General features: G+C 62.6%; 107 protein-coding genes, 3 tRNA genes and 1 riboswitch (1 of these 111 cut by a window edge). Of the genes, 45 read left to right on the top strand and 65 right to left on the bottom strand.

The genetic code is table 11. The features are described from left to right. On the top strand, positions 1–68 hold the 3' portion of the coding sequence (locus TRIHO_RS15650) for a monovalent cation:proton antiporter-2 (CPA2) family protein (RefSeq protein ID WP_068245630.1). It extends 1810 nt beyond the left edge of the window; 68 of the gene's 1878 nt are visible here — the last part of the coding sequence; the start codon falls outside the window, past its left edge; the stop codon is at positions 66–68. Positions 69–124: 56 nt separating this feature from the next. Here the strand turns inward: TRIHO_RS15650 and cobT are convergent, their stop codons facing one another. Further along, a complete protein-coding gene (gene cobT / locus TRIHO_RS15645; RefSeq protein ID WP_068245627.1) occupies positions 125–1138 on the bottom strand; it encodes a nicotinate-nucleotide--dimethylbenzimidazole phosphoribosyltransferase in 1014 nt (337 codons plus the stop codon). 102 nt (positions 1139–1240) lie between these two features. On the opposite strand from cobT, the gene cobS reads away from it, so the two are divergent. Continuing rightward, on the top strand, positions 1241–1993 hold the full coding sequence (cobS, locus tag TRIHO_RS15640; RefSeq protein ID WP_068245626.1) for an adenosylcobinamide-GDP ribazoletransferase: 753 nt from the start codon (positions 1241–1243) through the stop codon (positions 1991–1993). Positions 1994–2084: 91 nt separating this feature from the next. Here the strand turns inward: cobS and TRIHO_RS15635 are convergent, their stop codons facing one another. From TRIHO_RS15635 to TRIHO_RS15615, 5 genes are all read right to left on the bottom strand, one after another. Further along, positions 2085–2597, bottom strand: a complete 513-nt coding sequence (locus TRIHO_RS15635; protein WP_068245625.1) for a CarD family transcriptional regulator — start codon at positions 2595–2597, stop codon at positions 2085–2087. 290 nt (positions 2598–2887) lie between these two features. Next, entirely contained in the window at positions 2888–3226 is a 339-nt protein-coding gene (gene fdxA / locus TRIHO_RS15630; RefSeq protein WP_068245624.1) for a ferredoxin FdxA, read from the bottom strand. A gap of 65 nt (positions 3227–3291) precedes the next feature. Then, on the bottom strand, positions 3292–3666 hold the full coding sequence (locus TRIHO_RS15625; protein ID WP_068245621.1) for an RNA-binding S4 domain-containing protein: 375 nt from the start codon (positions 3664–3666) through the stop codon (positions 3292–3294). A gap of 7 nt (positions 3667–3673) precedes the next feature. After that, on the bottom strand, positions 3674–6673 hold the full coding sequence (locus TRIHO_RS15620; protein WP_068245619.1) for a helicase-related protein: 3000 nt from the start codon (positions 6671–6673) through the stop codon (positions 3674–3676). A 66-nt stretch (positions 6674–6739) separates the two neighbouring features. Further along, positions 6740–7330, bottom strand: a complete 591-nt coding sequence (locus TRIHO_RS15615; protein WP_068245618.1) for a tetratricopeptide repeat protein — start codon at positions 7328–7330, stop codon at positions 6740–6742. A gap of 100 nt (positions 7331–7430) precedes the next feature. Here TRIHO_RS15615 and TRIHO_RS15610 point away from each other — a divergent pair, with 100 nt between their 5' ends. The 4 genes from TRIHO_RS15610 to TRIHO_RS15595 all read left to right on the top strand — a co-directional run bounded on the left by TRIHO_RS15610 (position 7431) and on the right by TRIHO_RS15595 (position 11490). Then, positions 7431–7718, top strand: a complete 288-nt coding sequence (locus tag TRIHO_RS15610) for an SCP2 sterol-binding domain-containing protein (RefSeq protein ID WP_068245675.1) — start codon at positions 7431–7433, stop codon at positions 7716–7718. 32 nt (positions 7719–7750) lie between these two features. Further along, the gene (locus TRIHO_RS15605; protein ID WP_068245672.1) at positions 7751–8722 is read left to right on the top strand and encodes an alpha/beta fold hydrolase; all 972 of its coding nucleotides are present in this window, start codon (positions 7751–7753) and stop codon (positions 8720–8722) included. Positions 8723–9064: 342 nt separating this feature from the next. Further along, entirely contained in the window at positions 9065–10888 is a 1824-nt protein-coding gene (locus tag TRIHO_RS15600; RefSeq protein ID WP_068245617.1) for a M3 family oligoendopeptidase, read from the top strand. 119 nt (positions 10889–11007) lie between these two features. After that, positions 11008–11490: a GNAT family N-acetyltransferase gene (locus TRIHO_RS15595; protein ID WP_232367803.1), complete on the top strand. Its 483-nt coding sequence runs from the start codon at positions 11008–11010 to the stop codon at positions 11488–11490. A gap of 71 nt (positions 11491–11561) precedes the next feature. Here TRIHO_RS15595 and TRIHO_RS15590 read toward each other — a convergent pair whose 3' ends face one another. The 3 genes from TRIHO_RS15590 to TRIHO_RS15580 all read right to left on the bottom strand — a co-directional run bounded on the left by TRIHO_RS15590 (position 11562) and on the right by TRIHO_RS15580 (position 15494). After that, entirely contained in the window at positions 11562–12554 is a 993-nt protein-coding gene (locus tag TRIHO_RS15590; protein ID WP_068245612.1) for a Gfo/Idh/MocA family protein, read from the bottom strand. A 622-nt stretch (positions 12555–13176) separates the two neighbouring features. Next, the gene (gene rpoH, locus TRIHO_RS15585) at positions 13177–14073 is read right to left on the bottom strand and encodes an RNA polymerase sigma factor RpoH (RefSeq protein WP_068245610.1); all 897 of its coding nucleotides are present in this window, start codon (positions 14071–14073) and stop codon (positions 13177–13179) included. Positions 14074–14459: 386 nt separating this feature from the next. Further along, entirely contained in the window at positions 14460–15494 is a 1035-nt protein-coding gene (locus tag TRIHO_RS15580; RefSeq protein WP_068245609.1) for an RluA family pseudouridine synthase, read from the bottom strand. Here TRIHO_RS15580 and TRIHO_RS15575 point away from each other — a divergent pair. Next, positions 15493–15801 carry a DUF6476 family protein gene (locus TRIHO_RS15575; RefSeq protein ID WP_068245669.1) on the top strand — a complete coding sequence of 103 codons (309 nt, stop codon included), beginning with the start codon at positions 15493–15495 and terminating at the stop codon, positions 15799–15801. The two genes, TRIHO_RS15580 and TRIHO_RS15575, sit on opposite strands and share 2 nt — an antisense overlap. Before the next feature lie 53 nt (positions 15802–15854). Here the strand turns inward: TRIHO_RS15575 and TRIHO_RS15570 are convergent, their stop codons facing one another. Continuing rightward, entirely contained in the window at positions 15855–16406 is a 552-nt protein-coding gene (locus tag TRIHO_RS15570) for a hypothetical protein (protein WP_068245607.1), read from the bottom strand. Positions 16407–16743: 337 nt separating this feature from the next. Here TRIHO_RS15570 and TRIHO_RS15565 point away from each other — a divergent pair, with 337 nt between their 5' ends. After that, on the top strand, positions 16744–17115 hold the full coding sequence (locus tag TRIHO_RS15565; protein WP_068245604.1) for a hypothetical protein: 372 nt from the start codon (positions 16744–16746) through the stop codon (positions 17113–17115). Between the two features lie 206 nt (positions 17116–17321). Here the strand turns inward: TRIHO_RS15565 and TRIHO_RS15560 are convergent. After that, a tRNA-His gene (locus TRIHO_RS15560) sits at positions 17322–17398 on the bottom strand. Positions 17399–17716: 318 nt separating this feature from the next. Between TRIHO_RS15560 and TRIHO_RS15555 the strand changes: the two genes are divergently transcribed. Together TRIHO_RS15555 and TRIHO_RS15550 are read left to right on the top strand one after the other, a co-directional pair. Further along, positions 17717–17905 (top strand): DUF6324 family protein, encoded by a 189-nt coding sequence (locus TRIHO_RS15555; RefSeq protein WP_068245602.1) that lies wholly within the window; start codon positions 17717–17719, stop codon positions 17903–17905. Between the two features lie 250 nt (positions 17906–18155). Further along, positions 18156–19220 (top strand): chemotaxis protein CheA, encoded by a 1065-nt coding sequence (locus tag TRIHO_RS15550; RefSeq protein WP_068245599.1) that lies wholly within the window; start codon positions 18156–18158, stop codon positions 19218–19220. Positions 19221–19271: 51 nt separating this feature from the next. Here TRIHO_RS15550 and TRIHO_RS15545 read toward each other — a convergent pair whose 3' ends face one another. Both TRIHO_RS15545 and TRIHO_RS15540 read right to left on the bottom strand, forming a co-directional pair. Beyond that, positions 19272–19757, bottom strand: a complete 486-nt coding sequence (locus TRIHO_RS15545; protein WP_232367807.1) for an MmcB family DNA repair protein — start codon at positions 19755–19757, stop codon at positions 19272–19274. Between the two features lie 562 nt (positions 19758–20319). Then, complete coding sequence (locus TRIHO_RS15540) at positions 20320–20520, bottom strand: hypothetical protein (RefSeq protein WP_131811209.1); 201 nt, start codon at positions 20518–20520, stop codon at positions 20320–20322. A 174-nt stretch (positions 20521–20694) separates the two neighbouring features. Between TRIHO_RS15540 and TRIHO_RS15535 the strand changes: the two genes are divergently transcribed. Next, complete coding sequence (locus TRIHO_RS15535) at positions 20695–22245, top strand: adenylate/guanylate cyclase domain-containing protein (RefSeq protein ID WP_068245592.1); 1551 nt, start codon at positions 20695–20697, stop codon at positions 22243–22245. A gap of 89 nt (positions 22246–22334) precedes the next feature. Here TRIHO_RS15535 and TRIHO_RS15530 read toward each other — a convergent pair whose 3' ends face one another. From TRIHO_RS15530 to TRIHO_RS15505, 6 genes are all read right to left on the bottom strand, one after another. After that, positions 22335–23984 carry a BCCT family transporter gene (locus tag TRIHO_RS15530; RefSeq protein WP_068245591.1) on the bottom strand — a complete coding sequence of 550 codons (1650 nt, stop codon included), beginning with the start codon at positions 23982–23984 and terminating at the stop codon, positions 22335–22337. Between the two features lie 622 nt (positions 23985–24606). Continuing rightward, positions 24607–25101, bottom strand: a complete 495-nt coding sequence (nusB, locus tag TRIHO_RS15525; protein ID WP_068245590.1) for a transcription antitermination factor NusB — start codon at positions 25099–25101, stop codon at positions 24607–24609. A 23-nt stretch (positions 25102–25124) separates the two neighbouring features. Next, complete coding sequence (locus TRIHO_RS15520) at positions 25125–25649, bottom strand: 6,7-dimethyl-8-ribityllumazine synthase (RefSeq protein WP_068245588.1); 525 nt, start codon at positions 25647–25649, stop codon at positions 25125–25127. Positions 25650–25663: 14 nt separating this feature from the next. Further along, on the bottom strand, positions 25664–26788 hold the full coding sequence (ribB, locus tag TRIHO_RS15515) for a 3,4-dihydroxy-2-butanone-4-phosphate synthase (protein WP_068245586.1): 1125 nt from the start codon (positions 26786–26788) through the stop codon (positions 25664–25666). Positions 26789–27123: 335 nt separating this feature from the next. Further along, the gene (locus TRIHO_RS15510) at positions 27124–27717 is read right to left on the bottom strand and encodes a hypothetical protein (RefSeq protein ID WP_068245583.1); all 594 of its coding nucleotides are present in this window, start codon (positions 27715–27717) and stop codon (positions 27124–27126) included. Then, positions 27717–28304, bottom strand: coding sequence for a riboflavin synthase (locus tag TRIHO_RS15505; protein ID WP_068245580.1), 588 nt, complete (start codon positions 28302–28304; stop codon positions 27717–27719). The genes TRIHO_RS15510 and TRIHO_RS15505 overlap by 1 nt, the downstream gene beginning before the upstream one ends. 198 nt (positions 28305–28502) lie before the next feature. On the opposite strand from TRIHO_RS15505, the gene TRIHO_RS15500 reads away from it, so the two are divergent. The 3 genes from TRIHO_RS15500 (at position 28503) to TRIHO_RS15490 (ending at position 33081) form a co-directional block, all read left to right on the top strand. Continuing rightward, on the top strand, positions 28503–29795 hold the full coding sequence (locus TRIHO_RS15500) for a capsule biosynthesis protein (RefSeq protein WP_068245577.1): 1293 nt from the start codon (positions 28503–28505) through the stop codon (positions 29793–29795). A 105-nt stretch (positions 29796–29900) separates the two neighbouring features. Next, positions 29901–31025, top strand: coding sequence for a polysaccharide biosynthesis/export family protein (locus TRIHO_RS15495; protein ID WP_068245575.1), 1125 nt, complete (start codon positions 29901–29903; stop codon positions 31023–31025). Positions 31026–31035: 10 nt separating this feature from the next. Beyond that, complete coding sequence (locus TRIHO_RS15490; RefSeq protein ID WP_068245573.1) at positions 31036–33081, top strand: capsular polysaccharide biosynthesis protein; 2046 nt, start codon at positions 31036–31038, stop codon at positions 33079–33081. Between the two features lie 221 nt (positions 33082–33302). Here TRIHO_RS15490 and ribD read toward each other — a convergent pair whose 3' ends face one another. The 14 genes from ribD to TRIHO_RS15420 all read right to left on the bottom strand — a co-directional run bounded on the left by ribD (position 33303) and on the right by TRIHO_RS15420 (position 48996). After that, positions 33303–34418, bottom strand: a complete 1116-nt coding sequence (ribD, locus tag TRIHO_RS15485; protein ID WP_269745359.1) for a bifunctional diaminohydroxyphosphoribosylaminopyrimidine deaminase/5-amino-6-(5-phosphoribosylamino)uracil reductase RibD — start codon at positions 34416–34418, stop codon at positions 33303–33305. A gap of 50 nt (positions 34419–34468) precedes the next feature. Next, complete coding sequence (gene nrdR / locus TRIHO_RS15480) at positions 34469–34936, bottom strand: transcriptional regulator NrdR (RefSeq protein WP_068245572.1); 468 nt, start codon at positions 34934–34936, stop codon at positions 34469–34471. Between the two features lie 146 nt (positions 34937–35082). After that, the gene (locus TRIHO_RS15475) at positions 35083–35502 is read right to left on the bottom strand and encodes a secondary thiamine-phosphate synthase enzyme YjbQ (RefSeq protein ID WP_068245571.1); all 420 of its coding nucleotides are present in this window, start codon (positions 35500–35502) and stop codon (positions 35083–35085) included. A 14-nt stretch (positions 35503–35516) separates the two neighbouring features. Then, positions 35517–35969, bottom strand: coding sequence for a hypothetical protein (locus TRIHO_RS15470; RefSeq protein WP_068245568.1), 453 nt, complete (start codon positions 35967–35969; stop codon positions 35517–35519). 123 nt (positions 35970–36092) lie between these two features. After that, complete coding sequence (locus TRIHO_RS15465; RefSeq protein ID WP_068245565.1) at positions 36093–36392, bottom strand: hypothetical protein; 300 nt, start codon at positions 36390–36392, stop codon at positions 36093–36095. Positions 36393–36676: 284 nt separating this feature from the next. Next, the gene (rpoD, locus tag TRIHO_RS15460; protein ID WP_068245564.1) at positions 36677–38671 is read right to left on the bottom strand and encodes an RNA polymerase sigma factor RpoD; all 1995 of its coding nucleotides are present in this window, start codon (positions 38669–38671) and stop codon (positions 36677–36679) included. 167 nt (positions 38672–38838) lie between these two features. Beyond that, a complete protein-coding gene (gene dnaG, locus TRIHO_RS15455) occupies positions 38839–40866 on the bottom strand; it encodes a DNA primase (protein ID WP_068245563.1) in 2028 nt (675 codons plus the stop codon). Between the two features lie 25 nt (positions 40867–40891). Further along, the gene (locus TRIHO_RS15450; RefSeq protein WP_068245562.1) at positions 40892–41251 is read right to left on the bottom strand and encodes a hypothetical protein; all 360 of its coding nucleotides are present in this window, start codon (positions 41249–41251) and stop codon (positions 40892–40894) included. 38 nt (positions 41252–41289) lie between these two features. After that, entirely contained in the window at positions 41290–41847 is a 558-nt protein-coding gene (locus tag TRIHO_RS15445; RefSeq protein WP_232367802.1) for a sarcosine oxidase subunit gamma, read from the bottom strand. Next, positions 41840–44785: a sarcosine oxidase subunit alpha family protein gene (locus TRIHO_RS15440; protein WP_068245559.1), complete on the bottom strand. Its 2946-nt coding sequence runs from the start codon at positions 44783–44785 to the stop codon at positions 41840–41842. Before TRIHO_RS15440 ends, TRIHO_RS15445 begins: the two co-directional genes overlap by 8 nt. Continuing rightward, positions 44782–45066, bottom strand: coding sequence for a sarcosine oxidase subunit delta (locus TRIHO_RS15435; RefSeq protein ID WP_068245555.1), 285 nt, complete (start codon positions 45064–45066; stop codon positions 44782–44784). The genes TRIHO_RS15440 and TRIHO_RS15435 overlap by 4 nt, the downstream gene beginning before the upstream one ends. A 66-nt stretch (positions 45067–45132) precedes the next feature. Then, positions 45133–46422 carry a sarcosine oxidase subunit beta family protein gene (locus TRIHO_RS15430; RefSeq protein ID WP_232367801.1) on the bottom strand — a complete coding sequence of 430 codons (1290 nt, stop codon included), beginning with the start codon at positions 46420–46422 and terminating at the stop codon, positions 45133–45135. A 221-nt stretch (positions 46423–46643) separates the two neighbouring features. Continuing rightward, positions 46644–47327, bottom strand: coding sequence for an FkbM family methyltransferase (locus TRIHO_RS15425; protein WP_232367800.1), 684 nt, complete (start codon positions 47325–47327; stop codon positions 46644–46646). 238 nt (positions 47328–47565) lie between these two features. Then, positions 47566–48996, bottom strand: coding sequence for a Glu/Leu/Phe/Val family dehydrogenase (locus TRIHO_RS15420; RefSeq protein ID WP_068245550.1), 1431 nt, complete (start codon positions 48994–48996; stop codon positions 47566–47568). 361 nt (positions 48997–49357) lie between these two features. On the opposite strand from TRIHO_RS15420, the gene TRIHO_RS15415 reads away from it, so the two are divergent. From TRIHO_RS15415 to TRIHO_RS15405, 3 genes are read left to right on the top strand one after another with little or no spacing between them, the layout of a single operon-like run. Continuing rightward, positions 49358–51103 (top strand): TadE/TadG family type IV pilus assembly protein, encoded by a 1746-nt coding sequence (locus TRIHO_RS15415; protein ID WP_068245547.1) that lies wholly within the window; start codon positions 49358–49360, stop codon positions 51101–51103. Beyond that, entirely contained in the window at positions 51100–51666 is a 567-nt protein-coding gene (locus TRIHO_RS15410) for a TadE/TadG family type IV pilus assembly protein (protein ID WP_232367799.1), read from the top strand. The genes TRIHO_RS15415 and TRIHO_RS15410 overlap by 4 nt, the downstream gene beginning before the upstream one ends. Beyond that, positions 51666–52274, top strand: coding sequence for a TadE/TadG family type IV pilus assembly protein (locus TRIHO_RS15405; RefSeq protein ID WP_068245545.1), 609 nt, complete (start codon positions 51666–51668; stop codon positions 52272–52274). Before TRIHO_RS15410 ends, TRIHO_RS15405 begins: the two co-directional genes overlap by 1 nt. Here TRIHO_RS15405 and TRIHO_RS15400 read toward each other — a convergent pair. The 3 genes from TRIHO_RS15400 to TRIHO_RS15390 form a co-directional block, all read right to left on the bottom strand. Next, positions 52225–52788 carry a glyoxalase superfamily protein gene (locus tag TRIHO_RS15400; protein ID WP_207498700.1) on the bottom strand — a complete coding sequence of 188 codons (564 nt, stop codon included), beginning with the start codon at positions 52786–52788 and terminating at the stop codon, positions 52225–52227. The two genes, TRIHO_RS15405 and TRIHO_RS15400, sit on opposite strands and share 50 nt — an antisense overlap. Continuing rightward, positions 52785–54182, bottom strand: coding sequence for an MATE family efflux transporter (locus TRIHO_RS15395; RefSeq protein ID WP_068245543.1), 1398 nt, complete (start codon positions 54180–54182; stop codon positions 52785–52787). Before TRIHO_RS15395 ends, TRIHO_RS15400 begins: the two co-directional genes overlap by 4 nt. Positions 54183–54387: 205 nt before the next feature. Further along, entirely contained in the window at positions 54388–54879 is a 492-nt protein-coding gene (locus tag TRIHO_RS15390) for a hypothetical protein (RefSeq protein ID WP_068245542.1), read from the bottom strand. 233 nt (positions 54880–55112) lie between these two features. Between TRIHO_RS15390 and TRIHO_RS15385 the strand changes: the two genes are divergently transcribed. Next, a complete protein-coding gene (locus TRIHO_RS15385; protein ID WP_068245540.1) occupies positions 55113–56024 on the top strand; it encodes a pirin family protein in 912 nt (303 codons plus the stop codon). A gap of 233 nt (positions 56025–56257) precedes the next feature. Here the strand turns inward: TRIHO_RS15385 and TRIHO_RS15380 are convergent, their stop codons facing one another. Further along, positions 56258–56845 (bottom strand): TetR/AcrR family transcriptional regulator, encoded by a 588-nt coding sequence (locus tag TRIHO_RS15380; protein ID WP_068245538.1) that lies wholly within the window; start codon positions 56843–56845, stop codon positions 56258–56260. Positions 56846–56963: 118 nt separating this feature from the next. On the opposite strand from TRIHO_RS15380, the gene TRIHO_RS15375 reads away from it, so the two are divergent. The 6 genes from TRIHO_RS15375 to TRIHO_RS15350 all read left to right on the top strand — a co-directional run bounded on the left by TRIHO_RS15375 (position 56964) and on the right by TRIHO_RS15350 (position 62176). After that, entirely contained in the window at positions 56964–57308 is a 345-nt protein-coding gene (locus TRIHO_RS15375; RefSeq protein ID WP_232367798.1) for a hypothetical protein, read from the top strand. A gap of 96 nt (positions 57309–57404) precedes the next feature. Further along, positions 57405–58691, top strand: coding sequence for a homoserine dehydrogenase (locus tag TRIHO_RS15370; RefSeq protein WP_068245537.1), 1287 nt, complete (start codon positions 57405–57407; stop codon positions 58689–58691). 157 nt (positions 58692–58848) lie between these two features. Beyond that, positions 58849–59832 (top strand): class II fructose-bisphosphatase, encoded by a 984-nt coding sequence (glpX, locus tag TRIHO_RS15365; protein ID WP_068245534.1) that lies wholly within the window; start codon positions 58849–58851, stop codon positions 59830–59832. A gap of 125 nt (positions 59833–59957) precedes the next feature. After that, entirely contained in the window at positions 59958–61700 is a 1743-nt protein-coding gene (gene recJ, locus TRIHO_RS15360) for a single-stranded-DNA-specific exonuclease RecJ (protein ID WP_068245532.1), read from the top strand. Positions 61701–61811: 111 nt separating this feature from the next. Continuing rightward, a tRNA-Glu gene (locus TRIHO_RS15355) sits at positions 61812–61886 on the top strand. Positions 61887–62101: 215 nt separating this feature from the next. Beyond that, positions 62102–62176 (top strand) — tRNA-Glu (locus TRIHO_RS15350). A 64-nt stretch (positions 62177–62240) separates the two neighbouring features. On the opposite strand, the gene pdxR is transcribed toward TRIHO_RS15350, so the two are convergent. From pdxR to TRIHO_RS15315, 7 genes are all read right to left on the bottom strand, one after another. Then, positions 62241–63635, bottom strand: a complete 1395-nt coding sequence (gene pdxR, locus TRIHO_RS15345) for a MocR-like pyridoxine biosynthesis transcription factor PdxR (protein WP_068245529.1) — start codon at positions 63633–63635, stop codon at positions 62241–62243. An 81-nt stretch (positions 63636–63716) separates the two neighbouring features. Continuing rightward, positions 63717–65795 carry a molybdopterin-containing oxidoreductase family protein gene (locus tag TRIHO_RS15340; protein ID WP_068245656.1) on the bottom strand — a complete coding sequence of 693 codons (2079 nt, stop codon included), beginning with the start codon at positions 65793–65795 and terminating at the stop codon, positions 63717–63719. Between the two features lie 282 nt (positions 65796–66077). Further along, complete coding sequence (locus TRIHO_RS15335; protein WP_068245528.1) at positions 66078–67094, bottom strand: GGDEF domain-containing protein; 1017 nt, start codon at positions 67092–67094, stop codon at positions 66078–66080. Continuing rightward, complete coding sequence (locus TRIHO_RS15330) at positions 67091–67678, bottom strand: heme NO-binding domain-containing protein (RefSeq protein WP_068245527.1); 588 nt, start codon at positions 67676–67678, stop codon at positions 67091–67093. The genes TRIHO_RS15335 and TRIHO_RS15330 overlap by 4 nt, the downstream gene beginning before the upstream one ends. A 404-nt stretch (positions 67679–68082) precedes the next feature. Beyond that, positions 68083–69642 (bottom strand): trimethylamine methyltransferase family protein, encoded by a 1560-nt coding sequence (locus TRIHO_RS15325; RefSeq protein WP_068245522.1) that lies wholly within the window; start codon positions 69640–69642, stop codon positions 68083–68085. A 126-nt stretch (positions 69643–69768) separates the two neighbouring features. Beyond that, positions 69769–70458, bottom strand: coding sequence for an HAD family hydrolase (locus TRIHO_RS15320; RefSeq protein ID WP_068245520.1), 690 nt, complete (start codon positions 70456–70458; stop codon positions 69769–69771). Between the two features lie 51 nt (positions 70459–70509). Further along, the gene (locus TRIHO_RS15315) at positions 70510–70794 is read right to left on the bottom strand and encodes a DUF3572 domain-containing protein (RefSeq protein WP_068245517.1); all 285 of its coding nucleotides are present in this window, start codon (positions 70792–70794) and stop codon (positions 70510–70512) included. Between the two features lie 113 nt (positions 70795–70907). On the opposite strand from TRIHO_RS15315, the gene TRIHO_RS15310 reads away from it, so the two are divergent. Continuing rightward, entirely contained in the window at positions 70908–72308 is a 1401-nt protein-coding gene (locus TRIHO_RS15310) for a diguanylate cyclase (protein ID WP_068245516.1), read from the top strand. A 242-nt stretch (positions 72309–72550) separates the two neighbouring features. Here TRIHO_RS15310 and TRIHO_RS15305 read toward each other — a convergent pair whose 3' ends face one another. The 4 genes from TRIHO_RS15305 to TRIHO_RS15290 all read right to left on the bottom strand — a co-directional run bounded on the left by TRIHO_RS15305 (position 72551) and on the right by TRIHO_RS15290 (position 74696). Next, positions 72551–73105: a periplasmic heavy metal sensor gene (locus tag TRIHO_RS15305; RefSeq protein WP_068245514.1), complete on the bottom strand. Its 555-nt coding sequence runs from the start codon at positions 73103–73105 to the stop codon at positions 72551–72553. After that, complete coding sequence (locus TRIHO_RS15300; protein ID WP_068245511.1) at positions 73102–73509, bottom strand: hypothetical protein; 408 nt, start codon at positions 73507–73509, stop codon at positions 73102–73104. The genes TRIHO_RS15305 and TRIHO_RS15300 overlap by 4 nt, the downstream gene beginning before the upstream one ends. Further along, positions 73502–74062 carry an RNA polymerase sigma factor gene (locus tag TRIHO_RS15295; protein WP_232367806.1) on the bottom strand — a complete coding sequence of 187 codons (561 nt, stop codon included), beginning with the start codon at positions 74060–74062 and terminating at the stop codon, positions 73502–73504. Before TRIHO_RS15295 ends, TRIHO_RS15300 begins: the two co-directional genes overlap by 8 nt. A gap of 136 nt (positions 74063–74198) precedes the next feature. Then, positions 74199–74696, bottom strand: coding sequence for an EF-hand domain-containing protein (locus TRIHO_RS15290; RefSeq protein WP_068245509.1), 498 nt, complete (start codon positions 74694–74696; stop codon positions 74199–74201). A 278-nt stretch (positions 74697–74974) separates the two neighbouring features. Here TRIHO_RS15290 and TRIHO_RS15285 point away from each other — a divergent pair, with 278 nt between their 5' ends. Together TRIHO_RS15285 and TRIHO_RS15280 are read left to right on the top strand one after the other, a co-directional pair. Next, positions 74975–75397 (top strand): DUF983 domain-containing protein, encoded by a 423-nt coding sequence (locus TRIHO_RS15285; protein WP_068245508.1) that lies wholly within the window; start codon positions 74975–74977, stop codon positions 75395–75397. A 110-nt stretch (positions 75398–75507) separates the two neighbouring features. Further along, positions 75508–76227, top strand: coding sequence for an NUDIX hydrolase (locus TRIHO_RS15280; protein WP_068245505.1), 720 nt, complete (start codon positions 75508–75510; stop codon positions 76225–76227). A gap of 39 nt (positions 76228–76266) precedes the next feature. On the opposite strand, the gene TRIHO_RS15275 is transcribed toward TRIHO_RS15280, so the two are convergent. Genes TRIHO_RS15275 through TRIHO_RS15265 form a run of 3 tightly spaced genes read right to left on the bottom strand, consistent with a single transcriptional unit; the run spans position 76267 to position 78428 of the window. Further along, entirely contained in the window at positions 76267–77169 is a 903-nt protein-coding gene (locus tag TRIHO_RS15275) for a DMT family transporter (protein ID WP_068245502.1), read from the bottom strand. 58 nt (positions 77170–77227) lie between these two features. Then, on the bottom strand, positions 77228–78229 hold the full coding sequence (locus TRIHO_RS15270; RefSeq protein WP_082705159.1) for a fatty acid desaturase: 1002 nt from the start codon (positions 78227–78229) through the stop codon (positions 77228–77230). Beyond that, positions 78222–78428 (bottom strand): DUF2061 domain-containing protein, encoded by a 207-nt coding sequence (locus TRIHO_RS15265; protein WP_068245499.1) that lies wholly within the window; start codon positions 78426–78428, stop codon positions 78222–78224. The genes TRIHO_RS15270 and TRIHO_RS15265 overlap by 8 nt, the downstream gene beginning before the upstream one ends. A gap of 105 nt (positions 78429–78533) precedes the next feature. Here TRIHO_RS15265 and TRIHO_RS15260 point away from each other — a divergent pair, with 105 nt between their 5' ends. Next, positions 78534–79403: a helix-turn-helix domain-containing protein gene (locus TRIHO_RS15260; RefSeq protein WP_068245496.1), complete on the top strand. Its 870-nt coding sequence runs from the start codon at positions 78534–78536 to the stop codon at positions 79401–79403. Between the two features lie 69 nt (positions 79404–79472). On the opposite strand, the gene TRIHO_RS15255 is transcribed toward TRIHO_RS15260, so the two are convergent. The 3 genes from TRIHO_RS15255 to TRIHO_RS15245 form a co-directional block, all read right to left on the bottom strand. Continuing rightward, positions 79473–80240 carry an SDR family oxidoreductase gene (locus TRIHO_RS15255; RefSeq protein ID WP_082705158.1) on the bottom strand — a complete coding sequence of 256 codons (768 nt, stop codon included), beginning with the start codon at positions 80238–80240 and terminating at the stop codon, positions 79473–79475. After that, positions 80237–81709 carry a carnitine 3-dehydrogenase gene (locus tag TRIHO_RS15250; RefSeq protein WP_068245493.1) on the bottom strand — a complete coding sequence of 491 codons (1473 nt, stop codon included), beginning with the start codon at positions 81707–81709 and terminating at the stop codon, positions 80237–80239. The genes TRIHO_RS15255 and TRIHO_RS15250 overlap by 4 nt, the downstream gene beginning before the upstream one ends. A gap of 112 nt (positions 81710–81821) precedes the next feature. Beyond that, a complete protein-coding gene (locus TRIHO_RS15245) occupies positions 81822–82739 on the bottom strand; it encodes a BKACE family enzyme (protein ID WP_068245492.1) in 918 nt (305 codons plus the stop codon). 133 nt (positions 82740–82872) lie between these two features. On the opposite strand from TRIHO_RS15245, the gene TRIHO_RS15240 reads away from it, so the two are divergent. Continuing rightward, the gene (locus TRIHO_RS15240; protein ID WP_068245491.1) at positions 82873–83904 is read left to right on the top strand and encodes a GlxA family transcriptional regulator; all 1032 of its coding nucleotides are present in this window, start codon (positions 82873–82875) and stop codon (positions 83902–83904) included. 21 nt (positions 83905–83925) lie between these two features. Here TRIHO_RS15240 and uxuA read toward each other — a convergent pair whose 3' ends face one another. From uxuA to uxaC, 9 genes are read right to left on the bottom strand one after another with little or no spacing between them, the layout of a single operon-like run. Next, positions 83926–85113, bottom strand: a complete 1188-nt coding sequence (gene uxuA, locus TRIHO_RS15235; RefSeq protein WP_068245649.1) for a mannonate dehydratase — start codon at positions 85111–85113, stop codon at positions 83926–83928. Beyond that, the gene (locus TRIHO_RS15230; protein ID WP_068245490.1) at positions 85106–86575 is read right to left on the bottom strand and encodes a mannitol dehydrogenase family protein; all 1470 of its coding nucleotides are present in this window, start codon (positions 86573–86575) and stop codon (positions 85106–85108) included. Before TRIHO_RS15230 ends, uxuA begins: the two co-directional genes overlap by 8 nt. Then, positions 86553–87296, bottom strand: coding sequence for a 2-dehydro-3-deoxy-D-gluconate 5-dehydrogenase KduD (kduD, locus tag TRIHO_RS15225; protein ID WP_068245489.1), 744 nt, complete (start codon positions 87294–87296; stop codon positions 86553–86555). The genes TRIHO_RS15230 and kduD overlap by 23 nt, the downstream gene beginning before the upstream one ends. Beyond that, a complete protein-coding gene (kduI, locus tag TRIHO_RS15220) occupies positions 87293–88117 on the bottom strand; it encodes a 5-dehydro-4-deoxy-D-glucuronate isomerase (protein WP_068245488.1) in 825 nt (274 codons plus the stop codon). Before kduI ends, kduD begins: the two co-directional genes overlap by 4 nt. An 11-nt stretch (positions 88118–88128) precedes the next feature. Next, positions 88129–88443 (bottom strand): cupin domain-containing protein, encoded by a 315-nt coding sequence (locus tag TRIHO_RS15215; RefSeq protein ID WP_068245487.1) that lies wholly within the window; start codon positions 88441–88443, stop codon positions 88129–88131. Between the two features lie 10 nt (positions 88444–88453). Continuing rightward, positions 88454–89734 (bottom strand): TRAP transporter large permease, encoded by a 1281-nt coding sequence (locus TRIHO_RS15210; RefSeq protein WP_068245485.1) that lies wholly within the window; start codon positions 89732–89734, stop codon positions 88454–88456. A 1-nt stretch (position 89735) separates the two neighbouring features. Continuing rightward, positions 89736–90260: a TRAP transporter small permease gene (locus tag TRIHO_RS15205; RefSeq protein ID WP_068245482.1), complete on the bottom strand. Its 525-nt coding sequence runs from the start codon at positions 90258–90260 to the stop codon at positions 89736–89738. 60 nt (positions 90261–90320) lie between these two features. Then, positions 90321–91292 carry a TRAP transporter substrate-binding protein gene (locus TRIHO_RS15200; protein ID WP_068245480.1) on the bottom strand — a complete coding sequence of 324 codons (972 nt, stop codon included), beginning with the start codon at positions 91290–91292 and terminating at the stop codon, positions 90321–90323. A gap of 28 nt (positions 91293–91320) precedes the next feature. Continuing rightward, the gene (uxaC, locus tag TRIHO_RS15195) at positions 91321–92727 is read right to left on the bottom strand and encodes a glucuronate isomerase (protein ID WP_068245477.1); all 1407 of its coding nucleotides are present in this window, start codon (positions 92725–92727) and stop codon (positions 91321–91323) included. A gap of 141 nt (positions 92728–92868) precedes the next feature. Between uxaC and TRIHO_RS15190 the strand changes: the two genes are divergently transcribed. Beyond that, positions 92869–93564 carry a GntR family transcriptional regulator gene (locus tag TRIHO_RS15190; RefSeq protein ID WP_068245476.1) on the top strand — a complete coding sequence of 232 codons (696 nt, stop codon included), beginning with the start codon at positions 92869–92871 and terminating at the stop codon, positions 93562–93564. 168 nt (positions 93565–93732) lie between these two features. Here the strand turns inward: TRIHO_RS15190 and TRIHO_RS15185 are convergent, their stop codons facing one another. Beyond that, a complete protein-coding gene (locus tag TRIHO_RS15185) occupies positions 93733–94779 on the bottom strand; it encodes an aldo/keto reductase (RefSeq protein ID WP_068245475.1) in 1047 nt (348 codons plus the stop codon). A 197-nt stretch (positions 94780–94976) separates the two neighbouring features. On the opposite strand from TRIHO_RS15185, the gene TRIHO_RS15180 reads away from it, so the two are divergent. The 12 genes from TRIHO_RS15180 to glpD all read left to right on the top strand — a co-directional run bounded on the left by TRIHO_RS15180 (position 94977) and on the right by glpD (position 107782). Beyond that, the gene (locus tag TRIHO_RS15180) at positions 94977–95378 is read left to right on the top strand and encodes a rhodanese-like domain-containing protein (protein WP_068245474.1); all 402 of its coding nucleotides are present in this window, start codon (positions 94977–94979) and stop codon (positions 95376–95378) included. Positions 95379–95545: 167 nt separating this feature from the next. Continuing rightward, positions 95546–96772, top strand: a complete 1227-nt coding sequence (locus tag TRIHO_RS15175) for an MFS transporter (RefSeq protein ID WP_068245648.1) — start codon at positions 95546–95548, stop codon at positions 96770–96772. Positions 96773–96913: 141 nt separating this feature from the next. Further along, positions 96914–98635 carry a methionine--tRNA ligase gene (metG, locus tag TRIHO_RS15170; protein WP_068245647.1) on the top strand — a complete coding sequence of 574 codons (1722 nt, stop codon included), beginning with the start codon at positions 96914–96916 and terminating at the stop codon, positions 98633–98635. Positions 98636–99144: 509 nt separating this feature from the next. After that, on the top strand, positions 99145–99291 hold the full coding sequence (hemP, locus tag TRIHO_RS15165; protein ID WP_232367805.1) for a hemin uptake protein HemP: 147 nt from the start codon (positions 99145–99147) through the stop codon (positions 99289–99291). 57 nt (positions 99292–99348) lie between these two features. Beyond that, a complete protein-coding gene (locus tag TRIHO_RS15160) occupies positions 99349–100617 on the top strand; it encodes an imelysin family protein (protein WP_068245469.1) in 1269 nt (422 codons plus the stop codon). A 233-nt stretch (positions 100618–100850) separates the two neighbouring features. Next, on the top strand, positions 100851–101138 hold the full coding sequence (locus TRIHO_RS23330) for a (2Fe-2S)-binding protein (protein WP_082705157.1): 288 nt from the start codon (positions 100851–100853) through the stop codon (positions 101136–101138). Next, positions 101092–101577 carry a bacterioferritin gene (gene bfr, locus TRIHO_RS15155; protein WP_068245466.1) on the top strand — a complete coding sequence of 162 codons (486 nt, stop codon included), beginning with the start codon at positions 101092–101094 and terminating at the stop codon, positions 101575–101577. The genes TRIHO_RS23330 and bfr overlap by 47 nt, the downstream gene beginning before the upstream one ends. A 13-nt stretch (positions 101578–101590) precedes the next feature. After that, complete coding sequence (locus TRIHO_RS15150; RefSeq protein WP_068245646.1) at positions 101591–103105, top strand: di-heme oxidoreductase family protein; 1515 nt, start codon at positions 101591–101593, stop codon at positions 103103–103105. Next, positions 103105–104133 (top strand): imelysin family protein, encoded by a 1029-nt coding sequence (locus tag TRIHO_RS15145; protein WP_068245463.1) that lies wholly within the window; start codon positions 103105–103107, stop codon positions 104131–104133. The genes TRIHO_RS15150 and TRIHO_RS15145 overlap by 1 nt, the downstream gene beginning before the upstream one ends. A gap of 21 nt (positions 104134–104154) precedes the next feature. Then, positions 104155–105240, top strand: coding sequence for a DUF1513 domain-containing protein (locus tag TRIHO_RS15140; RefSeq protein WP_068245460.1), 1086 nt, complete (start codon positions 104155–104157; stop codon positions 105238–105240). Between the two features lie 174 nt (positions 105241–105414). After that, on the top strand, positions 105415–106209 hold the full coding sequence (locus TRIHO_RS15135; protein WP_068245457.1) for a DeoR/GlpR family DNA-binding transcription regulator: 795 nt from the start codon (positions 105415–105417) through the stop codon (positions 106207–106209). Further along, the gene (gene glpD, locus TRIHO_RS15130) at positions 106202–107782 is read left to right on the top strand and encodes a glycerol-3-phosphate dehydrogenase (RefSeq protein WP_068245456.1); all 1581 of its coding nucleotides are present in this window, start codon (positions 106202–106204) and stop codon (positions 107780–107782) included. The genes TRIHO_RS15135 and glpD overlap by 8 nt, the downstream gene beginning before the upstream one ends. Positions 107783–108073: 291 nt before the next feature. Here the strand turns inward: glpD and cobO are convergent, their stop codons facing one another. Further along, on the bottom strand, positions 108074–108748 hold the full coding sequence (gene cobO / locus TRIHO_RS15125; protein ID WP_068245644.1) for a cob(I)yrinic acid a,c-diamide adenosyltransferase: 675 nt from the start codon (positions 108746–108748) through the stop codon (positions 108074–108076). Between the two features lie 24 nt (positions 108749–108772). After that, a riboswitch (cobalamin riboswitch) is annotated at positions 108773–109020 on the top strand. Positions 109021–109128: 108 nt separating this feature from the next. Between cobO and TRIHO_RS15120 the strand changes: the two genes are divergently transcribed. The 3 genes from TRIHO_RS15120 (at position 109129) to cobN (ending at position 114011) form a co-directional block, all read left to right on the top strand. Continuing rightward, positions 109129–109572 carry a DUF1636 family protein gene (locus tag TRIHO_RS15120; protein ID WP_068245455.1) on the top strand — a complete coding sequence of 148 codons (444 nt, stop codon included), beginning with the start codon at positions 109129–109131 and terminating at the stop codon, positions 109570–109572. A 7-nt stretch (positions 109573–109579) separates the two neighbouring features. Further along, positions 109580–110614: a cobalamin biosynthesis protein CobW gene (gene cobW / locus TRIHO_RS15115; protein ID WP_068245447.1), complete on the top strand. Its 1035-nt coding sequence runs from the start codon at positions 109580–109582 to the stop codon at positions 110612–110614. A 151-nt stretch (positions 110615–110765) separates the two neighbouring features. Further along, positions 110766–114011, top strand: coding sequence for a cobaltochelatase subunit CobN (gene cobN / locus TRIHO_RS15110; protein ID WP_068245445.1), 3246 nt, complete (start codon positions 110766–110768; stop codon positions 114009–114011). The last annotated feature ends 17 nt before the right edge of the window (positions 114012–114028 follow it).

Here is a 114028-nt window from a genome sequence, read left to right as displayed (position 1 = left end):
AGCTGGAGAAGGACCTGGAAACGGCGCTTTTGTCCTTGGCCGCGGAACACTCGCAGAAAACCGACTGACATGATGCCGTGCGCTGTGGGCTGGCCACCCACAGGGCCGGTGCGCGCGCCCAAGCCTAGCCCGCTGAAACGCCAGCCTCGGCAAATGTCATCATGCCACTATGGCAGGCCACCGCCCCCTTCAGCACCTGAAGTGCCAGCGCCGCGCCCGACCCTTCGCCAAGGCGCAAACCAAGCGACAGGAGCGGTGTCTTGCCAAGTTTTTCCAGCAGGGCACCGTGGGCGCCCTCGGCGCTTTGATGGCCGGCGATGGTGTGATCCAGCGCGCCATCTGAAACCGCAGCCAGACAGGCGGCAGCGGCGCAACAGATGAACCCATCCAGCACGACAGGGATGGCCAGCGCACGGGCCGCGCCAATCGCCCCGGCCATCGCCGCCACTTCGCGACCGCCGAGGCACCGCAGGATCTCCAGACCATCACGGGCCGCGGCGTGACGATCTACCCCTTCGGCGACGACTTGCGTCTTCAGCATCAGCGCATCATCGGTGACACCCGTTCCGCGCCCGGTCCAATCGCTTGCCGAGCCGCCAAACAACGCCAGGCAGATCGCAGCGGCAGAGGTGGTGTTGCCAATCCCCATTTCGCCAACCACAAGAACATCCGCATCCGGATCGACCGCGCCCCAGCCGGTGCGCAGGGCCGACAGCAGGTCGTCTTCGGTCATGGCGGGGCCTGCGGTGAAATCGGCTGTCGGGCGATCCAGTTCCAAGGCGTGCACATCCATGCGTGCCCCGGCCAATTTGGCCAATTGGTTGATCGCCGCGCCGCCTGCGTTGAAATTGGCGACCATCTGGCCGGTTACCTCTGCCGGAAACGCGGACACGCCACGGCGGGTGACGCCATGATTTCCCGCAAAAACAATCACCTGAGGTGCCAGGATCTGCGGCGTGTCGGTGCCGCGCCAGCTGCCGTACCAGATCGCCGCGTCTTCCAGTCGTCCCAGGGCTCCAGGGGGCTTGGTCAACTGTCCATTGCGCGCTTCGCAGGCTGCCCGCGCCGTCTTGTCGGGCGCGGGCGCCTCGGTCAATGCGGTGCGGAAGGATGACAGGGTCAAAAGATCTGGCAGCATGAAAAGCCTCGTTGCGTCGGATAGCACCGCAAGGGTAAAGCGGTATCAGACCCTCTTTATCCCGCCTGCCCCCCTCCGAGAAGCCCTGCCAGAGGCACCAAGATGCGAAAAAGCGACACCATCGCAACGGATATACTGCTGGCGTTGCTCCTGCTGACCCGGCTGCCCTTGCCCGGGCTACCGCAATCCGCCTTTGTCCGGCAGGCACGCGCGGTCTGGGCCTTTCCGGTGGCTGGGGTGCTTCTTGGCGGGGTCGCGACGGGCGCGGCGGGGCTGGCCCTGATTTGGTGGCCGCCGACCGTGGCAGCGGGGCTGGCGATCGCCTTGCAGGTTTTGATGACGGGCGCGCTGCACGAAGACGGGCTTGCCGACACAGCCGATGGGTTCTGGGGGGGATTTGACCGTGACCGTCGCCTGGAAATCATGAAAGACAGCCAGATTGGCACCTATGGTGTCTTGTCACTGGTCCTTTCGGTTGGGCTACGGTGGAGCTTGCTTGCTGCGCTGTTGTCCGTGGGCGCGATCTGGGCGCCTGTAGCACTGGCCGTCCTGAGCCGGGCCACAATGCCGGTCCTGATGATCGTATTGCCGCACGCCAGAGCAGACGGGCTTTCTAAATCTGTCGGCAAACCGGCACCGCAGCGGGTTTGTCTCGGTCTTCTGCTGGCGTTGGGGATGAGCCTTGGCGCGGTCGGCTGGCCCGCCCTCGTCATGGCAGCGGTCCTGTGCCCCCTTTGCTTTGGCATCGGGTGGCTGGCACGGGCCAAGATCGGTGGCCAGACCGGGGATGTCCTTGGCACGACACAGCAAATTTCAGAGATATTCGCCGCGCTCGTTCTGCTGGCGTGTCTCTGAAGCGCCCCCGCACATCGATCCGCAAACCCGGCACAGAAAAACGGCCGCCCTCAGGGGACGGCCGCTTTTGGTCAAGATGCACAGTCTGATGTCAGGCAGCAACGCGGGAGGTCAGAACCTCATCCACCTGCTTCGCGGCGGAGATTTCATCGCCACCGGACACCGCTGCAACCTCGCGCGTCAGCCGTTCCAGCGCAGCTTCATAAAGCTGACGCTCGGAATAGCTCTGTTCGCGCTGATCGTCGGTGCGATGCAGATCACGGACCACTTCCGCAATAGAGATCAGATCGCCGGAATTGATCTTCTGCTCGTATTCCTGCGCGCGGCGGGACCACATCGCCCGCTTCACTTTGGCTTTGCCTTTCAGGGTCTTCATGGCCTGATCGATCACATCCGGAGAGGACAATGAGCGCATGCCGATGTCGATAGCCTTGTGGGTCGGAACACGCAGGGTCATCTTGTCTTTTTCAAAGGTGATCACGAATAGCTCCAGCTTGTAGCCGGCAACTTCCTGCTCCTCGATCGAGATGATCTGGCCAACCCCATGGGCTGGATAGACGACGTATTCGTTCGGGCGGAACTCGAGCTTCTTCGATTTGGTCATACAGGTCTTTCCTCGCGATGACACGGCAACCACGCCGAGTGTGCAGAACCAAAACAACCAACGAGCCTCAATCTGTTGAGCCCCGCTGGATGATACATTGGTGCAGCAATCCCACCAAGAGACCCACGAATCGCGCAGTCATCACGGCAGGCGGTATTCTACGACTTCATTACATAGACGGAACATAACATAAAAACGCGCGCCACGAAAGATGGCGCGCGCGTCAAACTGACGCGCAAACGCTCGTTTCATAGCTGTTTCGCGCAAGTTTTACCGTGTAGAGGCCTGTTTCAGCCCCCTTCGCCCGGTGCTTCGGAGAAATACTTCTCCATCTTGCCTTCTTCGCCATCGCGCGCTTCATAGCCTGGCATCGGATCCTTCTTGGTCACGATAACGGGCCACATTTCAGAGTACTTGCGATTGAACTCCACCCATTTGTCCATATCCGCCTCGGTATCTGGTCGGATCGCATCAGCCGGACATTCCGGTTCGCAGACGCCACAGTCGATGCATTCATCGGGGTGGATCACCAAGGTGTTCTCGCCCTCGTAGAAACAGTCAACCGGGCATACTTCGACACAGTCGGTGTATTTGCAAGCGATGCAGTTTTCCGTAACGACGTAGGTCATCTTGGCTGGCGTCCCGTTTTGGTGTTTGGGTTTAGCTAATCCACAAGTGCGCAGGCTTCAAGCCGTCAATAGTCTTCGTGGAGACGAGTAAGACCAAGCGCTCTGCGTGATTTCTTGTCAGGGCGACCTTTTCCTTCGTATTTCGGATTTGCAGGAGGTTTGTCCTGCTTCTCTGTCATATCAAAGTAAAGTGTCTGCGCCTCAGCAGCGGGTCCGCGTCGTTCTGACACGGAAATCAGGCGGACCACGCGCACCCGATCCGCCTGGGTAAAGGTCAGAACGTCACCAACGGCCACATTCTGAGAGGGTTTTGTCGCCTTGGAGCCATTCACGCGGACATGTCCGGCGCCGACCTGCTTTGCTGCCAAAGAGCGGGTTTTGAAAAACCGCGCATGCCACAGCCACTTGTCGATCCGGATCTTGCCCGCGTGATCACTCATGCCAACATCAGTCGCCTTGCTTCAACCCCATCAAAGCTGCCGCAAAAGGATTGTCCGGATCGATTGGCTTTTCCTTTTTGGGCGGACGCGAGGAATAGGTTTTTGCGCCCTTGTTCTGATCGCGGTCGTTGCGACCACCCTTCTTGGCACCAGGCTTCCCCTGAGGTTTGCCGCCGCTGCGGGGTTTGCCGCGATTGCCGTTGTTTGCCTCGGCGTTTGCGCCGCGGCTTTCGCCCTGGCCGCGTCCTTCACCGCGGCTCTCACCACCACGGCGCTGACCACGCGCATGGCCACCCTGACGGGCCTGACGACCCCACGTAAAGGAATAGAAAACCTCCGTTTCCGGGGCGTCGACAGCAGCGTCCGCGGCCTCGCCAATCGGGGTTTCACCATCATCCGTCTCTGCGATCGGTGCCGCGGCGACTGCGTCAGCTGGCTCTTCGGCGATCGGGGCGACACCATCATCGACGATCTCTTCGGTGCCAGCAGGCACATCGGCCGGCGCGGGTTCCACCTCGCCCTCGACAGGAGTGGCGGCCGGTGTGTTTTCGACCTCGGCGGCGGCGTCCATGACCGGGGTATCCGCAGCAGCGGCCTTGCCCGTTTCGGTGACAACGGCGTCCACGGCCTTTACCTTGACCCGTTCGCCCTTCTCGGCCTTGTAGCCGAGCCCTTGCATCAGATCGGCAAATTGCTCCAGCGTCATGCCGGTAATCGACAGCATGTCCGGTTTCGCTTCAAAGCCGCCCCGGCTGTCCTCGGCCCGCAACAGATCGGCCAGACGTTCCAGCATGTCGATGCGGATCATCCGCTGCCCGGCAGCGCGATAGCCGGCCATCGTGTCATAGCCCTCCGGCGCGCCAACAGGCGTTGGGACGGTCACCAGACCCGGCGGCGGTGCCTCGGGAAATTCCTGCAACCCATTTGCCAGTCCCCACAACACCAGACGCAGGCGTGTCGGCGCTGGTTTCAGCAAGAGCGGCATGAAAATGGTGAACTGACCAAAGCGGATACCATGCTTGCGCAACGCGCCACGGGCCTCCTGGTCGAGATCCTTGACTTCCTGCATGACAGAGGCACGCGGCAGAATGCCCAGGGCCTCAACCATCCGGAAGGCAAAGCCGCGCGCCAGACCCGACAGCGTTTCATCCTTCTGCAGGTTGATCATCGGCTCAAAGAGCGCCTGAACCTTGCGGGCAATGAAATGCTGCAGTCTGCGTTCGACCTTTTGGGCGACATCCGCGCCAGCCGCATCATCGACAAAAACCTCGATCCGCGGGTTCAGCGGATCTGCGCCGGCCACCAATTTGCCAACCGCATGTTCGCCCCACATCAGGCCGCCCTGTTCGGTATAGTCGATTTCGGTATCGGGTGCGTTATAGAACCGGTCCGCGCGCAGATGGAAATGCGGCGCCAGTGCCTGCAAAGACGCGGACTTCAGCGCTTTTGCTTCTGCACCTTGTGCGGATTTGTCCGGCGAAAACCGGAAGCCTTCGAGTTTCCCGACGAATTCACCTTCGACGGTCACTTCACCCTGGTCATTTACTTCGGCCAATAGGGCCTCCTTCTGTTTGAGCCGCCGCATCAAAACGGATGTGCGCCGGTCCACAAATCGTTGCGTCAGACGCGTATGCAAGGCGTCGGACAATCTGTCTTCTATAGTGCGGGTCACGTCCCGCCAATGACTTTCGTCACGCAACCACCCGTTTCGCTGAGCGACATAGGTCCATGTGCGAATAAACGCCAAGCGTTTCGACAATGTGTCAATATCACCTTCAGTCCGGTCAAGGCGACGGATTTGACGGGCAAACCAGTCATCCGGCACCACTCCGCCGTCTTCAAGATAGCCGAAAATCCCGCTGAGCAAAGAAGAATGCTCGGAATGGCTGGTTCCACGAAAGTCGGGAATGCGGCAAACATCCCACAACAGGCGGACTTTGCTCGCATCCGTGATCCGGTCGCGAATATCGGCGTCCTGGGACAGCGCTTTCAGCACGCGCAGGTCATCGGCCTCTCGCGCCTTGGTCAGAACCTCGTCCGTCGGGCTTGATTCGAGCGTTTTGATCAGCGCATCGGTGGTGCCGAACTGCAGATCCGCCGACCGCCAGTTCAATTTCTTGAGCGGCGTAAAGCGATGTTCCATGATCGCTTCGGCGACGCCCTCTTCCAGCGGCCGCGCATCGCCCGTCACCCCAAAGGATCCATGGCTCATGCCACGCCCTGCCCGGCCCGCGATCTGGGCCAGCTCGTTTGGGGCCAGCGGGCGCATCCGACGGCCATCGAATTTAGCCGTGGAGGAGAACGCCACGTGGTCCACGTCCAGGTTGAGCCCCATGCCGATCGCATCGGTGGCAACCAGATAGTCCACGTCGCCGTTCTGATAAAGCGCCACCTGGGCATTGCGGGTGCGCGGGCTGAGCGCGCCCATCACAACCGCTGCGCCGCCTTTCTGACGCCGTATCAGCTCGGCGATGGCATAGACATTGTCGATGCTGAAGCCCACGATGGCGGTGCGTCCGGGCATGCGGCTGATCTTGCGCGATCCGGAATAGACCAGATCCGACATCCGGTCCCGGCGCACGAACTCCACTCCCGGAACCAGCGCCCGGATCGGGCCGCGCATGGTATCCGCACCAAGAAACAGCGTCTCCTTCAGGCCCCGCGCCCGCAACAACCGGTCGGTAAAGACATGGCCGCGTTCGGGGTCGGCGCAGAGCTGTATCTCGTCGATGGCAAGGAAATCACAGCCCATGCCCTCGGGCATCGCTTCGACCGTGCAGATCCAGTATTGGGCCCGCGGCGGTACGATCCGCTCTTCGCCGGTGACCAATGCCACCACCGAAGGGCCCCGCAATCGCACGATCTTGTCATAAATTTCCCGCGCCAAAAGCCGCAGTGGAAACCCCATGATCCCGGTGCGATACCCAAGCATACGGTCGATCGCGTAATGCGTCTTGCCTGTATTCGTCGGGCCAAGAACGGCCACGACCCGGGATGCAGCTGTCATTGCATCAGTCTCCACGCGCCCGCTGGGCCAGGCTTGCGCCGGGGCCAGGGGATCAATTTCAGGGGATCACAAAGATGTGCCGTCCACCGTGATGGACAGGCGATCCAGCGCCTTGGTTACTTCCTCATGGTGGGGATGTATAGCCTTGGCACGCGCATAGGCGGCGTAGGCGCGATCGGGATCATCAAAGTATTCAAACACCTGGCCAAGCGCAAAAATCGCATTGTAATCATTGGGGTTGAGCGCCAAGGCCCGTTCAAGATCCGCCACCGCAGGGCCAAAGCGGTCCGCGTGAAACTGGGCCTGGGCCCGTTCTGACCAGCCCTCGGAGAACTCTGGCGCATGGTCTGTCAGCGCGGTCAGATGATCCAGCGCCGCGCCCCAGTCCCGCCGCGCCATTGCGTCCCGGCCGCGCCGCAACAACAGATCCATCGCCGCCGAACCGCTCTTGCTCCACAAGGCTTGCAGCTCCCGGTCCAGCGCGGCGGCCTGGTCCGGGTCGCCTGCCTCCAGCTGTGCCAACAGTTCTGCCTCGCTCAGATCCGAAAAATCGGTCGCGGACAGGTCCTGTGCCACAGCGCCCAGCGGGAGTGTAACAAGAATGACGGTTGCAATTGCCGCCACGATAGCTTTGAGATTCGTGCAAGGAGCGCCCATACTTGAAAAGGTAACCACTACGGGTGCGAAATCCAGCCCCCGGGACAAAAGCTTCACATTTTTATGCGCACCGCATGAAACTCTAGGTAGGACAATGAACATGAGCGACACACTGGAACAGGCCGCAGCCCAGCTGAACGAAAAGATGGACGGTGGGTTCGACGGGTCTGCCAAATTTGACATCACCGGCGAAGGCACGATTGTGCTGGACGGCAATGGTGCACGCGTCGCGGACGAGGAAACCGATGTGACCATGACCGCTGACGCAGAAACCTTTCAGGAAATTCTGTCCGGCGAGCTGAACCCGACGTCCGCTTTCATGGGTGGCAAACTGACGATTGACGGTGACATGGGCGTCGCAATGAAGCTCGCTCAGGTTCTGGCCTAGGCAACGGCCCGATCACGATGAAGGATCAGCCAATGACCGCCGACAGCGCCGCTCCTTTCCATGCCGACATCGCGCAGGGACCGGAGGGCGGCGCGGCCCATTGGCTGACCACCTCCGATGGCCTGCGCATCCGGGCAGGCCATTGGCCCCCCCCACAGGCCGGGTCCGCAGGTCACGGGACCGCACCTGCGGGGACGATTTTCCTGTTTCCCGGCCGCACCGAATACATCGAAAAATATGGCCCCTTTGCGAAAGATATGGTCGCCCGTGGCTATTGCGTTCTGACCGTCGATTGGCGCGGTCAGGGTCTGGCGGACCGGGCGCTGTCTGACCGGCGCTTGGGGCATGTGGACCATTTTGACGCATTCCAGCGCGATGTTGCTGCACTGCAGGCCCATGCCGAAGCGCTCAAGCTGCCAAAGCCCTGGTTCGTGCTGGGCCACTCCATGGGCGGCGCGATTGCCCTGCGCGCCTTGATGAACGGGCTGCCTGTCGAGGCCTGCGTGTTCACGGCGCCGATGTGGGGCATCCGCATCCCTTTTGCGCTGCGCCCACTGGCGCGCCTGCTGGGCCGGTTCCGCACCCAGCTCGGCCTCAACCACAGGCTGGTTCCGACCACCAAGATCGAGCAATACGTGCAGATCGCGCCCTTCGAGGGCAATTTGCTGACCACCGACCCGGAGATGTACGCGTTTTTGCAGATGCAGATGGATGCACAACCCGATCTGGTGCTGGGTGGGCCGACGATCCAATGGCTTGGCGCGGCAATGGTGGAATGCGCCGCCCTGGCCGCCTCGGCCTCTCCCGATGTGCCATGCATCACGTTTCTGGGTGACCGCGAAGATATCGTTGCAACCGCGCCCATCCACGACCGCATGGCCCGCTGGCCCAACGGCCGATTGGAAATCGTGGCGGGCGCGCAACATGAAATTCTGATCGAAAGACCGGAAACGCGCAACCGGGTGGCCGACGCCATCGCCACCCATTTTTCCCACGCCAGATAACAGACAGACGCCCCCTTCGCCGACCACAACAACCGGGGACGGCCTTTGGCAGAACCGGGGCGGAGGCTCCCGCCCCTCGCCCGATCCCCTGTCGGGATCGTTTCGGGTTGGGCCCGGCGCCGCGCGCGCCCGGTACGGGCGCGCGCGGCGCCGGTCGCTTCGGGCTCTGCCCGAAGCGAAACACCTCTGGGCGCTTGTGCCGCCCGCCAGCGAGGCCTAAGTGTTTGGGGAACCGCAGGCGGCCGGACCGCCGGAAACGAATGTCGACCTGTTCCACATTCCGTTCCGGCCTGTCCTTCACATCGCCCGCGCACAAGATGACACCAGACGGAGGCGCCCCCAATGTTCCAACTTCCCTTCCCCGTATACGATGCCAATCCGAGTTCTTCCGATGCGGGTGGGCTTGGCAAGCTGCCTGAATGGGACCTGAGCGATCTCTATGCGTCGGATGACGCGCCGGAACTGAAACGGGATCTCGACTGGCTGCAGGGCGAATGCGCCGCCTTTGCTGCGGACTACGAGGGCAAGCTCGCCGATCTGGATGCCGATGGCCTGCTCGCCTGCGTTTTGCGCAACGAAAAGATCAACAGTATCGCCGGACGCATCATGTCCTATGCCGGGCTGCGCTATTATCAGCTGACCACTGACGCTGATCGCGCAAAATTCCTTTCTGATGCACAGGAAAAAATCACTGTCTTCACGACCCCTCTGGTCTTTTTCACGCTAGAGATCAATCGCATCGACGATGGTCGTCTTGATGCGCTGTTCGACGCCAATACCGACCTCGCACGCTACAAGCCGGTGTTTGACCGGATCCGTGCGATGAAACCCTACCAGCTCTCGGACGAGTTGGAACGCTTCATGCACGACCTCGGCATCGTCGGCGACGCCTGGGAGAAGCTCTTTGACGAGACAATCGCCGGGCTGACGTTCGAACTGGACGGCGACGAGCTGGGCATCGAGGCGACACTGAATTTTCTGACCGAACAGGATCGTTCAAAGCGCGAAGCCGCCGCCCGCGAACTGGCCCGTGTCTTTGCCGAAAACATCAAGATTTTTGCCCGTGTTCACAACACGCAAGCCAAAGAAAAAGAAATCATCGACCGCTGGCGGGGCATGCCAAGCCCGCAAATGGGGCGGCACCTGTCGAACCATGTCGAACCCGAAGTGGTCGAGGCCCTGCGCGAGGCGGTTGTCGCCGCCTACCCCAAGCTCAGCCACCGCTATTACGAACTGAAGCGCAAGTGGCTTGGCCTGGATCGCATGCAGGTCTGGGACCGCAACGCCCCCCTGCCGATGGAAACGACGCGAATTGTCGATTGGGACGAAGCGCGCGACACGGTGATGGAGGCCTATGCCGCCTTTGACCCGCGCATGGGGACCCTGGCACAGCCGTTCTTCGACAAGGGCTGGATCGACGCCGGCGTCAAGCCCGGCAAGGCGCCCGGTGCTTTTGCCCACCCCACGGTCACGGATGTGCACCCCTACGTGATGCTCAACTATCTCGGCAAACCGCGCGATGTGATGACCCTGGCGCATGAGCTGGGTCATGGTGTCCATCAGGTGTTGGCCGCCGATCAGGGCGAGATGCTGTCGTCGACCCCGCTGACGCTGGCGGAAACCGCATCGGTGTTCGGCGAAATGCTGACATTCCGCAAGATGCTGGAAAAGGCCACGACCAAGGAAGAACGCAAGGTGCTGCTCGCCGGCAAGGTGGAGGACATGATCAACACGGTCGTCCGCCAGATCGCGTTTTATGACTTTGAATGCAAATTGCACGCCGCCCGCGCAGACGGCGAGCTGACGCCCGATGACATCAACGCGCTCTGGATGAGCGTTCAGGCCGAATCCCTGGGCGAAGCGTTTGATTTCATGGAAGGCTACGAGACGTTCTGGGCCTACATCCCGCACTTCGTGCATTCGCCCTTCTACGTCTATGCCTACGCCTTTGGCGACGGGTTGGTGAATGCGCTCTATTCCGTCTATGCCGAAGGGGCCGAAGGGTTCGAGGAGAAATACTTCGAGATGCTCAAGGCCGGCGGCTCCAAGCACCACAAGGAGCTCCTTGCGCCCTTCGGTCTTGATGCCTCCGACCCCGCGTTCTGGGACAAGGGGCTGAGCATGATCTCCGGGTTGATCGACGAATTGGAAGCGATGGAAGACTGAGCACCAGCGCGGATTGTCGACGACCTTCTGCAGGACGTTCAGCGCACAGCTTCGAAAAACGGCATATATTGGCCCGCCCGAGGTGACGGCGGGCCTTTTCTATGCAACATAGCCGACCAATGACTAAGACGCATGACATCAGCTTTCTTCGGCTGCAAAAATCCGACTACGCTCTGGTGCGCCATATCGAAGTGGCGCCCGAGCAAATTGTCTATTGCGGCACCGTCGATATGGCCTTTGCCTCTGACGAGGCGGGGCTGGATTTTTACGCGGTGTCCGTCTCGGGGGATGCGGTCGGTTTTTTCAAGATAGATCACAAATACCCACAGACCTACGCCTTTGCCCGCGACGGTGATCTGGGTCTGCGCGCTTTTATGATCAACAGGGACCGTCAGAACATGGGCATCGGGACAGCCGCGCTCCGGGCGCTGCCAGCGCTGCTGCGCGACAACTACCCTGCAGCCATGGCTCTGATCCTGACCGTGAACATCCGCAACCAAGTTGCGATCCGCAGCTATCTGACCGCCGATTTTGCCCGGACAGGTGAACTGTTTGACAGCGGCATAGGGGGGCCTCAACTGGTCATGCGGCGACCCCTGTAACAGGTCGCACCCGTCCCAGGCGGCCCGCCGCCCATAGGCTAGCCCCCCTTTTCCGCCTCTCCAAGATCTCCCTAGAGCTCGGTCGCCACCTCGAAAATGCGGTCGATCATCGCCTGGGTTCCGCGCGAAAACTCCAGTGGGCAGCTATAGGCGGTGCCGTCCCGCAGGCTTGCCCCAAATGCTTCGACCTGCAGTTTGTAATGATCGGCCTGTGGAAAGCGTTCGACCAGCACCTGCCCCGGAACCGCATCCACGCCAGAGGATTGGTGCAGCTCCAGCCTCGCCTCGCCAAAAACGCGCGGATTGAACGGGGCGGTCAGGCGCAGCACGCCCTTGTCGCCATGGAACACCATTTCCTGCCAGGGCTGCATGCGCGTGCTGACATATGCCGTATAGAGAAAACCCGGAAACTGCGCCTGTATGTTCGTCAGGACATCAACACCGTTTTCCCAAGAAATCTGTGCGCTGAAATCGACCGGCTCTTCTCCGGTTACAAAACGAGTAGACCCGAGCACATACACGCCAATATCACGCAGCGCCCCACCACCGGTTTCGGGGCGGTTGCGGATGTTTTCCATCTCTTGACGGTTGTCATAAGAGAACTTCCCCGAGACATGACGCAGGGTTCCCAGGGCGCCAGACTGCACCAGTTCGCGCGCCCTTTGCCATTGCGGATGCTGGACAATCATATAGGCCTCGGCGGCCAGGACGCCCGTCGCATCTCGCTTTGCGATCAGCTCGTCAAACTCCGCTTCCTTGAGTGTCGCGGGCTTTTCCACCAGGACATGCTTGCCTGCATCCATCGCCTTGAGCGCCCATTCTACATGCAGATGGTTCGGCAGCGGAATGTAGACCGCATCAATGGACGGATCGGCCAGAAGCGCCTCGTAGCTGTCAAAAACCTCCAGCCCCGGTGCAAAAGCCAGGAACGGTGCGGCCTTTTGCGGGCTCGACGTCGCAAGGGCAGCCAGCTCGGCGCCATGCGCCGCGTGGATCGCCGGTCCCATCTGTTCACGGGCAAATTTGGCAGCCCCGAGAATCCCCCAACGGACGGGTTTAGACATAGGCTTTCTCCTTCGATTTCGATGCGGGTACATTTTGGTCGCACAGTAGTCCCAGCCTCGCCATGACGCAAACCTCGTTCGCGCGGGCCCTCGGCCTGCGGCAGACGTGTTGCCCGTGTTGCAGCCGGTTTATCCAACAGGATCGGGCGAGGACCGGCCAATCCTGAGCATAACAGTCGGATTAGATACCCGACAACATTGGTCAACTAATTGATTTAGTTCACTTTTTTATTGACCTCCGGCGATACTGTGGCTAAACAGGTCTCAACTGCAGCACGCCAGACACCATGCAGCCAGCAGCTCGCTCTCCAGCCAGGTCCATATGGATCCCAGCAAGATCGCCAGCCAAGCCAGCGCATCGGCCATCCAGCCAGCCAACGCAGGATCCCCCAGCAGCCCGCTCCGTTTTTCGCAGCTCGCCCGCAGGTATCTCCCCTCACAATCGACCGTTTTAAGAACGCGCCGCGCACGGACGCTCCCCGTCAGGAGCACTATGCCGCTGGCTGCCTGTTGGTGCGCCCATCGCACTGGCGCTGTGGGGCTGGGTAGATCGCAAAAAGGGCCACCGGCTGGTGACCCTTTTCTTCTATGTTCTGAGGGAGGGTGTTTGACGTGACGCAGGTCAGACCGTCTGCAACATGCCCTTGCCCGCCGCAAGTTCCCGCATTTTCTTTTGCAGCTTCTCAAACGCACGCACTTCGATCTGCCGGATACGTTCGCGGCTGACATCATACTGCACGCTGAGATCTTCCAGCGTCTTGGCACGCTCTGCCAGACGACGCTGGGTCAGAATGTCTTTTTCACGGTCATTCAACACGGTCATCGCCTCAGCGAGCAACTCGCGGCGCGCCTGGAGTTCATCCTGCGCCTCGTAATCGCCGGCCTGGTCTGCGCTCTCATCTTCGAGCCAGTCCTGCCATTGCATGCTGCTGTCACCATCGCTGCCAACCATCGCATTCAGCGACGCATCGCCGCCCGACATGCGGCGGTTCATCGAAATCACCTCGTCCTCGGTCACGCCCAGATCTGTGGCAATCTTCTTCACGACCTCCGGACGCAAATCACCGTCCTCAAGGGCACCGATACGGGCCTTGGCCTTGCGCAGGTTGAAGAACAGTTTCTTTTGCGCGGAGGTGGTGCCGAGCTTTACCAGCGACCAGGACCGCAAGATATATTCCTGAATGGACGCGCGGATCCACCACATCGCATAGGTGGCAAGACGGAAGCCTTTTTCGGGGTCGAACCGCTTCACCGCCTGCATGAGGCCCACGTTGGCTTCGGAAATCACTTCGGCCTGCGGCAACCCATAGCCGCGGTACCCCATGGCGATCTTGGCAGCCAGCCGCAGGTGCGAGGTCACCATCTTATGGGCCGCTTCGGTGTCCTGCTCTTCCACCCAGCGCTTGGCCAGCATGTATTCTTCTTCCGGTTCCAGCAGGGGAAACTTGCGGATTTCCTGCAGGTAACGATTCAACCCGCCTTCGGGAGTCGGTGCGGGCAGGTTTGCAAAATTCGCCATAAGATCTGTCCCTTTCCAATGTATAAGGGCTTAACATCAGCCCTATTTGGGTCTCTCATTTGGCTTTTTCAAGCGACCCCTTGGCAAGTGTTATACAAAGCGATCCCGCCGCCCTCTGTGAAATGCGTCACAAAAGGTGCCGAAAATACTCGGTTTCTTTTCAACACTCTGTATTTCAACGCATTTTAGCGCCGATTTGTTCAATAGATTTCGCAGGAACTGGCAAGATTTGGCCACGGCTTGCCAATTGCAGCAGAAAAACAGGCCAGATGTGCGGCGCGGCGCCCTCAAACTGCCCCCACCCGAAATTTCGGCTTTTCGGGGCTGAAGGACGACGCCCAGCCGCCCCCCCCTGCCATCAGAGGGACAAGAGGGGCCGCAGTCTATCAGGTGATCGGTCGACGGAGCGCATCCATGAGACGTTGCATATCCTGGGGAATCGGCGCTTCGAACCGCAGCGCGGCACCGGTCACCGGATGATCAAACCCAAGAACGGCCGCATGCAGCGCCTGCCGCGCAAAGCCATCCACCGCAGCGCGCCCCTCCGCACTCAGCGATTTTGGCGACAGCTTGCGCTTGCTGCCATAGGTCGGGTCACCGACCAGCCCATGGCCAACATGCGCCATATGCACCCGGATCTGATGGGTGCGACCGGTCTCCAGCCAGCACTCCACCAGGGCGACGACGCCAGGCGTGCCAAAGGCTTCGACGATGCGGGCCCGTGTAATGGCATGGCGCCCGCCTTCAAACAGGACCGCCTGACGCTGGCGATCGGTCTTGTGGCGGGCCAGCTGAGTGGTGATCTTGAGGATATGTCCCGGCTCAAAGCTCGCCCCCCGAATCCCCCGCAGACGGGGATCGTTGCCATCCGGCGTGCCGTAACACAGGGCGCGATAGTATCGTTCGACCGTGTGCCGCTCGAACTGGGCCGCCAGCCCCTGATGGGCAACGTCGGATTTCGCAACCACCAGCAGACCTGAGGTCTCCTTGTCGATGCGATGCACGATGCCGGGGCGCTTCACGCCGCCAACCCCAGAAAGATCATCGCCACAATGGTGCAAGAGCGCGTTGACCAGGGTGCCCGAGGGGCTACCGGGAGCGGGGTGGACAACCATGCCGGCCGGCTTGTTGATCACGATCAGATCGGCATCCTCGAACACCACGTCCAGAGGGATGTCTTCCGGGCCGATGTGGCTCTCTTCGGCCTCTTCCACTTGGATCACGACCAATGCCCCTTCGGCAACTTTTGCCTTGGCATCCGTCACCACGGCGCCATCAATCTGGACGCCACCGTCCTCGATCAACCGGGCCAGACGGGTGCGCGACAGCGTGGCCGCCTCTGGCACATCGCGCGCAATCGCTTTATCAAGCCGCTTAGGCGGGTTTCCCGCGATCACAAATTCTATGCGGCGGCTGGCCATGACACTTCCTTCCGAGCCTGAGACACAAGACGAACCGGCGCAGCTGCGTTTCCTGCGGCGCCTCGTGACCACGTTGACCGTGATCATGGTGGGCGGGGTTCTAGTGGTAATCGCCTTGCTTGTCATCCGTTTGTCGGACGGAAAAACGACCCCGCTGCTGCCACAGCAGATTTCCTTGCCCGATGGGGCGACAGCGCGGGCTGTGACCTTCGGCCCCGGTTGGATCGCCGTGGTCACGACGGACGACCGCATCCTGATCCTTGATGGCGAAACCGGCGACATCCGGCAAGAGGTCACCATCCACTGAGCGCAGCCTGTGCCCGAGCAGCCGGTCCCGTTGGTTCCGGACCAAAATGCGCGTCAGGAGCGCAGCAGTACCTTGCTTGAATCGATGGCCTGCGCGATGCGGGTGTATTGCGACTGGCGCTGTTTCGATCCTGTGCTGCGCAACAGCACCGTGCGAGCTTCTTCGAGGATCGCTTCGGCCTGCTGGTTGACAGCCGCAAGCCGCGCGTCATCCACCGCCACCAGCGGGCGCGCGGTCGCACCGGCGCTTTCGGTTGCCACGTTAATTCGCTTCTTGCCCCGATCCTGATTGCCCCGCGCGAGCTGTTCCAGCTTCATCGACGTGTCGGTCAGAACGGCGCGCACCTCATCGTAATCTGTGCCCTCGGGCATCTCAGCCGAGACCGCGTTCAGCCGCTCCGCAAGGCAATCCACACGATAGCTGGTATCACTCAGCCCGCCGCAGAAGGCCTTGATCGTCGCAAGGCTGCCAAGAATTTCAGTCAGAAACTGCGTTGAGCCGAATTGGCCTGAGGGCACCACAACGGTGAAAACCACCTGTGCCTGCGCCATGGGCCCACCAGCGACAAGAAATGCCGCCCCAATTGCCGCCACCGTCCGTTTCATAACAACCTCTCCAACTGAAAAATGAAAATCACATTTGCCCTAAACTACCCCAGGAAGCGGCGGCTGCGAAGCCTGCAAACGTGCGCAACCGAAGAAACCCGCGTGCGCGCCACCCGACCTCGCGACCGGCCGTCCGCGATTCCGGCGATGGGTTTGCACGGCCCGCTCCGACAAGAAGCACGCAGAGCTGGCATCGGCCCGCCGGTCGGGCTGCAAAACTGGTCAGATTTCGCTCACGTCCTGGTGACCTTCACAAAAAGCATCGAAAAACCTCCGGTTCTATGTCTATACTGCGCCAGAAGCGTTCTTTCGTTGGCATTTTATAAACGAGTTTCCGATGTCCTTTTCCGCCAAGCCAAATACCCTTGTTCTTTGCCTTCTCCTCGCCCTGCCCAGCGCATCAGCTGTCGCGCAAGGCTCTGCCACCGCAGAGGCGCGGGCGCGTCTGGTTTGTGGATCCGGCGATTTGATCTCTGCCAACTATCTGCCAGGCGGGCTGCTTCAGGCAACCTGCCGACAAAAGACGCCAAATTCTTCGAGTTCGAATTCCACCTCAGGCTCCAGTGGATCCGGCCTTGGAACCGGTGGCCTGGCGGGCACCGGGCTAAGCGTCGTTGCAGTGGCAACCACCGTGCTTCTGGCGGTCGGCACCTCCGACAGCGATGGCACCACCACATCGACAACAGGCACGCAGACTGCTGGAGAGTAGTCCGTTCCGCCCCGGAATGTCGCGCGTCTATGTGATCGCAGGGTCTATGCCGCGCGTTCAACCGTGAGGGATCGCGGTCGGCCTGATTGCGCCAATTGCCGATAGATTGGCCCACATGCTGCCCTGGCAGCGGCAAAGCACCGACAGCGCCGCGACCACCAAACGCCGCTGGGATCACAGACTTCAAATACTTAAGATCGGAAGAATGGTACCACCTCCTGGTCTCGAACCAGGGACCTCTTGATCCACAATCAAGCGCTCTAACCAACTGAGCTAAGGCGGCACTGAGGGGGCGTTTATAGCACAGAATTTCGGAGTGCAAGAGGCCTTGTTACAAGTTTTTCATCGAGGGCTGAAAATCTCCGTGTTGCGGAGCTTTGTCCTCCTGTTGCGCCGACCTGTGATGGGATCGGCCTGCTGCCGGCAACGGGTTCGCAGCGGGGTTGACGGCGTGATTCGCCCTATCCACGCCTTGGTTCACATCCCGAAACAGGCCTGTGCCGGCCGCTCACACCCCTCAGATGTGGTCAGCATCTTGCATTTTAAGTAACTGCGGTCTAGCAGAGATGCTCACCGCAATCCTGTGCGAAGGAGCAAGGCAATGGGGATCAATACCGAACGTGACGTCGAGGCGAACATGCAAATCGGCCCCACCGATGTTGGCATGGTTCGCATTTTCATCGAGGCCGACGGAGTCGAAATCCCAATGGACTTCGAACCGGAAGAAGCTGATGAAATCGCTGATGAAATCCGGGCAGCGGCACAGGCGGCTCGCGCTGTCGCCCCCTGAGGCAGAACGCGCTTAAGGCAGATATTGCAGCCACAGCTGCTGGCCGGTTGTCTTGCGCCACAAGTGTTACCGGATCCTTGAGCCGCTTTCGTAAAGTTACCGCAAGAGGCGCCGGTTAATTGGCTAACGACCATGGCAGAGCGGCAAAACCTGTTCAATTTGAGGCGTTCCATTTACTTGAATTAGGCTGGTGTTAACCTCGGTCTCCAAATGATTAAGGGACGTCAAGTCTCTACTTGGAGCGTTTGTTATGTATCATTACACTACCCCCCCATTGGGGATCTCGGTGAATCTGCCCAGTGCAATTGCCTCGGCGAATGACCCACATGCTGCTGCGCTCTCTCTGTCCACCTCTGACAGCCTGACCGCGAACCAGCTACAAAACCACGTCACTCAAGCCCGTCGAGCGCGTGAGCAGCTGATTGATCGGGTCACCAAGCCGCCAGAGCCAGGCTGGCAATCCGCGATCAACAGAATATCCGACACCGTAAACCGGATGGAGAAGGTTCTCAGCTTTCTCCAGCTTCAAACGTCATTGCCCGCCAGACCGGACGCGGACATGGATGCCCTCGCGGTATACCCTTCCGGTACGGCGATGCAGCAGTCCGGCAGTACGCCAGACGTCCCCCCGTCGGCGGCAGAATCCCCGGCGGCTTTACGCTCGGCCTCACCGATGGCGCAGCCCGAGGTGGCGGTTGATGCCGCGGTCGCGCGCGAACCAAGGGTAATCTACGTGATGGACGAAGGGGTCATGATCGTTGGCCTGTCAGATGCGGACGTTGCGTCTGAGCGCGCGCAAGAGCAGATGCCTCTGGGCACGTCTGTCCTGCAAACCACCACGACGTCGGATCAAGGAAAATCGGCCAATGTGGTCGTCAATCTGCCACTCACCGAAGACCAGCAACGCGCGAGCCAGGATCTGATCGCCCTGGCCCGCAAGGCCTATGCCCAGTTGCGACCGGAAAACCCCGAGCAATCGGCAGATCTGATTACGACCACACAGGTCGGCCTGACCGGCGATCTGGAGAAAGACCCCGCAACAGCGCCTTCGCCGGAACGGATTACGCCAGCGGAAACCCTGCACGCCGCGCGGGACACAACCCAGGTCGAAACCCCAAAGCTGGCAGAGACATCGACCCTTTCAGCGCGCAAAGATCCGCTATTGGCCATGGCAGAGCCCTTTGCACGGGACGCCAGCGAAGAAGCTGCTGAAACGCAACAGAAACAGCAGATCATTGCGCTGCAGCTCGATGGGCACAACGATATTATCTATATCGTACCTCCAGCCAAGGCGACGATGGATCTTATTGCCTGATCCCCACCCTGTACCCCTGTCGGCACGCCCTGCTGACAGGCGACAGAGCGCCTAGTCTGAGCCGGTCTGAACCTGGGTTTGCGCAGCGCCTCCGTCGAAAAGCAGACCGTCACGTCCCGGTCGCGGATCCCGCATCTGTTGCAAACGTCGCGCGGCGTCCATCGCGAATTTCTGGATCAGTTTCTTCCGACGTGCGGGGGGCAGCTTGTCCTCGGGTGCCATACGAACAACTTCGGCGTCATAAGCATCTGCCAGGATCAAACCCGTCTCCTCCGGCAAGAGCTCTGTGGGAAACGCCATATCCACCGCCCAGAAATAACGATCGCACCAGCCCAGATAATGGTGCCATTTTCCATCACTCTGAAAATCGGCCCGGCTGGATTTGCATTCGATCACCCAAAGCTCTCCCTTTGGGCCAAGCGCCATGACGTCAACCCGCAGCCCCCGGTCCGGAACGAATTCCTCCACCGAGGCAAATCCGATCGAGCGCAGGTAACGAGCCACCCCACGCGCCAGCCGCTGCCCCGGCTGCAGCACCGGGCCGGAGCCATCCGCGCGCAGGGATGCATCGGGGTCGCACTCATCCGCAAACTCATTCTTTTCAGGATCGAACTGGATCATACCGCCATGGTGAACAATTCGTGAACAAAAATCAACCCTGCTGCGATCCAGCGCCCCTTGTGCCCGGGGCATACGCGCACTAAGTGTTGTTGCAGGCGGGTTCTGCCCTTCTCGTGACCGGCAGCATTCCAGTGGCCTTAAGCAATTCCGAGGGAGCTGGCTCTGTGCGGACCCTGGTCCGTTTACCTGGCGCCCACCTGTACATACAGGTCCTCGGGAATCAAAGCCACACGGTTGACTGGTGGTTCCCGCCGCTTTCCATGAACCACAGCTCTAGGCTGCTGCCGTTTGGCAGCGGTGGGACAGTGTGACTGTTCGGATCTGGTCGCACTCGGTCGCGCGATGCGGGTTGACGTGTGATGCTGGTGCGCATGTCAAACGCGCGGGCGTTCAGGCCACGGCTGCGCCTGACCATGGCGCTGATCTGCGCCGCTGATCGCTGTCACTCAGGAGAAATTGCCACGCAGGCAGATCGCGATCAATCTCGGCGGATCCTGGGCTGCCGCCCGGACTTGATCTTCGCATTGGCATAGGCCGGCTGCAATTGCTGCGTGCCAATCTGGCCCGACGCCACAGGGTGGCTTTCCCGCCCCCAGCGCAGAACCGCGGCCCCGAAGCGACCGACTGCATTTGCCAGCCAAAGCACCCGGCGCCGATACAGCTTTCCCATCCCCAACATCGCGTCCTCCCTGACAGCATTTTTCAAAGATAGCCTGACCCCGATTAAATTCCAGTTTCAGTGAGATTGCAGCGACGATTTTCTCGCCCTGTGACGTAGAATAAGGCAGATAGCCGATAGCGAGGGCCGGATCCGCGGCAAACCAAGGCAAGCCTGAAGGGAAAACAGAGCTCCATGACACTCACACGCCGTATCGGCCGCTTCCTCGTGAACCAGCCCCATCTGATCAACTGGGGCATCGCGCTGGCAATTCTGACGCTGCCTGTGGTGGTCTGGCTCGACATGATGGCGATTACCGATCAATCGCTGCGCCGTCAGGGGCAGGCGCTGGATGCGGTGCTCGACACGGTTCGCGGATATTACGCGCGCAACGTCATTGCGCGCATTGATCCTGACACCCCAACGATCGCCACCCATGATTACCACGACCTCGACGGCGCGATACCTATTCCAGCCACCATGTCGATCGAGCTTGGCGACGAGATCGCGGCCCACGGGCTGGATGTGTCCTATCGGTTTGCGTCGGATTATCCGTTCGACGGACGCGATCAGAAACTGCTGACCGAGGCAGAGACAACGGCGCTGGACCGCTACCGCAATGGCGCCACGGATCACTACATGTTCTTTCGGGGGGAAGCCGCTGACTGGCGGTCGCACCATGTCACGATGGTCACCCCCGTGATCATGGAAGAGGCCTGCGTCGCCTGTCACAACAGCCACCCCGGCAGCCCGAAAACCGATTGGCAGGTGGGGGATATTCGCGGGGTTCAATCCTATAGCATCAGTCAGCCCGTGGCCGTCAGCCTGATGTCCTTTAGCCACCTGCTGGCCTATATGATCGTTGCGGGCACCTTTGGCGTCGTCTTTGCGCTCCACCAATTGCGTCTGGCCAACCGGTTCAAGAAAATCAGCGAGGAACTTGCCTCCAACAATGAATTCCTCGCCGGCATCTCGATGAAGATTTCGCGGTATCTGTCGCCGCAGGTCTATCGGTCTATCTTTTCCGGGGAGAAGGACGCCTCCATTTCGACCGAGCGTAAAAAGCTGACGGTGTTCTTTTCCGACATCAAGGATTTCACCCAGACCGCCGAGACCCTGCAGCCCGAGGAACTGACCGCTCTGCTGAACGAATACTTCACCGAAATGTCCACCATTGCCGCCAAACACGGCGCCACCATCGACAAATTCATCGGCGATGCCATCGTGGCCTTCTTTGGCGACCCGGAAACCTTGGGAGCGGTCGAGGATGCCCGTGCCTGCGTCCGCATGGCGCTGGAAATGCAAGAGCGGCTTGGCCAGCTGGAGCAGGAATGGCGCGCCCGTGGCATCGACCGCCCGTTCCGCGCCCGCATCGGCATCAACACCGGCTATTGCAACGTGGGGAATTTCGGCTCTGAGGCGCGGATGGATTACACCATCATTGGCGCCGAGGCGAACCTGGCCGCGCGGCTTGAAGCGGCGGCCGAACCCGGCGGCATCGTGATGAGCCATGAGACCTATGCCCATGTGCGCGACTTTGTGGTGGCCGAACCGATGCCCCCGATGCAGTTCAAAGGCATCTCGCGCGATGTGCACCCTTATGCGATTGCGCCGGGCCGCAATGGCCCCCTGCCCCCGACCGAGACCAGCACCGATGGCAAAAGCCTGACCGTGCATCTGGACCGGCTGGATGACATCACGCGCGCGCAGCTGGAGGCGCTGCTGGGCCAGAATCAAAAGACCTGACCGGCCTCGGCCACCCGCCACAAAAACGGCGCCCCCCCTTTTCAGGGAGGCGCCGCAATCTGGGTGTCATGGCAACGCGCCAAAAAAGATCAGGCGTGTCGCTTCTCGCTCATCAGGCCGCGCAGGATCGCGTAGCACATCACCAGCAGCACGACCGTGAACGGCAGGCCGGTCGAAATCACCATCGACTGCAGTGAGTTCAAGCCGCCCGCGCTCAGCAGCAGCACAATCGCGACCGCCCCCTCGAAGATGCACCAGAAGGCCCGCTGCGGCACCGGTGCGTCGACCTTGCCGCCCGCAGTGATGGTGTCGATCACCAGGGAGCCGGAGTCGGACGAGGTGACGAAGAACACGATCACCAGAACGATCCCGACCAGCGACGTGATCCCCGCCAGCGGCAAGACATCCAGCATCTTGAACAATTGCAGTTCCAGCGCCGCCTCCTGCGCAACGGTGTAGCCATCGCTGACCACCTGATAGATCGCAGTCCCCCCAAACACACTCATCCAGAGCACGCAGACCATCGACGGGATCAACAGCACGCAGATGATGAATTCCCGCACGGTCCGCCCCCGGCTGACGCGGGCGATGAACATGCCGACGAAGGGCGACCAGGAGATCCACCAGGCCCAGTAGAACGAGGTCCAGCCCTGGCTGAAGTTCACATCCTCACGGCCCACCGGGTTCGACAGCGCCGGCAGATACTGAACATAGGCCAGCAGCGAATCCCAGAACAGCGACAGCAAAAACACCGTCGGCCCCACCAGCAGCACAAAGATCAGCAACACGAAGGCAAGCCCCATGTTGATCTCCGACAGGATCTTTACCCCGCCATCAAGACCCCGCAGGACCGACACCAGCGCGATGGCCGTAATCCCGGAAATCAAAAGCACTTCGGTGGTCGACCCCAACGGCAGGCCAAACAGCTCGTTCAGGCCAGCGCTCGCCTGGGTTGCGCCAAACCCCAGCGAGGTCGCAAGCCCGAACAACGTGGCAAAGACCGCAAGGATATCAATCACGTGACCGACCCAGCCCCAGACCGCATCGCCAAAGATCGGATAAAAGGCGGACCGGATCGTCAGCGGCAGGCCCTTGTTGTAGCTGAACAGCGCCAGCGCCAGTGCCACAACAGCATAGATCGCCCAAGGGTGCAGCCCCCAGTGAAAGATCGTGGCCGCCATGCCAAGCCGCATCGCCGCCGCCTCGTCACCAGACGCCGCCCCCAAGGGGGCCCAGTCCGTGCGCAGCCCGCCCTCGGTCGCCGTGCCGCCCATCGAGGAGGCAAAATGGCTCAGCGGTTCGGACACGCCATAGAACATCAGGCCAATGCCCATGCCGGCCGCGAACAACATCGCGAACCAGCCGATATAGGAATAATCCGGCACCGCTTCTGTGCCCCCAAGGCGCACTTTGCCGAGCGGCGAAACGATGAGAAACAGACAGAAGAGAACAAAGATGTTCGCCGCGCCAAGGAAGAACCAGTCGAACCCCTTGGTCACAAAGCTGAACAGCCATTTGAAAACATCGTTCGATTGCTCGGGCAACGCGAGCGTGTAAAAGACAAAGGCCACGATGGCGAGGCCGGAGATCGCGAACACCGGGTTGTGAATATCAAACCCAAATGGCCCGACATTCCCTTCCACATTGTCCTGCCCGATTTCGTAATTGGTATCGATGATATGCGCAGCGCCGTCCGGACTTGGAATGCCGTCGGACGTTTCCGTCGTAGGGTCGGTCATTTCTGCCGCCTTTCATTTAAAGGTTTCAGGTCGTCAATCAATATTCACGGTGGAAACGTGTCGAAGCGGGACGATCTGCGGCGACATACACGCGGTTTGCGGCCCAAACGTCGTTCGACGCCCCGAGGCGTGGGCCAGTGCGCCGACTGTCTCCCGTGCCCTGTCTTCGGCCGCCTGTCCCCGGCCCCCCTGTCGATAGCGACCAGTTTTGCCGCGTCGGTCTGCCACGTAGGTCTGCCACGTCGGCCTGAACCAATTCAGCCCGCCTCAGCAACGCGACCTCATGCGCCGGATCTGTCGGCGCCCTATAGTTGTGAAACACGTCCCCTCCTGTGTCTGCCAGCCCCTGCGGGCGATTTGTTTCCGGGTCGACCGGCCCGTGCCGCAAGGACAGGACCGGTCGTGACGTCAGGCTGACAGGTTTCGCGCGTCAACGCAAATTTCGACTAAAATTTGTGCGTACGCATAGCCGCGCAGCCGGATCGCGCGGCGTCATCGCACGGCCGCGCGTCCCGTCGGGACCGCATCAAAAAAGGCGCGCCGCCACTGCAACGCGCCTGTGAAATTGTCCAAAACGGCCTTGGGCTTCCGTCAGATAGCAGCCCGTCCAGATCCGCCGCGATCAAAAGGCCTCGGGCCGCGCCTCGCGCGCCATATGATCGAGCACCCCGTTGACAAAGCTCGGCTCTTTGCCTTCGGGAAAGAAGGCCCGCGCGATATCGACGAATTCGTTGATGACGACCTTGACCGGGGTATCGCTCTCCAGGAGTTCCGCACCGGAGGCCCGGAACAGCGCCCGCAGCGTCGGGTCAATGCGCGCGATCGGCCATTTCGCCACCAGGGCCCGGTCGGTCATCTGGTCGATCTTGGCCTGATGGTTCACCGCTTCGCGCACCAGCTTGCGGAACAGCTTCGGATCCCCTTCGGCATATTCGTCCTCGTCATAGACGGCGCCAAACCGGTGATCTTCGAATTCCACGATCACCTTGTCAAAGGACTGGTCGCTTTGTTCCATCTGGAACAGGGCCTGCACCGCGTAAAGACGCGCGGCAGAGCGGGCCTGCGTCTTGTTCTTGCCCGGTTTCTGAACCGGTTGAGAGGCGTCTTTCGAGGTCATGCGAGGTTGATCCGTTTTTGAGATTAAGCGAGCCGATAGGAGTCGGAGGACGGCTTGAAGCCGACTCCCTTGGTCTGGGCGCCCCACTTACGCGCCAGTGCGATCAGATGCAAGGCCGCAGCCGCAGCGCCGCCCCCCTTGTTCTGGCCCTGTGGGTCGGCCCGGACAACCGCCTGATCGCGGTTCTCCACCGTCAGGATCCCATTGCCGATGCACAGCCCCTGCAATCCGAGAAGCTGCAGCGCCCGGCTGGAATCGTTGCAGACCGTATCGTAATGCGTGGTCTCACCCCGGATCACGCAGCCCAGCGCCACGAACCCGTCGAAATTCGCGGCCCGGTCCGAAATGCCGATGGCGGTGGGAATTTCCAGCGCTCCGGGCACTTCGATCAGCTCATAGCTGCCGCCCACCGCCTCGATTTCCGCGACGGCCCCGGCCACCATATTGTCGGCAATGTCCTTGTAGTAAGGCGACACCACGATCAAAAGCTTCACCGGCTTGTCAAACTCCGGCCGCGGCAGGATGTAATGGGTTTCTTGTCCGGCCATAGCGCAGGGCTCCTTCAGGTTTCAGAGGTCAGAATCGGGCGGGTGCCGACAATCGACAGCCCATAGGCATCCAGCCCTAGGTACTTGGTTTGCGGCGAGTCGGTGAGCAGGATCAGCTCTTCGACGCCGAGTTTATTCAGAATTTGCGCGCCAAGCCCGGTTTGCTTGATGGTGCGCGGCCCGTCGTCCTCGGCCGCGTAAAGCGCATTGCGTGGCTGGCGGAACAGACAAACGATCCCCCGGCCCTCGGCCGCGATCAGCTCCATCGCGCGGGGCAATTCGCCCGCAGGCTTTGGCCCCAGCCCCAGCAGGTCAGAGGCTTCGTGCAGCGCATGGGTCCGCGTCAACACAGGTTCAGGTGTCGTAATGTCGCCCTTGATCAAGACGACATGCTCCACGCCATGGGTCTGGTCGGTGAACAGCCGCATGTCCCAATCGCCGCCGTATTCCGAGGTCACAGTGGAATGACCGGTCTCATCCACAAGATTGTCGTTCTTTGTCCGATAGGAGATCAGGTCCGAAATCGTCCCGATCTTCATGTCATGGGTCTTGGCGAATGCCACCAGATCCGGCAGCCGCGCCATGGTGCCATCCTCTTTCATGATCTCGCAGATCACCGCTGACGGGTTCAGCCCCGCCAGACGCGAGATATCGACCGCCGCTTCGGTGTGGCCAGCCCGGACCAGCACGCCGCCCCGCTTGGCGCGCAGTGGGAATACGTGACCGGGCGTGGCAATTGCCGTCATCGTGTTCTGCTCGTTGATCGCAGCTGCCACCGTCAGCGCCCGATCCCCGGCAGAGATCCCGGTCGAAACCCCTTCGCGCGCCTCGATGGAGACGGTAAAGGCGGTCTCGTGACGTGAGGAATTGTTCACCGCCATCATCGGCAGGCCCAGCCGGTCGATCCGCTCGGCCGTCATCGGCAGGCAAATCAGGCCCCGCCCGTGGGTGGCCATGAAATTGATCGCAGCCGCATCGGCAAATTCCGCCGCGATGATCAGGTCGCCTTCGTTCTCGCGATCTTCATGATCGACGAGGATATACATCTTACCCTTGCGGGCATCCTCGATGATATCCTCGATCGGGCTGATGGCATCGCGCAGTTCGGCTTCGACAGGACCGGGCGTTTCATAGCTCATGGGCGGCAGGCCTTTCGCTCAGGGGGGCGCAGTCGGACCCTCCCTCCTGCGCCTGTGGTGTGCCAGCCGAGATAGACCACGTCAGGCGCGAATACCAGCCCGCAAGCGGCAATTGCAGGGCCGTGCCCGGCAAATTCGAGGCAATTCCCCAGCACGCCCAATGTGCGAAACCGCACAGACCCGGCAATCTCACGCCATATCAGTGCAACCATCCCGAGGGGCAGCCCCCCCGAGAACAAAGCCGCGCTGCCGGTTTGCCGGTTTTCCCCTGTCCCCAGTGCCCCTCCGTGTCCCCGCACGGTGGTCTCGCGCGGTCGTGACGCAGTGGCGCGGTGTCAGCGGCCGGCCTGACCGCTGAAATACTCTGACGCGCAAAGATAGGCCGCCGCGCGCCCTGCCGTGCTCCACTCCTGTTCGAGCGGAGCCGCGCCGATCACCACGACAGACGCCCCCGGCAGCCCGCGCTGGCGCATGATCCCCTGCACCCGGTCCCGGATCTGGCCCCAGCCCTCGGTAAAGAAGGGCGCCTGTGCCACCTTGTCCAGCGCCGGGTTGGCCTCGGACACGCGCGCGGGATCCTGCGGGCGATGCACCAACGCCAGCCGACCGGCCCGTACAATGCGCTCCAGCACGGCGGCTTCCGGTGCTGGCAGCTGCGGGCTGCCAAACAGCCGCAGCGCGTTGGAGGAAAACAACAACCCCAACACATCCTGACCGGAGGTCTGACGCACCTTGGCATAGGTTTTGTAGTCCATGCCAAGCTCCGCCGCCCGTTGCAGGCGCATTTGCAGCACCAGTTTGGGGATGGTGTTGGGCATCAGTTTCTTTTGCGCCGAGCGCCAGGCATGGGTGCGCCAGACCAGTCCCGGCTCCATGCTTGGCCCGCCGTTATGCCCCAGACCCGCGGCGGTCTGTTTGGTCTCGACCATCACTGCATCTCCTGCAGACGCGCCACGTAGCGGGCCAGCGTATCAATCTCCAGGTTCACCCGGTCGCCCAGTCTGACATCGCCCCAGGTCGTGACCTCCTTGGTGTGCGGAATGAAGTTGATGCCGAAGTCGCAGCCTTCAACCTCGTTCACGGTCAGCGAGGTGCCGTTCAGCGCAACCGAGCCCTTGGGGGCCACAAACCGCGCCAATGCCTCTGGCGCGCGCAGGGTCACGCGGGTGCTGTCGCCCTCGTCCCGCAGGCTCACGACCTCCGCCACCCCGTCAACGTGGCCCGACACGATATGGCCGCCCAGCTCGTCGCCGACCTTGAGCGCCCGTTCCAGATTGACCCGTTTGCCCACCGCCCAGGTCGCGAGGTTGGTCTTTGACACCGTCTCGGCCGAGATCTGCACATCGTACCAATCCGGCCCCAGACCCACCACCGTCAGGCAGACCCCGTCAGACGCGATCGAGGCCCCCATATCAATGCGGCTGGTGTCATACACGGTCTGGATGCGGGCCCGCAGGTCGCCCTGCTGCTCCAGCTCGATGATAGTGCCGACATCGGTGACAATACCGGTGAACATGGGCCGTCTCCTTCGCATGGGCTTGCCATCAAGGCCCGCCATCCGCCAAGAGCTAGCCCCTGTCGGCGCCAGGCTCAAGAGGTGGGTTGCCGCTTACAAGCATCTGGTCATAGTTTTGCCCTAGAATGGCGCTACGTCTCGTCAACCTTGCCACGCCATTCAGCGCCTTCAGCGCATCCCCAAAGGAGCCCGCGACAGATGCCCTCACGCCCTGCAGATACGCGCAGCTTTCTGTTCCTGCAGGGGCCGCACGGCCCGTTTTTCTCGGCACTTGGCAAAATCCTGCGGTCTGCGGGCTGCACTGTGCGCCGGGTCGGCTTCAACGCCGGCGATGCCGCCTTCTGGCGCGACCGGACAAGCTACCTGCCCTTCAATGGCACGCTTGACGACTGGCCCGCCCATCTTGAGACGCTGCTGGAACGCCACGCCATCACCGATATCGTGCTCTATGGCGACACCCGCCCGATCCATGCGCAGGCGGTCGAGATCGCGCGACGCCGCAAAATCACCGTTCACGTCTTTGAGGAGGGGTATTTGCGGCCCTATTGGGTCACCTACGAACGGGGCGGGTCCAACGGCCATTCGCGGCTGATGGACATGCCGGTGGCCGCGATGGAACAGGCGCTGGCGCGCAGCGAACTGGACATGCCCCTGCCCCCGGCCCATTGGGGCGACACCCGCCAGCATGTGGTCTACGGCGCGCTCTATCACTGGTTCGTGATGTTCTGGAACCGGCGCTATCGCAGCTTCCGCCCCCATCGCTCGCTCTCGGTCACCAAGGAATTTCAGCTCTACCTGCGCCGGCTCTTGATGATGCCACTCCATGCGCTCGACCGCAGGATCGCGACGGCGCGCATTCGCAATGGCGGGTTTCCCTATCATCTGGCGCTGCTGCAGCTGGAACATGACAGCGCCTTCCAGAGCCATTCCCCTTTTTCCACCATGACGGATTTTCTCGACACGGTGATTACCGAATTTGCCGCCAGCGCGCCGCTCCATCATCATCTGGTGTTCAAGGCACATCCGCTGGAGGATGGCCGCGTGCCACTGCGCCGGGAAATCAACCGGCTGGCCCGGGCGCATGATGTGGCCGATCGCATCCACTACGTGCGCGGCGGCAAGCTGGCACAATTGCTGAACGAGGCCCGCACCGCGGTCACCGTGAACTCCACCGCCGGACAGCAGGTTCTGTGGCGCGGATTGCCGCTCAAGGTGTTTGGCAAGGCGGTCTACGACAAGCCGGATTTCGTCTCGACCCAGCCCCTGGCCGACTTTTTTGCCGCGCCTGCCCGCCCTGACGGTCGCGCCTACAAACAATATCGCCGCTATCTGCTGGAAACCTCACAGCTTCCGGGCGGGTTCTATTCGCGCTCCGGACGGCGGCAATTGTTGCGTCAGGTGGTCGACATGATGCTGGCAGAAGACGACCCCTATGATGCCTTTCTGACAGGCACAGCAGCGCCACGGCAACACTTGCGCGCCGTGACCTGAACTCAAACGAACAGATCTCTGGATTTTTGTGGGACACTCGGCTATTTTGCATACAAAACTTGAGGCAAAATAATAATAGGTCGAGGAGACCGAGCAGTGAAACCCATGCATTTTCGATGGGCGCGCCCCGTGGCCTTGTTGGCTGCGGTCGCCCTCGCGGCATCTTGCGGGCTGCCCAAGGCAGGCCCGAACAAGCGCCAGATCTTTGCAGGTTCCGTCCAGAAACAGGGCGATGCCTTTGTTGTATCCGTCAATGACCGTGTCGCCCGCGCCACGGCCGTTGTGCCCGCTCTTGGATTTTCCGACGCGTTCACCAATGCATCGGTGCTGACGTCAGACATCATCCGACCCGGTGACATCCTCGGGCTGACCATCTGGGAAAACGTCGATGACGGCCTGTTGGCCAGTGCCGGCGCCAATGCGACCCTGCTCGAAGAAGTGCAGGTCGATGGGGCCGGTTTCATCTTTGTGCCCTATGCCGGGCGCGTCCGCGCCGCCGGCAACACCCCGGACCAGCTGCGCGAAGCAATCACCGCCAAGCTCGAAGACCAGACCCCGGATCCACAGGTGCAGGTGCGCCGCCTCGCCGGGGACGGTGCGACCGTCAGCCTGACCGGGGCCGTCGGCGGCCAGGGCGTCTATCCGATCGAGCGGCCAACCCGGACCTTGTCCACGATGCTGGCCCGGGCGGGCGGCGTGGTGATCGAACCGGAAATTGCCCAGGTGACCGTGATCCGCGGCGATCAGAGCGGAACTGTCTGGTTCCAGGATCTCTATGACTATCCGCAGCTCGATATTGCCCTGCGCAATGGTGACAAGATCCTGGTGGAGACCGACACCCGCGCCTTTACCGCGCTTGGCGCCACCGCCGCCCAGGCGCGCGTGCCCTTCGAGAGCCAGAACCTGTCGGCGCTGGAAGCGATTGCGCGCGTCGGGGGCCTTCTTGCGATGGCATCCGACCCGACCGGCGTCTTTGTGTTCCGCAACGAGGCCGCCGAAATCTCCAACCAGGTGCTGGGTCGCGACGACTTGATTGGCGCCCAGCGGATGATTTACGTGCTGAACCTCACCCAGCCCAATGGACTGTTTATCGCCCGCGATTTCGTTATTCGCGATGGCGACACCGTCTATGTGACCGAAGCGCCCTACACGCAGTGGACCAAATCGCTCAACCTGCTGTTCACGCCGCTGTCGACCGCCGCGAGCGCCGACACACTGTTTGGCGGGTGATTTAGACAACATGTTGCGCAGGCCTTCGCCGCAGGCGGACACGACAAAACCCGGGAGCGACCGCTCCCGGCTTTTTGTGTACAACGGCGGCTTTCTGACGCAAAAGCGGGTGCGTCGCATTCTCGAACTGGCTGGCTACGACATTCGTCTGGGCCGTCCCCGCAGTGGCGATCTGATCGGTATCTGGGGCGACTCCCCGACCGCCCACCGGGGCAAGGCCATGGCCGAACGGCATCAGGCCCCCTTGCTGCGCATCGAAGACGCCTTTTTGCGGTCGGTTTATCCCGGACGCGCCGGAGAGCCGCCCCTGGGGTTGCTGATCGACCGCACCGGCGTTCATTTCGACCCGCATCTGTCCAGCGATCTGGTTACCCTGCTGAAAACCGACCCTCTGGACGACAGCAACCTGATGCGGCGCGCCCGCGATGCCATCGCCCGGCTGCAGGACGCGCATCTGAGCAAATACAACGGCTTTCACCCCGATGCCCCCGTGCCGGAGCCGGGCTATGTGCTAGTGATCGACCAATTGCGCGGCGATGCCTCGGTCAAGGCCTCGATCCCCTTTGCCGGCGCCGATCAGGGCCGCTTTCAGGAAATGCTGGCCTTTGCACAGGAGGAAAACCCCGGTGCAAAGGTGCTCATCAAGACCCATCCTGAAACCGCGCGGGGCCATCGGCCCGGGTATTTCAGCGCCCGCGATGTCTCCGACCGGGTGGCGCTCTATGACGCGCCCGTGTCGCCACATCTGCTGCTGGACGGGGCGATTGCGGTCTATACTGTGTCCTCCCAAATGGGGTTCGAGGCGATCCTGGCCGGCCACAAACCACGGGTTTTTGGCCAGCCTTTCTATGCCGGCTGGGGCCTGACGGAGGATGAATTCCCCCCGGCAGGGCGCAATCGCAAACTGACCCGCGCGCAGCTGTTTGCCGCGGCGATGATCCTCTATCCCACCTGGTATGACCCCTATAACGACCGCCTGTGCGCGTTGGAGCAGGTGATTGATGCGCTGGAGGCCAAGGTCCGCGCCTGGCGCGAGGATCGGGCCGGATGGGCTGCGTCTGAAATTCGCCTCTGGAAGCGCAAACCGCTGCAGGCGTTTTTTGGCAGCCGCACCGCCATGAGCTTTACCGAGAATGCCGCCTCGGCCAAGAAAAGCGGCAAGAACTGGATGGTCTGGGCCGGCAAGGCCACCGAAGACCACGCCGGCGCCTGGAACCTGGAAGACGGCTTTTTGCGCTCACGCGGGCTTGGCGCCGAACTGGTGCCCCCCCTGTCGCTGGTGCTGGATCGGCAGGGGATCTATTACGATCCGACCCGCCAAAGCGATCTGGACGAACTGATCCGCGACCGCGCCACCCTGACGCCGCAACAGGAACGCCGTGTCGAGGCGCTGGTGATGCGGCTGATCAAACATGAGGTGACGAAGTACAACCTTGGCGGCGACTTGCCAGAGCTGCCCAAGGGACACCGCATCCTGGTGCCCGGTCAGGTCGAGGACGATGCCTCCATTCGCCTCGGCGCGGGCAAGATCAACACCAATATGAAACTGTTGCAGGCCGTACGGGCGGCGCGCCCCAGATCCGTGGTCATCTACAAGCCCCACCCCGATGTCGAGGCGGGCCTGCGCAAAGGCAAGATCAGCGCCACCGATGCCCTGACCTGGGCCGATGTGATCGCCGAGAATGCCAATCCCGCAGCCTTGATCGATTCCGTGGACGAGGTCTGGACCATGACCTCGCTGCTGGGGTTCGAAGCGCTGTTGCGCCGGGTGCCGGTCACTTGCGTCGGCCTGCCCTTCTATGCGGGCTGGGGGCTGACGCAGGACCGCCTGCAGGCGCCCCATTGGCGCGACGCCAGCCCGGGGATTTTGGGATTGGCGCATGCGGCCTTGATTGATTACCCCCGGTATTTCGACCCCATCTCCGGCCTGGCCTGCCCGCCGGAAATCGCTGTCGAACGGCTCGTCAGCGGCGTTCTCCCCCGCCAGGGACCGGCCTTGCGCAGCCTGGCCAAGCTGCAGGGCCTGTTTGCATCCGCCGCCCATTTGTGGCGCTGAGGGCGCAACGCGGCTCCGTCTCGCAGGCCGGGGCACGCGGCCCCTGCTGATCACGTCAGCTCCGGGGATCGCTCCGGCAATTTTCGGATATTCGGCGTATTTTGGGCGGGTAAATGTGGCGCGCGCCCTGCAACACCCCCACAAGTTGGCGCAGCAGTTCTGACCCATTGTTTCGCGCGCGAAACAATAAGTCAGTGTTGCTGTCCTAATTCAATCCCCCCTCAGCGCGCAGGGCAATCCTGCGGACGTCGCCATCGGTGCAGGATATCGGGCCCGAGCGCGCGCGCCTCGACCAGGGCAAAACGGGGGGCTTCGTCCAAGAGCCCGATCCCAAGCGCGCCAATAGAGGGCAGCCCCTCAGCCCCGATGGCCAGACCGGCATGGAAGCCGACCAGTTCATCCACCAGATCATGGGCCAGCAGGCTCGCCGCCAGGGCGCTGCCGCCTTCGCAGAACACCCGCGTCAGCCCGACCTGGCCAAGCTGCTGCAAGACATCGTGCGGGTCCAGCTGCGTTCCCAGCGCGCTGCAGGGCAACAACCGGGCCCCGACCTCAGCCCAGGCCCGAAGCCGGTCGCTGTCGGCGCCGGTTCCATGGCACAGATAAAGCGGCACATCCCGCGCCGTGCGGGCCAGCGCGCTCATCAAGGGCAGGTCCAGATGGCGCGAGACCACCACCCGGGCGGGCTGGTCGTCGATGCCGAGGTCCCGCACCGTCAGCGAGGGATTGTCCGCCCGCGCCGTGCCCGCGCCGACCATCACCGCATCATGGCGCGCCCGCATCGCATGCACGTATCGCCGCGCCTCGGGCCCGGTGATCCATTTGCTCTGGCCCGATCCGGTGGCGATGCGTCCATCAAAGCTGGATGCAAGTTTCAGCGTCACAAAGGGACGGCCCTGCTCGGTCCTGAGGAAAAATCCTTCGTGGTCGAACCCCGCTTCTTGCGCCCGCAGGCCGGTGTCCACCACGATACCCGCCGCCCGCAGCATCGCAAAACCTTGCCCGCTGACCCTTGGGTCGCTGTCCTCAAGCGCGGCAACCACGCGGGCGACGCGCGCGCGGATCAGTGCCTCGGCACAGGGGGGCGTCTGACCGGTATGGGCACAGGGTTCCAGGCTGACGTAAGCTGTGGCCCCTGCGGCCTCTGCCCCCGCCTGCGCCAGCGCCATGGTTTCGGCATGGGGCCGCCCGCCGGGCTGGGTCCAGCCGCGCCCCACGATACGACCCTGTTTGACCAGAACACATCCGACCGCCGGATTGGGCCAGGTTCGCCCCTGCCCGCGCCGCCCAAGGGACAGCGCCAGCGCCATGTAGCGACGATCATCACGCAGGGTCATTCGATCGGACCTTTCCCCAGTCGACACAGCCCCAGAGAGGCGGCGGGATCTCAGGCGTCGGGCTGGGTCGGCGGACGCAACTCGTGCACGAAATCTTCGAAATCATCGGCGGCCTGGAAATTCTTGTAGACGCTTGCAAAGCGAACATAGGCAACCGTGTCGATCCGCGCCAGCGCTTCCATGACAATTTCGCCGATGGTCTTGGAGGGGATATCCGTCTCGCCCATGCTTTCCAGACGGCGCACGATGCCCGAGATCATCTGATCAATCCGTTCCGGATCGACCGGGCGTTTCTGCATCGAAATCCGGATGGACCGTTCGAGCTTGTCGCGGTCGAAATCCTCGCGCTTGCCGTTGGTTTTGATCACCACGAGATCGCGCAGCTGCACCCGTTCGTAGGTGGTGAACCGCCCGCCACAGGCCGGGCAAAACCGCCGCCGCCGGATCGAGACATGATCCTCGGCCGGACGAGAGTCCTTGACCTGGGTATCGACACTTCCACAAAACGGGCAGCGCATCCGCCGGCTCCCTTGTCTGACACAATTTCTTCTTGTGCGCTGAATTGCGCATTTATCCACAACTATAGGGGAGCGGCTAGGATTTGGGTAGAGGTGAATTGCAACCCCAAGACCTTGGAGACGCGCGGTGGCCGCCTAGGGGCCGCCTAGTTAAAATGGGCAAAGATCCGACGCTGATGCGCTGCCTCGCGATGTTCAAACACATAGATCCCTTGCCAGGTGCCCAAGACCGGCACCCCATCCGCAACCGGGATCGACAGGCTGACGGGCATCATTGCGGCCTTGATATGGGCCGGCATATCGTCAGGGCCCTCATAGGTGTGCCGCAGATAGGACATCGAGGGATCGCTCGATGGCGGCACCAGGCGGGAGAAAAACGCCTGAAGGTCACCCTGCACCTCCGGGTCGGCGTTTTCCTGGATCAAAAGCGAACACGAAGTGTGGCGCACAAAAAGCGTCAGCAGACCGGACGATGCGCCTGTCTGTTTGAGCCAGGCACAGAGCGGGCGCGTGACCTCGTAAAGCCCCGGCCCGTCGGTCGTAACGCTGAATTCGTGCTGATACATGGGCGCTATCGACCCTAAAGAAACGGCAGCGGTTCAAGCTCCCGACAGAACCCTTCTGCCGTCGAAAGACTGAACCGGTCGCCGGGCTTAAAGCCATAAGCGCGCCGGATCAGGGTCAGCGGCTCTGCCCGCGCTGTCGGGTCCAGGGTGAAGGTCACCGTTTCGATCCGTCCGTTGACCACACTGTCCGCACGGCCCTTCTGCACGTAGATGTCCTGCGACCACCCGGCCCCCAGCCTGTGCCGGGCGAAATCGGCGGCGGCACACCAATAGGCCGCGCCCTCGGCGCCAATCGGCGGCACCACTTCGAAACTGGTGGCATCCAGCGCATAGATCCGCGCCTGCGCCTGGGTGGCGTAAAAGTCCGGAGCCTGGCCTGTTGTCAGAGGGGCCCCGCATCCCGCCACAACCAGCAGCCCCGCCAATGCGGACCATGCGGCGCGGAAGGTCAAATTAGAGGGCAACATGTTTGGCATCCTTTCAGCGTCTACAGCTCATGTAGACCCTGCAGCGGCCCGAAACAAGTCACCGACCGCCCCGGATTGACAGGGGCCAACGTGCGGCCAGATCCGCCTTTTGGCCCTGCCCGCTTAGCGGCGGCGGGTCGGAAAGGGGATGATCTCGGCCGAAGGTCCCTTGCCCAGGGTTTTCTCCAGCAGCTCCAGCGCCTTCGGATTGGGCTTCTGACCGCCCTCGGCGCGATAGACCGCACGGGCCTTGCGCCGCAACATGTCGCGCGTTTCCTCGGCGCTCATTTGTTTCAGCACCGCTTCGTGTTCGCGCAGGGCCGACACCAGAAACGAGTTGACCTCGGTCATCGTATCCAGAGCCTCGAGTTTTTCATCAAGCACACTCAGCGCATGTGTTGCGTCATTGCGTTGTCCAGTCATCTCCACCCCCAACCGGGCATCCCGGTCAAATTACCTTCACTCACCACGAGTAATGATAATTCACCGAAATCTTTATTCAATCGCTGGCGGGTTGAAATAGTTAACGAATGGTTAATTTCTCTGCCGGACGGAGATCAAGCGTCAGCCTTTCCCCGCAGGTAAAACCGCCTGTCGGGCAAAGGTCGCAAACAGAAAACGGGCGCCCCAATTGCAATTGGAACGCCCGAGTTGTTTGATCGCATCCCCCGCCCCCACCTGCGGCGGCAGGGCAAGGCCCGCGTGGGTTACTGGTCGAGGAAGCTGCGCAGCTTGCGGCTGCGGCTCGGGTGCTTGAGCTTGCGCAGGGCCTTTGCCTCGATCTGGCGGATCCGCTCGCGCGTCACCGAAAACTGTTGGCCGACCTCTTCCAACGTGTGGTCGGTGTTCATGCCGATGCCAAACCGCATCCGCAGAACCCGCTCCTCACGCGGGGTGAGCGACGCCAGCACGCGGGTGGTGGTTTCCTTGAGGTTCTCCTGAATGGCGCTGTCCAAGGGCAGCACGGCATTCTTGTCCTCGATGAAATCGCCCAGCTGGCTGTCTTCCTCGTCCCCGATCGGGGTCTCGAGCGAGATAGGCTCCTTGGCGATTTTCATCACCTTGCGGACCTTCTCCAACGGCATCTGCAGCTTTTCGGCCAGCTCTTCCGGCGTCGGCTCGCGGCCGATCTCGTGCAGCATCTGACGCCCGGTACGGACCAGCTTGTTGATCGTCTCGATCATGTGGACAGGGATACGGATGGTGCGCGCCTGATCCGCGATAGAGCGGGTGATCGCCTGCCGGATCCACCAGGTCGCATAGGTTGAGAATTTATAGCCGCGCCGGTATTCGAATTTATCCACCGCCTTCATCAGGCCGATGTTGCCTTCCTGGATCAGATCGAGGAACTGCAGACCACGGTTGGTGTATTTCTTGGCGATGGAGATCACCAGACGCAGGTTCGCCTCGACCATTTCTTTCTTGGCCTGGCGGGCTTCTTTTTCGCCCTTCTGCACCTGTTGCACGATACGGCGGAATTCCGAAATATCCAGGCCGACGTACTGGCCGACCTGCGCCATATCCGCGCGCAGTTCTTCGACCTTCTCGGTGGAGCGTTCGATGAACATCTGCCAGCCGCGACCCGGCTTGTCCCCCATGTCAGAGAGCCAGTTCGGATCCAGTTCCCGGCCCCGATAGGCGTCGACGAATTCCTTGCGGTTGATGCGGGCCTGGTCGGCGAGCTTCACCATGGCGCTGTCGATCTGCATCACCCGGCGGTTGATCCCATAAAGTTGGTCAATCAACGCTTCGATCCGGTTGTTGTGCAGATGCAGCCCGTTCACCAGCTCCACGATTTCAGAGCGCAGCTGCTGGTACTTGGCTTCGTCCGAGGCGGAAAACGATCCGTCTTCGTTCAGCGTTGCCGAAATCCGCAGATCCTGCATTTCCGACAGCATCGCAAAATCGTTGGAAATCCGCTCCAGCGTTTCAAGCACCCGGTCCTTCAGCGCCGCTTCCATCGCGGCGAGGGACATATTGGCCTGATCGTCCTCGTCATCGTCGTCGTCGTTGTTGAGGATCGGATTGCCGTCCGCGTCCAGTTCCGGGCTGTCGTCCTTGTCTTTTTCCGACTTGGCCGCGTTCACCGCCGAGGGATCTACCACCGGTTCGCCAACGCCGCCCTCTTCGTCCATCTGGTTGCCAAAGGTGGCTTCCAGGTCGATGACGTCCCGCAGCAGGATGTCTTCGGACAGCAGTTCGTCATGCCAGATGGTAATCGCCTGGAAGGTCAGCGGGCTCTCGCAGAGCCCCAGGATCATCGTGTTGCGGCCGGCCTCGATCCGCTTGGCAATCGCGATCTCGCCTTCGCGGGACAACAGCTCGACAGAGCCCATCTCGCGCAGGTACATACGCACCGGGTCATCGGTCCGGTCCAGCTTCTCAGCCTGCGCCCCGGAGACCGAAACCTCACGGTTGGTTTCTGCGGAAACGAGTTCGGTGGAGCCTTTGTTCTCCTCCTCCTCAGCCTCTTCGTCCTCGATGATGTTGATGCCCATTTCCGACAACATGGACATCACGTCCTCGATCTGTTCGGAAGAGACCTGATCCGGCGGGAGAACCTGATTGAGCTGATCGTAGGTAATGTAGCCCTTCTCGCGGGCTTCGGCGATCATCTTCTTGACTTGCGCCTGGCTCATATCGAGCGAGATTTCGGCGTCCTGGTCGTCAGGCTTGCGGTCGTCAGTATCTTTGGCGGCCATTCAATGCTCCTCTAAGGGGCTGCGGGCGATTCGGGTGGAGCGAATCTTTAGAGCGGTCTTGTGATTCGTCACCCCGTTTACCCAATTTTTCTTTGCGCTTCTTTAGCAAAACGCCCTTTCGCGGCGCTGCGGCCACAGTTGGGCGCGTTAAAGGCGTCTTTGCTCAGTTATTTTTCGGTGAAGCCGATTCGGTCGAGCAAAGCTCCAAAAGCGTCGCGCTCGTCCCGATTGAGACGCGCCCCGTTTTCGCCCACATCATAGGTTGCCTTGTCCTCATTCTCGCTTCGTACCGCCCGGTTGCGTGCTTCGGCCGCCTGACGCAGGCGCCAGGTCAGGGCCTCGTCCGCCAGACCGTCCAGATCCTCCTCGGCCTCTGCCAGTTCGGCGCTGAGCCCTGCAATGCTTTCCAGTTTTGCGAACTCTTCGGTCAGGGTCAGGCCTGCCATCTCAAGATCACCCGGTTTGCGCACGCAGGGACTTATTGCCACATGGCGCAGCGACAGGAGGTTTTCAAGGGCATCCGGGCCCAGCGCATGTGCAATTTCATCGCGCAGCCGCTCCGGTGCATCAATGCCATGGCGCAACAGAAGGTCGCGCAGATGGGCATGCTCCGCATCCACGCATTGCATCCGCTCCAGGTTGATCTCGAACTCCGGGATCACTGTCGGCGTGGTGACGGCGGTGGCCAGGATCACCGCCTCGCGCATGCGGGCGAAATCCTGCCCCTCATTCGACGCCACGATGGACGACCGCGTGGTGGCGCGCGGCGTGGGCGGCAGGCCCCATGGCGCCCGGCCGCCATCGCGAAACCCGCCCTGATTTCGGGAGCGTGATTGGTAACCACCGCCCCGCTGGCCATAGCCGGAGCCCCCCTGTCCGCGCCCGCCGGGTCCGCTCTGGCCGCCCCGGTTGCCGCGAAACAGTTGGTAGCGCAGCTCCTTGATATCCTCGGCATAGTGCTGGCGGATGGAGGGGTCGCGGATCAGCTTGATCTTTTCGCGCAGGGTCTTGTCGAGCGCCGCCTTGCGTTCCGGGCTGTCAAAGACCCGTCCCTCGGTCTCGCGCTGCCACAACAACCGCACCATCGGGATCGCCTGATCCAACAGGGTTTGCACTGCACCCGGACCTTCGGCGCGGATCAGATCGTCCGGATCCTTGCCCTCCGGCATCACCGCGAACCGCAGCGATTTGCCCGCCTCCAGCAGCGGCAGCGCCATGTCGATCAGCCGCATCGCAGCGCGCACCCCGGCGGTATCGCCATCCAGCGCGATGATCGGTTCATCCGAAATCCGCCACAAAAGCTGCAGCTGAGTGTCCGTCACCGCCGTGCCCAGCGGCGCCACCGAGGAGGCGAATCCCGCCTCGGACAGGGCGATCACATCCATATACCCTTCGGCCACGACCAAAGGCGTGCCCCGGCCGGCCGCCGCCCGCGCGGGGCCGTGGTTGTAGAGATTGCGCCCCTTGTCGAACAGCTCGGTCTCGGGCGAGTTCAGGTATTTGGCATTGTCCTTTGGATCCATCGCCCGCCCACCAAAGGCGATGGCGCGCCCCCGCGCGTCGCGGATCGGGAACATGATCCGGTTGCGGAAGGTGTCAAAGGGCTTTGACCCTTTGTTGGAGGGCTTGGCCAGGCCCGCTCCGAGGATCAGCTCGTCCGCAACGCCCTTGCCCTTGAGCGCATCCCACAGAATTTGCCAGCCCTCCGGCGCGAAGCCGATTTCCCAGCGCTCCAGCGCCTCGCCACCGAGACCGCGTCGCGCCAGATAGGCGCGCGCCTCGGTCGCGGCCTGGGTCTTGAGCTGCAGACGAAAGAACCGCACCGCAAGCTCCATCACCTCGGCCAGCTGGCTGCGATGGTCCTGTTTCTCGGCCGCCTTCGGGTCGCGTTTCGGCATCTCCAGCCCGGCCTCGCCCGCGAGGATTTCCACCGCTTCCATGAAGGAGACATTTTCCGTCTCCTGCACGAATTTCAGCGCATCGCCCTTGGCGTGACAGCCAAAGCAATAATAAAATCCCTTGCGATCATCGACATGAAAAGACGCGGTTTTCTCGTGATGAAAGGGACAGGGCGACCACAGATCGCCCTTGCCCGGCTGGCTCTTGCGCTGGTCCCACATGACTTTGCGCCCGACGACGTCAGACAGGCTGACGCGGGTGCGAAGTTCGTCCAGAAAGCCGGGAGGCAAAGACATGTGGTGTTCCGTTCAGCTGACGCGTTCAGTTGCCGACAAGGTCGTTCTTCATCGACTGGATCTGATCCCAGTTCTCGATGCACTGCGCCTCGAAGACCGCGCCAAGATCGTGGTCTTTCAGATCGCGACGTTTCATCTGGTAGACATGCTGCGCCAGTTGCGGAATGGCGGCAGAGAAGTTCTCCGGCCACTCCGGCGCGGCTGCGGTGATCGTTTCACCGACCTGATCAAGTGGCACTTTATCGAGACGCGCCTGTTGCACGGCGGCCATCACCTGGCCCTGGTATTTGCAGCTCTCTTCCTTGCCAAGCGCGTCGGCAGACAGGCTGGGCGTCGCAGACAGAGGCGCCACGACAAGGGCAGCGGCGAGGATCTTGCGGATCATGGATTGGCTCCGGAATCAGTTTCGTGATCCCTGTCAATCTAGCCCCGTGCCGCCAGACCTTCCATGGCTGTTTTGAGATCGTGAACAAGCGTCGCCGCGAACGACCGGAACACCATGATTTGAAACGACTTTGTTCCGACACGCGTGACAGAGGCCATCATATGCTTCAGCTCGGTGCGCGCGGTATGGCCGCGTTTGAACACCCTGATGCGGACATCGACCGGCACCAGCCGGGCCAGCACATCTTCGGCCCGCTCGCCCTCCAGCCGAACAACGGCCCAGCCATCGCTCAGGTCAGTCAACGCCGCATGGGCGGCCAGAGCGGGATCGGGTACGGGCCCGATCAACAAGGCCTGTGCCCGGCCAAACCAGACCGCCCGCGCCCCGGCCTTGCCCGTTGCCCGGTTCGGCGCCGGAAAGCTCATGCCATGGGCCGCCTCCAACGCGTGGCTCAGGGCGGCCTCCTGCCCCTTGAACGGGGCCATCAGCGTCATCGGCAGCTGCACAGCCTCGCTCAGGGTCAGCCCACCGATGGTCACCGGCAGCAGTCCCGCACAGGGAGATGTTGCGGTCAGATCCTTCAAAACATCAGCCACGCACGCGCCCTCCCTCTGGATCAAAGAACACCGGATCCACCACTTCGCACAGCGTATCAACGCCCCGCGTGTGGTCCACCAGCCGGACAGTATCCCCCAGCCGGTCCGGTCCCGCAGACAGCATCGCCAGCCCGATCATATGCCCCAGTGTCGGTGAAAACCCGACAGAGGTCACATAGCCCAGGTCGTTCACCCGCTCCACCGTCATGTCTGGCTCAAACAGATGCGCTCCCGCGCTCAGCTCCTGCGCTGCACCTTTGGGTTTCAGGCCGACCAGTCGCATACGGTCCTCGTCCATCAGCCCGTCGCGTTCTGACAAGACCTTGCCCCAACAGGATTTTTTCTTTGAAATCATGCCCTGCATCCCAAGGTCAAAGGCGGTGACCGTGCCGTTTATCTCGGCATGGGTGATGAAGCCCTTCTCGATGCGCAGAACATTGAGCGCCTCCATCCCATAGGCGCCGCCACCTTCGGCCTCGGCCCGTGTCACCAGAAGATCGAACAAGGCTTCGCCATAGCGGGCGGGCACCGCAATCTCATAGGCGTGTTCGCCCGAAAAGGAAATGCGGAACAACCGGCCCGCCACCCCGCCCACCGTAATCGCGCCACAGGCCATAAACGGATAGGTCTCGCCATTGATCTCTTCCGCGACCAGCGCATCGATCAGCGCCCGCGCCTTGGGGCCGGCAACGGCAAATTGCGCCCACTGATCGGTCACCGAGGTAAAGCGCACGTCGAGATCCGGGCGAGCCACCTGGCTGAGATACTCAAGATGGGCCATCACCTGCCCCGCGGCGGCGGTGGTGGTGGTCATCACGTAGTGATCCTGCCCCAGCCGCGCGGTGGTGCCATCATCCATGACAAACCCGTCCTCACGCAGCATCAGACCATAGCGCACGCGCCCGATTTTGAGCGTCGAGAACAGGTTGGTATAGATCAGATCCAGGAGCTTGGCCGCGTCTGGCCCCTTGATGTCGATCTTGCCCAGGGTGGAGACATCACAGACCCCGACCGCGTTGCGCACCATCATCACCTCGCGGTCACAAGATTGCCGCCAGGTGGTCTCTCCCTCTTTGGCAAAGTAGCTGGCGCGATACCACAGCCCGACCTCTGTATTGGCAGCGCCGCGTTTCAGGCTTGTCCGATGCGACGTCAGGTAGCGCTGCGGCTTGAACCCCTGCCCGGCGGCCCCGGCCCCCATCGCGGCGATCGTCGTGGGGACAAATGGCGGGCGAAACGTGGTGACACCCGTTTCCGCAATGCTGCGCCCGGTGGCATCCGCAAGCACGGCGAGCGCTGCGACATTGGAGTTCTTTCCCTGATCGGTCGCCATGCCCTGGGTGGTATAGCGTTTCATATGCTCGACCGAGCGAAAGTTCTCCTGCGCCGCCTGCGCCACGTCCTTGACCGTTACGTCGTTCTGAAAATCGAGCCAGGCCCGCCCCTTGCCCGGCACCGCCCAAAGCGGGCTGATCCGGTACGGCGCGTCGCAGGCCCTCGGCAAGGCTGGTGCCTCAGCGGTGATGCCCAGCTGGCCAAGCGCGGCAACGGCGGCCCCGGCCCCTTCGGCCAGCGCAGCATGGGTGGACAACGAACCGTTTGCGGCACCCGCCACGACCATCCCCGGCACCGCACCGGCCCTGGGCACAAAGGCCGCGATGTCGCGGTTCCAAACCGGCCGCGCATTCATGTGACAGGTCAGATGCACCGACGGGTTCCAGCCGCCCGACATCGCCAGACAATCGGTCTGGATTTTCTCCTCGCCGCTGACGTTGCGCAGGGTAATCGTTTCCAGCCGCTTGCGACCGGAGGTATTGCAGACCACCGCCCCCTTGATGACCGAAAAATCACGCCCGTCCGGGGCATCATGACGGCTGTCGATGACGGCGGCGATATGCACCCCGGCAGCCACCAGATCGCGCGCGGTCCGATGGGCATCGTCGTTATTGGCAAACAGGGTGATCCGCTCGCCCGGCGCCACCCCCCACCGGTTGAGATAGGCCCGCACCGCACCCGCGGTCATGATCCCGGGACGGTCATTGTTGCGAAAGGCAACAGGCCGCTCGATCGCACCGGCCGCCAGCACCGTCGCCCTGGCAGCGATCCGCCAGAAACACTCCCGCGGACGATGCGCGGTCTTCAGGGATTGGCTCGGCGGCAGATGATGCGAGACCCGTTCCAACGCGGAATATGTGCCCTGATCGAACGCCCCCGTCACCGCCGTGCGGGTCATCAGGCGCACGTTGTCCAGACCGGCCAGCTCCGCCAGCACCTCCGCCACCCAGACATGGGCCGGCTTGTCGTCGATCTCTTCCATCTCTGCCAGAAGACGCCCGCCCATGCGGCTGTCGTCCTCGGCCAGGATCACATCGGCGCCCGCGCGCCCGGCGGTCAGCGCCGCCATCAGCCCCGCCGGCCCGGAGCCGATCACCAGCAGGTCGCAAAAGGCAAACGCCTTCTCATAGGGCTCCGTATTGGCCGAGCCGGACAAGGCCCCTAGCCCCGCCGCGCGACGAATGACCGGCTCATAGAGCTTCTCCCACAGGGGCGCAGGCCACATGAAGGTCTTGTAGTAGAACCCAGCCCCCAAAAAGGGCGCGGCAAGGTCATTGAGCGCCATGACATCATGCCCCACCGAAGGCCAGCAATTCTGGCTCCTGGCCACCAGCCCCTCGAAGACCTCCTGTTGCGTGGCGCGGATATTGGGATCCTGCGCCGCGCCCTTGCCCACAGACACCAGGGCGTTCGGCTCTTCAGAGCCCGCGGTCAGAATGCCGCGCGGGCGATGGTACTTGAACGACCGCCCCACCAGATGCACCCCATTCGCGAGCAGGGCCGAGGCCAATGTGTCGCCCTCTTGCCCCATATAGGACACGCCGTTGAACGAAAAATTGACCCTGCGCCCGCCAGAGATCAGCCCTTTGCCCGAGATCCTCATGCCGGGCCCTCCCCGTCGCGCGCTGCCAGACCGGCGTCTTCCGCCAGCACCACACCCAGCATCGCATGGGTGACGGTGTCCCGCCGGACCTTCAGCCAGGCCCCGCAGCCCAATTCATGCTGCCACAGCTCCTCCAACGGTCCGGCCGGGTTCTCGCGCAGATGCACATGAACAGACCAGGCCTCCGCGCCTGCATCCAAGGCCGGCACCGGCAGGGCCGCCCCCCGATAGGTGAATTCGCGACGATCCCGCGCACCACAAAGCGGACAGGCAATCCTCATGACCCAGGCCCCTTCATCTTTTTGAAAATACCTCCGCCGGAGGCTCCCCCGGCCCGCGCCGCGCGCTCAATGCAGATTATGTTGCGCACCGGTGCCCTCCTCGTCCATCAAGCCCCGCCCGGTGCGAAACCGGTCCAGTTTGAACCCGGTGGCCGCCGCATGTGGACGGTCAGTCGCAATCAGATGCGCAAAGCAATGGCCAGAGGCCGGCGTCGCCTTGAACCCGCCGTAGCACCAGCCTGCATTCAGATAGAGCCCCGCGATGGGCGTGTGATCAATGATCGGTGACCCATCCGGCGTCATGTCCATGATCCCGCCCCAACTGCGCAACAACCGCGCCTTGGTGACCGCGGGAACCATGGCCGCAATCGCCTCCATCGTGTGTTCCTGCATCGCCAGATTTCCCCTGGCCGCATAAGAACTGTAGAAATCCAGATAGCTGCCAAAGACCAGACCGCCCTTATCGGACTGGCTGATATACAGATGCCCCTCGGCAAAGGTGATCACATGGTCGATCACCGGTTTCAGCCCCTCGGTCACAAAGGCCTGCAACACATGGCTTTCGATTGGCAGGGTCAGCCCCGCCAGTGCCGCCACCTGGCCGGATCGCCCTGCGGCGGCCAGCGCCACCTTTTTGGCCTTGATCGGTCCCCGCGCGGTCTGCACCCCAACCACACGCCCGCCCGCGACATCAATGCCGGTCACTTCGCAGTTCTGGATCAGATCGACGCCGAACTGATCCGCACCGCGCGCATAGCCCCAGGCGACCGCATCATGACGCGCGGTCCCTGCCCGGCGCTGCAGCAACGCCCCCATGATGGGAAAGCGATTGTTGTCATAGTTCAGGAATGGCACCATCTGGCGCAGCTGATCGCGATAGAGGATCTCCGCGTCATCGCCCTGGTTGATGATCGCATTGGCGCGGCGGATCGTTGCATCCCGTTGCCCATCATTGTGAAACACGTTGAGGATACCGCGCTGGGACATCATCGCGTTGTAGTTCAGATCCTGTTCCAGACCTTCCCACAGCCGCAGAGAATGCGAATAGAATTCCGAATTGCCGGGCAGATAGTAGTTGGCGCGCACGATGGTCGTGTTGCGCCCGACATTGCCGCCGCCCAGATAGCCCTTTTCCAGCACCGCGATATTGCGCAGCCCATGTTCGCGGGCAAGGTAATAGGCCGTGGCAAGACCATGACCGCCGCCACCGACAATCACCACGTCATATTCGCGTTTCGGTTCCGGGTCGCGCCAATGCGGCGTCCAGCCCTTGTTGCCGGTCAGCCCCTCTTTCAGCACGCGCCAGCCAGAAAATCGCCCAGAAATCCCCATGGCCTTCTCCCCAAACGGTGTCATCTCGTCGCGCCTTTTGGACGCGCGGTCGAACGTCTTGCGCCCAGTGCTAGCGGGTTTGCCGCGCGGCTCCTAGCCCCCGGCAGATAAATCTGGGCGACATTTTGTGCAGAAGGCCACGAACTGGGCAAACATGTCTAGTGCTGTTTGCGACCTTCGCAGGTCTTGTTTGGACCGCCTTCGCGAAACCGCTGCCATCCCGGCGGTGGGTGCCCGGGCCGGTCTCAATCGCCGGAGGCGCGCCGAAACCCGAGCAACGTCCCACGCGAACAGCCCGGATCATAGGTGAGGCCACTCTGGGACATGCAGTCCACCATCTTCTTCACGGTCCGGCTGGAATATTTGGAAGGGTGCAACTCCATGATCAGCTGGCGCACGTGTCGCGGCCACTTCCAATCAAAAAGATATTGCTCCGCGCCCTCGATATCCATGATGACAACATTGGGCCGGTGTGTGGCCAGCAGTTCGCACAGGGACAGTGCCGGCACTTCGACGACCGCATCCCCGGAGGCGGTATCCTCGGCCATGGACGACCCCCAAAAAGCGCGACCGATCCGAAACAGCACGCTTTCTTCGGCGAAGTCACGCCCGACCACAGCCCCGTGGATCAGCGTCACCGCAGCCGCATTGTTCAGGTCGAGGTTGCGTCGGATCACCCCGAGCACCTCCGGGTTGGCCTCCACCGTGACAATATTGGCCGGGTCGGTGATCTGCGCGCATAGCGAACTGATATAGCCAACGCCGCTGCCCAGTTCCAACACCCGATGTCCGGGTCTGACCCGCATCGCGGCCGCCCGCGCCTCGCTGCGCTCATACCCCCCGGTTGCCATCTTTTCTGCGATGCTCGTGGTCAGCAGAGTGTCGGGCACCTCAAGCACCACGGTGTCGAACTGAAATCGTGCCATCATGCCTCTCGATAGGTTGCAGGGCTGCGCCTCTGGCCCCGCCGGTTGTCGGGCCAGACCCGGCGCCCGCCGTCACGGCTGCCACCCGCAAGATCCCGATCACCCGCCAATGCTGGGGAGCACCAGACTGCTGCCAGGCTGCTACCAGACCGTTGTCACAAAAGCCTGCATCGCAACAGAGGCGGTGAAATAGGGCTGAGCCCCCCGCCAAGCGGAGGGCCCTAGTTTAAGGCGTGTCGGACTAAAGCCCCTTGGCGCGGTAGCTGCTTGCCACCTTGTCGATCGACACCAGATAGGCGGCGGTGCGCAGATCCGTAACATCGTCGCGCTCGTGCCAGACCGCGCGCATGGACTGATAGGCCGTGCGCATCGTGTCATCCAGACCCGAGCGCACCAGTTCCAGCTCGCCCGCACCCTTGAGGTATTTTTCCTTGAACTTGGGATCCAGCGACCAGCTTTTGCCCATGCTTTCAGACAGGGCCTCGAATTGATCGACGACGAGCTGGTGGCGCGCCTCTTCCTGGCGGCGCTGCATCCGGCCAAAGCGGATATGGGAGAGATTCTTGACCCACTCGAAGTAGGACACGGTTACACCGCCCGCATTGGCAAACATGTCCGGTATGATCACCGTGCCCTTTTTGCGCAGGATCTCATCCGCGCCGGCGGTCACCGGGCCATTTGCCGCCTCGATGATCAGCTTGGCTTTGACGCGGTCCGCGTTTTCCAGGTTGATGACCCCCTCAAGGGCCGCCGGGACAAGAATGTCGCAGTCTTCTTCAAGGAACTTGGCGCCATCCTTGACGTATTTGCCGGACGGGTAGCCGTTCACACCGCCATGTTTGGCGATCCAGTTGTGCAGGTCCTCGATGTCGAGGCCGTTTTCGTCCATCAGACCACCATCGCGTTCGATCACACCGATGATTTTGCAGCCGTCCTCTTCGGACAGGAATTTGGCGGCGTGGTAGCCCACATTGCCAAGCCCCTGCACGATCACCCGCTTGCCATCGAGGGTGCCGGACAGCCCCGCCTTGGCCTTGTCTTCCTCATAGCGGAAGAATTCCTGCAACGCGTATTGCACGCCGCGACCGGTCGCCTCGACACGGCCGGCGATGCCGCCTGCGTTCAGCGGTTTCCCGGTGACACAGGCCCGCGCGTTGATGTCGGTGGTGTTCATACGGGCGTATTGATCGGCAATCCACGCCATCTCGCGCTCGCCGGTGCCCATATCAGGGGCCGGCACGTTCTGCGACGGATTGATCAGATCGCGTTTGGCCAGTTCATAGGCAAACCGTCGGGTGATCAACTCCAGCTCATGTTCTTCATACAGACGCGGATCAATGCACAGCCCCCCCTTGGAGCCCCCAAACGGGGCCTCAACCAGCGCACATTTGTAGGTCATCAGCGCGGCCAGCGCCTCGACCTCGTCCTGATGCACGCCGAGCGCATAGCGAATGCCGCCTTTGACCGGCTCCATATGTTCGGAATGCACGGAGCGATAACCGGTGAAGGTCTGGATCTGCCCCCGCAATCGCACCCCGAAGCGCACCGTATATGTCGCATTGCAAACGCGGATCTTTTCCTCGAGACCGGGCGGCAGGTCCATCAGCGCCACGGCGCGGTTGAACATGAGGTCCACACTTTCGCGAAAACTCGGTTCTTTGAGATTGCTCATGGGCTGGTCCCGTCCTCCTGATAAGACTCAAGTGATGATGGTAGGTCCCATCTATTCAGAGAACGTTACGAGCCGCGACCTTTTATCCCATGCAAATGCACAAAAAATGGGCTTTGAGCGAACTTTGACGCCTTATTGACTGTGAGGCGGCGGCTGGGCTCCGCCACGGTATTGCCGCATTGCCCCGATTGAGTCGTCCGGCGCCTCGGACGATAGGATTAACGTCAAACTGTCCCGAAAAGAGCGATTTCAGGCCATTTCGCGCCCCAGTTCAGCCATCTTTGTCAATCAAATCTAAAGGTGGCGCGCATGTTCCACATGTCCCTGCCTTGCTTAATGGCTCGCTGGAAAGACAGTACATATGAACGGCACTTTCAGAACGACCCCATCGTCCACCGGCCCGCAATTCAGTGGCCCGCAGGTCAGCGGTCGCCTGTTCAGAGCGGGCGCGCGGTTTCGGGCGGATGAGAGCGGTGTGCTGGAAAAACCGATGATCGCGACCTTGTTGTGCATGCTGGCCGTGGGCGGGATCGGCATGGATCTGGTCCGCCTGGAACGGGACCGCACCGAGCTGCAGTATACGCTGGACCGCGCCGTGCTGGCCGCCGCCGACCTCGACCAACCGCTGGACCCCGAAGCCGTCGTTCTGGACTATATGACCAAGGCCGGGCTGGAGAAATATTACAAGAAACCCTACGCCGAAGTCACCCCGACCTCCAAGAAGGTGACCGCCACGGTCGACGCCGACTTTGAAACCTACTGGATGAAGATCGTCGACTACGACAAATGGAAGAACAACGAGCCGATCAAGAAGTCGCTGCCGCTTCAGGCCTCCGCGACGGCGGAAGAGAGCATCGGCAATGTCGAAATCTCGCTGGTCCTCGATGTCTCCGGTTCGATGCGCAACAACAACCGGCTGCCGAACCTCAAGCTCGCCGCCAAGGAATTCGTCCAGACCATGGATGACAACACCGAAGACGGCAAGATGACGATCTCTATCGTGCCGTATTCGACACAAGTTTCGATGCCGGAAAGCGTGCTCGACCTGATGCAGGTCAGCAATGAGCACGACTATTCCCACTGCATCAACTTTGAAGGCAGCGATTTCAACACCACCGCGATAAGCCAGGTGGATGAATACCAGCGCACGATGCATTTTTCCATTTGGGGCAGTTCGGATTACCGCAGAAGTTCGCGACTGGTGAACGACGCGACCTGCGCCGCCCATTCCGACAACCCGGAGCGGACGGCATTGTTGTTCGAAGACGATGTCGACACGCTGCAAGACTACATTGATGATTTCGACCATAGCGACAACACGTCAATCGACCTTGGCATGAAATGGGGCGTCGCTCTGCTGGACCCGTCGATGCAGCCGATTGTCGCCAGCCTCTCTGCGGGCGAGAACCCGGAGATTGACCCGCAATATGCCGATCGTCCGGTGTCCTATTCCGACCATGAAACGCTCAAGGTGATCGTATTGATGACCGATGGTCAGAATACCAGCCAGTATTACGTGAACGACGACCGGCGCGAGGGCGGGTCCAAAGTCTGGTACAACGCATCGGAAAACGTCTATTCGACCTATAACCAGGATACTCGGGAGTATTTCTGGCACGATCCGAATACCGGTTCCGGGACCTGGGGGCCGCATCCGTTTGGTGACGGGGACGAATCCATAAGGTATTGCTATCGATGGGACGACGATGGTCGTTGCGAGGCCCGAACCCGCATGACGGAAAGCGGCTCTTCCGAAGAGTTGCAGTTTGCAGATCTCTTTGCAGATACCTCGCTTCAGTACATCTTTTACTATCTGTTTTACGACTGGATGAACTACTACGACGCCCGCGACGAATGGTACTATGACGTCTACAGCTACGTTGGCTCCAACACCAAGGACAACCGCACAGAGGCCATCTGTGACGCGGCCAAGGCCCAGGGCATCATCGTCTTCACCATCGGGTTTGAGGCTCCGAGCAGTGGCCAAAGCGTCCTGCAGGACTGTGCCAGTTCCGACTCCCACTACTATGACGTGGATGGGCTTGAGATCGCCGACGCCTTCAAATCCATCGCCTCGGCGATCCGCCAGCTGAGGCTGACAGAATGAGCGGCGCGCTGGACAATCCCGTCGGCTGCATGGCCCGGCTCGTGACCCGCTTGCGCCGCTTCCGCGCCGCCGACGAGGGCAATGCCACCATTGAATTCGCGGTGCTGTTCCCGCTGATGCTGCTGGTGCTCTTTGCCTCGGTCGAGCTGGGTGTCATCACCGTCCGCCAGATCATGCTGGAACGGGCGATGGACACCACCGTGCGCGACATCCGCCTCGGCACCGGCGGCAACATGCAACATGACGATATTCGCGATACGATCTGCGCGCGGTCCGGTTTTATCGACGATTGCGAAACCTCCCTGAGGCTGGAGATGGTCCAGCTCGACCCGTTTGAATGGACCGGCGTGGGGGCAGAGCCGGACTGCGTCAATTCGGTCGAAGAAGTCGATGCGGTGACCACCTTCCGCAACGGCGGCTCGAACGATCTGATGTTTCTGCGCGCCTGCATGAGCTTTGATCCGCTGTTTCCGCACTGGGGGCTGGCCGACAGCATGCAGAAGGATGGCGACGGACGTATCCGCCTTTACGCCGCAAGCGCATTTGTTCAGGAGCCGAAGTGATGAAGGCACAGGGAATTTGCACTAGTCTGCGCCGCTTTCGCCGGCGTGACGACGGGAATGTCTCGATCGAGACGGCGATCTACCTGCCGTTTCTGCTTGGGATCTTTGCGGCGACCTACACCCTGTTCGATCTGTTCCGCCAGGAAACGATCAACACCAAGGCCGCCTATACCGTATCCGACCTGATTTCGCGCGAAACCACCGCGCTCAACGATGACTACGTCGACAGCATGTTTGCCCTGGCCCAGCTGCTGGTCCGGTCGGATTCCGGCATGTCGATGCGGCTGTCGGTGGTCTTTTGGGACGACACCGACAACAGCTATTATGTGGATTGGTCTGTCGAGCGCGGCGATCTTCTGAACGTCTGGACAGACGGGAATATCAACGACATCAAGGACAGCCTGCCCACGATGCCGGATCAGGAACGGGTGATCCTGGTCGAAACCTGGAACGACGTCGAACCCGCCTTCAACATCGGCTTTTCGACCCGCAACATCTACAATCTGGTGTTCACCCGCCCCCGCTTTGCGTCTCGGGTGGCCTTCGAGGGCGAGGTCTTCAGTGATGGCTCCGTCCACGATGACGAAATCGACGACTCCGTGATGTAGCCCCCTTGCAGCCGGGCAAAGCTGGCTGCAAAGGCAACTCGATCACCAGATGCGGCGCGCCATCCGAGGTCCGTTCTGCGCTGATACCGTCTGGGCCGATCACCCCCACCACCCGACGCCGGAAATTGGAAAACCGCGTCGAGCGGACAACATCCACCGCTTCGTCCAGCTGCAGGTCCAGCCGGACCCAGTTCGGGCGGTCGGCGGCAAGGGTCTCGATCCGCACCACCCGCGCGGTAAAGGGCTGTCTCAGGTAATGTCCGCGCACCGGATCCCCGACCGCAAGCGGCAAGGGACCAACCGGGCGCGCCGGGTCAGGTGTCGTGGCGGCGCTGTCCTGCCGCGACAGAACAGCCGAACAGGCGTTCCAATCCCGAAAGCCAAGGCTCTTTGCGACCCGCTCCAACGCCGCGCCGTGCGACAGGGAGGCGCCATCCGCCGCCACATCCTGACGCAAGCGACGCGCCCGCGCTTTTGCCTCGCGCAGACCGGGCAGCGGCGATGGAGGGCTCATGGCTTCGGCTCCGGCATCGCGGAAACCCGGCCGACCCGTCGCCCGCTGGCGCTCCATTGCCACAGAACGGCAATGGTCAAGACAAGCAAGAACCCCTCCGCCATCGGCCCGGCCCACCAGATCCCGCCTTCGCCCCAATGCGCCGCCAGCGCAAAGGTCAGCGGAATGGCAAAGATATAGGTTTTTGCCAGCCCGAGAAGTGCTGCGCGGGACGCGTCCCCCAAAGCCTGAAAGTGCATTCCGATCAGCATCAATGGTCCGGACAGACAGAACAGCGCCACGATGACCGGCAGAATCCGCGCCACTTCGGCGATCACAGGCGGATCGGTGACAAACCAGCCGCCGATCCGGTCGGCAGCAAGCGTCATCCCAAGCTGCATAGTGAGGCAATAGACCAGCGATACCGCTAACGCGATATGCAGGCTTTTTCGCACCCGCTGCGGCTGCCCGGCGCCATAGACATTCCCGGTGATAGTCTGCATGGCAAAGCTCAGCCCCAGAAGCGGCAAATAGGCGAATGTCATCACCCGGGTGATCACCCCATAGGCCGACACCGTTTGGGCATAGGCCGGGGTGTCGACCCATTGCAGGGCGAACATGGTGGCGCCAGAGCTAAGCGCCAACCCGACAAACCCCAGGCTTTGTGGCGCACCAAGCGCGAGGAGTCGCCCCCACCCCTGCAAGAGACTGTGCTGCAGCAGCGCGGCGGGTTTCAGGGGGGGCTCGCCCAGGAAACGAAACCCCAGGATCAGCGACAGGGCCAGCACCTGTGCCAGCGCGGTGCCCAGCGCGGAACCAGCAACACCCAGCCCCGCCTGCGCAATCAGGACATAGTTGAACAGGATATTCGCCAGCGAGACCACAAGGCTCATCAGGGCCATCAGCCCCGCCCGCCCCTCATTGCGCAACGCGTCCGAATTGACCGTCAGCACAAACAGCAGCGGCGCACAGCCGACCGTGATGCGAAGGTAGGTATATCCCATCTCCGCAAGCGTCGCATTGCCGCCTGCCGCCAGGCTCGTGACGGTCTCGCCAAACAGCGCGAAAAGCCCCATCAGCACAGCCCCGAGAGCAAGCGCCAGGCCATGCGCACCGGCAAAATCCGCGCCTGCCTGAGCCAGTTGCCCGGCCCCAAGGTGGCGCGCGATGCGGCTCGACATGCCCGTGCCCACCAGCGTCGAGAGGGCGACGATCAGCATATAGGCCGGAAACATCAGGGTGACGGCCGCCAGGGCGGCGGGGCCGACGTAATGCCCCAGGAACAGCGCATCCGCGACCGTTAGGCAGCCATTCATACCCATCACAAAGATGATCGGCAGCGCGGTTCTGGCATAGATCGGACCCATGGGTCCTGTGGTGAAGGTATTCTCGGTCTTCTCAGCGGGGTGAGTCATATCCCCGAACTCCTCTTGCAATGCCCGCGCAAGGAAAGGATGGGACCCGCATTGCCATCCGCGCGAGAGGCGTGGAGGATGTTCCAAGACATATCTGCCTGCAGAGCTTCACCAAGGCGTTGTGCCAGCGGGTGGCGGGTGTCTGCGACCCTCATCGCTGCATAAGACCCGCCACTGGCTGCGTCAAGCCACCCGGAGGACCGCCTTAGCCGGCGTCGCGCTGTAGCATCAGGGCGGACATGATTTCGCTGGCGGTCTTGGTCTGCGATCCAGCGGTCACCCCACCGACGCCGATCCGCCGCCCCATGCGCCACCAAAGACCCGGATACCAGCGGCGCGGGCCCGCCACTGTGCTGCGCATCAGGAACCCGTTGGACGGCTTGAAGGCAAAGGCGCCCCGATCAAGCGCTTCCAGATCCGCGATCCGCACCAGCACTTCGCCGTCAGAGCAGCGCAGGGCTTCGGATGTGAGCTCCAGCCGCAGCGAGGTGGCCTGCCACATGCGATACCCGATCCAGATCGCGCCACCGGACACCGCCAGCAAGAACAGCTGCCAGATGAAACCAGGTGCGCTCGTCATCGCCAGGTACAGCGTCAGCCCCCCCAGCCCCACCAACATCGCGACCCCCATCATCCGGCGCGCCGGTGAAGCCTCGATGATGGTCAGAATTTCGTCAGCGCCGTTTGGGCTGGTCATGGATTGCTCTCCCTCGAACTTGTCCGGCAGAGGTAGCGAAAAACCACCGTCACGAACACCCCTTTTTGCCCGGATGTCCTTGCCCGGCCCTCCGCCATCGCCGGGGCCGGGACGCCTCCCCCGATCGCAGACATCTCTGCAGGAATGCACAGAGGCCGTGAGCGAACACAGACTATCGTTTCGGCCCGAAACCCCTATCTTTGGACTGTCACCATCTCATCAGGAGAGCCCGAATGTCACTGCGTCCGATCCTCGAAACCCGTGCCGCCCAGCCAACCATGGAAGGCGCAGGGGTCCATTTGCACCGCGCCTTTGGATTTCAGGACCCAAGTGAGCTCGACCCGTTCCTGCTGTTCGACGACTTTCGCAACGACCACCCCGAGCTCTACGCTCAGGGGTTTCCCTGGCATCCGCATCGCGGCATCGAGACCATCACCTACGTGCTGGCTGGCTCTGTCGAACATGGCGACAGTCTGGGCAACACCGGCCAGCTGGGCGCGGGCGACGTGCAGTGGATGACGGCCGGGTCCGGCATCCTTCACCAGGAAATGCCAACCGGCAATATCAACGGTCAGATGCATGGGTTTCAGCTCTGGGGCAACCTGCCCGGCAGCCAGAAAATGTGCGCGCCCCGCTATCAGGATGTTCAGGGCAAGGAGATCCCCGAGGTAACCGATGACGACGGCACCCGCGTCAAGGTCATCGTGGGCGAGTTCTGGGGCAAGCGCGGCCCGGTCGACGGCATTGCCGCCGATCCGCAATATCTCGATATCGCCGTGCCGGCCGGGATCCGAAAGACCTTTCGCATTGACACCTACCGCCGTGCCTTTGCCTATGTGTTCGAGGGCCAGGCCGCCTTTGCCGATGCTTCCGCGCCGCAAGGGGTCCTGCTGGAAAAAGAGGTCGCGGGCCAAGAGGTGAACATCCGCGATATGTCTGGGGACCGCACCTTGGTGCGCTTTGGAACCGGGGATGAAATCACGGTCCAGGCCGGCCCCGAAGGTGTCCGGTTCCTGCTGATTTCCGGCGCGCCGATCCAGGAACCCGTCGCCTGGCATGGGCCGATCGTGATGAACACGCAGGCGGAGCTGCAAAAAGCCTTTGCCGAACTGCGCAACGGGACGTTTATCAAGCCCGCTCACTGATCGGCAAAACCGGTCCCCACTTTTCCCCTGTGAGCGGCGTATCAAACCCGCCCTCTGGTCGGCAAAACCGCCCCCCACTTTTCCCTGCGAGCGGCGTATCAAGCCCGCCCGCAGGTCCCGATCGCCCCCTGAAGCCTCCCGCGCGCCGCACCACAGATCTGCAGGCCATCATTTGGCTCCCAGCAGATCAAGAGCGCGCGGAAGCGCTCCTTTGGATTACCGCAAATTGCGGCTCAGACGCCGACCGCCTTGCGCACCATGTCCCAATAAATCGTTTCCACCTCGACCAGCGACAGCCGACCGCTGTCGCGATACCAGGTCAGCACACCATTCAGCATGGCAATGACCGCCAGCGCCGCGATTTTGGTGTCCGGGACATCGAACACACCTTGCTCGACACCGTCTTTCAGTACGCCTTCAAGCTGATCTTCATAGGCGCGCCGGTGCGCTTCGATCTGGCGGAAATTGTCCGGCGTCAGATTGCGCAGCTCCATATAGGCGATAAACACCGCGTCGGAGCGCTGCAGATTGTAGCGGATGTGAAACCGCACAAAGGCTTCCAGACAGCCCATCACATCGCCCGGCTTCGGCTCTGCGGCCCAGGCCGTCAGCAGATCTTCCATATGCGCCTGCATCAGTTCCACCAGCAGGCTCTGCTTGTCCGAGGTATAGTTATAAAGCGCCCCGGCCTGTAACCCGACATGCGATGCAATCTGGCGCATCGATACGGCCGCAAAGCCATGTCGGGCAAACAGCTCTTGCGCCGCCGCGCGGATGCGGGGGCCAGTGATGTCGGAATGAGAACCTTGCGTACGTGCCATGGAGACATGAATAACTGAACAAATGTTCAGATAAAACCCATCTGTTCAGATGCCTGCCACGTCTTGTACCAACAGACACATTTGTGCATCAAGGGCGAGAACAAGGACCAGTGTCATCATGTCTCGCCCCTTTCATGTCCGGCTTCCTGTCTGGCAATTTTTCGCATCGCGCCCTTTGCCCCTGCGACGGTCGCAAACCGGTCTGCCGACAGCCCGTATCCTGTGTGGCGCGGCCCTTGGAACACTTGTCGCCCTGACCGCCTGCACCCGAATTCCGCAGCTTGAGGATCGGCTGCCGCCAGAGCTGGCAGGCGAGCCCTATCCCGACCTGCTGCCGCTTGGGACCGCCCTTGCCGCCCACCCGTCGCCACAGCAGGGCGGCGCCGCCCTGTCCGACAGTCTGGACAGCCGCGCCGCACAGCTGCGCAAGAGAGCCGAAGCGTTGCGCCGTCGAACGCCCTGAGCGGCCGCCTTTGCCCTTTGGAACGTTGCACCCTCTGGCCTGAACGGCTAAGTCCTCCCCAAATCAACAGATCTCATTTCACAAGGACCTCCCACCATGACTGAACCACTTCGATTGGGGATTGCAGGTCTGGGCACGGTCGGCATTGGCGTCGTCAAAATCATCCGCCGGCATGCCGCCCTGCTGGAGGCGCGGACGGGCCGCCCGGTGGTGATTTCCGCCGTCTGCGCCCGTGACGCCAGCAAGGACCGTGGCGTATCTCTCAAGGATTACGCCTGGGAGACCGACCCGGTTGCGCTGGCGACCCGCGACGATGTCGATGTGTTTGTCGAACTGATGGGCGGCCATGAGGGGCCTGCCAAAGACGCCACCCAGGCCGCGCTTGCAGCGGGCAAGGATGTGGTCACCGCCAACAAGGCGCTGCTGGCCATTCACGGACAGGCGCTGGCTGAACTGGCGGAATCCAAAGGGTCCGTCATTCGTTTCGAGGCCGCCGTCGCCGGTGGCATACCGGTCATCAAGTCACTGCTCGAAGGGCTGGCAGGCAATGAGATCACCCGCGTCATGGGGGTGATGAACGGCACCTGCAACTATATCCTGACGCGGATGGAGACCTCCGGCCTGCCCTATGCGACCGTGTTCAAGGAAGCAGACGATCTGGGCTATCTCGAAGCCGACCCCACCCTGGATGTGGGCGGGATCGACGCCGGGCACAAACTGGCGCTGCTGGCCTCTATCGCGTTTGGCACCCGGCCTGCATTCGACGATGTTAAGCTGGAAGGCATCCAGCGCATCGCGATCGAAGACATTCGCCATGCCGCCGACATGGGCTACCGCATCAAATTGCTCGGGGTCGCGCAACGCTCTGCGCGGGGGCTGGAGCAGCGGATGACGCCCTGCCTGGTGCCGGCGGATTCGCCCCTTGGCCAGCTGGAAGGGGGCACCAATATGGTGGTGATCGAAGGCGACTCCATTGATCAGGTTGTCCTGCGTGGTCCCGGCGCGGGCGAAGGCCCCACAGCCAGCGCCGTGATGGGGGATGTGCTGGATATTGCCCGGGGCCTGCGGATCGCGACCTTTGGCCAGCCTGCCGAAACCCTGGAACCGGCCCCATCGGCCCAGACCGGCCTGCCCGCCGCGCACTATGTGCGGATGTCCCTGCAGGACAAACCCGGCGCAATGGCCAAGGTCGCGGCCGCTCTGGGCAATGCCGGGGTGTCGATCCACCGGATGCGCCAGTACGACCACACGACCACAATCGCGCCGGTCCTGATCGTGACCCACAAATGCACCTCCTCCATGCTGGAACAGGCGCTTGACGGGCTTGACGGCACCGGTGTCGTCGAAGGGGCGCCGGTCGCCTTGCGCATCGAAGAACTGTGACAATTCCCGCCTATACCAATCCCGCGCCTCCACACAGGACAGAAGGCGCATGAAACGGACCCCGTTAGCGACACCATCGCGCCGCCACCCTTGCCCCTGTGGCCAAGGGCGGGATATGCCAGATGGCAACGCCAGAGATTGAAATAGGATTTTTCGCATGACCACGACGACCGCCGACGCCCCCTTCCATGATCGTATGCTGTCCCTGGGCCTGGCCCGGGTCGCCGAACAGGCCGCGCTGGCCTCAGCGCCCCTGATCGGGCGGGGCGACGAAAAAGCCGCCGACCAGGCGGCCGTCAACGCCATGCGCGAGCAGCTGAACCTGCTGGACATTGCCGGCGTGGTGGTGATCGGTGAAGGCGAACGGGACGAGGCGCCCATGCTGTTCATCGGCGAAGAAGTCGGCACCGGAAATGGACCCGGCGTTGACATCGCCCTCGACCCGCTCGAAGGCACCACGCTGACCGCCAAGGACATGCCAAACGCGCTGACCGTGATCGCCATGGGGCCGCGTGGCTCCATGCTGCACGCGCCGGACACCTATATGGAAAAGCTGGCAATCGGTCCGGGCTATGCAGATGGTGTCGTGACGCTGGACATGACCCCGCGCGAACGGGTGGAGGCCCTGGCCCGCGCCAAGGGCTGCGCCCCTGCCGATATCACCGTCTGCATTCTGGAACGTCCGCGCCACGAAGCGATGATCGCAGAAGTGCGCGAAACCGGCGCCTCGATCCGGCTGATCACCGATGGCGACGTGGCCGGCGTGATGCATTGCGCCGAAGCTGAGCTGACCGGTATCGACATGTACATGGGCTCCGGTGGCGCGCCCGAAGGCGTTCTGGCCGCGGCGGCGCTGAAATGCATGGGCGGGCAGATCTTTGGCCGTTTGCTGTTCCGCAACGACGACGAGAAAGGCCGCGCAGCCAAGGCCGGCATCACCGATCTGGACCGGATCTACACCCGCGACGAGATGGTCACCCAGGACGTGATCTTTGCCGCGACCGGCGTCACCGGCGGCTCGCTCCTGCCCAGCATCAAACGCCAGCCCGGTTGGGTCGAGACCACGACGCTGCTGATGCGCTCGAAAACCGGTTCGGTGCGGCGGATGACCTATCGCACGCCGCTCAGCGCGCATCAGTAATACGCCAGGCGGCCGCACCTGCGCCAGCTGCCCGGACCTGAGTATCTGATTGGAATGAGAGGCCGGGTCCTGACGGGTCCGGCCTTTGCCTATGATCTTGTGTTTGTGAAACGGAGCCGTGGAATTTGAGCTTTCTGGGTGTCGAGACTTCTTTGACGGGACGCCGCTGGATTGGCCCCGGTGTTGATCAGGCGCGCGCCAGCGAACAGCTGGCACAAGACAGCGGACTGCCCGCTGCGGTCTGTCAGGTGCTGGCGCGGCGCGGAGTGCCCGCACATGAAGCGATGGGATTTCTGTCGCCGCAACTTAAGGAACTGCTGCCCGATCCCCGCCGCCTGAAGGATATGGAAGCCGCAGCCGCCCGGTTCTTGCAAGCCATCGAGGCGCGGCAGAAGATCGCGATCTTTGCCGACTACGACGTCGATGGCGGCGCCTCTGCCGCCCTGCTGCTGGTGTACCTGCGTCAGATGGGCCGGGATGCGACGCTTTATATTCCCGACCGCATCGACGAAGGCTATGGCCCCAACGAGCAGGCGATGGCCGCCCTTGCCCGCGATCACGACCTGATCGTCTGCGTCGATTGCGGAACCCTGTCACATGCGCCGATCGCAGCTGCCAAGGGCGCAGATGTGGTGGTGCTGGATCACCACCTCGGTGCAGAAACGCTGCCCGACTGTGTCGCCGTTGTGAACCCGAACCGACAGGATGAGACCGGCGATCTTGGCTATCTCTGTGCGGCGGGTGTGGTGTTTCTGATGCTGGTGGACGTGCGCCGTCAGGCCCGCGAAAAAGGCTTGGGCATGGGGCCGGACCTTATGGCCTTGCTGGATCTTGTCGCGCTCGCAACGGTTGCTGATGTGGCGCCGCTGATCGACGCCAACCGGGCGCTGGTCCGGCAGGGGCTGAAGGTCATGGCAAGACGCGCGCGCGTCGGCCTTGTGGCGCTGGCCGATGTGTCCCGGATGGATTCCGCGCCCTCGACCTACCACCTTGGTTTCTTGCTGGGGCCCCGCATCAATGCTGGTGGGCGCATTGGACAGGCGGATCTGGGCGCCCGCCTGCTGGCCTGCGAGAACCCGCACGAGGCCGCCGCCCTTGCCGAGAGGCTGGATCAGCTCAACACCGACCGGCGTGACATCGAAAACGCCGTTCGCGCCGCAGCCCTGGAACAGGCAGAGGCACGCGGTTTTGATGCCCCCTTGGTCTGGGCGGCGGGCGAGGGCTGGCATCCTGGCGTTGTCGGGATCGTGGCCTCGCGCCTGAAAGAGGCAACCGGACGCCCCGCCGTCGTCATCGGGCTGGATGGCGACGAAGGCAAGGGGTCTGGCCGCTCCGTTGCGGGCATTGACCTCGGCGCTGCGATCCAGCGGATGGCCCAGGACGGGTATTTGCTCAAAGGCGGCGGCCACCGCATGGCGGCCGGTCTCACGGTTGCGCGTGACCAGCTGGAACCGGCAATGGCACGCCTGTCCGAGCTGTTGGAGAAACAGGGCGCCGGGGACCTCGGTCCCTCCGATCTGAAGCTCGATGGCATGTTGATGCCCGGCGCGGCGACGGTGGACCTCATCGAACAGATCGAACAGGCCGGCCCCTTCGGGGCGGGCGCCCCTGCCCCGCGGTATGGGTTTCCGGACCTGGCAGTGCGCTTTGCCAAACGTGTCGGCGAATCCCATCTCAAGGTCAGCCTCGCCGACGGGATGGGCGGTAATATTGACGCCATCAGCTTTGGCGCATTTGACACGGCACTGGGGCCTCGGCTGCTGGAACATGGCGGCGCGCGCTTTCACGTCGCGGGGCGGCTTGAGGTCAACACCTGGGGCGGACGGCAAAGCGCGCAATTGCGTCTGGAAGATGCCGCCGAAGCCTAGGCCCGCCGGTTTCGCGCCTGCTTTCGCCTGTGTATAAGAAATTTCTCCCGGACAGCGCTTTTTCGCTTGCGGGGCGGAGCGCAAAACCCTAGATACGCGCTCACACCGCGTGGCCCGTTCGTCTATCGGTTAGGACGCCAGGTTTTCAACCTGGAAAGAGGGGTTCGATTCCCCTACGGGCTGCCACTTTACCCTCCTAACACAATACTGCTTTTGATCTGTTGTCTCGCCTTTGGCGAAGACGCCGCTCGGGTTGCGTCTGGCAAACGCACTGGCTTATGGCGCTGTTTTAAAAGCGTTTTTGAAATCCCTTGGGCCTGTCGCAAAAACTTTGAACTTTCTGCCGTTTCCCTCTTGCGTAGCCATGGGGGACTGAGTAAACACCCCCTCACGCGCAGCGCGGCCCGTTCGTCTATCGGTTAGGACGCCAGGTTTTCAACCTGGAAAGAGGGGTTCGATTCCCCTACGGGCTGCCAATTTTTTTTATACGCTGGCGCAATCCACCACTCACATACGTCAAGACCGCGCTTGCGGCGGGGATTACTCTGTTGAGGAAATGACCCGTCGCAGGCGTTGCAACGCGTCCTGCTGTTCATCCAGATCATTGAGACAGGCCCCGAGAACCGCGCCGTTAAAGGCCCCGGCGCGACGGCTGAAGCTCGACAATGCATCTACGCCAACGCCATTTTTCCGGGCCTCTGCTGCGATCTTGCTGTCACTCAACCCTGGCCGCAGATGCAGCACCACCTGCATGCCGGCATGATGATCGACAACCTCGCCCACATCCGCAAAATCACGTCCCAGCCGTTCGATCAGGGTGCGGTGCCGTTCGGCATAGACACGGCGCACCCGGCGCAGATGGCGATAGAACTCGCCCTGCAGCATGAAATCCGCAAGGGCGGCCTGTGGCATTGCGCTGGCCCGGGCCCCCTTGCGGAGGATGGTGCGCCGCATCTGTTCAACCAGCCTGTCCGGCGCGACAATATAGCCCAGACGCAAACCGTTCGAGAAAATCTTTGAAAAGCTGCCGATATAGACGGTGCGTCCCTGGCTATCGACGCTCGCCAGCGCTGGGATCGGCCGCCCTGCATAACGGAATTCGGAATCATAGTCGTCTTCGATGATCCATCCCTGCGACTGGGCCGCCCAGGCGACAAAGCTTTGCCGTCGCCCGGCGCTCATCGCGCCGCCCAAAGGATATTGGTGCGAGGGGGTCAATGCCACCACATCTGTCCCATCGCCGACGGTCGGGACCTCCGCGCCCTGATCATCCAGGCAGAGATCGCGGATCAGATGGCCCTGGGCCTCGGCGAACTGGCGGATCGGCGGGAACCCCGGATCCTCGACCCCAATGGTGCCGCTGCCGGAGGCCAGCGCAGACAGGCAGAGATCGAGCGCCTCGGTGGCGCCGGAGGTGACAAACACCTGCTCGGGGCGGGCCGCAATCCCACGCCAGTCCCGCACATGGGCGGCAATCGCCTGGCGCAACTGCGGATGGCCAAAGGGACCGCAGCCGGTCAACAGATCCGTCGGACGCGTCCGACAGAGCCGGGACACACATTTCGCCCAGGCGCCATGCGGGAACAGCCGCATATCGGGCTCTCCCGCCTCGAGCAGCAACGGGCCCTGCACCGTAAGCTCCTGCACCGGCGGCGGACGCACATCGGGCGGCAGCTCCACCTCGCCCATGGCGCACACCCGGTAGCCGGACCCGCGCCGCGCCGCGAGATATCCTTCGGCTACCAGTTGTTCATAGGCGGTGACCACGGTTGCCCGCGCCACCCCCAGATCTGCCGCCAGCGCCCGGGTCGCGGGCAGGCGCGCGCCCGAGCCCAGCCCGCCAGAGCGAATACGGCTGCGGATCGCCGCGCAGATCTGTTCAAAGATCGGCAGCTCGGAATTGCGGTCCAGCAGAACTCCCGCAGGGGCAAGCATCACGGAATTGGCCTTGGTACGTTTCTTCGCGGGCAAAGCTACGACCAGACCAAATCGGATGCAACCATCTGCCGCCCCCGCCTAAGCGGAGGCCGGATCAACAGGACAGGCCAAAAGTTCGACGAATGTCTCGTTGTAGCAGGCCCCGTCCCCGATATCGGTGCGCAGGCTGGATGAGATCAAAGCATTCGCCGTCAAACCGGTGCGAGATGTTTTCCGCCAGGCCCCTTTGGGCGCATAGACCACGCCGGGCTGCATCGCGTCTGAAATCCGCAGCACGAATGTCACCGCACCGCGAGCGTTGCGAATTTCGACCAAGGCTCCGTCTTTCAGGCCACGCGCAGCGGCGTCCCTGGGATGCACCTCGAGATGTTCAGGCCCCTCTGACAACGGGGCGCTGCCAAAGATCGAATTGATGCGCTTTTCCGAACTTGGCGTGATCAGAACCAGGGGGAGATCCTGCCGCGCCGGGTCATAACGCGGCACGCCGAATCCGAACCTCTCCTGAAGCGCGTCGCTGAACAACTCGATACGGCCGGACTTGGTCGCCGGGCGAACGGTATCGCACAGAACCAGCGCCGCGCCTTCCGCTGCCTGCATTTCCAACGCGCGGTCGGTCCCCATCTCGCTCGGCCGACGGCCCGCGAACTGAGGATGGCTGGCATCCATGGCGTCATCCATCAATGCGATATCGCTGGCCTGGTGGGCGTCTTCGGTGAAACCAAAACGGGCCGCCAAGCGACGAAAAATTTCGGTGTTGGGCAGGCTTTCCCCCACCGTGGCAATCACCGGCTCGGCCCGTTGAACATAGTTCTGACCGTAGGCGGCAAAGATCTCGTCATGTTCAAAATGGCTGGCTGCGGGCAGGATGATGTCGCAATAGGCCATGCTATCGGTCATCACCACATCGCACCCCACTACAAACAGCTCTTCCTGGCTCAGCGCCTCGATCATCCGGGTCTGATCCGGATGCGTGGCAACCGGGTTGTGATTGTAGATCATCACGGCCCCCACCGGGGTCGCCTGCTTGCGGTCCAGCATCAGCCGCGCGACATCAAGGATATTGACCACCCGCGTGCCGGGATCAATCAGATGATCGCCCTGCAACCGGGCCCGCGTCTTTGGCGCGGCCAGCCCGGATTTCGCAATCACCCCCGCGCCCGGACGACCGTGCTGCCCCAGCAGAGCATTCAGCGCCATCGCCGCGCGCAGGCCCGAGCCACCCGAACGTCCACGCTCCATCCCGTTTCCGGTCGAGGTCGCCATGTTCTTGGCCGTCTGCAACCAATCGACCAGCTGCCGCAGATCCGCCTCGGCCACGCCGCAGATATCCGCCGTGGCAGCCAGCGAGTAGGTGCGCGCCTCGGCCATATAGGCCTCAACGCCGACGGTCCACTGCCCGATAAACTCCAGATCGAAAGCCGCCCGGCGTTCCAGTTCGGATGCGAGGCCCTGCGCCAGAACCACGTCAGTGCCGGGACGCACTTGCAGATACAGATCCGCCTGTTGTGCGATTTTGATCCGCTTGGGATCAATGACCACCAGCCGCGCGCCTTTGGCGCGGGCCGCCTTGATCACCCGGGTGAAGTGCAGGTTCGAAACCGAGACATTGTTGCCCCAGACCAGAATCAGATCGGACAGAACCGCCTGCTCCGGCGGCATGCCGGGAACGTTTCCATAAAGGCTCTCGTAGGCCAATCCGCGGACACCGCCACACAGCGGCCCCCGGTCCATCCGTGTCGCCCCCAGCCGGTAGAAAAACCGCCTGTCCAGCGACCCGCCGGCCAGTTCCCCATGCGGGCCGGCATAGTTCAGCGGCAGGACAGATTGCGCGCCATAGCGGTCGATGGAGGCCTGCAGCCCGGCATGAACCGCATCCAGCGCCACATCCCAGCTGATCTGTTCGTACTGGCCAGAGCCCCGTGGACCGCTACGGCGAAGCGGATGGGTCAGACGCGCGGCCCCGTGCACGAAATCCGGATAGGCCCGCGCCACCTTGTTGCAGACCACCCCTGCAGTATAAGGATTGGCATCAGAGCCCCGGACCGCCAGCACACGTCCATCGGCGACCTCAACACTCAGGCTGCAGGTGTCCGGGCAGTCCAAAGGGCAGACGCTGGCGAGGGTCTGAACCTCGATCTCTGGACGGGTTTGAGACATGAAATCGCTCCGCTTGGTGGTGTTCTCCATCGCGGTGATACCGATCAGGCAGCACGGTACAAAGCGCCACTATCAATCATTTTCGCCAGACCACTTTGACCCGTCACAGCCGTGCTGACCCAGCTGAAGGAGATGAGTCACAGACCGCGCCTGCCCCCTGACAGGGTCGGTTGATCAGATGGGCCCCATCGGGCGCGGGCGGCAGGGCAGCGCCATCCAGCGCCCCAGCCTCACCCTGCCTGCCTGCCAAGGACAGAAAAGCTAGCAGGACCAAGCATCAGCTCACGCAGTTTTGCTGTCCTGTTCCATCATTTGCGCCTCTTGCTGGGGCGCGTAGAACATATGCTGCGCCCGTCCCGCCCGTTTGGCCGCATAAAGCGCCACATCGGCCTGGTGCAGCAGCTGCGCCGCATCCGGTGCCAGCATGGACGACGACAGCGATGTGCCGACCGAGGCCGAGATCTTGCAGGTTTCGGCCCCATACATGATCGGTTCCTCCAACCGGGAGATCAACCGATTGGCGAGCTCATTGAGGCGGTCGCGATCCATCAACCCTTCGAAGATGAGGACAAATTCATCGCCGCCGACCCGGGCAACGGTGTCGGACTTGCGGGTGCATTCCACCATGATGGCGGCAACCCGCTGCAACACAGCATCCCCCGCCGCATGGCCAAAAGTGTCGTTGACCTGTTTAAAGAAGTCGAGATCCACATGCATGAGCGCAAAATCGCGGCCGCTTGTGATCAGGCGGTTCAACACATGATCCATCGCCCGACGGTTTTTCAAACCGGTCAGCGTGTCGGTAAAGGCCTGCTCTTCCGCGGCGATCTTTGCCCCCTGAAGCCGCAGGTTCAGCTGCCGCGACGCTTCCATCGCGGCGGATTTTGCTTCCACGAGATAGAGCATCTCGATGGTCAGATCCGTGGGCGAGAAGTCCTGGCTCGTCAGGTTGAAGTCGCGGACGGCATCCAGGACAGAGATCCCAAAAGACAGGTTGATAAAGGCCCCCCGCCCCTCCGGCAGTGGCACCAGCACCCCTTTCATGCGGGTATGCGGTTCCGAACGAAGCTGGAAATGCAGCTTGCTGCCGGTGGTTTCCAACAGGTCGGCGATCGACTTGACCCAGCGGGGCCGCTGCAATTCGAAGATGTCAAAGAAGGGCTGGTCAGCCCAGCTGGCTCCGCTGCTGAGTTTTTGCAATGTGGGACCGAAGCTGACGATCTTGCCCTCGGCGTTGATGATCACATGCAAGGGGCAGATTTGATTGGCCAAAGCCTTCAGGTCATCAAAACTCATCATAGTGGATGCGCCCCCAGATCAAAGCTCCGGCCTTCGGAGAACTCGCTCTCGATCAACGTGATGGAAATCACATCCGCCCCGTCCTGCGTTCCGGTTTGATCGAGAATGACCAGGGCACCATAGTCATCGGCCATTGCCCGCAGAACGCCGGTCATGACCTGTGCATAGCCGGGGACGCCGGGATGACAGAGCAGATCGAACTGACCAGGCGCCTGTTCGATCAATTCCAGCCCCGGCAAATGCAGGTCAGAAACAGCCAAGCGGGCGCGATCCGGCAGATCGTCCAGAGAGTGCAGGAAATCGACATAGTTGACGCCGCCAAACCGCAAGAGCCGTCGCAGTGCCTCGACCTGCGGGTTCGAGACAAGAAACGTGCCGACGTCTTCCAGAATTTCCGGCAACGGACGCTCCAGGCGGCGCTCCACCGCGCGCAGCATCCGCATGGATTGATCTTCCGGGTACACAAGCATGGCTTCGAACTCGGCAAACCCAAGCTCGCTCGCATCCATGATTTCATCCCAACGTTTTGCCCCATAGGTACTGGTGACAAACGCCTGAACGGCCCTGTTGATCAAACCGTGCATACGGTCTTTCCCTATTTCACCTTTGGACCAGACTTAAACGCGCATGCTTAAGAAAGGCCGAATATTTACAATTTCGTATTCTTCATAACGCATTCACTGGCGGCGTCACGCAGGTGTGCATGCCATCCCGTCCGGCCACCGAAAATACAGAACAAGAGCCAATGGGACCGGGCCCATGAACTCAATCATCCTGACGTCGCGAATCGCTCGTTTTACTCTCCCAGCACCGCTTTCAGCGCCTGATACGCCTGCTAGGCGGGAGTTTTTACTCGTTCCCTATCGTTTCCGTGTTGCTCGTAACGTGGGCACCATAGTGCAAAACCTCCCGCGCTCCAACAATTTGTGAGCGCGGCGGGTCAATTCGTTAGGAAAGTTACCGAACAAAGGCAGCGCAAGACAGAAAGTTAAAAATCTGTAGGGGCGCCGCCCTCGGCCTTGCGACGGGCGACAAAGGCAGCAAGTTCCTCGCGGATGGCCGGATCCATTTCAGGTTCCTGATATTCGGCCAGAATATCCTTGAACATCTTGTTGGCGCGTTCCGCGGTCCAGACACTGCCCGCCGCCTCCCAGGCTTCGTAGTTGCGCCAATCGCTCAGAAACGGCTGATAGAACGCGGTGGCATAGCGATCCTGGGTGTGCTGGATGCCAAAGAAATGCCCCTCGTTGCCGACCTCGCGGATCGCATCCAGCGCGATTTCATCCACTCCGGTCGCGTTGATCGACGGATCCATATATCGCTGGATCATCTGCAGCACTTCGCAGTCCATAATGAATTTTTCCGGGCTTGCGATCAGCCCGCCCTCCAGCCAGCCAGCGGCGTGATAGACCATATGGGTGCCGGATTGCACCGCCGCCCAGAGCGAATTTGATGTCTCCCACATCGCTTGGCCATCGGGGACATTCGCGGCGCAGACCCCGGAGGAGCGCAGCGGCAGGTTATAGAAGCGCGCCATCTGACCTGTCATCTGGGTCGCCCGCATGTATTCCGGCGTGCCAAAGGCAGGCGCGCCGGATTTCATATCAACATTCGACGTGAACGTGCCAATGGCGCAAGGGGCGCCGGGACGGACATATTGAAACAACGCAATTGCACAGAGAGATTCCGCCAGGGACTGTGCGACCGCCCCCGCCATCGTTACCGGCGCCATCGCCCCCGCCAGCGTAAAGGGCGACACCACTACAGGCTGGCCACGCCGGATGAGACGCAAAGACCCGTCGATCATCGGCTCGTCATGTTTGAGCGGCGAGGTGGAATTGATATTGGTGTACATATGCGGCTTGGCCTCGAACTCGGCCTCGCTCAATCCGCCCGCAATCCGCACCATTTCCATCACATCCTCGACCCGCTCCTTGCCGAGCGAATAGGCATGCATGACTTTGTCGGTCAGCGTCAGCTTGTCATAGAGAACATCCAGATGGCGGGTGGAGGCATGCAGGTCCACGGGTTCAACCGGGTAGCCGCCTGCAAAATGGATACAGTTGAAGTACTGCGTCAGCTTCAACAAATTCTGACAATGCACCCGCGTACCGGGGACTTTTTTGTTCAGATCGAGATCCCAGTAGTTCGGCGGCGAGGAGACATTGCCGAACACCATCGTGTTGCCGCCGATGCGGATTGCGTGATCCGGATTGCGCGGTGTGAGGGTGAATTCAGATGGCGCCTTGGCGATCATCTCCATGACAAAATCACGATCCATCCGCACCAGCGCGCCATCGACCTTGACCCCGGCCTGCCGAAAGATCGCAAGCGCCTCGTCATTGAGGAACATCACGCCGATTTCTTCGAGGATACGCATCGCGCCATCGTGAATGGCGGCGATCCCTTCCGGTGTCAGCGGCTCAACGGGGCGGTCGATATTGAGGGGCGGCGCCCAGGGCATCTGTTCGAGCGTGGCCGTGCCGCGACGGGCCGCGGCCCCTGCCCTGCCGCCCCCGCGGCGTTTGCGCGCAACTGTCTGCGACATGGTGCCCCTCTCCTGGGTCTGAAATCTGGATATCCTGTCACAATGGGCCAGACCTCCCCGGACACACCTGTCCATTACCGACACGCCATGTCGTTTTCCCGTCGGCACCTGCCGCACAGGTTCGGGTTAACGCGCCAGCCAGGCCGGGATATGACCGATATTGGGCAAGACCACATCGGCCATCGGCGCAAGGTCCACTTCTCCGGCCATGCCCGTCAGAACGCCGATCGTCTGCATGCCCGCCGCCCGTCCGGCGATCAGGTCGTGCAGACTGTCACCCACCATCGCAGTGGCAGCAGGGGCAACCGACACCGCCTCGCAGAAGGCCAGCAAGGGGTCGGGGGCGGGCTTCGCCCCGAACCCACTATCCGCACCGATCACCATATCGAACCGGTCGATCACGCCCGTTCGGGTCAGATGCCGACGTGCGGAGTGTTCGCCATCATTTGTCATCACCCCCAGCTTTAGGCCCAGCGCCCGCAACCCATCGAGAAACGGCGCCAAAGGCACAGCTTGCGCCAGGTCTGCCTCGGCGGCGCTACGGGTCAGGTATTGCGCGATCTCCTCCACACTCATTGCCGTCACATAGGGCGCCAGACAGAGGGCGATTTCCTCGTTTGTCCCTGCGATGGCAATGCTGTCCGGATAAAACGCGCCCTCCTGCAGATCGAACCGCAGCGCATCGGCCATCGCCGCAAGACGGCCCGCATCCCCCGCGGCCAGTTGCGTCAGCATGGATTTCGACCACCCATTCCAGGTGCTGGCGAAATCGAACAGCGTGCCGTCCTTGTCAAACAAGAGCGCAGAAAGAGTCATGAGGCGTTTCCTTGAAATGTGGTCGTCAGGACAGCGGGCCGAAATCCCCGGTCAGGTCCAGTGCATCTGGTCGCCGCCCGGCAATGCGGCCCGGGCTTCGACCAGCGTGGTATAGGCAACCCCCTCGCTGTCGCAAAACGCCATGACCCAGGCATCGTCCATCAGCAGGAAATCAAGAACAGCCCCGAGAAATGCCGCGTCCTCCACACGGGCCCGCAGATCCGCCAGCGATGCGCCGCTGGCGTTAAGAAACACGGGCAACAATTCGTCGTTGGCCGCCAGCCAGCTCAGCGCTTTTAGGCTCAAAACCTCTGCACGATCGGCGGAAAATGGCATCCTGGCCTCCTTCTCGACACTTTTAGGTCAATTTGCTTTAAACTCGAAACGGTTTGTTAACCAGTCTCATCAACACTCAAGTCACTAAGAGTGAAGAAATAAAGGGTTTTGACTTGCAAGGCACGGTCCTCCTCATAGATGGGGTCTCCATCAATCGCATCGTTCTGAAGGTGCAACTGACAGCGGCCTGTTTTCAGGTGCTGCAGGCGGATAGTGTCGCGGCTGCAATGGCGCTGACCGGGGACAATCGTCCCGATCTGGTTTTGACGGCCATTACCCTGCCGGACGGCGACGCCGCCGATGTCAAACGCGGCTTGGCGCGCCATCCTCAGCTTGCCAATGTGCCGGTTATTGCGCTCAGCACGGAAAACGATCGCAGCACGCGGATCAAGGCACTGTCTGCCGGCATCGACGAGGTTCTGCCGCAGCCGGTGGACGAGATGATCCTCCAGGCGCGCATCCGCAGCCTGCTGCGCATGCGCATGCAGGATGAAGATCTGCATCTGCGCGAGGACGGCCCCCATTCCCTGATGATGCCCCTGAAAGATGCGGTATCCCAGGCGCCGCGCGCGAACACCAATGTTGCGCTGGTTTGCCACGATCTGCAGACCGCGCAGAAATGGAAAGGCCGGCTTTCGTCTCAGGTTGGCTATACCCTGCGGACTCACACGGTGGACGCCATCCAGGAACTGATGCGCTCGCCGGTACCCGATGTCATCGTCATCGAGCTCAATGAATTATCGGCAGGTCTGTCGCTGCGGTTGCTGGCGGATCTGCGGGCGCGCGTTACCACCCGCGACTGTGTCGTGATTGCCGTGCCCAACCCGGCGGACGCCAATATCGCGGCCGAAGCGCTGGATCGTGGGGCACATGATGTGTTGCACTGCGGATTTCAGGTCGAAGAGCTTGCCCTGCGGATCAACACCCAGCTGCAATACAAACACCGCGCGGAAATGATCCGTGACAACCTGCGCAGCGGCCTTCGTGCCGCGATGGAGGACCCGATGACGGGTCTTTACAATCGGCGCTATGCCAAGCCCTTTCTGGAGCGTGTCGTGCAAGAAGCCGACCAGACCGGTCAGCAATTTGCGGTCATGGTTGCGGATCTCGATCACTTCAAGAAGATCAACGATCAATACGGCCACCCGGTCGGTGACGCCGTTCTGGTCGAGGCCGCCCGTCGCCTGCAGGTTGCGCTGCGCGGATGCGACCTTCTGGCCCGGATCGGCGGCGAGGAATTCATGGTGGTCATGCCTGGCATTTCCAGCAACGAGGTTGCCAGCATGGCCGCGCGTCTCTGCGCCGCGATCAACGCCACCCCGTTCACGGTCGCGGGCGTGGCGGCTCCCATAGAGGTCACCATCAGTGTCGGGGCGGTCGTCGGCGGACATGGCAAGCCCGAGGCGCTGGTCGATGACCTCATCGCGCTTGCAGACCGCGCGCTTTATGATGCCAAACATGCCGGTCGCAATCGCTCATCGATCCGAGAGTCCGGCCACTCAGCCGCCGCCTGACGCCACTCTTGGATCCGCGCAGGCCGCGCCGGACCATGTGCCAGAGCCTATAGCGGTGCGGGCGACGACGCGCGCGGGGCGGCAGTAGGCCGTCTCACCTGCGGCACAGTCTCTACCTGTCCGCACCTTTTCAGTCGCACCAGACTGACAGATGTCGCTGAGCAGCCCCCGTCACCGCAGGCCCCGTCACCGCAAGCCCCCTTCCAGAACGTCATCAAAACTCCAGAACGTCCCCCAAACGCTCAGTTGCGTTTTGCCGCGCCGTCTTTTGAACTGTCCCGCAGCCTGTCATGGGGCGAAGGTTTGCGGAAACGGGAAATATGGCGATCCACCTTGACGGCAAAAGCGGCGCGCTCCGGCGCGCTCATCTGCTGCAGCTGCCCGATCCAGGCCTCCTGCATCGTGTTGTGAAAAAGGTCTATCTCTTCGGACTGCTCGGTGATCCGGCGCCGCAACTCGGCAACATCCAGCCTGTCCTGGCGGATCACTTCCAGCAGCTCATTCAGCTCGGCCACGCGACGCTCAACGATGTTTTCGTAGTTGCCTTCGGCCAGTCGGCGCAATTTCTCGCGCTCCGCCGGATCAAAGCTGCGATACATGACGCCGCCAATCGCATCCGCCGCCGCCGGTGGCGGTGGTGCCTTGTGGCGGCGCTTGCCCGCTTGCGGATCATCGCGCAGCATCGCCCCGGCCAGCACCCCGACCACGACCAGATTGGCCCCCAGCGACAACGCAAAGACCAGCTTCAACCAGCGCGGCCAACGCGAAGTGCTCTTGGTATCCGATGTATCCGTCATTGCATATCCTCGGCCAGAACCGTGGCCAGATCGAAGGTTTCATAGGCGGCATAGTCCTCGCCGCTCACCGACACTGTGGGTTGGCCGATCGCGTTCAGTCCGGGCAGGGACAGGATCGCCTCCGGCCCGGCAAAGCCAATCCAAAGCCCGGTACAACTGGCCGCGACCATGCCACTCACGGATGCCCAGCCCCCCAATGCGGCCACCAGGATCGAGAGCGCCCCCCCACCCGTCGCCGGGGCGCGTGTGGCCCTCGTTGCCTGCCAGCGCGACTGTTCGGTTTCAGCCTCGGCAAGAATGGTCGCAACAAGATGGTCCGGCAGCGCAACCGGGGTCGCGCGCGCCTGAGAGAACAGCGCCTCCAGCTTGTCTGTTTCGTCACGCTCTGTGTGATGATCAGTCATCCTGATACCCCAATTCTTCCCGTCGTCCGGACAACGCCACCGCCAAGGCCCGCTTGCCCCGCGCTGTCAGACTTTCCACGGCCTCGACGCCGATCTCCATGATCCCGGCGATTTCCGGGTTCGTCAGCTCTTCGATATGTCTCAGCACCACGGCCTGACGCTGACGCTCCGGCAATGTCATCAGCGCCGCCTGCAGCGCATCGCTGCGCGCGCGGTTCTGCAAACTCTCGGCCGCACTGGCGGCCGGATCAGCGGGCTCAGGCACCGCATCCAGATCGAGATGCCCGCCCCTTGCGCGTCGCTTGACGTCGATACAAAGGTTCATAGTCACCCGATAGAGCCAGGTGGAGACCTGTGCCTCTCCCTGGCGCCAGTCCGGTGCAATCTTCCACAGCCGGATCATGGCTTCCTGGGTGACATCTTCGGCCTCGGCGCGATTGCCAAGCACCCGCATCGCCACCCCCAACACGCGCGGACCAAGCCGCTGGGTCAGCTCACCCGCAACCGAGGTGTCGCCATTTGCGAAGCAGATCAGCAACGCTTCGTCGCTGATGTCCGGGGCGCGCGCCGTCGCCTGGACCGACGCACGGGCCGCACCGCCAGGCCCCGCTATCACGCGCGCGCCCCCCCAAACCAGGGGAGACGCAGGGCAATTGGCCCAAGTATACACTCTTCAGTCCAGATCAGACTTACTCCGAATCGCCACGTGGGCCTTTCTTATGCTGGCCGCCGTGGTGATGTTTCTTCTTCATCACCGCGTCAACGATGGCCTGCGCCGTGTCGAACTCCGCCTTGGAGATGGACCCGTCACCGTCGGTATCTGCCTTGGCCAGCAGCTTGTGCGGACCGGGGCGTTCGGGCATTTCCTCAACGCTCAGCGCGCCATCGCCGTTTTTGTCGAACCGTTCGATCATAGACGCGGTCCGTTTGGCAATCCTTTCCTGCGCCTTGGCGTTCATTTCTTCCAGGGACAGCAGGCCATCGCTATTGGTATCAACCGCATCAAACCGTTTCTGGCCGGTGGCAGCAAGTTCTGCGTCTGAAAGCGCGCCATTGCCATCCGCGTCCAGTTGTTCAAAAGTCAGCTTCTGACGCTCGGGACCAAAGCCCGGCTTTGCAACCGCAAGGGTGCCCGCCGCTGCGGTAGAGAGGGACACAAGCGTGGCAATCAGAATTCGTTTCTTCATAACTTTGTTCCTTGTTTCAGCCTCGGCAGCACTGTGCCGCCCGATGTAGAAGTCAAACGGGCCGTGGCGGGGTTTCCGTCGCGGATCGGCCAATTATTTTTTGCCCCCCCCGTTGACGCTGCGGAACGCTCTGTGGAGTGCCTTCCGGCTCCAGGTCGCCGCGTCACCCGGTCACAGCGCATTTTCGGCCGGGTTTGCATAAACCGACGCAACAGGCGACACTGGCCCCGCCCGCTCCCCCCAAGCGATGCGGCCACGATCAAGTGACGGAGCCCAAGATGACACGGAGCCAAGCCCTTGCCGCGCAGGATCGCGCCCCTGACGACCGCCCCACCAAACCCGCCCTGTGGAAGGGCTGGCGGCGGCGGTGCCCCAATTGTGGCGAAGGGCCGCTGCTCTATCGGTATCTCAAGGTCAGGGATCATTGCGACCAGTGTGGCGAAGCCTTCTACCACCACCGCGCAGACGACGGGCCGGCCTATCTGACCATCCTCGTCGTCGGGCATCTGATGGCGCCGCTGATGCACTATACCGCGTTTGAATGGCGGCCCTCACCCTGGGTCATGGCCAGCGTGTTCTCTATCGGCTGCCTGGCGGCGTCGCTCTATCTGCTGCCACGACTGAAGGGGGCCGTTGTCGCCTACCAATGGGCGCGCCGGATGTATGGATTTGAAACGGCCAAGATCAAATCCCCGGACTGACGGGACCGGGCCAGCGGGGCCTTCCCTTTCGGGCAAAAAGGCGAGACAGTGACGCCTGGGCAGGGCTGCAAGGCCCGGCCACATCAGATTTCGAACCGAAGGGACCAGGCATGACCGCGATCGCCGCGACAGGGGACAAGACAGCAATCCGCGACGCCGCAACCCTGATTGCCGTGCGCGACCGCGACAGCGCCGACCCGCAAGTCCTGATGGGGCAACGCGGGGCCAAAGCGGCCTTCATGCCAAACAAATTCGTGTTTCCAGGCGGCGCGGTCGATGCCGCTGACAGGCAGATCCCGCTTGGGCGCGCGATCCCACAGCCCTGCCGCGACCGGCTCTGTGCCGATGGCGGGGCCGAAATCTGGCAGGCGCTCTGTGTCGCCGCCATACGCGAGCTTTGGGAAGAGACCGGTTTGATCCTCGGTCAGCCGGGCCGCTGGGCTGATCCCGTGCCCGCCGATTGGCGCGATTACGCGGCGACGGGTCACGTGCCCGATGCCGCCGCCCTGACCTTTGTGTTTCGCGCCCTGACGCCCCCCGGACGCCCCCGCCGCTTTGATGCGCGGTTTTTCCTTCTGGATGCCGAGGCGCTGACGGGGGATCTCGACGATTTCTCCCGCGCCTCGGACGAGTTGTCCCATCTTCAGTGGATCCCGCTCAGCCAGGTGCGCAGCTTTGACCTGCCCTTCATCACCGAAGTGGTCCTGGCAGAGGTCACCGCGAACCTGCGATCCGGGCACCTGCCCGACAGCACGCCCTTTTTTCGCAACGATGACGAAGAGAGCCTGTTTCTGCGCCTCCACGGTCGCCCCATGCAGGACGCCGGGTGACGACACAGCCCGCCCGGCCCCCTGCAGATCAGATGGCGATTACAGCGCCAGAACCAAGGCCAGGATCGACAGCACCAGAAGCCCCATCCCGACGATCTCGCGTCGGGTAACCGTTTCCTTGAAGAAGATCAGCGACGCCAGCAGTGACAACAACAGCTCCACCTGCCCCAGGGCCTTCACATAGGCGGCATTCTGCAGGGTAAAGGCGAGGAACCAGCAGAACGAACCGGCCATGCTGGTCAGCCCGACCCAGACGGCCACCCGGCGCGCCGACCAGACCCGCCGGATTTCGCCGGGGTCGCGCAGGGCCAGCCAGACCAGCATCATCGTGGTTTGCAGGCAGACAACCACCCCAAGCGTCACCGCCGCCCGCAAGATCGCATCCGGCGCCTGCAATTGCAGGGACGCGCCGCGGTAGCTTACGGCGGAAAAGGCAAAAAGCACCCCAGAGGCAAGCCCCAGAAGCGGCCCCCGACCGGTCAATTGCCGCCAGAGGCCGACCGGGCCGTCCTTGGTCTTTGACAGCACCAGCACAGCGGCCAGGCCGATGCAGATGGCGACCCAGCCAAGCAAAGACACCTCATCGCCCAGAACCACCAATCCGACAATCGCGGTCTGAATGACTTCGGTCTTCTTGAAGGTGATGCCAACAGCGAAGTTGCGGGATTTGAACAAGGCCACGACACAGATTGTCGCGAGGATCTGGGACAGGCCGCCCACAACGGCAAAAACCCAGAACCGAAGGGACATCGCCGGAAGCGCCGCCTCGGTCGTCCGCATATAGATCCACAGCAACAGCAGGATCAGCGGAGCGGAGTAGACAAAGCGGGAAAAAGTCGCCCCGGCGGGGCTGAGGGTGACTGAACTCAGCACCTTTTGCAGCATGAAGCGCACGGTTTGAAATGTCGCGGCTGCAAGCGTGACGAAGATCCACAATGGCATGACTGACCCTTTACAGAGAGGGGAAACGCCCCCGGTCGACTGCCCTGTCTATGGCCGACTACTCGGCAGAGTTCCAGTGCGGATGCGGCACCGGGTCCTTTGCCTTGAACAGATACCGCCTGAACACGCTGGCATAGCTGTCGAGGACATAGCCATCATTGCGCGTCTGAAAGCTCTGCCGGTGCCGCCGGTACAGCGCCGGCATTTGATGCCAGGGCACGCCGGGATAAAGGTGATGCACAATATGGAGATTGTTGTGCAAAAAGAGAAAGCCCAGCACACCGCCGAGCAGGCCGCGACCTTCGACGATGGCGGTGCGACCGTTTTGATCCAGATGCGCCTGATGTTCGAGGTAGGTGCGTATTTTCAACACGGCCAGGCCCAGATAGGCCCCAAGGCAATAGGCCCAGAACGGAAGCGACGACAGCGCCACCATCCCGATCACCAAGAGCACGCCGATACCGTGTAACGCCCAGTCGCGTGCAATGCCTGGCTGACCGCGCCGCGCCAGGTCAAGATCCAGCCGCATAAAGCACAGCTGCCCGATCACCGGCCCCAGCACCATCCGCCCCATCAGCGTATTGTTCACACGCAACAGACTGCGGTGCCAGACCGGCAACTGCGCCCAGACGGCAGGGTCCTGAAAATTGCTCTCGGGATCATCATAGGGATCGGTCAGATTCTCATCCTGGTGATGCTGAAGATGGGTGTCCCGAAACCGGCCAAAGGGCACGCAGAGGTTCAACGGCAGGAACACCAGCGCTTCGTTCAGCAGGCGATTTCTGAAAGGATGCCCATGCAGGACCTCGTGACAGAGCGAGGAATGCAGCACCACCATCACCCCGATCACCAGCACCGCAGCACTCTGCGACAGTTGCGCCAACCCGAACAGCGCCCCGCCCCAGATCAGGTGACAGGCCAGGATCAACACGAAGGTTCCCCATTCGGCGCGCTGCGGCAGGGCGGCGCGCGCCGCCGCATCGACCGGGGCCGGATCTATCTCCACCGTCTGTTGCGCCTGTTCGGCCGCCAACCGGTCCTCTTCGGTCAGATCACGCATGGCGCCGCCCCCATGTGATCCGGGACCAGACCCGCTCGTAGATCAGATAGGTGACGAACCCCAACACAGTGTTGATCGCTGCCGTCAGCCCCCCCGCCCGGAGCGAGCCCGTGGCCAGAAAACCCACCGCTGTCATCGAGACCAGCCCGATCACATTCCACAGCACTGCTTTCACGAGGGAGCGCCCACGCGTTTCCATATGACCTCCGATGTTTTGATCTCGGGCGACGGTACCGGAACGAGGAGCTGTGCAAAATTCTGTATGTGATTAACAAAACCAAACATATGTGATAAATATCAGCACATGATGGACAATATCGACAAACGTCGGCGAGCCGCCCAGTTCCGCGAGCGACTGAACCGGGCCTTGCGCGAAAGCGGCGTCAGCCAAAGCGCCCTGGCCCGGTCCACCGGCGTCGACCGCTCAACGATCTCGCAATTGCTGACGGATGACGGTGCGCGCTTGCCCAACGCGCATGTGGTCGGGGCCTGTGCCTCTGCGCTCGGGGTGTCGGCAGATTGGCTTCTCAGTCTGTCGGATCGACCTGAAAGCGCGGCAGAGCTGCTCGCCTCTTCCATCGCGATGTCCGAAGCCCCCCGGGCGCTGGTGGATGCAAAGATCTATGAATGGCACCGCGAGGCCGCAGGCTACAAGATCCGCCATGTGCCCGCGACCCTGCCAGATATGCTCAAGACCCGCGCCGTGCTGGAATGGGAATATGCGCCGCATCTGGGTCGCACCGCGCATCAGGCAATCGGCGCGTCAGAGGATCGCCTGTCGTGGATGCGACAATCGGGATCGGACTACGAAATCGCCATGCCCATCTATGAAATCGACAGCTTTGCCAAGGGCGTCGGCTATTACGAGGGTCTTGCGGTGCAGACCCGGATCGAACAGCTGGAGCATCTGGAACGGCTGACGACGCAACTCTATCCACGTCTGAGGATCTATCTCTTTGACGCGAAACGCTTGTATTCCTCGCCCCTGACCATCTTCGGGCCGCTGCTTTGTGTATTCTACGCCGGCAGCCACTACATGGCGTTTCGGGATCGCGAACGGGTAGAGACCTTCACGGGGCATTTCGACAGGCTGGTTCGGGAGGCAGACATCACCGCCCGGCAAATGCCCCGCAGGGTGCATGCCCTGAGAGCACAGATTGGCCAAATCGACTGATCCGCTCGGCGGCCGCCCCTGCATCCGGCTGCGGGCATCGCCATGGATGGCACGATGGCTGGTCCGGCCCTAGACCTTCGGGTCGGGGTTTTCCGTGTGACCGTCCACCGCGATGATCTGGCCAGAGACCCGCCGGGCCGCCGGCGAGCCAAGGAAGACCGCCATATTGGCCACATCTTCGGCAGTGACCCAGGTCCGCATCGAGGTGCCCGCCGCATAGCCGTCATAGACCGCCGCCCGGCTCATCCCTTTCAGCGCGGCCTCGCGTTGCAGCACGCCCTCCATCCGGGGGCCTTCGACCGCGCCGGGGCAAATCGCATTGGCGCGGATGCCAAAGGGGCCAAGCTCCATTGCCAGGGTTTTCATCAACCCGATCACCGCCCATTTCGCCGCCGCATAAGGCGCCCGGTTGGGATAGCCATAGATCCCGGCGGTCGAGGAGGTCAGCACGATGCTGCCCTGTCCCGCCGCTTTCATCAGCGGGGCGGCGTATTTCGCGGCCAGAAATGCACCTTCGAGGTTGACGCTGACGCAGCTGCGCCAATCCGCAAGCGCCACATCCTCGACCGGCGCGGTCGGCCCGGCGACACCGGCATTGGCACAAAGCACATCCAGACCGCCCCCTGCCCCGATCTCGGCAAAGAGCGCGGCAACGGCGGTCTCATCGGCGGCATCGACCACGCGCGCCTGCCAGCTGTCGGGCACCTGCGCCAGCGCGGCGGCATTGACATCCGTCACCCAGACTTCGGCGCCCGTCTCGGCAAACCCCGCCGCCATGGCGCGCCCGATTCCGGAGGCGCCTGCGGTGATCAGGACCCGTTTTGCAGGCTGGCTCACCGTGGGGCTCCGATGGCGCGCCCCAGCCCCTCTGGCGTGGGCAAACCCGCCTGACCCTCGGCCAGTTGTGTCAGCTTCGCTTCGATATGCGCCGCTGGCGGGGCGGAGCGGCGGGTTTTCAGATCCACATGCAGCAACATGTGTTCGCCGGTCGCCAGCAGCCGTTCGCCTTCGTACATCTCATGCCACAGATGCATCTTCTTGCCCTGCCCCAGGATCACCCGTGTGCGCACCTGAATCGGCTGCCCCGCGTGCACCTCGTCCAAGTGGCGGATATGGGTCTCGGCGGTGAAATAGCTGCCGCCCGCGGCGATATAGGCAGCATCGCAACCAATGATCTCCATCAGCCGGTCCGTGGACTGGGCAAAGGCATCGAGATAGCGGCTCTCGGTCATGTGCCCATTGTAATCGGTCCAATCCAGCGGCACCACGCGGTTCAGGGTCAGCACCGGCTGGCTGGGGTCGGCAACCTCATCCAGCGTGCGGGCCAGACCCGCCTCGCTCATACGGGCCACATCATGGGCATTTTGCAACGCCCCCGCCCCCCAGTCGTTGGCCGACAGGGCCCGCATCATGCCAACAAGGTTGTCATCGCGGATGCGCTCCAGTTCCCGGATGGAATGGCGGCCGGATTGCGCATCGGATTGCCCGGCGATCAGATCGACCAATTCGTCGTTGAACTCCGGCACATCCATCAGCTTGGTCCAGGGCCAGGTCAGGCAGGGGCCGAACTGTGCCAGGAAATGCTTCATGCCCGCTTCGCCGCCCGCCACGCGGTAGGTCTCGAACAGGCCCATTTGCGCCCAACGGATGCCAAACCCATAGCGGATGGCATTGTCGATCTCTTCGGTGGTGGCGATGCCATCCTTGACCAGCCACAGCGCCTCGCGCCAGACCGCCTCCAGGAACCGATCCGCCACATGGGCGTCGATTTCCTTTTTCAGATGCAGGGGATACATGCCGACGGAGGTGATGATGGCCTTTGCTGTCTCGATCACCTCGGGCGGGTTGACCGGCGTCGTGACCACCTCCACCAGCGGCATCAGATAGACCGGGTTGAAGGGATGCGCGACCACGATCCGGGCCGCGTTGTCGAAACCGTCTTGCAGCTGCGAAGGTTTGTAGCCGGAGGTCGACGACCCGATCACCGCCGCTGCGGGCGTGTGCTGCTGCAATTCGGCATAAACCTTTTGCTTCAGGTCCAGCCGTTCTGGCACGCTCTCCTGCACCCAATCCGCGCCCGCGACCGTCTCGGCGATGGTGCTGTGAAAGCTCAGCTCACCTTCTGCCGGCAGGGCAACATTGCCCAGACCCGGCAGCGCGCGGCGGGCATTGGCCAGGACATCCGCAAGCTTTCGCTCCGCATCGGGATCCGGGTCGAACACCCGCACCGCCCAGCCGTTCAGCAGGAACCGCGCAGCCCAGCCGCCACCGATCACACCGCCGCCAATAATTGCTGCTGTTTTCATGTTGTTTTCTCCGATTGCGGCAGCGAACCCTCGTCGCCTGCGCCCCAGCTCTGGCCGACCCCGGTCGGGGTCAGCCTGTCGAAATCACCGCACCAGACAGGCAGGCCTGTCGCTAGCCTGCCACGGGTGCCTGTTTTGTCAGCCCGAGACGCGTGCGCACCTCGGCGGGGGTGATGACCCGGGCCCCAAGGTTGCTGATGATGGTGCCCGCGCGTTCAACCAGCTGCCAGTTTTCCGCCAGCACGCCCTTGTCGAGGTAAAGGTTGTCTTCCAGCCCGACGCGCACATTGCCACCCGCCAGCACCGACGCCGCCACATAGGCCATCTGATCGCGACCCAGCGAAAAGGCCGACCAGTTCCAGTCGGCGGGCACATTGTTGACCATCGCCATAAAGGTATTGAGGTCATTGGGCGCCCCCCAGGGCACCCCCATGCAGAGCTGCACCAAGGCGTTGGCCTCAAGAATACCCTCTTTGACCAGCTGCTTGGCATACCAAAGATGGCCGGTATCGAATGCCTCGATCTCGGGTTTGACACCCAGATCGGTCATCATCTGACCCATGGCGCGCAACATGCCGGGCGTGTTGGTCATCACATAGTCGGCTTCGGCAAAATTCATGGTGCCACAGTCGAGCGTGCAGATCTCCGGCAGGCACTCCGCCACATGGGCCACGCGCTCGGTCGCGCCAACCATATCGGTGCCTTCGGATTTCACCGGCAGAGGGCTTTCGACACCGCCAAAGGTGATATCGCCGCCCATGCCGGCCGTGAGGTTCAGCACCACATCCGTGTCGCTGTCGCGGATACGGTCCGTGACTTCACGGTAAAGCGCGAGATCGCGCGAGGGGGCACCGGTTTCGGGATCCCGCACATGGCAGTGCACGATGGCCGCCCCCGCCTTGGCCGCCGCAAGGGCGCTGTCGGCGATTTCTTTTGGCGACCGGGGCACATGCGGACTGCGATCCTGCGTGCCTCCGGAGCCGGTCACGGCACAGGTGATAAAGACCTCGCGGTTCATGGAAAGCGGCATTTTTGTTTTCCCTTTGATGTACAGGGTTGTGCCGTGGGTTATCCCCAGGCTTCTCCCCGGATTCCAATTTGCGCTGCCCCGGACTCTCGCCCAGCCTTGGCGGCAAGAGTTGGCATGAAGCGAATCGAAGTTGATGAAATCCGCAAAAAACATACTAGAGCCGGAATCCCGCCCCCTGAAGACGGCCGTTTTGGTGATGGACGAGTGCAATACCCTGTCCTTTGCCGCCGCCGTCGACCCGATGCGGGCGGCCAACCGTCTGGCCGGTCGGGCGGCCTTTGATTGGGACTACATCAGCGCCACGGCAGAGGCACCGATGCTGACCTCCGGGCTGAGCGTCCCGTCAACGCCGCTGGCGCGGCTGGATCGCTGCGATCTGCTGCTGGTGGTGGCCGGGTTCCAGCTGGCCCGTCACGCCACCCCAAGCCTCCTGGCGGGTCTGCGCCGGATTGCAGGCACTGGGGCGACCATCGCAGGCATCGACGGGGGCCCCTGGCTGATGGCGGAGGCCGGCCTGCTGGACGGCCACCCCGCGACCACCCACTGGGAAGATCTGGAAAATTTTTCGGCCCGGTTCCCCGACATCCACTGCCGCACAGACCGGTTCACGGTCTCGGACGGGCGGCTGACCTCCGGCGGGGCAACCCCGGCGATCGAGATGATGCTGCATATCATCGGCGCCCGCCACGGCCATGGCTTTGCCTCGCGCGTGGCCGGGCTGTTCCTCTACGATGGCATCTCGTCCCCTCAGCGGCCACAAAGCCGCCTGGGTCATCACAAGCACAACGCTATCACCGCCAAGGCCAATGCGATCATGGAATCGGCGCTGGATGATCCCAAGCCGCTGGCCGAGATCGCAGAGGTGCTCGGCACCAGCCCGCGCAGCCTGCAGCAGCAGTTCCGCCTGCGTCTGAACACCACGCCGCAGGACCATTACCTGCAACTGCGTCTGGCCGAGGCCCGCCGCCTGGTGACCGACACCGCCCTGCCGCTGATGGAGATCGCGATGGCAACGGGTTTTACCTCGCAATCCAGCTTTGCACGGGCGTTTCGCACCGCCCATGGCAGCTCGGCGCGCGATTTGCGCCAGACGCAGGACGCCACGCCGCTGTCCTCCTACCCGGCGCGACAGGCCAACAGTCACGCCAGTCACAGCAGCAACTGAGCCCACGCTCCGGATCAGGTCCTAGGGGTTGGAAGCCCTGGATTGCAGACCCGCGATCACACCGCGCAGCTCTGCCAGACCGCGCATGCGCCCGATCAGCGGATAGCCGGGATGGGTCTTGCGCCCGATGTCCTGCAACATGGCATGGCCATGATCCGGGCGAAACGGGATCACGGCATCCGCCCGCCCCTCGGCCTGCCGCCGGGTTTCCTCGGCCAGCAAGGCCGCCAGAACGGCCGGCATATCAGTATCGCCCGCCAGATGCTCTGCCTCCTGAAAGGAGCCATCGGCGTCCTTGCTGACATTGCGCAGATGGGCAAAATGGATCCGGTCGCTGAACCGCTGGGCGATCCGGACGGGATCATTGTCCGGCCCGGCCCCGAGGGATCCTGTGCAGAGGGTCAGACCATTGGCACGGCTGTCCTGCAGGCCAAGAAGATAGGCGATATCGTCCTCGCCAGAGACAATACGCGGCAGGCCCAGGATCGGACGCGGCGGATCATCGGGATGGATACAGAGGTTCACCCCCAGCTCCTCCGCCGTGGGCACCACCTCGGCCAGAAACCGCGCCAGCGTCGCGCGCAGATCGTCGGCCGTGAACCCGGCCCAGGGGATCAGCGCCTCGCGCAGGCCCGCCACGTCAAACCGTGCATAGGCCCCCGGTAGACCGGCCATGATCGACGACAACAGCGTTTCGCGGTCCTCTGGCGTGGCCGTTTCGATCCAGGCGGCGGCCTGTGCGCGCACATCGGCCGTGTAGTCATCCTCGGCTCCGGCGCGTTCCAGCATGAAGCAATCAAATGCCACCATCCGGACGATGTCGAACCGCAGCGCGGTCGCCCCGGTCGGTTGCACCACCTCAAGGTCGGTGCGGGTCCAGTCCAGCAACGGCATGAAGTTATAGCAGACCGTCGTGATCCCCTCGGCGGCCAGGTTGGCCAGCGATTGGCGATAGGCAGCAAACAACGGCTCCAGCGCACCGGTGCCAAGCTTGATATCCTCGTGCACGGGCAAGCTTTCGACGACCGACCAATGCAGGCCCGGCTGGGCCTCGACCAGCCCCTTGCGCGCGGCAATCGCATCGCGGCTCCAGACCTCGCCATAGGGGATTTCATGCAAGGCAGTGACAATCCCGCGCGCGCCCGTCTGAACGATTTCAGCCAGGGAGATGTCGTCAAGTGGTCCGAACCAGCGCCAGGTTTCAAGCATCGGCATATTCCTTCACGCAGGCATGGGCGCCCCGTGTTTGCAAAGTTTCATACGCGCGGGTCAGAGCCGCGGCACACGTGGGTGATCCCGCCAGTTCGGCCGGAAAAATCGCGTCAAAGGCGAGGAAGGCGGCCACCCTGTCGGCGGCGGTCGCGGCCCTGTCGGAGGCCGCTTTCAGCTCTGCCGCCAGCGGGTCCTTCAGCGCGATTGCGGCGCCCGCGTCATCGACTCCGCCCATGTAACGCATCCAGGCCGCAACGGCGAGGATCAGGCCCGGTGCCGGCTCTCCCACTGCAAGCCGCTCGGCCAGGGTCGCAAGCAACCGCTGCGGCAGTTTCTGGCTGCCATCCATGGCGATCTGCCATGTGCGGTGACGAATGGCCGGGTTGCTGTAGCGCGCCAGCAAAGCCGCACAATACCCCGGCAGGTCTTCGCCTTCGGGCTGGGGCACCGTCGGCAGGATCTCCTCCCGCCACAGACGCTGCAGCATCCCGGCGTAGCCTTCTGCCGCAACGGTCTGTGAAATGGTCTCAAACCCCGCAAGATAGCCCAGATAGGCCAGCGTCGAATGGGTACCATTCAGACAGCGCAGTTTCATCGCTTCATGCGCGGTGACATCGCGCACCATTTGCACGCCGGCCCTGTCCCAGGCGGGGCGGGCCCCATCGACGAAGTCATCTTCGACGACCCATTGGCGGAAGGGTTCGCAAAACACCGCCGCCGCATCGGCCAGCCCGGTCTGACGGGCCAGACGGTCCAGATCCTCAGTCGTGGTGGCCGGGGTGATCCGATCGACCATCGCCGATGGAAAACGCCCTTCGGCAGCGATCCATGCCGCCAGATCCGGGTCGATGGCTGTGGCAAACTCCAGCACCACGCCCCGCGCCAGCCTGCCATTGTCGGGAAGGTTGTCGCAGGATTGCACGGTAAAGGGGCGCGCGCCCCTTGCCCGACGCTGCATCAGCGCCGCAACGATGAAACCGACAGCCGTCACCGGCCGGTCAAGATGCGCCAGATCATGACGAACATCCGGATCGTCCATCTTCAACCGCCCGGTCGCAGGCGCGTGACGGTATCCTTTTTCGGTGATCGTCAGCGAGACAATCCGCACCGCAGGATCCGACATGGCCGCCACCACGGCCGCCGGGTTCTCCGGCGCCACGAGGACCCCAGTGATGGCCTCGATCACCTCTGGCACGTCCCCGTTTGGCCCCCGCGTCACCGCATGATAGGCGCCGCCCTGTGGCATCAACTGGTCGCGGGCGGTCGGGCTTTGCAGGCTGACCGCCAGAATGCCCCAGTCGCCACCGGACGCCGCCATCGCTTCATGGGTGTAGACCGCGTTGAATGCCCGAAAGAACGCCCCCGGACCAAGATGCACGATCCCGGTCCGGGCCGCGGGCGTGCGGCGGGACAAACGCGGCCCCGCCTGGGCCGGATCAGCGGGCAAGCCAGCCTCCATCGACATTCAGCACCGCCCCGTGGATGTACTGTGCCGCGCGGGAGCACAGGAAAGCGGCGGTGCCACCGATGTCTTCGGCCTCGCCCCAGCGTCCTGCCGGAATACGCTCCAGGATCGCCCGGTTGCGGTCCGCGTCTTCGCGCAACGCTTCGGTGTTGTTGGTCGCGATATAGCCGGGTGCGATGGCATTCACATTGATGCCCTTGGCCGCCCATTCATTCGCGAGGATCTTGGTCAACCCGGCCACGCCATGCTTTGACGCCGTATAAGATGGCACGCGAATGCCGCCCTGAAACGACAGCAGCGAAGCAATATTGACCACCGACGCCGGGGTGTTGCCAGCCGTCAAACAGGCCCGCGCAAAGGCCTGCGTGGTAAAGAACAGCGCCTTCAGGTTCACGTCCATCACCGCGTCCCAGTCGGCTTCGGAAAACTCAAGACTGTCCGCGCGGCGGATGATGCCGGCATTGTTGACCAGGATCGAATACCCCGCCCCGTCAAAGACATCTCCCGCCGCCATGGGGTCGGCAAAATCCAGCCGCAACCCTTCGCCCGTACCGCCGGCGGCGTGAATTTTCTCCAGCGTCTCGTCGCAATCGCGCCGCCCGGCGCAGGTGACATTTGCCCCCTGCGCCGCCAGGGACACCGCGATGGCCTGGCCGATCCCGGTGTTTGCACCGGTGACCAGCGCCCGGCGACCGTCGAGCGAAAAAAGGCTCATCGCAGATCTCCGGGCTGAACGAAGTCCATGTCGGTATAGTCGATGTTGTCACCCGCCATCGCCCAGATAAACGTATAGGCCCCGATCCCCGCGCCGGAGTGGATCGACCAGGGCGGCGACAATGTCGCCTGTTCATTGGCAACCACCAGATGCCGGGTCTCTTGCGGTTCACCCATGAAATGCATCACCCGCGATGCGTCATCCATGCCCCAGTACAGATAGGCCTCCATCCGGCGGTCATGGACATGGGCGGGCATGGTGTTCCAGACCGATCCCTCCAGCAGCTCCGTATAGCCCAGCACCAGCTGGCAGCTTTCCATCACCAGCGGATGGATGAACTGGTTGATGATCCGCTTGTTCGAGGTCGCCGTCTCGCCCAGTTCCACCTTGACCGCATCCGCAAGGGTGATCAGACGGTTGGGGAAGGTCGCGTGGGCCGGGGCCGAAGTGATATAGAACCGCCCCTGCCCTTCAAAGGTCACCGCCCCGGCGCCCCGTCCGAGGTAAAGCACATCGCCCCGCTCCAATGTCCAGCTCTCGCCGCCCGCCTTGACGGTACCGGCATCGCCGATATTGACGATGCCCATTTCGCGCCGTTCAAGAAAGGTTTCGGTCCGGGTCTCGTCGACCCTGCCCAGCACCAGCGATCCCCCCGCGGGCACCGCAGCACCAATCGTAAAGCGATCATAGTGGGTGTAGACGAGGCGGATTTCGCCCGCGCGAAACATGTCTTCGGCCAGGAAGTTCTTGCGCAGCGCGTCTGTATTCATGCCCTTGGCGTGGTCCTGGTGAACGGCATGTCTTGTTTCTACGGTCAGCATTTCAAGCTCCTTTAAAGAAAATCATCGCGGCGGGGGGTGAAGGTGTCGATCAGACGCCCCGCCTCGGTGCAGGTGCACCCATGTGTTGCGCCGGACGGGATGACAAAGCTGTCGCCCGGCCCGACCTCAAACCGCTCCCCGTCGATTTCAAAGGTGAAGCGGCCGCTTTCGACATAGGTGGATTGCACATGCGGATGGCTGTGCAACGCCCCTTCGCCGCCACGATCAAAGGCAAAGGACACGACCATCAGCTCGGCACTGTCCGCCAGCACCTGACGGGTGACCCCCTCAAGCGGAACGGCCGGAAAGGACTTTACAGGGTTCATCGGGGTCACCTCAATGGAACAGGGAAGGCAGCCAGAGCGACAGGGCAGGCATATAGGTGACCAGCATCAGTGTCGCGACAGCAGCAATGTAGAAGGGCACGATCGAACGCATCGCCTGACCGACAGACACCCGCCCCACGGCACAGCCGACAAAGAGCACAGCCCCCACTGGCGGCGTACACAGGCCGATGCCCAAGTTCAGGATCAGGATAATGCCGAAATGCACGGGATCAACACCATAGGCGGTGGCCACGGGCAAAAAGATCGGCGTGGTGATGACGATCAGCGGCGACATATCCATGAAGGTGCCAAGCAACAGCAGCACCACGTTCAGCATCAGCAGGATGATGATCGGATTGTCCGACACATCCTTCAGGGCCTCGACCAGCGCCGTTGGCACCCGCATATAGGCCAGCAACCAGCCAAAGGCCGCCGCGCTACCGATCACCAACAGCACCATCGACGAGGTCCGCACCGCATTCAGGGTCGCCTCGACAAAGGCGGTCCAGCTTAGCGTCCGATAGGCAAAGATGGTCACCAGGATCGCATAGACCACCGCGATACAAGAGCTTTCGGAGGCGGTGAAGATGCCAGAGCGCACGCCGCCAAAGATGATTGCGACCAGGATCAGCCCCGGCACCGCGTTGATGAGCAGCCCCGCCAGGACACCAAAACCGGGGAACCGCTCGGTCGGGTAACCGCGCCGACGGGCGATCCACCAGGCCACCAGCATCAGCGACATCGCCAGCACCAGTCCCGGAATGATCCCGGCGGTAAAGAGATCGGCAATCGACAGCCGCCCGCCGGCAGAGATCGAATAGATGATCAGGTTATGCGAGGGCGGCAGCATCAGCGCGATGATGGAGGACATCACAGTCACGCTGACCGCATAATCCCGGCCATAGCCGCGCTCTGCCATCTGCGGGATCATGATGCCCCCGATGGCCGTCGCATCTGCAGCGGCCGACCCGGAGATCCCGCCAAACAACACCGACGCCGAGATATTCACCTGACCCAGACCGCCGCGCAGGTGGCCAACGATGCCGCCCGCCAACGCAACCAGCCGTCGGGCGATATCCCCCCGCACCATCAGCTCGCCCGCATAGATGAAAAAGGGGATCGCCATCAGCGCAAAGACAGAAATGCCGGAGTTCAGCCGCTGAAAGACCACGACAGGCGGCAGGCCGATAAAGGCGATGGTCGCAAAGGACGACGCCCCCAGGCAGAACGCCACTGGCGTGCCGATGAGCAGCAAGAAGGTGAAGGTCCCGAACAGGACAAGAAGTTCCATATCAGTCGGCCTCCGCCAGTTTGTCAGAGAACCGGGTGGTCGGCAGCCCGACCGCACGGCGCAAAAGTCGTTCAACGGAATAGATCACCAGAAGCGCCCCGCCTGTAATCAGCGCCAGAAAGGCGACGCCACCTGAAATTCCAAGATTGGGAATGGTTGTCGGCCAGGTTTTCAGTGCCAGCTGCAACCCGTACACCACCATCCCCATTCCAAAGGCGATGACCACGAAATCGGATATGGTGAAGGCCACGCTCTTGGCTTTGTCGTTGACAAGAAACAGCACCACATCAAAACTGAGATGGTTGCCCTCCCGAATGCCGGCCGCAGCGCCGAGCAGCAGGAACCAGCCCATGATCAGGATCGAACTGGTTTCGGTCCAGGTCGGCGTGTCGTTCAGCACAAACCGGCCAAAAACCTGCCAGGCGATGAACACAGTCATCAGGAACAAGCCGATACCGGCTATGCGAATGGATAGATCCGCCACGTGATCCAGCACGGCGGACAATTTCTCTACAAATTTTCTCACGTCGCCCGCCTCTCAAGACATTGGGTCATCCGGCACGCATGCCGGATGACCCGTCATGTTTTATTCGACGGCGCGGATGCGCGTGACGAGATCCTTCAGCTTGTCAGAGGTGACATGCTTTTCGTAGACAACGTCCATCGCGTCGATGAAAGGGGTCTTGTCGATATCATCGACGATCTCCACACCGGCGGCGCGTACCTTTTCTTCAGAGGCTTTCTCACGCTTGGCCCAAAGGTCCCGCATGACCGGCACTGCGTCTTTGGCAGCTTGACGGATCAGGGCCTGATCTTCGGCGCTGAGGCTTTCCATTTTGGTTTTCGACATCACCAGAACTTCGGGCACGATCAGGTGCTGGTCGAGCGTGTAATAGCCCGCAACCTCATAGTGACCCGAGCTTTCGAACGACGGCCAGTTGTTCTCGGCCCCGTCGATCACACCGGTCTGGATCGAGGAATAGACCTCGCCATAGGGCAGCGGCGTGGCGTTGCCGCCCAGCGCGTCGACCATGTCCACAAACACGTCGGACTGCATCACGCGGAACTTCAGCCCTTCGATGTCTGCAACAGAGGTGATCGGCTTCTTGCTGTTGTAAAAGGACCGCGAACCGCCATCGAAATAGGCCAGTCCGACCAGATCATGGTTCGAGAATTCAGCAAGAATATCCGCGCCGACCTCACCGTCGACCACCGCGTGCATGTGGTCGGTCGAGCGGAATATATAGGGCAGAGAGAAGACCTTGGTTTCCTCGATGATGTTATTGAAGGGCCCAAGCGAGACCCGGTTCAGGTCGATCACCCCCAGTTGAGTCTGCTCGATGGTGTCCTTTTCCTCACCCAGCTGAGCCGAGTGAAAAACCTCGACACAGATCCGGCCATCAGAACGCTCTTCCAGCATCTCGCCCATGGCTTCGACGGCAACAACCGTCGGGTATCCTTCGGGATGTGTGTCCGACGACCGCAGCGTGATTTCACAGGCCTGCGCCGCACCGGACGCAACGACAAGAGCCGCAAGGCTCGTAGTCACCAGTTTCATAAGTTTTCTCCTCCCAGAAAAATGACTGTCACAGACGGTAAGCGTCCTTTGCCAGTCGATATGTGAGGTCATGAGCGACCTCGAGTGCCTCGCTTTCAGAGAGCCGGCCAGTGCCGACCAAATTGGCGAGATAGCTGCAATCCGACCGCCGGGCGACATCATGCCGGGCGGGGATCGAACAGAAGGCGCGGGTGTCATCGTTGAACCCGGCCGTATTGTAGAACCCTGCGGTTTCGGTGACCGTTTCGCGGTACCGCTGGATGCCCTCGTAGCTGTCAAAGAACCACCAGGGCGGTCCCAGCTTCAGCGCCGGGTACACGCCAGCGAGGGGGGCCAGCTCGCGCCCATAGGCGGTCTCGTCGAGGGTAAAGAGAATGATCGTCAGCCCCGGCTCCATGCCGACTGCATCCAGCAACGGCTGCAGGTCTGACACATAATCGGTGCGCCCCGGAATATCGAACCCCTTGTCGCGCCCGTGCCGGGCAAAGACACCTGCGTGATGATTGCGCCGCGACCCCGGATGGATCTGCATGACCATGCCGTCCTCGACGCTCATCCGCGCCATCTCGGTCAGCATCTGGCCCCGGAACGCCTCCGCCTCTGCCGCCGTCGCCCCCTGCGTCAGGATCTTCTGGTAGAGTGCGGCCGCATCCGCCTGCGGCAGATCCATCGTCCGCGCCGACGGGTGCCCGTGGTCGGTTGCGGTTGCCCCATGGTCGCGGAAGAACGCACGCCGCGCCCGATGCGCCGCAAGATACCCCTGCCAGGTGCCCGTGTCCTCTCCGGTCAGGGCACCAAGCTGGGCAATATTGGCGGCAAACCCTTCGAACTCGGGATCGACGACCGCGTCCGGGCGATAGGTGGTGATGACCCGCCCCTGCCAGCCGCTCTCGGCGATCTGGCGATGCCAGGCCAGATCATCCAGCGCGCTTTCGGTGGTGGCGAGCACTTCGATCCCGAACCGGTCAAACAACGCACGCGGCCGGAAGTCCGGCTGCCCCAGCATGGTGTCGATGCGGTCGTAGAACTCATCGGCGTTGGCTTCGGTCAGGGGCTCCGTCAGACCAAAGACCTGGTCAAAGGAATGGGCCAGCCACATCGCCGAAGGAGTCGCCCGGAACAGCTTCTGATGCGCCGCGAACCGGCGCCAGATGGCCCGTGGATCGCGCTCCACCGCGCCGCCGTCCTCGCGCGGGACGCCGAGATCCTCCAACCGGACCCCCTGCGACACCAGCATCCGGAATACATAGTGATCGGGGATCACGAACAATTCGGCCGGGTTCGGGAACCGCTCGTTTTGCGCAAACCAACGCGGATCGCAATGCCCATGCGGGCTGATGATCGGCAGCGCCTCAACCGATTCGTACAGCGCCCGCGCAAGGCCGCGCAGGTTCGGCTCGACCGGGAAAAGACGATCTTGATTCGGCAGCGGCATGGGAGTCCTCAGCATTCACGTAATTTGACATACTAATATGCCAGTCCAGCAGGTCTGTCAAACTAATATGCTAGTTGATTAGTTGCGCCCAAGGATGAGATACTGCTATGCGACGACGATCTGTTTTCGAGGAATTCTCAAATGGCGACCTTGTCCTTGGCGACAAATCCATCTGCTCCGACGACCACGACGGACCAGGCTTTCGAGGCGCTATACGAGGCAATCGTCTCTTTCGAGCTGCCCCCCGGCACCAAAGTGTCGGAGATCGAAATTGCGAAACAAATGGAGATCTCGCGCCAGCCTGTGCGCGACGCCTTTTTCCGGCTCTCCAAGCTCGGGTTTCTCCTGATCCGGCCGCAGCGGGCAACGCTGATCACCAAGATCTCGGTCGAAGCCGTCGAGCAGGCCGCTTTCGTTCGCTTGGCGCTGGAACTGGCCTGTGTCAGCGAGGCGATCCAGAAAATGGACGATGCCGGTCTGGCGCAGATTGACGAGGTCATCGCCCGTCAGCAGCAGGCCGTGCAGCAAAAAGACGGCGCCGCCTTTCACATCTGGGATGATCGGTTTCACCGCACCATTTGCGAAATTATCGGCCGGGCGCATGTCTGGGAACTGATCCGGGGCAACAAGGCGCATGTGGATCGTGTGCGGTTCCTGTCACTGCCCTTCAGCCTTGATATTGCGCTGAACGAACATATCGGCATCCGCGATGCGCTGGCAGCCAAGGACGAGACCCGCGCCCGCGATCTGATGCGCGCGCATCTCCTGCGCATTTTGCGAATTCTGGGTCAGATCCGCGACGAGAATGCCGAATTTTTCGAAGACGCTCCCGAGTAGCCGCGCCCCGAGCCGACGCACGCCCTCAGCCACCAGCGTCCCATGACTCGCGCCCTATGACGGGGCCAGGCCAGCCGCAGCCCGTCCTCCTGGCCAGGCCCCGGGCTTTTGCGGCGCAGCCGGGATGCGCAGACATAATCTGCCCCGGCCGCACCTGGATCTGTCAGATCAATAGGGCATCGGATGGGCGCGGTGTGCCCGGTCAATCGACGCCAGAACCGCGTCGCTCAGCACCAGATCAACGCCCTTCAGCAGATGCGCCAGCTGATCCACTGTCGTGGCTCCAAAGATGGCCGAGGCCATGAAGGGACGCGTCTTGCACCAGGCCAGCGCCATGTGAACCGGGTCCAGATCGTGCTCTGCTGCGATGTCGAGATAGGCCGCGACCGCGGCCTCGACATGGGCCGACTGACGGCCGCCCATCTCGGCAACGATGGACTTGCGCGACCCCTCGGGCACCGCCCCGTTCTGATACTTGCCGGTCAAAAACCCGGCGGCCAGCGGGGAGAAGGACAACAGGCCGACGTCCTCAAAATGGCTCAGCTCTGCGAGGTCAGTGTCGTAGAGACGGCACAACAGCGAATATTCGTTCTGGATCGAGGCCACCCGTGGCCCCTTGCCCGCCTCGGACAGCCGCAGCCATTGCGCGGTGCCCCAGGCGCTCTCGTTCGACAGGCCGAAGGCGCGAATGGTGCCGCGATCCACCTCGCGCTGCAACGCGCCCAGACAATCCTCCATATCAGCCAGCACCTCTGCTTTGGATTGCGGCGACGTGGTCGGGTCGTAGGTCCAGTTCTTACGGAACATATAGCTGCCGCGATTTGGCCAGTGAAACTGGTACAAATCAATATAGTCGGTCTTCAGCCGCCGCAGCGAGGCCTCGATGGTAGGGGCAATTGTGGCGCTGGAGATCATCGCCCCGTCGCGCGCAACCGACCCTTCGCCGGAATGTTTCGTCGCCAGAATATAGTCCCGCCGCCGCCCGGTCTTTTCGTTCCAGCTGCCGATATAGGCTTCGCTGCGCCCCATGGTCTCGGCCCGCACCGGGTTCACAGGGTACATTTCCGCCGTATCAACAAAGTTGATCCCTGCCGCCAGCGCCATGTCGATCTGAGAATGTGCATCCGCTTCAGAGGTCTGGGTGCCAAAGGTCATGGTCCCCAGGCACAGCTCTGATACCCTCATTTCCGTGCGGCCAAGCCGGTTCATTTTCATTGCGCGATCTCCTCGTGTCATGCTCGGGCGGACCCTAGCCCCTCGGGCCACCATTGCAAGCGGGACCCGCCTGATGCGCATACGCCTGATTAACTATCGGCTGATATAACGACATCTGAAACCAATATGCGCTGTCATATTGGCTTGGTTCGTTGGTGCACAATTCCGGGTTGATCGGTTGCAGGAGACACAAAAGCATGACGTTTATCTCGAAGAAAAGCTGTAAGGACCTCGTGGACGAGGCCGCAGCACAGATTTCTTTTCTCTCGGTCGAGGATCTCTTGGCGCTTTATGAAAGCAAAGAGGCTGAATTCGTTGACCTTCGCGTTTTTCGCGAATTGCAAAAAACCGGCGTCATTCCCGGCGCCCATTCCTGCCCGCGCGGATTGCTTGAATTCTGGCTGGACCAGGACAGCCCCTTTGCCCGCGACATCTTCGCCAAGGACGCCATGTTCGTTTTCTATTGCGACAATGGCTGGCGCTCAACTCTGAGCACCCGACTGGCCGCCGAAATGGGCCTGCAAAACGTCCATTGCCTGCGCGGCGGGCTGGATGCCTGGATCGAAGCGCGCGGTCCCGTGACCCCCTACCGCTGGTAGGCGCGACGGGCCGCAGCCCTCGGTATAGTCGGCTGCAGAGCGGGCTGCGCGCCACGCGGTGTGTCCCCGGAAATCCGATGGACACGCCGCGCCGCGGTCACGAAACGACATTTAACGTCGAAAAGACTACTGCAAGCCCCTGATGTTTGCCTATGGTCGGCCCTGACATGCGCACGCTTCTTTCCTTTACCGCCCTCTTTCTGTCCGTCATCATGCTGCAGCTCTCGACCGGGGGCGTGGGGCCGCTGGACGCGCTCTCTGGCGCCGCGCTGGGGTTTGACAACCGCCAGATCGGCCTGTTGGGGTCGGCGCATTTCGTCGGGTTCTTTATCGGATGCTGGTGGACCCCCCGGCTGATGGGCCGGGTCGGTCACTCGCGCGCCTTTGCGGTCTGCACCGCGCTTGGGGCGATGGGGCTGCTGGGCCACACCCTGACCGAGAACCCCTATGCCTGGGCGGCGATGCGGATCGCCTCGGGGCTCTGTGTCGCGGGCTGCTACACGGTGATCGAGGCCTGGATCAATGCCAAGGTCACCAATGAAAATCGCGGTCGTACCTCCGGCATCTACCGGATCGCGGATACCGGCGCCTCTTTTGCCGCACAGCTGTTGATCGCGGTGCTCCCGCCGGCCTCCTATATTTCCTACAATCTTCTGGCGATCATGTGCTGCGCGACGCTTTTGCCGCTGATGATGTCGCGCGCCAGCCAGCCGAAACTGCCCGCCGCGCCCCGCTTGCGACCCGGACTGGCCTGGCGCTGCTCACCACTCGGCGTGGCGGGGGTGATCGTCTCCGCGCTCAGCTCGGCCTCCTTTCGGATGGTCGGCCCCATCTACGGTCAGGGCGTCGGCCTTGTGGTGGATCAGATCGCCTTCTTCCTCGCGGCCTTTGTTCTGGGCGGGGCATTGGCGCAATACCCGGTCGGCTGGCTGGCGGACAAGTTCGACCGCCGCTGGGTGCTGATCTGGCTCTCGACGGTGTCCATGATCGCCTGCGCCGTCACCCTTCCTGCCAGCGGCGGCGGCACCGTTGCAATCATGGGCTCTGCCATCTTCTTTGGCCTGACCACGGTGCCGATCTTTTCCGTCTCCGCCGCTCATGCCAATGATTTCGCCACCTCGGAGGAACGTGTCGAACTCTCGGCCGCCTTGATGTTCTTTTACGCCACCGGTGCCATCGCGGCCCCGCTGGTCGCCTCCGTCCTGATCGAAGCCTTCGGTCCGGGGGCGCTGTTTGTCTTCATTGCGGTTGGGCACCTGGGGTTGATCCTCTTTGGTCTTGCCCGGATGCGGGCCCGCGCCGCGCCCGAGGAACGCACCCGCTACGTCTATGCGCCGCGCACCTCCTTCACCATTGGCAAGATGCTGAAACGCGCGCGCGAGGGCCGGCAATAGCGCCGTCCCCGCGACACCCCGCCCGCACAACCCGGATGAAGCCATTTCATCAGTTTCTTCGCGCCGCCTCATAACATGGGGTTTTCGCGCCCTGCCGCATGCGATAGACGGGCAGCCAGACAAGCGACGTGGATGGACGATATGGCCCGAATTCTCATCACCTCGGCACTTCCCTACATCAACGGGATCAAGCACCTCGGCAATCTCGTGGGCAGCCAGCTGCCTGCGGATCTTTATGCCCGTTACAACCGGGGTCGCGGCAATGAGGTGCTGTTCCTCTGCGCCACCGACGAACATGGCACCCCCGCCGAACTGGCCGCCGCCAAGGCCGGCAAACCGGTCGCGGACTATTGTGCCGAAATGCACGGGGTGCAGACCGATATCGCCAACCGGTTTGGCCTGTCGTTTGACCACTACGGGCGCTCGTCCAGCCCGCAGAACCACGCGCTGACCCAGCATTTCGCGGGCAAGCTGGCCGAGGCCGGCCTGATCTCCGAAGTGTCGGAAAAACAGGTCTATTCCAACGCCGATGGCCGCTTCCTGCCGGATCGCTATATCGAGGGCACCTGCCCCAACTGCGGCTTTGACAAGGCGCGCGGCGACCAGTGCGAGGAATGCACCAAGCAGCTCGACCCGACCGATCTGATCAACCCGCGCTCGGCGATCTCCGGCTCCACCGATCTGGAAGTGCGCGAGACCAAGCACCTGTTCCTGCGTCAATCTGCCCTGCGTGACCAGCTCGACCAGTGGATCGACAGCAAACAGGACTGGCCGATCCTGACCACCTCGATTGCAAAGAAATGGCTGCATGATGGCGACGGCCTGCAGGACCGTGGCATCACCCGCGATCTCGACTGGGGGGTGCCGGTCAAGAACGGCGACAAGGACTGGCCCGGCATGGAGGGCAAGGTCTTCTACGTCTGGTTCGACGCCCCCATCGAATATATCGCCGCAGCCGGCGAATGGGCCGCGGCACAGGGCTTGGGTGACGAGGCCTGGCAGCGCTGGTGGCGCACCGACATGGGCGCTGACGACGTGCGTTATGTGCAGTTCATGGGCAAGGACAACGTCCCCTTCCACACCCTCTCCTTCCCGGCGACCATCCTTGGATCGGGCGAACCGTGGAAAATGGTCGATCACCTGAAGTCCTTCAACTACCTGAACTATGACGGTGGCCAATTCTCCACCAGCCAGGGGCGCGGCGTCTTTATGGACCAGGCGCTGGAGCTGCTGCCGGCCGATTACTGGCGCTGGTGGCTGTTGTCGCACGCCCCGGAAAGTTCTGATTCCGAATTCACCTGGGAGAATTTCCAGCAATCCGTGAACAAGGATCTGGCGGATGTGCTGGGCAACTTCGTCTCCCGCATCACCAAATTCTGCCGCTCCAAATTCGGCGAAGAGGTGCCCGCAGGTGGCGCGTGGGGCGCTCGGGAACAGGCGCTCATCGAAGAGCTGACAACCCGGGTCGGCGCCTATGAGCGCCACATGGAGGCGATGGACGTGCGCAAATCGGCGCAGGAACTCCGCGCGATCTGGGTGGCGGGCAATGAATACCTTCAATCCGCCGCACCCTGGTCGGTGTTCAAGCAAGACCCGGAGCAGGCCGCAGCCCAGGTCCGTCTCGGCCTCAACCTGATCCGGCTTTATGCCGTTCTGTCGGCCCCGTTCATTCCGACGGCTGCGGAGGGTCTTTTTGCGGCCCTCGGCACCGACGACCGCAGCTGGCCCGAAGACATCACCGCCGCCCTGTCCGCGCTGCCTGCCGGTCACAGCTTTACCGTGCCGGAAGTGCTCTTTGCCAAGATCACCGACGAGCAGCGCGAAGAGTGGCAGGCCCGCTTTGCCGGTGTCCGCAAGGACTGATCGCGCCACAGGATGACAACAGACATCAAGGCCGCCCCACACCGGGCGGCCTTGATGCGTCGTGGTGGACGCATTGGTCGCTGGACCAAAGACCACCGGGTCCCGCACGGGTCCCGCAGGGCTATCGCACGGACCCCGAACACTGCCCGCCGCGCCAAAAGGCCTGCCGATCAATTCCGAGTAAAATTATCGGATTGACTTATCTGACCAAATAAATCAGGTATAAGAAGATCCAGCCAACCTGTCCGACCGCAGGCCAGCCGACAACCCGAACATTGCTATTGCTCCATGTTGACCCTCTCTGGCTCCTCTCCTGCTGTCCCCGCACCGGACCCCGACCTGCACACTCCTTGTGAGGGTGATCGGCTGGCCCGTGTCGACCTGTGGTCCAGCGCCCTGTGCGAGACCTCCCCACAGACGGGTTTCTGCCTTGAGTGGCTGTTTGACAATGCAGAGCAGAGACAGAGGCGCGCTCGATGACAAATCTGAAACCGATCTCCCAAGAAGACATGGCTGCCGCAACGCAACCTGAAACCTATCCGACCTATCACGCCGAGGACCTCACCCGTGGTGGCGTCCAGGCCCGCATCCTTTTGAATGGACAGATCTATTCGCTGCGCATCACCCGCGCGGGCAAGCTGATTCTGACCAAGTAACCGATCACCCCCTGGCGATTTGCCGCAATTTTCCAAAGTCCAACGAGGATACTACCTATGAAAACGCCGTTTCTCACCGGTGCCGCAATCGCGGCTTTGACCGTAGGCACACCGGCCGCTTTCGCAGCTTCCAAGGCGGAGGTTCTGACCACCTACGCCAATATCGCCGAAGCCAAATACGAAGACAGCCTGATCACCGCCAAGACGCTTCAGGCGGCAATCGAGGCGCTGATCGCCACCCCCTCGGCCGAGGCCCTGCAGGCGGCCAAGGACGCGTGGCTGGCAGCACGGGTGCCCTATCAGCAATCCGAAGTTTTTCGGTTCGGCAATGCCATCGTGGACGATTGGGAAGGCAAGGTGAACGCCTGGCCGCTGGACGAGGGGCTGATCGACTATGTTGACGCGTCCTATGGCGGGGCCACCGACGAAAACGCCGCCGCTGCGCTGAATGTCGTGGCCAACCCGGCCTTCACCCTCTCGGGCGAGAACATCGACGCTTCCGACATCACGCCCGCGCTGCTCGAAGGCGCGCTGCACGAGGCCGAAGGTGTCGAATCCAACGTGGCCACCGGCTATCACGCCATCGAATTCCTGCTCTGGGGTCAGGATCTGAACGGCACCGAACATGGCGCAGGCAATCGCCCCTGGACCGATTACGCGGCGGGCGACGCGTGCACCAACGGCAATTGCGACCGTCGGGGCGCCTATCTGAAGGCCGCCGCCGACCTGCTGGTCTCCGATCTGGAATGGATCACCGCGCAATGGGGCAGCGATGGCGAGGCACGCGACACCCTGCTGTCGGATGAAAACGCCGGCATCACCGCCATGCTGACCGGCATGGGCTCCCTGTCCTATGGCGAAACCGCGGGCGAGCGGATGCGCCTTGGCCTGATGCTGAACGACCCCGAGGAAGAGCACGATTGCTTTTCCGACAACACCCACAACAGCCACTATTTCGACGGGCTCGGCGTGCAGAACGTCTATCTCGGCGAATATGTGCGGGTGAATGGCGAACTGGTCTCCGGTCCGGCCCTCGCCGATCTGGTCGCCGCCGCCGATGCGGATCTGAACGCAGAACTGACCGGCAAGCTGGCCACCACCATGCTGAAACTCGGCCGGATCAAAACCGCAGCCGAGGCGGGCTTCTCCTACGACCAGATGCTGGAACAAGGCAACGCAGCCGGTGAAGCACTGGTCATGGGCGGTGTCGAAGCGCTGGTGGATCAGACCCGCTCTATCGAACGCGTCGTGAGCGCGCTCGACCTGGACGGTGTCGCGATTGAAGGTTCCGACTCGCTCGACAACCCCACGGCGGTTTTCGAATAAACACAAATTAAGTCCCCGAAACCGATGAGGAGTCGCATCGCGGATGCGGCTCCTTTTTCATCTCCCCCAGCTTGGAATAAGGCGCCGAGGGGAGGGATCTTGCGGTTGTTGCCTGCCGCCTCACGCCTTCCTGACTATTTCACTCCGCTTTTTGACTTGCAAACATAGTCTTTTAGTCAGATACTGAAGGCAAGCAAGTAGCCTATAGAATCTCTAAGGATCGGTGACCGGTCATGATCATTTGCCACTGCACGAGAATCTCCGATAGCGACATCCATGCCGCGATCGACTGGATGCGGGCTTCTGACCAGCAAACCATTATCACGCCTGGAAAAATTTACCGCGCCCTCGGCAAAAAGGCCGATTGTGGCGGCTGTATGTCGCTCTTTCTGGACACCATGCGCTCTAACGCTAAGGTGAGTGTACCTGCACATCTGCAGAACCTACGCACAGCCATTTCTTCGGAGAGCGATTATGAAGGGCGACCCCAAAGTCATCGAGTATCTCAACAAAGCACTTAGGAGCGAGTTGACCGCGATCAGCCAGTATTGGCTGCACTACCGCCTGCAGGACGACTGGGGCCTTGGCCACATGGCCAAGAAAAGCCGCGAGGAAAGCATCGAAGAGATGCAGCATGCGGACAAACTGATGGATCGCATCATCTTCCTTGAGGGTCATCCCAATCTCCAGACGCTCGACCCGCTGCGCATCGGCCAATCGCCCAAGGAAACACTGGAATGTGATCTGGCGGCCGAGGAAGAGGCCCGCGCCCTCTACAAGGAAGCATCGGAATACTGTAGGTCCTCAGGCGATTACGTCACCATGGATCTCTTCAAGGAGCTTCTGGCCGACGAAGAGGGCCATATCGATTTCCTGGAGACCCAGCTTGAACTGCACGACCGCGTTGGCGCCGAGAACTACGCCCACCTCAACGCGTCCAAGATGGACGAGGCTGAATAAGCCCGCCAGGCATCTGGGGTTGGCCGCCATTCTGGGGTTGGCCACCCCGCTTTTTGCCGCCGACATCCCCCCCGGTCTGGCAGAACCACATCTCTCCAGCCTGCCGCGCAGCCGGGACGAGGCCGCCCGCGTGGCCCGTGTGACCGCTCCCACGGGCCAGTTCGACAGCGCCGAACCCTTCGAGGACAATCCCGCAGGCGCCGCCACCGTGCCGCCCCGCAGCGACCGCGAGGCCTATAGCGCCGCCTCGGGGAACCTGACCTTTGAACAAGGGCTTGAATTCCACCTGGGCGAGGCGCTGTTCGACAAGCTCTGGGTCTTTGCCCCGGCGTCCACCCTGGCGTCAGATGGGCTCGGGCCGATCTACAACGCCCGCTCCTGCCAGCGCTGCCACATCCGCGACGGGCGCGGCCACTTGCCGGACGGACCGGACTATCGCTCTGCCTCCACCTTCCTGCGCCTTTCGGTGCCCGGGCCTGTCCCGCCGGAAATGGCCGCGATCCCGGACTATATCGGCACCGCACCGGACCCGGTCTACGGCTGGCAGATGCAGGATTTCTCCGCGCCGGGGGTGGATGCGGAATACCGGCTTGAGGTCACCTTCACCGAAGACATCATCCCCCTGAACGGCGGCGAACAGGTCAGCCTGCGCCGCCCCCGCTTCCGCCCGGCCGAGCTGAGATACGGCCCGCTCGATCCGGCGGCGATGCTTTCTGCCCGCGTGGCCCCGCCGATGATCGGCCTGGGCCTGCTGGAGGCGATCCCCGCCGCCGACATTCTGGCGCTTGCGGACCCGGACGACGCCGATGGCGACGGGATTTCCGGCCGCGCCAATCTGGTCTGGTCGACCGAATTCCAGCAGATCCTGCTGGGCCGGTTTGGCCTCAAGGCCGGCACCGCTACGATCCACGAACAATCCGCCGCCGCCCTGTCCGGGGACATCGGCATCTCGACACCCCTGTTTGCGCACCCCTTCGGTGACTGCACCCCGCACCAGACCGCCTGCCGCGCCGCGCGCCATGGCGACAAGGACAAGCGCGGCACCGAAATAGATCAGCCCAATATGGACCTGATCACCTTCTACAGCCGCAACATCGCCGTCCCTGCCCGCCGCGACGTCAGCGCCCCGGAGGTGCTGCGGGGCAAGGCGGTTTTCTACACCGCAGGCTGCGCCGACTGCCACCGGCCCAAGTTCGTCACCCACCGCCTGCTGGACCGCGCCGAACAGAGCTTTCAACTGATCTGGCCCTATTCCGACCTGCTGCTGCACGACATGGGCGAGGACCTCGCCGATCATCGCCCCGAAGGCCGCGCAACGGGGCGTGAATGGCGCACCGCGCCGCTCTGGGGGATTGGCCTTGCGCAGCAGGTCTCCGACAAGGCCACTTTCCTGCATGACGGTCGCGCCCGCACGCTGCTGGAGGCGATCCTCTGGCACGGTGGCGAGGCCCAGCCCGCCCGCGATCACATCGTCGCCCTGCCGCCCGAGGATCGCGCCGCCCTTATCACCTTCCTGGAGTCCCTCTGATGCGCCCCATTGCCCCTTTCGCCGCCGCTTTGTGTTTTGGTCTGGCCTGTGCTGCCACCGCAGGCGCCGATGCGCTGACGGATCGGGTCGTCGATCACCACATTCTGCCGACCTACACCCGCCTTGCGCAGGAAACGGCGGCTTTTGCAGAGGTTGCCCAACAGGACTGCGCCCCCACCTCCCCGGTTCTGGAGGAGGCCTGGGGCCGCGCCTTTGACGCCTGGGTCGCGGCCAGCCATCTGCGATTTGGCCCCAGCGAGGTCGACAACCGGGCCTTTGCCATTGCTTTCTGGCCCGACAGCCGTTCCAAAACACCCAAGGCGCTGCGCAGCCTCCTGCTGGACCGCGACCCGGTGGTGGAAACGGCGACGGAATTCGCCACCGCCTCCATCGCGGTGCGCGGATTTTACACGCTGGAATACCTATTGCATGATCCCGATTATGCCGATCTCGGCACGGCCGCCTATCGCTGCGCCCTGATCCGCGCCGTCAGCGGCGATCTTTCGGCCAATGCCGCGGCCATCCTGACCGATTGGCAAGACGACTTCGCCGCCGCGCTGCAACGCCCGGACCAACAGGCCAATCCCCGCTATCGCACCGACACCGAAGTGCATCAGGAACTGTTCAAGGCGCTCACCACCGGGCTGGAGATCCTCGCCGACATGCGGCTGGGTCGCCCGCTTGGCACCTTTGAACAGCCCCGCCCCAACCGCGCCGAGGCCTATCGCTCCGGCCGGTCGCTGCGTCACGTCCAGATCCAATTGGCCGCGCTGCGTGACCTGGCCCGACTGCTCACCGCCGGGGATCCCGCCCTGCAGGCGCAATTGGCGGGCGCCTTTGACAAGGCCGACCGCCACGCAGAGGCGCTCTCGGACGATCCGATCTTTGCCGGGGTCACCGACCCGCAACAGCGGTTTCGCATCGAGGCGCTGCAACAGGACGTGCACGACATCAAAACCATCGCTGCCACCAAAATTGGCCCCAGCCTCGGGGTGGAGGCCGGATTTAACGCGCTGGATGGCGATTGATCGCCGGGGGAAGGACTGAACATGCACTCCAGACGTAAATTCCTCGCCGGGTTGATGGCCGGAAGCCTCGCGCCCAAAGCGACCTGGGCCGATGCCGGCGCCCCAGCCTTTTTATCGGCCGGGCGAGACGAATTGGGGCTCTTTGTGATTGCCGGTCTCTCGGCAACGGGTGCAGTGCTGTTTCGCCACCCTTTGCCGGACCGCGGCCACGCTGCCAGCGCCCACCCCAGCCGTCCCGAGGCGGTTGCCTTCGCCCGCCGCCCGGGCCGGTTTGCCGATGTCATCGACTGCCGCAGCGGCGCCCAATTGGCCCGGCTGTCACCGCCGCAGGGGCATCACTTTTACGGCCACGGGGTTTTCACCCCCGATGGCACCCGAATGTTCACCACGGAAAACGCCTACGAAAGCGGCGACGGAATCATCGGCATCTGGGACGCCCGCGACTATCGCCGCATCGGACAGGTCTCCTCCGGCGGCATCGGCCCGCATGAAATCCGCCTGCGCCGAGACGCCGCCGGGCTGGTGGTCGCCAATGGGGGCATCGAAACCCACCCGGACAGCGGCCGCGCCAAACTCAACATTCCGTTCATGCGCCCCAACCTCAGCTACCTCAGCCTTGCCGGCGAGATCGAAGAGCAGATGGAATTGCCACGCGACCTGCACAAGAACTCGATCCGCCATATCGCTGTGCGCCCTGATGGCACTGTCGGATTTGCGATGCAGTGGCAGGGCGATGTCGGGGCCGATGTGCCGATTGTCGGGCTGCATCATCCCGGTCGGTCGCCCCGGTTGATGGCCGAAGGGGACCCCCGCCTGCGCAACCTCGATGGCTATGGCGGCTCGATCGCCTTTTCCGGCGATGCGACCCAGGTCGCCGTCACCTCGCCGCGCGGTGGTGTGGTGCACGTGATGGCCTGTGACAGCGGCGCGCTGATCGTCGAACATCGCCTGGCCGATGTCTGCGGCCTTGCCACCACGCCCGGCGGCTTTCTCGCCAGCACCGGCACTGGCACCGTCGCGCGGATCGGGGCGCAGACTGGCGCACAGGTCGTGCCCCTGACCACCGCGCCGCTGGCCTGGGACAATCACCTGATCCCTCTCGCCTAGCCCCTGCACTCCCCGCAAACACCACGGACCATCCCGGCCCCAGCCCCCGCCGCGCCTCCCGCCGCGCCTCCCCGGCGCGGGGGTTTCCTTTTGGTGCCGCCTGCGCGTCAAACGAAAACACGACGTGACAAAACGCAGGGAATACCCTATGTGATCCCCTGAAAAGGAAAGCATATGGACGCAAACGACCGCCAAAACGAAATCCTGACCCTGCTCAACCAGCAGGACCGTGTCGAGGTCGAGGATCTCGCGCGGCGCTTTGGAGTCTCTTTGCAGACCGTGCGTACCGATCTGCGGGACCTCTCCGGGCGTGGCCAGCTCAGCCGGGTGCATGGTGGTGCGGTGCGCATCGCCTCCGCCGCCAATCGCGGCTATGCCGAACGGCGCAGCCTGAATGCATCGGGCAAACGCGCGATGGCCGCCATCGCCGCCGAGGTGCTGCCCGAAAACTGCTCGCTCGCGCTCAATATCGGCACCTCTACCGAACAGGTGGCCCGTGCGCTCTCCAGCCACAAGGGGCTGACCGTTCTGTCTAATAACATCAATATTATCAATATGATGATGGAGATGGAGACCCGGGATCTGATCCTGGTCGGCGGCAGCATCCGGCAAAGCGACGGCGCCATCGTCGGCGAAGAAGCGGTGGAGTTCATCAACCGCTACAAACTGGACTATGCCGTCATCGGCGCCTCGGCCATGGATGCGGATGGCGCCATTTTGGACCACGACCCGCGCGAAGTCTCGGTCGCGCGGGCCTTGTTGCGCAATGCCCGTACCCGAATTCTGATCTGTGACGGCAGCAAATTCGATCGCTCCGCCCCGGTGCGCATCTGCGCCCTGGCCGAGCTGGACCTTGTGATAACCGACCGCCCTGTGCCCGCAGAATTTGCCGAGGCCGCAGCCCGGGCGGGCACCCGAATCCTCGTGGCCGAGGGGCGGGTTGAAACCGAAAGCAGCGAAAATGACTGACCAAAACCCCGACAGCCCGATGACCGACCTTTTTGTGATCGGCGGTGGCATCAATGGCTGCGGCATAGCCCGCGACGCGGCAGGCCGCGGCCTGTCGGTCGTGCTGGCCGAGAAAAACGACCTGGCCTCCGCCACCTCCTCTGCCTCGACCAAACTGTTTCACGGTGGTTTGCGGTATCTGGAGTATTTCGAATTCCGGCTGGTACGCGAGGCCCTGATCGAACGCGAGGTGCTGCTGAAGGCGATGCCGCATATCTCCTGGCCGATGCGCTTTGTTTTGCCGATGCATCGCGACATGCGCTTTGACAACACCACGCCGACCTCGAAACTGCTGACCACCGTGATGCCCTGGATGAAGGGACGCCGCCCCGATTGGCTGATCCGTCTGGGGCTGTTCCTCTATGACACCCTCGGCAAACGCGGCATTCTGCCCGGCACGGCGACGCTGGATCTGACCGCAGATCCGGCGGGCAAGCCGTTGAAGAGCAAGTTCAAAAAGGCGTTTGAATATTCCGATTGCTGGGTCGAGGACGCCCGGCTCGTGATGCTGAACGCCCGCGATGCCGCCGCCCGCGGGGCCAGGATCCTGACCCGGACCGAAGTCATCCGCGCCTCCCGTCACGCCGACCATTGGCAGGTGCATCTGCGCGACACGGAAACCGGCGTCGAGAGCCTGCACCGCGCCCGGATGCTGGTCAATGCCGGCGGGCCCTGGGTCGCCGACCTGCTGCGCGACACCCTGGGCCAGAACAGCCGCGAAACCGTGCGCCTGGTGCGCGGCAGCCATATCGTGGTGCCAAAGCTCTACGATCACGACCGCTGCTATTTCTTTCAGGGCCAGGACGGGCGCATCATCTTTGCAATCCCCTATGAGGAGGATTTCACCCTCATTGGCACCACCGATGCGGATCACGCCGATCCCGACACCAAACCGGTCTGCACCGAGGCCGAACAGGACTACCTCGTGGCCTTTGCCTCAACCTATTTCGACTGCCCCGTGACGCGGGAGCAGATCGTATGGACCTATTCCGGCGTGCGTCCGCTCTATGACGATGGGGCCAGTTCCGCCTCGGCCGCAACGCGGGAATATGTGCTGACGCTGGATCAGAGCCAGGCACCGTTGCTCAATGTCTTTGGTGGCAAGATCACCACCTATCGCAAACTGGCAGAGGCCGCATTGGCCAAGATCACTCGCGTGTTCCCGTCCCTGCCCGAGGATTGGACCGCAGGCGTCGCCCTGCCCGGTGGCGACTTTGCCGTCGGCGATGTGCCGGCATTGCGCGAAAAACTCGCCGCCGACTATCCGTTCCTGTCTCCCTACGCCCTGCGCCGCCTGATCCGCGCCTATGGCACCGAAGCTTGGGAGGTCCTGGGCAACGCCAAGCGCGCGGAGGATCTGGGACAGGCCTTCGGCGCCACCATCACCGCGCGCGAACTGGACTGGGTGGTCGCGCGGGAATGGGTGCGCACCGGCGAGGACTACCTGTGGCGGCGCACCAAGCTCGGCCTGCGTCTGACCGAACCTGAGGCCGCAGCCGTGGATGCCTATATCCGCGCCGCCGCCGCGCCATAAGGTTTCAATCGGGTTAACCGGTGTTGCGGGCAGACAAGGTCTATGCGCGCGCCCTCCAGGCAACGCCCATAAAAAGTATCAGCATTGCTGACGGTTTGTTTCGCGCGCGAAACATTAGGTCAGCAATGCTGCCCTAATAGCACCGACACCCAAAGCAGATCCGAACCGGCAGCGGTTGGGCACTCGGGGGGGCTCCCGCCCCTTTTGCCCGGGCCGGGCGGCCCCGTCAAAAGCGTTGGGCCCGGCAAAGCGCCCCCCCCTCTCAGCACCGATGGCCGCAGAGCGCCGCGTTCAGAATTCCACCCCTTTCTGCGCCTTGATCCCAGCCCGGAAGGGGTGTTTCACCTGGGTCATCTCGGTCACCAAATCCGCAATCTCGATCAGCTCTTCCTTGGCGTTGCGCCCGGTCAGTACCACATGGGTCATCGGTGGCTTGTGCTCCACCAGGAACTCCAGCACCTCCTGCAGGTCGAGGTACTCATAGCGCAGCGCGATGTTGATCTCGTCCAGCAGCACCATGGTGTTCTTCTGATCCAGGATCATCTCCTTGGCCTTTTCCCAGCCCGCCCGCGCCGCCGCGATATCCCGCGCCTTGTCCTGCGTTTCCCAGGTAAAGCCCTCGCCCATCGCGTAGAACTGACACAGATCGGCGAAATTCTCCTCGATCAGCGTGCGTTCGCCGGTCTGCCAGGCGCCCTTGATGAACTGCACCACGGCCGAGGGCATGCCATGGGCGATACAGCGCATGATCATGCCGAATCCCGACGAGGATTTGCCCTTGCCGGGGCCGGTGTGCACGATGATCAGCCCCTTCTCGCCGTCCTTGGTCTTCATCATCCGGTCGCGGGCGGCTTTTTTCTTCGCCATCTTGGAGGCATGGCGCGCCGCTTCCTCTTCGGAAATGTCGCTTTCGGCGGTTTTGGGGGTCTGGTCGCTCAACGCATCGCTCCTGCTGTTTGGCCCCATGTCTTGACAAAGAGTGCCGCCATGGCGCAAGGGGTTTTTGTTGGTTCCCGAAGGCATGTCCTTTGGGCGAAGAGGGAATGTGATACAGGTCGTCCATCGGCCCGAAGCACAGCCGCCCCCGCGACCGTGACCGGAGAGGTCTCCAGACGCCACTGGCACCGCCCAGGCCTTCAGGCCGCCGGGCATGGGCCGGGAAGGCGGGAAGACCGTCAGCGCCACCCCTGGCTCTGGCATCCGCAAGCCGGGAGACCTGCCAACGGATGACGTGAACCGGCGGACGGGGTGTTCCGCGACCGGTTGAGGGCCGTGCCTCGACGTGAGCGCTCCGTGCCCCCTTCTGGCCTGCCCCACCCCGCCCTGCAAGGAGGAGACAAGGCCGCATGGGGATCCCCCGCAATCCAGCCGCAGACGAGGTCGTGCTGACCGTCTGCACCACCTGCCGCCGTGAAGGCAGCGACCCGGACGCCCCCCGCCCCGGTCGTCTTCTGGCCGACCGCCTGGCCGACCGCCTCGCCGCCAGCGGCGACGACCAGCCCTCAGGCGTGCGGGTGCGCGGTGTGGAATGCCTCTCGGCCTGCACCCGCAGCTGCACGCTGCATCTCGCGGGGGGGCCGGCGCGCTGGAGCTATGTCTACGGCGACCTCGATCCCGACACGCATCTTGATGATATTCTCGCCGGTGCCGCCGCCTATGCGGCCACCGAGGACGGCTTTGTGCCCTGGCGCGAACGCCCGGTGGTGTTCCGCAAGCAATCCATCGCCCGCATTCCCCCCGTGGACATGCCGGGCGTCGACCTCTCCGCAGATCCCACGGCAAAGGACTGACCTCCCCATGAGCACGCTCAACAAGATCCCCGTTACCGTCATCACCGGCTTTCTTGGCGCCGGCAAAACCACGCTGATCCGCCACCTGATGCAGAACCCGCAGGGCAAGCGTCTGGCCGTGGTGGTCAATGAATTCGGCACCGCCGGTGTCGATGGCGATATCCTGAAATCCTGCGCCGACGACAATTGCCCGGCGGAAAACATCATGGAGCTGGCCAACGGCTGCATCTGCTGCACCGTCGCGGATGATTTCATTCCCACCATCGAAAGCCTGATGGCGCTGCCGCAACCGCCCGAGCATATCGTTATTGAAACCTCCGGTCTGGCGCTGCCGAAACCGCTGCTGAAGGCCTTTGACTGGCCCGCGATCCGCTCGCGCATCACCGTCGATGGCGTCATTGCGCTGGCCGATGCCGAGGCCGTCGCCAAGGGTCAGTTCGCCCCCGATCTGAACGCGGTGCAGGCCCAGCGCGAGGCGGATGACAGCATCGACCACGAAACACCCCTGTCGGAAGTGTTCGAGGATCAGATCTCCTGCGCCGATATTGTGCTGCTGTCCAAGGCCGATCTGGCCGGCGCGGCCGGTGTCGAGAAAGCCCGCGCCGTGATCGAGGCCGAAGCGCCGCGCAAGCTGCCGATCCTGCCGATGACCGAAGGCGTGATCGACCCCCGCGTCATCCTCGGGCTGGAAGCCGCCGCCGAAGACGACCTTGATGCCCGCCCCAGCCACCACGACGGTCACCACGATCACGAACATGACGATTTTGACTCCATTGTGGTCGAAATGGGCGAAGTCGCCGACCCCGAAGACCTGCAAAAACGGATCATCGAAATGGCCCGCAGCCGCAACATCCTGCGGGTAAAGGGCTATGTGGCCGTGGAAGGAAAACCGATGCGGATGCTGGTGCAGGCTGTGGGCGAACGCCTGCGCGCGCAATACGACCAACCCTGGGGCGCGCAGCCGCGCAAGACCCAGCTGGTGGTCATTGCCGAGCATGATAACATCGACGCCGCAGGCATCCACGCCGACCTCGGGGCCTGATCCAAAGAACCAAGGGCGCTGACCTCTCGCCATGAGGTCCCGCCCGGCGGACACGCCGGGCTGCGCCCGACCCTCCCCCCGGGGAGGGCGCTACGCCCCCCCAGGGTCGGACGCCGCCCTCTCCGATTTGAACGAAGCGGACCTAAACCCAATGCACGTCGTCTTCCGCGAAAGCCACGGGCTCGGAGAAACAGACACCCCCTATGACGTCGGGCAGACCCCCGGCGATCTGGTGGTGCTGTCGTTTTCCGACAGTGATCTGGGCGCTTTTGCGGCCGGCTGGCACCGTGCGGGCGGCAAGCTGCCCGCGACCCGCCTGGCCAATCTGGTGGCGCTGAAACATCCGCTCTCGGTCGATGTCTATGCCGAACAGACGCTGGAGGGGGCAAAGGGCGTGCTGGTGCGGCTGATCGGCGGTGAAAGCTATTGGTCCTACGGGCTTGCCACGCTGCAGGACCTCGCCCGGCGCAAGGGCATCGCCCTGGCGATCCTGCCCGCCGATGGCCGCGAAGACGCCCGTCTCGACGCGCTGTCGACCCTGCCGGTCTCCACCCTGCGTCGGCTTCAGGCGCTCTGCGATGCCGGGGGCGCGGTGGCCGCGCAGGCGGCGCTGGCGCAATTGGCGCTGGCGGCGGGGCTCTATGCCGGGCCGGTCATCGGCGCCAAAACCGTGCCCGATTTTGGCTATTACGATCCTGGCTCCGGGGTTCTGGCCACGCTGCCGCCGCTGGACAAACCGCTGGTATTGGTGAGTTTTTATCGCTCCTATCTGACCTCGGCCGATACGGCCCCGGTCGACGCGCTGATCCGCCAATTGCGCGAACGCGGCTACTGCGCATATGGCGCCTTTGCCAGCAGCCTCAAGGCGCCCGCCGCGGTTCAATGGCTGCACACCGAGCTGCCCGCACGCGCGCCCGCGGCGATTATCAACGCCACCGCCTTTTCCGCCCAGGGCGGCGACGGCAGCCCCTCGCCGCTGAACCTGACCGGATGCCCGGTGTTTCAGGTGGCACTGTCGACGGCGCGGCGCAAGGATTGGGACCTCGCCGACCGCGGCCTGTCGCCCGCCGATCTCGCCATGCATGTGGTCTTGCCAGAGGTGGACGGGCGGCTCTTTGCCGGTGTTGTCAGCTTCAAATCGCCGACCCGGCGCGATCCCGACCTGCAATATTCCCGCTTTGTGCACCGGGCCGACCCGGACCGGGTGACGGCGGCGCTGAACCGGGTCGAGGCGCATCTGCGGCTGGCGCGGCTGGCCCCGGCCGAAAAACGTCTGGCGCTGGTGCTGTCGACCTATCCGGGGCGCGACTATAACCTCGCCCATGCGGTGGGCCTGGATGCGCTGGCCTCGACCGAGGCGGCCCTGGCGGCCCTGGCGGCAGCCGGGTATGACGTCGCGGCGGACACCGATCTGGGCGCGCGCCTGTCAGAGCAGACGCTGCGCTGGCCGCTGGCCGACTACCTTGCCGCGCTGGCACATCTGCCGCAGAGCCTGCGCGACGACCTCGCCGCCGCCTGGGGGCCGCCAGAACGCGACCCCGCGGTCACCGATGGCGCCTTTCACTTTCGCGCCCTGCGCTCCGGCTCCGGGCTGATCGCGCTGCAACCGGAACGCGGCGACATGCGCCTGCGCGATGACGAATACCACGACCTCGACCGCACACCGCGCCATGGCTATGTGGCTTTCTATCTCTGGCTGCAGCAGCAGGTTGATGCGCTGATCCACATGGGCGCCCATGGCACGCTGGAATGGCTGCCGGGCAAGGCGGTGGCGCTGTCCGCCGCCTGCTGGCCCGAGGTGCTGACCGGCAGGCTGCCGGTGATCTACCCCTTTATCGTCAACGACCCCGGCGAGGCGGCGCAGGCGAAACGCCGCATCGGCGCCGTGACCCTCGGCCATATGCCGCCGCCGCTGGCCCAGACCAGCCTGCCGGCCGGCATGGGGCGGCTTGAGGCGCTGCTGGACGAATACTCCACCGCCGACGGGCTGGACCCGGCCCGCCGCGACCGGCTGATCGCCGATGTCCGTGCCGAGGCACAGGGCACCGGGGTCGAAGACGACCTCGGCATCCCTGCGGCGGCCTCGGCGGCGGAGGCCATCACCCGCATCGACCGTTTTGTCTGTGACATCAAGGAAAGCCAGTATGGCGAGGGGCTGCATGTCTTTGGCAGCGGCGAGCATGGCGGCGCAGAGATGCGCGGGCTGCTGGAGGCGCTGGCGGGACGGCTGGTGGCCCCCGGCCCCTCCGGCTCTCCCTATCGCGGGCGCTCCGATGTGATGCCCACTGGGCGCAACCTCTTTACCACCGATCCGCGCGCGGTGCCCTCGCAGGCGGCGCAGGCGCAGGGGGTCAAACTGGCGGAAGAGCTGCTGCGCCGCCATCTTCAGGACCATGGCGACTGGCCGCGCGGGCTGGTGGTGGATCTCTGGGGCTCTGCCACCATGCGCACCGCGGGCGAGGAATTCGCCATGGCGCTGCATCTGGCCGGCCTCGCGCCGCAATGGGATGCGGGGACGGGCCGGGTCACCGGCTTCGAGGTGATCCCGCTGGCGCTGCTGGGCCGGCCCCGCATTGATGTGACGCTGCGGGTGTCGGGCCTGTTTCGCGATGTCTTCCCCGGTCTGGCGCAGATGTTCGAACTGGCCGCTGCCGCGCTGGCCAACCGCGAAGAAGACCCCGCCGACAACCCTTACCTGACCACCACCCCGCGTGTCTTTGGCCCCAAGCCCGGCCTCTACGGCCTCAACATGACGGCCCATCTGGACGACTACTCGGATGAGGCGCGCGCGGCGGCGGGCGAGGCCTGGCTGGCCGCCTCCTCCCACGCCATCGACGCCAAAGGCGCCATCACCGAGGCGCGCGCCGCGCTGGAGCAGCGCCTGCAGGGGGCAGACAGTTTTGTCCACCTTCAGGATCTGGCCGAAACCGATGTGCTGGTGGCATCGGATTACGCCGCCCATGAGGCCGGGTTTGCCGCCGCGATGACCCGGCTCGGGGCCAGGGCGCCGGCGCTTTACCACATGGATGCCACGCAATTGGACCAGCCCAAGGCGCGCAGCCTGCAAGAGGAAATCGCCCGCGTCACCCGCGCCCGCGCCGCCGATCCGCATTGGGCCAGCGCGATGATGAACCACGGGTTTCGCGGCGGGGCCGAGATCGCCGCCACGCTCGATCACATGGCCGCCTTTGCGCATCTGGCACAGGTGGTGCCCGCGCATCTGTTCGATCTCTATTTCGAGGCCACCCTGGGCCGCGACGATCTGGTCGCCTTTCTGCAACGTGAAAACCCCGCCGCGCTACAGGCGATGCGGGACAGGTTTCAGGCCCTGCGCGCGGCAGGGCTCTGGGTGACCCGGCGCAATTCGATCCTTGCCGCACTGGAGGGGACCGCATGAGCCAGTCCCCCCCGCCC

It is taken from the genome of Tritonibacter horizontis (assembly GCF_001518015.1).
GTDB lineage: Bacteria > Pseudomonadota > Alphaproteobacteria > Rhodobacterales > Rhodobacteraceae > Epibacterium > Epibacterium horizontis.
The sequence above is the reverse complement of the archived record's forward strand: the minus strand, read 5'-3'. Positions and strand labels throughout refer to the sequence as shown.

Coding starts and splice junctions, on each gene's coding strand:
- cobT (WP_068245627.1), bottom strand. CDS start 1,138: ATGCTGCCAGATCTTTTGACCCTGTCATCCTTCCGCACCGCATTGACC.
- cobS (WP_068245626.1), top strand. CDS start 1,241: ATGCGAAAAAGCGACACCATCGCAACGGATATACTGCTGGCGTTGCTC.
- TRIHO_RS15635 (WP_068245625.1), bottom strand. CDS start 2,597: ATGACCAAATCGAAGAAGCTCGAGTTCCGCCCGAACGAATACGTCGTC.
- fdxA (WP_068245624.1), bottom strand. CDS start 3,226: ATGACCTACGTCGTTACGGAAAACTGCATCGCTTGCAAATACACCGAC.
- TRIHO_RS15625 (WP_068245621.1), bottom strand. CDS start 3,666: ATGAGTGATCACGCGGGCAAGATCCGGATCGACAAGTGGCTGTGGCAT.
- TRIHO_RS15620 (WP_068245619.1), bottom strand. CDS start 6,673: ATGACAGCTGCATCCCGGGTCGTGGCCGTTCTTGGCCCGACGAATACA.
- TRIHO_RS15615 (WP_068245618.1), bottom strand. CDS start 7,330: ATGGGCGCTCCTTGCACGAATCTCAAAGCTATCGTGGCGGCAATTGCA.
- TRIHO_RS15610 (WP_068245675.1), top strand. CDS start 7,431: ATGAGCGACACACTGGAACAGGCCGCAGCCCAGCTGAACGAAAAGATG.
- TRIHO_RS15605 (WP_068245672.1), top strand. CDS start 7,751: ATGACCGCCGACAGCGCCGCTCCTTTCCATGCCGACATCGCGCAGGGA.
- TRIHO_RS15600 (WP_068245617.1), top strand. CDS start 9,065: ATGTTCCAACTTCCCTTCCCCGTATACGATGCCAATCCGAGTTCTTCC.
- TRIHO_RS15595 (WP_232367803.1), top strand. CDS start 11,008: ATGACTAAGACGCATGACATCAGCTTTCTTCGGCTGCAAAAATCCGAC.
- TRIHO_RS15590 (WP_068245612.1), bottom strand. CDS start 12,554: ATGTCTAAACCCGTCCGTTGGGGGATTCTCGGGGCTGCCAAATTTGCC.
- rpoH (WP_068245610.1), bottom strand. CDS start 14,073: ATGGCGAATTTTGCAAACCTGCCCGCACCGACTCCCGAAGGCGGGTTG.
- TRIHO_RS15575 (WP_068245669.1), top strand. CDS start 15,493: ATGACACTTCCTTCCGAGCCTGAGACACAAGACGAACCGGCGCAGCTG.
- TRIHO_RS15580 (WP_068245609.1), bottom strand. CDS start 15,494: ATGGCCAGCCGCCGCATAGAATTTGTGATCGCGGGAAACCCGCCTAAG.
- TRIHO_RS15570 (WP_068245607.1), bottom strand. CDS start 16,406: ATGAAACGGACGGTGGCGGCAATTGGGGCGGCATTTCTTGTCGCTGGT.
- TRIHO_RS15565 (WP_068245604.1), top strand. CDS start 16,744: ATGTCCTTTTCCGCCAAGCCAAATACCCTTGTTCTTTGCCTTCTCCTC.
- TRIHO_RS15555 (WP_068245602.1), top strand. CDS start 17,717: ATGGGGATCAATACCGAACGTGACGTCGAGGCGAACATGCAAATCGGC.
- TRIHO_RS15550 (WP_068245599.1), top strand. CDS start 18,156: ATGTATCATTACACTACCCCCCCATTGGGGATCTCGGTGAATCTGCCC.
- TRIHO_RS15540 (WP_131811209.1), bottom strand. CDS start 20,520: ATGTTGGGGATGGGAAAGCTGTATCGGCGCCGGGTGCTTTGGCTGGCA.
- TRIHO_RS15535 (WP_068245592.1), top strand. CDS start 20,695: ATGACACTCACACGCCGTATCGGCCGCTTCCTCGTGAACCAGCCCCAT.
- TRIHO_RS15530 (WP_068245591.1), bottom strand. CDS start 23,984: ATGACCGACCCTACGACGGAAACGTCCGACGGCATTCCAAGTCCGGAC.
- nusB (WP_068245590.1), bottom strand. CDS start 25,101: ATGACCTCGAAAGACGCCTCTCAACCGGTTCAGAAACCGGGCAAGAAC.
- TRIHO_RS15520 (WP_068245588.1), bottom strand. CDS start 25,649: ATGGCCGGACAAGAAACCCATTACATCCTGCCGCGGCCGGAGTTTGAC.
- ribB (WP_068245586.1), bottom strand. CDS start 26,788: ATGAGCTATGAAACGCCCGGTCCTGTCGAAGCCGAACTGCGCGATGCC.
- TRIHO_RS15510 (WP_068245583.1), bottom strand. CDS start 27,717: ATGGTCGAGACCAAACAGACCGCCGCGGGTCTGGGGCATAACGGCGGG.
- TRIHO_RS15505 (WP_068245580.1), bottom strand. CDS start 28,304: ATGTTCACCGGTATTGTCACCGATGTCGGCACTATCATCGAGCTGGAG.
- TRIHO_RS15500 (WP_068245577.1), top strand. CDS start 28,503: ATGCCCTCACGCCCTGCAGATACGCGCAGCTTTCTGTTCCTGCAGGGG.
- TRIHO_RS15495 (WP_068245575.1), top strand. CDS start 29,901: ATGCATTTTCGATGGGCGCGCCCCGTGGCCTTGTTGGCTGCGGTCGCC.
- TRIHO_RS15490 (WP_068245573.1), top strand. CDS start 31,036: ATGTTGCGCAGGCCTTCGCCGCAGGCGGACACGACAAAACCCGGGAGC.
- ribD (WP_269745359.1), bottom strand. CDS start 34,418: ATGACCCTGCGTGATGATCGTCGCTACATGGCGCTGGCGCTGTCCCTT.
- nrdR (WP_068245572.1), bottom strand. CDS start 34,936: ATGCGCTGCCCGTTTTGTGGAAGTGTCGATACCCAGGTCAAGGACTCT.
- TRIHO_RS15475 (WP_068245571.1), bottom strand. CDS start 35,502: ATGTATCAGCACGAATTCAGCGTTACGACCGACGGGCCGGGGCTTTAC.
- TRIHO_RS15470 (WP_068245568.1), bottom strand. CDS start 35,969: ATGTTGCCCTCTAATTTGACCTTCCGCGCCGCATGGTCCGCATTGGCG.
- TRIHO_RS15465 (WP_068245565.1), bottom strand. CDS start 36,392: ATGACTGGACAACGCAATGACGCAACACATGCGCTGAGTGTGCTTGAT.
- rpoD (WP_068245564.1), bottom strand. CDS start 38,671: ATGGCCGCCAAAGATACTGACGACCGCAAGCCTGACGACCAGGACGCC.
- dnaG (WP_068245563.1), bottom strand. CDS start 40,866: ATGTCTTTGCCTCCCGGCTTTCTGGACGAACTTCGCACCCGCGTCAGC.
- TRIHO_RS15450 (WP_068245562.1), bottom strand. CDS start 41,251: ATGATCCGCAAGATCCTCGCCGCTGCCCTTGTCGTGGCGCCTCTGTCT.
- TRIHO_RS15440 (WP_068245559.1), bottom strand. CDS start 44,785: ATGAGGATCTCGGGCAAAGGGCTGATCTCTGGCGGGCGCAGGGTCAAT.
- TRIHO_RS15435 (WP_068245555.1), bottom strand. CDS start 45,066: ATGAGGATTGCCTGTCCGCTTTGTGGTGCGCGGGATCGTCGCGAATTC.
- TRIHO_RS15430 (WP_232367801.1), bottom strand. CDS start 46,422: ATGACACCGTTTGGGGAGAAGGCCATGGGGATTTCTGGGCGATTTTCT.
- TRIHO_RS15425 (WP_232367800.1), bottom strand. CDS start 47,327: ATGATGGCACGATTTCAGTTCGACACCGTGGTGCTTGAGGTGCCCGAC.
- TRIHO_RS15420 (WP_068245550.1), bottom strand. CDS start 48,996: ATGAGCAATCTCAAAGAACCGAGTTTTCGCGAAAGTGTGGACCTCATG.
- TRIHO_RS15415 (WP_068245547.1), top strand. CDS start 49,358: ATGAACGGCACTTTCAGAACGACCCCATCGTCCACCGGCCCGCAATTC.
- TRIHO_RS15410 (WP_232367799.1), top strand. CDS start 51,100: ATGAGCGGCGCGCTGGACAATCCCGTCGGCTGCATGGCCCGGCTCGTG.
- TRIHO_RS15405 (WP_068245545.1), top strand. CDS start 51,666: ATGAAGGCACAGGGAATTTGCACTAGTCTGCGCCGCTTTCGCCGGCGT.
- TRIHO_RS15400 (WP_207498700.1), bottom strand. CDS start 52,788: ATGAGCCCTCCATCGCCGCTGCCCGGTCTGCGCGAGGCAAAAGCGCGG.
- TRIHO_RS15395 (WP_068245543.1), bottom strand. CDS start 54,182: ATGACTCACCCCGCTGAGAAGACCGAGAATACCTTCACCACAGGACCC.
- TRIHO_RS15390 (WP_068245542.1), bottom strand. CDS start 54,879: ATGACCAGCCCAAACGGCGCTGACGAAATTCTGACCATCATCGAGGCT.
- TRIHO_RS15385 (WP_068245540.1), top strand. CDS start 55,113: ATGTCACTGCGTCCGATCCTCGAAACCCGTGCCGCCCAGCCAACCATG.
- TRIHO_RS15380 (WP_068245538.1), bottom strand. CDS start 56,845: ATGGCACGTACGCAAGGTTCTCATTCCGACATCACTGGCCCCCGCATC.
- TRIHO_RS15375 (WP_232367798.1), top strand. CDS start 56,964: ATGTCTCGCCCCTTTCATGTCCGGCTTCCTGTCTGGCAATTTTTCGCA.
- TRIHO_RS15370 (WP_068245537.1), top strand. CDS start 57,405: ATGACTGAACCACTTCGATTGGGGATTGCAGGTCTGGGCACGGTCGGC.
- glpX (WP_068245534.1), top strand. CDS start 58,849: ATGACCACGACGACCGCCGACGCCCCCTTCCATGATCGTATGCTGTCC.
- pdxR (WP_068245529.1), bottom strand. CDS start 63,635: ATGCTTGCCCCTGCGGGAGTTCTGCTGGACCGCAATTCCGAGCTGCCG.
- TRIHO_RS15340 (WP_068245656.1), bottom strand. CDS start 65,795: ATGTCTCAAACCCGTCCAGAGATCGAGGTTCAGACCCTCGCCAGCGTC.
- TRIHO_RS15335 (WP_068245528.1), bottom strand. CDS start 67,094: ATGATGAGTTTTGATGACCTGAAGGCTTTGGCCAATCAAATCTGCCCC.
- TRIHO_RS15330 (WP_068245527.1), bottom strand. CDS start 67,678: ATGCACGGTTTGATCAACAGGGCCGTTCAGGCGTTTGTCACCAGTACC.
- TRIHO_RS15325 (WP_068245522.1), bottom strand. CDS start 69,642: ATGTCGCAGACAGTTGCGCGCAAACGCCGCGGGGGCGGCAGGGCAGGG.
- TRIHO_RS15320 (WP_068245520.1), bottom strand. CDS start 70,458: ATGACTCTTTCTGCGCTCTTGTTTGACAAGGACGGCACGCTGTTCGAT.
- TRIHO_RS15315 (WP_068245517.1), bottom strand. CDS start 70,794: ATGCCATTTTCCGCCGATCGTGCAGAGGTTTTGAGCCTAAAAGCGCTG.
- TRIHO_RS15305 (WP_068245514.1), bottom strand. CDS start 73,105: ATGACGGATACATCGGATACCAAGAGCACTTCGCGTTGGCCGCGCTGG.
- TRIHO_RS15300 (WP_068245511.1), bottom strand. CDS start 73,509: ATGACTGATCATCACACAGAGCGTGACGAAACAGACAAGCTGGAGGCG.
- TRIHO_RS15290 (WP_068245509.1), bottom strand. CDS start 74,696: ATGAAGAAACGAATTCTGATTGCCACGCTTGTGTCCCTCTCTACCGCA.
- TRIHO_RS15285 (WP_068245508.1), top strand. CDS start 74,975: ATGACACGGAGCCAAGCCCTTGCCGCGCAGGATCGCGCCCCTGACGAC.
- TRIHO_RS15280 (WP_068245505.1), top strand. CDS start 75,508: ATGACCGCGATCGCCGCGACAGGGGACAAGACAGCAATCCGCGACGCC.
- TRIHO_RS15275 (WP_068245502.1), bottom strand. CDS start 77,169: ATGCCATTGTGGATCTTCGTCACGCTTGCAGCCGCGACATTTCAAACC.
- TRIHO_RS15270 (WP_082705159.1), bottom strand. CDS start 78,229: ATGCGTGATCTGACCGAAGAGGACCGGTTGGCGGCCGAACAGGCGCAA.
- TRIHO_RS15265 (WP_068245499.1), bottom strand. CDS start 78,428: ATGGAAACGCGTGGGCGCTCCCTCGTGAAAGCAGTGCTGTGGAATGTG.
- TRIHO_RS15260 (WP_068245496.1), top strand. CDS start 78,534: ATGATGGACAATATCGACAAACGTCGGCGAGCCGCCCAGTTCCGCGAG.
- TRIHO_RS15250 (WP_068245493.1), bottom strand. CDS start 81,709: ATGAAAACAGCAGCAATTATTGGCGGCGGTGTGATCGGTGGCGGCTGG.
- TRIHO_RS15245 (WP_068245492.1), bottom strand. CDS start 82,739: ATGCCGCTTTCCATGAACCGCGAGGTCTTTATCACCTGTGCCGTGACC.
- TRIHO_RS15240 (WP_068245491.1), top strand. CDS start 82,873: ATGAAATCCGCAAAAAACATACTAGAGCCGGAATCCCGCCCCCTGAAG.
- uxuA (WP_068245649.1), bottom strand. CDS start 85,113: ATGCTTGAAACCTGGCGCTGGTTCGGACCACTTGACGACATCTCCCTG.
- TRIHO_RS15230 (WP_068245490.1), bottom strand. CDS start 86,575: ATGGAGGCTGGCTTGCCCGCTGATCCGGCCCAGGCGGGGCCGCGTTTG.
- kduD (WP_068245489.1), bottom strand. CDS start 87,296: ATGAGCCTTTTTTCGCTCGACGGTCGCCGGGCGCTGGTCACCGGTGCA.
- kduI (WP_068245488.1), bottom strand. CDS start 88,117: ATGCTGACCGTAGAAACAAGACATGCCGTTCACCAGGACCACGCCAAG.
- TRIHO_RS15215 (WP_068245487.1), bottom strand. CDS start 88,443: ATGAACCCTGTAAAGTCCTTTCCGGCCGTTCCGCTTGAGGGGGTCACC.
- TRIHO_RS15210 (WP_068245485.1), bottom strand. CDS start 89,734: ATGGAACTTCTTGTCCTGTTCGGGACCTTCACCTTCTTGCTGCTCATC.
- TRIHO_RS15200 (WP_068245480.1), bottom strand. CDS start 91,292: ATGAAACTGGTGACTACGAGCCTTGCGGCTCTTGTCGTTGCGTCCGGT.
- uxaC (WP_068245477.1), bottom strand. CDS start 92,727: ATGCCGCTGCCGAATCAAGATCGTCTTTTCCCGGTCGAGCCGAACCTG.
- TRIHO_RS15190 (WP_068245476.1), top strand. CDS start 92,869: ATGGCGACCTTGTCCTTGGCGACAAATCCATCTGCTCCGACGACCACG.
- TRIHO_RS15185 (WP_068245475.1), bottom strand. CDS start 94,779: ATGAAAATGAACCGGCTTGGCCGCACGGAAATGAGGGTATCAGAGCTG.
- TRIHO_RS15180 (WP_068245474.1), top strand. CDS start 94,977: ATGACGTTTATCTCGAAGAAAAGCTGTAAGGACCTCGTGGACGAGGCC.
- TRIHO_RS15175 (WP_068245648.1), top strand. CDS start 95,546: ATGCGCACGCTTCTTTCCTTTACCGCCCTCTTTCTGTCCGTCATCATG.
- metG (WP_068245647.1), top strand. CDS start 96,914: ATGGCCCGAATTCTCATCACCTCGGCACTTCCCTACATCAACGGGATC.
- hemP (WP_232367805.1), top strand. CDS start 99,145: ATGGCTGCCGCAACGCAACCTGAAACCTATCCGACCTATCACGCCGAG.
- TRIHO_RS15160 (WP_068245469.1), top strand. CDS start 99,349: ATGAAAACGCCGTTTCTCACCGGTGCCGCAATCGCGGCTTTGACCGTA.
- TRIHO_RS23330 (WP_082705157.1), top strand. CDS start 100,851: ATGATCATTTGCCACTGCACGAGAATCTCCGATAGCGACATCCATGCC.
- bfr (WP_068245466.1), top strand. CDS start 101,092: ATGAAGGGCGACCCCAAAGTCATCGAGTATCTCAACAAAGCACTTAGG.
- TRIHO_RS15145 (WP_068245463.1), top strand. CDS start 103,105: ATGCGCCCCATTGCCCCTTTCGCCGCCGCTTTGTGTTTTGGTCTGGCC.
- TRIHO_RS15140 (WP_068245460.1), top strand. CDS start 104,155: ATGCACTCCAGACGTAAATTCCTCGCCGGGTTGATGGCCGGAAGCCTC.
- TRIHO_RS15135 (WP_068245457.1), top strand. CDS start 105,415: ATGGACGCAAACGACCGCCAAAACGAAATCCTGACCCTGCTCAACCAG.
- glpD (WP_068245456.1), top strand. CDS start 106,202: ATGACTGACCAAAACCCCGACAGCCCGATGACCGACCTTTTTGTGATC.
- cobO (WP_068245644.1), bottom strand. CDS start 108,748: ATGGGGCCAAACAGCAGGAGCGATGCGTTGAGCGACCAGACCCCCAAA.
- TRIHO_RS15120 (WP_068245455.1), top strand. CDS start 109,129: ATGGGGATCCCCCGCAATCCAGCCGCAGACGAGGTCGTGCTGACCGTC.
- cobW (WP_068245447.1), top strand. CDS start 109,580: ATGAGCACGCTCAACAAGATCCCCGTTACCGTCATCACCGGCTTTCTT.
- cobN (WP_068245445.1), top strand. CDS start 110,766: ATGCACGTCGTCTTCCGCGAAAGCCACGGGCTCGGAGAAACAGACACC.